Raw genomic sequence first — 115343 nt, forward strand, 5'->3', positions numbered from 1 at the left:
AAACCTCCGGCTTCGGCATCTCGGGCATTCCCAACCGGCGGCTGGCCCGGCCGCTGGCGGCGCTGGCCTGGATCGAGGCCGACGGGCCGCCGGAGGAGGTGCTGGACCGGGCGCCCGGCGATCCGGCGGGCGGCCCGGCGGGGGCATTGGACGGCGCGGCGATCGCGCGGCTCGCCCGCGAGCACGGCTGGGAGGCGGTCCCGGGCTGGACCGCCGGAACGGAGGACGGGCGGCTGGACGTCCTGTTCCGCCGGCCGGGCGAGCCGGTGCCTGCTGGCGGCGCGCGGGAGATGCCGGCCGCCGCCGAGGCGCCGATCACTTATCTGAACGAGCCGGCGCCGCCGGACCGGCGCGGCACGCTGGGGCGGGCGCTGCGCCGGCACGCCGCGTCGCGGCTGCCGGAACACATGGTGCCCGGGGCCTTCGTGTTCCTGGACCGGCTGCCGCTGGGGCCGACCGGCAAGCTGGACGCCCGCGCCCTGCCGGAACCCGGCGAGGACGGGCCGGCGGCCGGGACGGAGGGCGAACCACCGCGCACCCCGCTGGAAGCCGCCGTGGCGGAGACCTGGGCGGAGGTGCTGGGCACCGCGCGGATCGGCATCCGCGACAATTTCTTCGAGGCCGGCGGCCACTCGCTGCTGGCGACCCGGGTGATCGCCCGCATCCGCGCGCGGTTCGGCATAGACCTGCCGCTGCGCCTGCTATTCGAGCGGCCGACCGTGGCCGAGTTCGCGGCGGAGCTGGCGGGGCGGCTGGGGCCGGACCCCGTTGAGGAGCGTGCCGACGGGGGCGCCGAGGGGATCATCCCGCCGGCCGACCGCACCGGCATCCTGCCGCTCTCCTATGCCCAGCAGCGCCTGTGGTTCCTTGACCGGCTGATGCCGGGCACCGGCGTCTACAACGTGGCGCTGGGGCTGAAGCTGGATGGTGACCTGGACGAGGCGGCCCTGCGCCGGGCGCTGACCGGCCTGATCGCCCGGCACGAGACGCTGCGCACCCGTTTCCCCGTGGTGGACGGCCGGCCCTTCCAGGAGATCATGCCGCCGTTCGAAGCCCCCCTCGCCGTAAGGGACGGATCGGAGTTCGCGCTTCCGGCCATCCCGGACTCCGCAGGCCTGGGGCGGGCGCTGCGGCCGCTGGCCCTGGAGCCGATCGACCTGGACCGCGGGCCGCCGCTGCGGCTGACACTGGTCCGGCTCGCCCCCGGCTCCGCCGTCCTGGTGGCCGTGCTCCACCACGCCGTCACGGACGGCTGGTCCATGGGCGTGCTGGCGCGGGAGGTGACGGAGCTTTATCGCGCCGCGGTCGAGGGGCGGGCCGCCGGCCTGCCGCCGCTCCCGGTCCAGTACGCCGACTTCTCCGCCTGGCAGCAGCGGAGCCTGGCCGGCGCCGCGCTGGAGCGGCTGATCGGCCACTGGCGCGAGCGGCTGGCGGGCGCTCCCGAAGCGCTGGAGCTTCCCGCCGATGCGCCGCGCACCGCGGGAGCGGACCGTCCCGCCCGGTCCCGCCGCTTCCGGATCGATGCCGCGGAGACCGAAGCGCTGCGCGGGCTGGCCGGCCGGGGCGGCGCCACGCTGTTCATGGTGCTCTATGCCGGGTTCGCCCTGCTGCTGTCGCGCTGGAGCGGCCAGACCGACGTGGTCGTGGGCACGCCGATCGCGAACCGCACGCGCGACGACCTGGCCGGCCTGATCGGCTGCTTCGTCAATACCCTGGCCCTGCGGCTGGACCTGTCGGGCGACCCTTCCGGGCGGGAGCTGGTCGAGCGGGCGCGCCGGGTGACCCTCGACGCCTATGCCCACCAGGACGCCCCGTTCGAGCTGGTGGTGGACGCCCTCGGGCTGAAGCGGTCGATCAGCCGCACGCCGCTGTTCCAGGCCATGTTGGTGCTTCAGAACGCGCCGGGCGGGCGGCTCGACCTGCCGGGGCTGACGGTCACGCCGCTGGCCGACGATGCCGGCGTCGCGCGCTTCGACGTGCTGCTGACCCTGGTCGAGCAAGGGGGCGGAATCGATGCCGTCCTGGAATGCGACGGAAGCCGTTTCAATGCCGCAACGGTCGAGCGAATGGAACGCCATTTCAGGCACCTGCTGGCTGAGCTGGCGGCCCGTCCCGAGGCCGGCGCGCTGCGGCTGCCCCTGGCCGACGCCGGGGCGGAGGCCGAGGCGATCCGGGCTTGGCAGCGGGCCGGGCGGGCGCCCCTGGATCTCGTCGCTCCCGGAACGGTCCCGCATGTCCTGGACGCGGATGGGGCGCCGGTGCCGGTCGGCCTGCCGGGAACGCTTTGGCTGGAGCGGCCGGGGGAGGCGCCGGTTCCGACCGGAGTCACGGCGCGCTGGACCGAGGAGGGCGTGCTGGAGCGCCGGGACGCCGGGGCCGAGGCGCCGGAGCCGGAAGCGGCGGCGCCCGTCCGCGACGGGTCGGACCCGCCGAGCGCCACCGAGACCCGGCTGCTCGCCCTCTGGTCGGCCGTGCTGGAGCGGCCTGTGACCTCCGTCCATGCCGGTTTCTTCGAGCTTGGCGGGCATTCCTTCCTGGCGGTGCAGCTGATGGCCCGGGTCGAGGCGGCGTTCGGCTGCCGGCTGCCGCTGGCCAGCCTGTTCTCCGGCGGGACGGTCGCCCGGCAGGCGGCGCTGATCGACGCCCGGTCGGGCGGTGCCGACGAGGTGCTGGTGATGCTGCGCCCGGAGGGCGACCGGGGCACCATCCTGCTGCCGCACGAGGTCTCGGGCCATGTCCTCAGCTATGCGGCGCTCGCTGGGCGTCTGCCCGAGGGCTGGCGGGTGGCGGCGCTCCAGGCGCGCGGGCTCGACAATACCCGGCCGCCGGTGCGCGGGCTGCCCGAGATGGCCCGGGCCTATGCCGACGCCGTGCTGGCGGCCGGCCTGCCCGGTCCCTTCGTGCCGGTCGGCTACTCGTTCGGCGCGGCCCTGGCCGGCGAGCTGGCCGCCGAACTGGCGGCGCGCGGCCGGACGGTCGCCCGCGTCTGCGTGATCGACGCGCCGGCCAACCCGCAGGACTTCGCGGACGGCATCGTGCCGGGGGACGAGGCCGGGCGGCTGCTCCACATGGTCCGGGCGGTCGAGCACTCCATGGGGCTCGATCTCGGCCTCGATGGCGCCGTGCTGAAGCAGTTCGGGCAGGAGACCCGGATCGACCTGGTGCACCGGCGGCTGGCCGCGACCGGGGCTTTCGGCGGGGCGGTCACGCGCGACCAGGTCGCCGGGATGCTGGCGGTCTATGGCGCCAACCTGGACGCCCTGAGGAGCTTCCGGCCCAGGCGGATCGGCCCGCCCGTGGATGTCTGGGTGACCGACGCGCTGGCCGCCCGCCCCGGAACGGTGGCGGATCTCGGCTGGTCGGCTGTCACGGCCGGGCCGGTCGCGGTCCACCGGATCGGCGGCGACCATGCCTCCGTGATGAGGGAGCCGCTCGCCGGGGAATTGGCGGCCGCGATCGGCCGCGCCCTCGATCCCGCGCCGGGCTGAGGCTACTTAAAAGCTTCAAGAATGGTCTTCCGGGATTTCAATTGACCTGAAGGCTTCCGATAATCTACTGATGGTGGAGTTCATGAGTATTTCATCGCGTATATTTTCCACCCCCCGGCTCGGTTCGCCATAGCTCGGTTCGAACATGAGTTTTCCAGCCCTGGTGCGGGCGGCATAGCCCCCTCGCTCAATTTTCCCCGACAGCCGAGACCGATGCCATGCCGCGCCCGCTCCGAATCGCCCAGGTAGGTTCCATCATCTTCCCGATTCCACCGACCCGCTTCGGCGGAACGGAACGGGCGGTCTCGTACCTGACCGAGGCGCTGGTCGCCGCCGGGCACGACGTCACCCTGTTCGCCTGCGGCGACGCGGTCACCTCGGCGCGCCTGGTCGCGTCGCGGGCGACGGCGCTGAACGGCAGCCAGGTGACCAACGCGCTGCCCCACTTCGCCGCCCATTTCGCGCTGGTCCGCCGGCACCTGGAAGAGTTCGACATCATCCATTTCCACGAGGAGGGGATGCATTTTCCCTGTTTCATGGATGTCGCCGACCGGACCGTCACCACCTTCCACATGCCGCTGGGCGGGCCGGACATGCGCATCCTGTACGATGCCGTTCCGGAAATGCCGCTGGTGTCCATCTCCGACCGCCAGCGCCTGCCGCTGCCCAACGCGAACTGGGCGGGAACCGTGCTCCACGGCATTCCGGCGGATCTCTACCGTTTCAATCCCGACCCCGGAGGGTATCTGGCCTTCATCGGCCGCTTCTCGCCGACCAAGCAGCCGCACGAGGCGATCCGGATCGCACTGGCCGCCGGAATGCCGATCAAGCTCGCCGGGACCCTGTACGACCAGGACCGCCCCTATTGGGACAAGCGGGTCCGGCCCCACCTGGACAACCCGCTGGTCGAGGTCGTCGGCGAGCTGAACGACGCGGAGAAGGACGGCTTCCTGGGCAAGGCGCGCGCATTGCTGTTCCCGATCGACTGGGAAGAGCCGTTCGGGCTGGTCATGATCGAGGCCATGGCGACCGGCACCCCGGTGGTGGCCTACCGCTGCGGCGCGGTGCCGGAGGTGGTGGAGGACGGCATCACCGGCTTCGCCGTCACCAGCCTGGAGGCGGCGGTCGAGGCGGTGGGCCGCATCTCCGACCTGGACCGCGCCGCCGTCCGCCGCCGCTTCGAGGAACGCTTCACCGACACCCGCATGGCCGCCGACTACGTTGCGATCTACCGGCGCCTGCTGGCCGGCGGACGGGACTGAGGTCGACCCGGTCGGTTCAGCTCGTCGCGATGCGTTGGGCCACGGCCTAACCTGCGGTTTGATGCAGGGCGGAGGTGATGCGGTTTGTCGAGCGTAGGTTGGGCCGTGGCCCAACGCAACGGCCCGGCTGACCCGGCGGGGTCAATCTGACCGGGTCCCGCACTTAGGATTCCCCTATCTCCGCGTGCCGAGCGTCAGCACGAAGGTGCGGGGCACGTGGATGCCCTGGCCTTCGCGGTAGCGCTCGTGGAAGGCGACGAAGTCGCGCTTCAGCGCGGCCCGGCGCTCGTCGTCGAGGCTGGCGGCCAGCGTGCGGGTCGGGCCGTAGCCGGTGACGAAGGTGTTCCAGGCCGCCTCGCCGCCGGTCTCGACATAGTGGCTGGTCTCGACCCGGATCGTCAGGTCGAAGGCGTCGCCCAGCAATTGCCGAAGCCGCTCCGGGCGGCCCCAGTCGAACGGCGACACGGCGGGCGGGGCCGCCATGTAGGGGCGCATCACCGCGAACATCTCGGCGATCGAGCCGTCGGGCGTCCAGGTCGCCAGCGCCAGCCGTCCGCCGGGCCGGCACGCGCGGGCGAGTTCGTCGGCCGCCGCCTCGGGCCGGCTGACGAACATGACCCCGAAGGTCGAGACGACCGCGTCGAAGCCGGCATCCGCCACCGGCAGGGCCTCGGCGTCACCCAGCCGGTAGTCGATCGCGAGCCCGTCCGACAGGCCGCGCGCCGCGTCCAGCAGGCCGGCGGCGATGTCGATCCCGGTGACATGGGCGCCGCGCCGGGCGCAGGCCCGGGCGGTGATGCCGGTGCCGGTCGCGACGTCCAGGATGCGCTCGCCCGGCAGGGGCGCCAGGGCGGCGACGGTCGCGTCGATGCCGTCATAGACACCGCGGATGATCTCCTCGTAGTCGCGCCCGCCCGAGCTCCAGACGGAGGCGGCACGCTCGTTGTGCGGCTGGATGGCGGGAACGTGAGTGGTCTGGATGGTCATGGCATGCTCCTCGGTTTCGGCTTCCGGCGGGAAGGATCGCGCGGGGGCGTCGGCCGCGCGTCCGGCGAGGCGTCAGGCGGGCGTCAGGAGGCGGTCTCTTTCGGGGGATGATCCCGTCGGGCGTAAGCGCCTGCGACAGCCGTGGCCCGGCCTGCTATGGTCCGATTCTCGGGCAGGCTCCCCCGGAGGGCGCGATGGACGGACCGACGCTTCGTTTGCTGGGCGGCTTCTCGCTCGCCGACGCGGGCGGGTGCGAGGTCGCCGTGCCGGGGCGGAAGATGCGGTTGCTGCTCGCTTATCTGGCGCTGAACGCGGCGCGCCCCGTCTCCCGCGAACGCCTCGCCGGCCTTCTATGGCCGGACCGCGACGGCCGGAGCGCCCGGCACTGCCTCCGCCAGAGCCTGATGGAACTCCGCCGCCTCGGCGGGCGGGTGGGGGGAGACCTGATCCGCTGCGATAACGATTCGGTCGCGGCCGCCCTGCCGGAGGAGCGGGTGGACGCGCCGACCGTCGAGCGGCTGGCCCGGGAGGCCACTCCCGAGGCCCTGCGCGCCGCCGCCGTCCTGTGCGTCGGACCCCTCCTGCCGGGGGAGGAGACCGGCTCGGAGGATTTCGACCTGTGGCTGGCGGGCGAGCGCGCCCGGATCGCACGGATCGCGGGCGGCGTCTTCGCCCGCCTGACGGCGCTTTGCGAGGAGCGGGGGGATTGGGACGGCGCCGCCTCGGCGGCTGAGCGCTGGCTGGTCCTGGACCCCGCCTGCGAGGAGGCGCACCGCAGCCTGATGCGGGGCCATGCGCGGGCCGGGCGGCGTTCGGACGCGATCCTGCAATACCATGCCTGCGCCGAGGCGGTGCGCCGCTGGCTCGACGCCGAACCGGAGGAGCGGACCGTGGAACTGCTGCGCAGCATCCGCGGCCAGACCTGCGCCGTGCCGGCGGCCCCGGAGCCCGCGGCCTCCCCCGGGCCGGAGCTCTCGGGACTTCCGGGCAAGCCGTCGCTGGCGGTGCTGCCCTTCGAAACCCTGGACGGGCCGGCCGAAGGGGGCGGGATCGCCGACGGCCTCGCCCACGACATCCTGTCGCGGCTGTCCCGGCTGCGCTCCCTGTTCGTCATTGCCCCCGGCTCGTCCTTCCGCTTCCGCGGCGTCGGGATCGACCCGCGCACCCTGGGCCAGGCGCTCGGCGCGCGCTACCTGGTCACCGGCACGGTCCGAACCCATGACCGCCGGCTGCGGCTGACGATCGCCCTGGTGGACGCCGGGAGCGAGACCGTGATGTGGAGCGATGTGCTGGAAAGACGGCTGGACGACCTGTTCGCGGTCCAGGAGGAGCTGACCACCAGGATCACCGCTGTTCTGGAGACGGAGATCGAAGCGGCGGAAATCCGGCGGTCCCTGGCCTGGCCTTCCGAGCGGCTGGATGCGTGGGGAGCTTGCCACCGCGGCCTGTGGCACATGTTCCGGTTCACCCGCGGCGACAACGACACGGCGCGAGGCTTCTTCCAGCGGGCGCTGACGATGGACCCGCTGAACGCCCGCGCCCATGCCGGCCTGTCGTTCACCCATTTCCAGGACGCCTTCCTGCACCGGTCCGGCGACTGGCGCCGCGAGGCCGATCGTGCCTATCGCTTCGCCGAGCAGAGCGTCGCCCTGGATGACCGGGACCCGACGACCCATTGGGTGCTGGGGCGCGCCCTGTGGCTCCTGAAGCGCCAGGACCACGCGGTGGAGGAGCTGGAGCTCGCGGTCGATCTCAACCCGAACTTCGCGCTTGGCCATTACTCCATCGCCTTCGTCCAGTCGCAGGGCGGCGACGCCCGGGCCGCCCTCGAGGCTGTCGAGCTGGCGCAGCGGCTGAGCCCGCTCGACCCGCTGCTGTTCGCGATGCTGGGCGCGCGGGCCTTGGCCTGGCTGAACCTGGGGGACTATGCCCAGGCGGCGGAGTGGGGCGAACGGGCGGCGCGCCGGCCCAACGCCCATGTCCATATCCACGCCATCGCCGCCTTCTGCGACGGTTTGGCGGACCGCCACGAGGAGGCGCGGGTCCATGCCCGGCGGATCAGGGCCGCGGCGCCGTCCTACCGCTGCGGCGACTTCCTGACGGCGTTCGGCACGCTGCGCCCGGCGGTGGCCGACCTGGTCCGCCGGGTCGGGCCGGGCATCGGCATTCCGGTCTAGAGCGGTTTCCCACCGGGTCGACCTGTTCCATTCGTCGCGGCCCAACGCACCGGTAATTCAGGTTGTTGCCACAGATTACGGCGATGGACAAAAGATACGGACCGGATCATCTGAGGATATCGCCGTCATCTGTGGCCGATTTTCTTCATTCCATGCCGGCTTCGGACAAGGCAGGCCGGATGCGGATCGACCTGATCGGGTACCGCTCCAAGTACTTTCAAACTATGCCGTCACGCGACCTCGGCCAGCAGGATGCTGGTTTCCGAGTGGGATATGGCGCGGTTGGAACGGATCTCGGTCAGGACCCGGTCCAGCGTCGCGAGGTCGGCGGTGTTGATCTCCGCCACCAGGTCCCAGCGGCCGTTGGTCGAATAGACGCGGGTGACCTCGGGGATGCGCTTCAGAGCGCCGAGCACCGAGCGGTGATCGCTCGACCGCACCTCCAGCGAGGCGATGGCGCGGACCGGGCTGGCCCCGGCGTCGGCGGCGAGGCGGACGGTGAATCCGAGCAGCACCCTGTCCCGCATCAGCCGGTCGATCCGGTTCTGCACCGTGCCGCGCGACACGCCGAGATGCCGGGCGAGCGTCGCGGTCGGCAGGCGCGCGTTGTCGCGCAGAAGCTCGATCAGCCGGCGGTCGGTCGCGTCGAGCGACGCGGGAGATTGGCGATCCGTCATGCAACTCTGGCGAAATGCTGGATGAACTCGCGAAGCTTAGCACATCTCTGGCTGTTTGTTGGCATGCCGCGCCGTCATCCTCGTCTCCGGTTCAGGCGATCGGAGCGGATGGGACATGGGTTGGACGGATTCGGGCAAACCCCGGCGATCGGCGAGGGTATCGCTGCTGGGTATCCCGCTGGAGCTGGGCGCCGGCGAGGCCGGCTCAGTGATGGGTCCCGCGGCGCTCCGCACCGCCGGCCTGCCGGCCCTTTTGGCAGAACTCGGCCATGACGTCGCCGACCACGGCGACCTGCCGCACCCGGCCCCCGTCGGCGACATCGGCATGGCCCCGGCCGACGCCGCCGCGTGCCGCAACCTCGGCCACATCGCCGCCTGGACCCGGCTGATCCACGACCATGCCTACCTGATGGCGCGGGACGGCGGGTTCCCGATCTTCCTGGGCGGCGACCACAGCATGTCCATGGGCACGGTCAGCGGCATCGCCCGCCATTGCCGGGAAGAGGGCCGGGAGCTGTTCGTGCTCTGGCTCGACGCCCATGCCGATTTCAATACCCCGGCGACGACGCCCTCGGGCAACATGCACGGGATGTCGGTCGCCTTCGCCTGCGGCGACCGGAGCCTGCGGCCCCTGCTGGGCGACCGGCCCTTCGTTCCGGTCAAGGCCGGGAACGTCCACCTGTTCGGCCTTCGCTCGATCGACCCGACCGAGCGCGAGGCGGTCCAGGCGCACGGCATCCAGGTGTCGGACATGCGGGCGATCGACGAATCCGGAGTCTCGATCCCGCTGCAGCGGATGCTCGACCGGATCGACGGCGGCAAGGCCCACCTGCATGTCAGCCTGGATGTGGATTTCATCGATCCCGGCCTGGCGCCCGGCGTCGGAACGACGGTGCCGGGCGGCGCCACCTACCGCGAGGCGCACCTGATCATGGAGATGCTGCACGACAGCGGGCTGGTCGGGTCGCTCGACATCGTCGAACTGAACCCCTTCCTGGACGAGCGCGGCAAGAGCGCCCGCCTGCTGACCGAACTGGCCGCCAGCCTGTTCGGCCGGACCATCATCGACCGCCCGGCGCGGCGCATCCGCGTCGCCTGAACGAACCAGCCGCGAGGAGACCGACCCATGACCATCGCCACAAGCCCCGACGCCCTGTCCCGGAGCGCCGGCCTGATCGAGATCGAGCACTCGCTGGGCGCCCACAACTACAAGCCGCTCGACGTCGTCCTGACCCGCGGCGAGCGGGTCTGGGTGTGGGACGTCGACGGCAACCGCTACCTGGACTGCCTGTCGGCCTATTCGGCGGTCAACCAGGGCCACTGCCATCCGAAGATCCTGGCGGCGATGGTCGAGCAGGCGGGCAAGCTGACCCTGACCTCGCGCGCCTTCCGCAACGACCAGCTGGCGCTGTTCTACGAGGAGCTGGCGGCGCTGACCAATTCCCATAAGATCCTGCCCATGAACAGCGGGGCGGAGGCCGTGGAATCCGCGATCAAGGCGGTGCGCAAGTGGGGCTACGAGGTCAAGGGCGTGCCCGAGGGGCAGGCCGAGATCATCGTCTGCTCCGACAATTTCCACGGCCGGACCATCGGCATCGTGGGCTTCTCCACCGATCCCGACGCGCGGGGCGGCTTCGGCCCGTTCCCCTCGGGCTTCCGGGTGGTGCCGTTCGGCGACGCGGAGGCGTTCCATGCCGCGATCACGCCGAACACCGTGGGCTTCCTGGTCGAGCCGATCCAGGGCGAGGCCGGCGTGATCATCCCGCCGCCGGGATATTTCCGCCGCGTGCGCGAGCTTTGCACCGCCCACAACGTCACGTTGATCCTGGACGAGATCCAGACCGGCCTGGGCCGCACCGGCCGGCTGCTGGCCGAGGAGCACGAGGGGATCGAGGCCGACGTCACCCTGATCGGCAAGGCCCTGTCCGGCGGCTTCTATCCGGTCTCGGCCGTGCTCTCCAACACGGAGGTGCTGGGCGTGCTCAAGCCGGGCCAGCACGGCAGCACCTTCGGCGGCAACCCGCTGGCCTGCGCCGTCGCCCGCGCCGCCCTGAAGGCGCTGGTCGAGGAGGGCATGATCGAGAACTCGGCCGGGCTTGGCGCCTATTTCAAGGGGCAGCTGGAGGGGATGAAGAGCGGCGCGGTGCGCGAGGTGCGCGGCCGGGGGCTGATGCTGGCGGTCGAGCTGCATCCCGAGGCGGGCGGCGCCCGGCGTTTCTGCGAGGCCCTGCGGGCGCGCGGCATCCTGGCCAAGGACACCCACGGCCACACCATCCGCATCGCCCCGCCGCTGGTCATCACCCGCGACGAGGTGGACTGGGCGCTGGAGCGGATCGCGCCGGTGCTGGCGGAAGTTTGATACCGGTACCGTCGCGGCCGGGCCTTTGCCTTCGGGACGACCGCAGCGTCACGGAGGGGATGGCAGCCCTCTCCACTTGACCACCACGCTTTTCTCCCCGTCCTCCCGTCCGGACCCGGCCGCATCCCAATGGATGCTCCGGGTCCGCTGCAGCTTGCGCTTGGCCTAGGCGAAGGCGCCGTCGATGTCGGCGCGGTCGCGGGGCTCCTCGGCCCGGGAGAGGCCGGCGGCGGCGATCAACTCGGCATGGCGCAGCAGGGCGTGGTACTGGTCCGCTGTGCGGACATGCTCCGCGAGACGGTAAACCGCGCCCAGCATGTGGATGACGACGGCCGGATGGGTGGCGGCGGCCTGGCGGATCTGGTGGAACGCCGCGTCGAAGATCCCGTCGAAACCGGTGTCGTCGCCGACGATGCGCAGGATCCCCCCGCTGTCGTGGCGGATGGTGGTGGGTAGCCTCTTGTCCAAGGCCTGCGCCAGGGCTCCGCGGAGGCGGTCGACGACCGCCATGGCCGTGTTCGGGTCGTTGATGGCCGGCGACAGGGCCCGCAGCGCGATGTCCACCAGGTGCCGGATCGAGAACTCGAGATCCTGCGCGGGGGTGCGCCGGTCCCCGATCAGGACGTTCTCCCGGACACCCTTCTCGATCTCGCCGTTCAGATCGTCGCCGGGATAGACGAAGGCGAGCCAGCCGCCTCGGCACATGAACTCGCCGGCACGGTAGTCGAACCTGATCAGGACGCGGTGGTTCGCGGCGAGTTCGAGCAGGCTCTCGTAGTCGATCGACTGCACGTAACCCTCGTTGTCGGCCGTCACGACGCCCGCGCGGGCGTCGAAATCCTCCGGCAACGCGGCGTCGCGGGCCGGCTCCGCCTCGGCGGCCGGAAGCATGCGCCGGACGCTGTTCTCGAGGTCGCCGGAAACCCGGCGGATCACCGTCTCGGCGATGATCGAGCGGGCCACCGCGTGCAGGAAGAACAGCAGCACCAGGATGCAGGCGAACGCCAGCCCCAGGCCCAGGCTCACCGAGACATGGGGCACCGCCGCCGAGGGCATGTCCTTCTCGACCGTGCGCAGGACCAGCAGGCAGTACACGATCGTCATGACGAAGGTGCCGAGCGCCGCCTGCGTGCGGGGTTCGGCCATGTAGGTCCGCACCAGGCGGGAGCCGTACTGCGTCGCGGCCAGCGTCAGGACGACCATCGTGATCGAGAACATCACGCTCGCCATCGTGATCAGGGCGGCCACGAGGGTCGAGAGCAGGTTCCGGGCGTCGTCGCCGCTGCCGCTGTGCAGCCACCAGGTCCGAAGCGCCTCCTCGTCCGAGAAGACCATGTCCACCTGGTAGGCGGCCCACCTGAGCAGGACGGCCAGCAGAACCATCGCCGAGGGGACGAGCCAGAGGCCGGTATGGACCTTGTCCCAGAGGTTGAACAGTTTGCCGTGCATCGCGGTGCTGGTCCTTGCGGCGGAGTGTGCCCGATCTGCCCCGCTAACAGGCTTCCGGTCACAACGGCACGCCGGCCCGACGCCCGCCGGTACCCGGCGGGCGGACGGCCCTCAGCCCAGCTCTTCCTTGATGCGGCGCAGGATGCGGATGAAGTCCGCCTTGTTCTCGGGACCGATGATCCGGTCCAGCTCCGCGCCGTGGGCCCGCGAAGCCTTGGCGAGGGCCGCCAGGGCCGCCTCGCCCTCCGGCGTCAGGGTCAGGGCATAGCTGCGCCGGTCGGACGAGATCGTCTCGCGCCGGACCAGTCCCCGGCGCACGAAGTCGTTCAACAAAGGGGTCAGAGTCGATTTATCCCGGCCGGCCGCCGTGCTGACCGCGGTCTGCGTCACGCCCGGATTGTTGGCGATCAGCCGCAGCACCGTGTAGTGCCCGATCCGGTAGGGCACGCTGGGTCCGATCGCTTCGATCTGCCGGTTGAACGCCTGCTGGGATGCCTCGGCCGCGAGCCGCAGATGGAAGGCCGCCACGCCGGCGAGGCTGTCGAGGTTGAGTTCCTCCGGCGTCGCGGCCAGCTGATCAGTCTCTTTCGGAGCACTGGGATTTGCGGTTGACGGACTTCTTGGCATTCGATGCTCCCTTCGATCGGGAGCATAGCCGGATGGGTCCTTTCCGTTCAATCCTCTGTCGAGCGGCCGGAGCCCTCACGCCTGACGCCAGAAGAAGTACACCGTCATGGCTCCGGCGATGCCGACGACCAGGAGCTTGAGGAGTTTCTGGTCGATCCTCCGGGCGCCGCGGGCTCCCGCGTAGCCCCCCAGGATGGAGGCGACCACCATCGGAATCGTCACGGTCCAGTGGACCGCGCCGGCCAGGACGAAGGCGGCGACCGCGGCGGCGTTCATCAGGGTCGCCAACAGGATCTTCATCCCGTTCATCGCGTGGATGTCCCGCATGCCGTAGAGGGTCAGCGCCGCCAGCATCAGGAACCCGATGCCGCCGCCGAAATAGCCGCCATAGATCGAGATGACGAACTGGGCCGCCAGCACGGCCGTTCCCGACAGCCTCATCCGGGCGGAGACGCCCTTGGGCGCGAAGTTGCCGACCGCGAAGACGGTGGTGGCGAACAGCATCAGCCACGGCACAAGGTCGGCGAACACCGCGTTGGGGGTGTAGAGAAGCAGCAGCGCCCCGATCAGCCCGCCGACCAGGCTGAGGCCCACGAAGACCGGCAGGCTGAACTCGGTGATCCCCAGGATGTCGCGCCGGTAGGCGAGCGCGCTGGTCGCCTGCCCCGGGAACAGCGCCACCGTGCTGGACGCGTTGGCGAGCACCGGCGGGACGCCGGCGAACACCAGGGCCGGGAACGTTATGAAGGCTCCGCCGCCGGCGATGGCGTTGACCACCCCGGCGGCGAACGCCGCGAGCACCAGAAGCCCGATGGATAGCATCGGCGTGACCCGCGTCAGTCGGCCTTGATCGGCAGGACGAGCTGGAACGCCTTTATGGTCATGCGCTTGCGGTGGTAGAAGCGGTGCGCGTCACCGCGCTGGACGCCGGAGATGATCTCCATCTGGGCGCAGCCGCGCTCGCGCGCCTGGGCCTGCAGCCAGTCGAACAGCTTGTCGCCGAAGCCGTGCGAGCGCTGCTTGGCCGAGGTCACCAAATCCTCGACATACATATACTTGCCGCGCGACAGGGTCTCGTGGACGCGGAACCCGGCGCAGCCCGCCACCTCGCCGTTGAACCACAGAAGCGCCAGATTGTAGCCGTCGTCCATCTGGCGGCGGATCTGGTCGCGGTAGGCGCCGAGGTCCGTGTACTGGGTCCTCAGTTCCTGCATCACCGGGAAGCTGGCACCGATATCCGCATCGTTGCCGGCGAAAGTGATGGTGAATTCCTGTCCTTCCATGGCGGGCATTTTCCTCCGGTTGGTTAGGTCTGGTTCTTGTTAGTGGGATACCGTATACCAGATACCAGAGTGCCCGCAAGCCCCCTCATGCGCCCTCCGCTCATCCCGCCTCGTTGGTGAACCAGTTGGCCGTCAGGTGGTCCTCGACCGAGCGGACGCCCGGGTGGCTCTCGGCGGCGATCACCAGAGCGCGGCGCTGCTCGTCGTTCTCGACGGAGCCCCAGAGCTGGACGGTCCCGTCGGTGACGACGACGTTGATCCGGCGATGGTCGACCCAGGACTCGCGCCGCAGCAGGTCGGCGAGGCCGGTCCGGATCTGCTCGTCGCTGCTCTGCACCGGAGCTCCCGCCCGGTCCTCCACCAGGCCCTTGAGCAGGTTGGCGCGGCTGACGATGCCGACCAGGCCGCCATCCTCCACGATGGGCACGCGCTTGATGCCGTTGCGCTCCATCAGCTCGGCGAGATCGCGGAGGCTGGCATCCGGTGCCGCGCCCACCACCTCGCGGGTCATGACGTCGCCGGCATGGAGCCCGTGGGACTTGATGAAGTCGCCGACGTTGCTGCCCTGGCCGATCAGCATCTCCAGCCAGCTCGGCTTGCGGCGCTCGGTCCCGGTCTCCACCCGGCGCAGCAGGTCGCCCTCGCTGACGATGCCCAGCAGCCGGCCATCCGGGCCGACCACCGGCACGCCGCTGATCCGCTTCTCCAGCAGCAGCGCCGCGACCTGCGCGACGGGAACGTCGGGGCCGACGGTGATGACGGGGGAGGTCATGATATCTTTCGCTTGCATGGCTCTTGCTTCCTCCTGGGACTGTCTTTTCCGGTTGCCGCGGACCGGGTGACGTGGAGCGGCGCCCGGCCGGCGGGGCCGGACCGTCAGTCGAGAAAATCGCGGCCCTTGCGTATGTGCAGCGCCTCGGCCGTGTTCCTGGTCGGCGGTTCGATCGGCGCGACCCTCGAGAGTACGACCGGGCCGCGTCCCGCCTCCACCGCCCTGTCGGGGTAGCCTGGGGCGAGGCCGCCCGCGATACCCTCCTCCGCCATGGGCCGGGGCATGGTCATGCGCACCGCGATCACTTGAGGGAGGCCGCGGTCCCGGTCCCCTGGCGCTGCCGCAGCCGGGCGATCGCGAGGGAGATGACCGGCCAGAACAGCATGGCGAGGGCGAGGGTCACGATGGAGCCGACCAGTGGGTTGGACCAGAAGATGGCGAGGTCGCCCTGGGACAGCAGCATGGCCTGGCGGAACGAGCTTTCGGCCATGTCACCGAGCACCAATGCCAGGACCAGCGGGGCGAGCGGGTACGACAGCTTCTTGAAGACGTAGCCCAGCACGCCGAACACCAGCATGACGGCGATGTCCATGAAGGCGTTGTGGACGGTGTAGGCGCCGACCGCGCAGATCACGATGATGATCGGGGCGATGATGCTGAACGGGATGCGCAGGATCGAGGCGAACAGCGGCACCGTGGTCAGCACCACGATCAGGCCGACCACGTTGCCCAGGTACATGCTGGCGATCAGCCCCCAGACGAACTCCTTCTGCTCGACGAACAGCAGCGGGCCGGGCTGCAGGCCCCAGATCAGCAGCCCGCCCAGCAGCACCGCGGCGGTCGGCGAGCCGGGGATGCCGAGCGTCAGCATCGGCAGCAGCGCGCTGGTGCCCGCCGCGTGCGCCGCGGTCTCGGGCGCCACCACGCCCTCGATCTCGCCGGTGCCGAACTTGGCGCCGTTGCGCGAGAAGCGCTTGGCCAGGCCGTAGCTCATGAACGAGGCCGGCGTGGCGCCGCCCGGCGTGATGCCCATCCAGCAGCCCACGATCGAGCCGCGCAGCGCGGTGACCCAGTACTTGGGCAGCTGCTTCCAGGTCTGCAGCACGACCGCCGGGTTGATCCTGGCCGACTTGCCCTTGAAGGCCAGGCCCTCCTCCATGGTCAGCAGGATCTCGCCGATGCCGAACAGGCCGATGACCGCGATCAGGAAGTCGAACCCGCGCAGCAGCTCGACCGTGCCGAAGGTCATGCGCAGCTGGCCGGTGACGGTGTCGAGCCCGACCGCGGCCAGGGCGAAGCCGAGCATCATGGCGGTGAGCACCTTGAACGGCGATTCCTTGCCCATGCCGACGAAGCTGCAGAAGGTCAGGAGCTGGACCGCGAAGAACTCGGCCGGCCCGAAGCGGAGCGCGAAGCCGGCGATCACCGGGGCCAGGAAGGTGATCAGGATGACCGCCAGGAAGGCGCCGAAGAAGGAGGAGGTGAAGGCCGCCGTCAGCGCCTCGCCGGCGCGGCCCTGCTGGGCCATGGGATGGCCGTCGAAGGTGGTGGCGACCGACCAGGGCTCGCCCGGGATGTTGAACAGCACCGAGGTGATGGCGCCGCCGAACAGGGCTCCCCAGTAGATGCACGACAGCATGATGATCGCCGAGGTCGGCGACATGCTGAAGGTCAGCGGCAGCAGGATCGCGACCCCGTTGGCCCCGCCCAGCCCGGGCAGCACGCCGATCAGCACGCCCAGCGTGATGCCGACGAACATGTAGACGATGTTCATGGGGTCGGCGAGAACGCCGAAGCCATGCATCAGATTCATCAAAGCTTCCAAGGCACCCCTCCACCTTGGCCGCCGCCCTCGGGGGAGCGGGGCCGTTCGGCTTCGCCGTGTTGCGGACGCGCGGGTCGGTAACGGGACCGGATCAGTAGCCGAGCATCGCCTCGACCGGGCCCTTGGGCAGCGGCACCAGGAACCAGATCTCGAACATCACGAAGAGCGCGAGCGGGATCAGGATGGCGACCGGCAGGATCCTGGCGATCGGATAGCGGCCCAGCCAGGACATGAAGAAGGCGATGAAGACGGGCGCCGCGAGATAGATCCCGAGCACCCAGATCAGGCCGACGAACGCGATGGTCGGGATCAGGACCTTCAGCACCAGCATGAACTGCCCGCGCTCGACGAAGGCCGTCGTGTTCCGGGTCCTGCCGAGCAGGTTGCTGAACAGGATCGCGCCGCTCGACACGAACATGATCAGGCCGACATAGAAGGGGAAATACCCGGCCTCCGGCCCGTCGCCGGCCCAGCCGTTGCCGACGCGGTCGCTGTCGTACATGACGACCGCCGCCACGGCGGCGAACAGCAGGGCTACCGCTATTTCCATGGTGTGGTGCGTGGCGACGGCGTCCCCGTCGCGGTCACGCCGGTTGGTCTGCTGGCTCATCGCCGCTCCCCCCCGGATGATGATGATGAAGATGCGGATGGATGGGTTCCCCGGGCGCGGGCGCGCCCGGGGCTTGGCCGTGCCGTTCCTCACTTCGCGAGGAAGCCGGCCTTCTCCATCAGGGTGCGGTGGGTCGCCTCGGCCTGGGTCAGCCAGGCCTTGTACTCGTCGCCGGACTTGAAGGAGGTGTTGAAGGCGCCCTTCTCCATGAAGTCCTTCCAGTCCTGGGTCTCGCGGACCTTCTGGAAAAGGTCGACGTAGAACCGGGTCTGGTCGGCGGTGACTCCGGGCGACATGAAGATGCCGCGGAGCATGGTGTATTCGACATCCAGGCCGCTTTCCTTGCAGGTCGGCACGTCGTTCCAGGACTTGCCGTCGGCGATCGGCTCCTTGAGCGGGACCCGCTGGCCGTCGAACACGCACAGCGGCCGCAGCGCGCCGGCGCGCCACTGGGAGACCGCCTCGATCGGGTTGTTCACGCTGGAGGTGATGTGGTTGCCGACCAGCTGGGCCGCGACATCGCCGCCGCCCTTGTAGGGGATGTAGGTGAAGGTGGCGCCGGTGGCCTGCTCGATCGCGGCGGTGATGATCTGGTCTTCCTGCTTCGACCCCGTGCCGCCCATCTTGAAGCTGTTGGCGCCGCCGCTCTTGGCCGCGTCGATCAGCTCCTTGGGCGAATTGTACGGGCTCTCGGCGTTGACCCAGAGGATGAAGTTGTCCAGCGCCAGCATGGCGACCGGGGTCATGTCCTTCCAGGAGAAGGGAACGCCGGTGGCCAGCGGGGTGGTGAACAGGTTGGACAGGGTGATGATGATCTTGTGCGGGTTCCGGTTCGATCCGGAAACGTCCAGGAAGCCCTCCGCGCCGGCGCCGCCCGACTTGTTGATCACGACGACAGGCTGCTTCATCAGGTCGTTCTTCTGGATGATGCCCTGGATCATCCGGGCCATCTGGTCGGCGCCGCCGCCGGTGCCGGCCGGGACGATGAACTCGACCGACTTGGTCGGCTCCCACGCGAGGGCCGCGCCGGAGGTCAGGGTGGCAGCGGCGGCGGATGATATGGACAGGCAGGCGATCGCGGCGGCTTTGGCCGGGCGCGAAATGCTTTTCAGCACAGTCACGTCAGACTCCTCCCTATGACGCCGGTACCGTTTGCCGCTCGGATAGTCCACTCAGCAGCGGGAGCGGGCCGGCAACATCGTTGTCGTTTGGTACGCGACCGGTCGGATCGTCTTAGCGCTGGTATATGGTATGTGGCATGGCCCATACAAATCAACAGGAATTTTGCGCGAACGGGCGGGTTCGCGCAATATCGCATCGCAGCAAGTCTTTGGGAGGAGCGGCGAGTACCGCGGCGGTCCAACGTTTCCGGTCACCGCCGCGCCTTCAGGGAAGTAAATCCCCGGTGAAGGCGCTGCCGGCGTTTACGGAAGTCTTCCCGACCGACGTCAGGCGGCTTTCCGGAGATTGTTGTTGCTTACCGAGGATACCGCGGTGTCGCGCCGCTGCGGCCGAGCCATGGCGGCGACATCGGTGACGATTTCGGACAGCATCCGAGGGTCCTTGATAACGATTTCGGCGATCACGGCGGCGAGGCCGGCTACCGCCACGGCGAGGACGACGATTTCCAGGGAGATTGAGCTGAACATGGACGATTTCCTTCCGAACGGGTTGCCAGGGAGATTGCCAGGGCAGTCGATTGTGCGCTGCAGCAAATATGGCAGATGCATTGTCCCTTTGGCAAGCTTCCGGAATTACGTATCTGGTATACGAGATACGCAAGCGTCGCGTCTCTTTCGGAGTGGGGGCGCCGTATGACATGCCGCTGTCATGCGGCCGTGCTACGGAACACCGGCAATTCCGCAGGCCGGGCCGAGCGAAGCGGCCTGCGGTCGAGACGATAAACATCCCGGCAACATCCCGGTGCAATCCCATGAGCTCTATCCCCGACCCGCATGACCTCCTCCGATCGCTGACCGACCTGCGGCGCGCCGTCGCCGCGGAGGGCCGAGGCATCTGGCGCGGCTGGAACATCCGGGGCAGGCGGCGTTTCCGCATCAGCGCGCTGAACTTCGCCCATTACCTGGCATTGCGCCGGCGGGACCTGAGCCGGATGCAGACCGACCTGATGCCCTACGGCCTGTCCTCGCTGGGGCGGCTGGAGGGCCGCGTGCTCGGCAATCTCGACGCCGTCATCGGCGCGCTGACCGCCATCAACGGAAGCGCGCCCCGGAACTACCCCCGGCCGCGCGCCTTCTTCCGGGGCGAGCGGCTGCTCCGCGCCAATACGGAGGAGCTGTTCGGCGCGGTCCCGGAAGGGGCGCGCAACGCGCGCATCATGGTGACCCTGCCGAGCGAGGCCGCCGCCGATGCCGGCCTGCTGACGGCACTGCTCCGCAACGGCACCGACGTGGTCCGGATCAACTGCGCCCATGACGGGCCGGAGGCCTGGGGCCGCATGATCGCCAACCTGAGGGCCGCCGAAGCCGAAACCGGCCGGAAGGCCCGGATCCTGGCCGACCTGGGCGGGCCGAAGGTGCGCACGGGCGAGGTGCGGGCTCCCGAGGATCGGGGGCGGGTCTTTCCCGGCGACGAGATCCTGCTGGCCGGCGACTCCCTCGCTTCCCCCGACGGGTACCCGTACCAGGCGGCCTGCGAGCCCGCCGCCATCCCGGGGCGGCTCCGCGTCGGCGACCCGGTCTTCATCGACGACGGCAAGCTGAGCGGGACCGTCGTGCGTCGCGACGAGGCCGGCGCGGTGGTCCGCGTGCTCCGCGCCGGCCCCAAGGGGTACCGGCTGAAGCCCGAGAAGGGACTGAACTTCCCCTCGACGGACCTGGGGCTGCTGGCGCTCACCGAGGAGGACAGGCGCAGCCTCGACTTCATCGTCGGGCAGGTGGACATGGTGGGATACTCCTTCGTCCAGAGCGGCGCCGACGTCCGCCTGCTCCAGGAGGAGTTCGCCCGGCGCCGGCCGGAGGACTGGACCCGCATCGGCCTGATCGCGAAGATCGAGACGCCGGTCGCCGTCCGGAACCTGCCGGAGATCATCGTCCAGGCCGCGTCGCGCCAGCCGTTCGGCGTGATGATCGCGCGCGGCGACCTGGCGGTGGAGATCGGCTTCGAGCGGCTGGCCGAGATGCAGGAGGAGATCCTGTGGCTGTGCGAGGCGGCGCACGTGCCGGTGATCTGGGCGACCCAGGTGCTGGAAAGCCTGGTCCGGAAAGGGCTCCCCACCCGGGGCGACATGACCGACGCCGCCATGTCGGCCCGCGCCGAATGCGTCATGCTGAACAAGGGCCCCTATGTCGCCGACGCGGTGTCGGCGCTGGACCGGCTGCTCACCCGCATGGCCGGCAACCAGACGAAGAAGACGCCGAAGCTGCGGGCGCTGCGGAGCTGGTGAGGGGCGGGTGCCTTCCGGTGCGCGGGGATGCTACCGGGAAGGGACGTCAAGCCTGCATACACTCGTATAGCGAGTTAAACCTGTTGACTTCGACCCTTATCCGAAAGGATAAGTTCTCCCTCTGACCTGTGGCAGACCGGGAGAAGATGCATGACGGACGCCCCCCATTCACCGGCGGAACCGACCCGCCGCGACGTGCTTGCCGGAATGGCCGGCGTCGCCGCCCTGGTCCTGGCCCCCGCCGGCGTGGCGGCATCTCCCGGCGGCGTTTCGCCGCTGCTGCAGGCGTCTTCCAGGCTGACCGGCATTGCGCTGGATTCCTCCTACCTCGAGCTGGCCGACACGGTCTGGTCCACGCTGGCGCCGACCTATGGCGCGCCGGTGCTGCAGAAACTGGTGCAGGCGGTCAACGCCGCGCCGGCGGACCGGCCGCTGAAGGACGTGCTGTCCGAACAGGGCCTTCTGCCGGCGGGGCAGGCCCTGGCGACCACCTGGTACACGGGCGGCAGCGCGGTCGACCAGGGGAAGACGGTGCTTTTCTACGACGACGCGCTGATGTGGCGCGCCTGCGCCTTCACCAAGCCGCCGGCCAACTGCGGCGGCCAGTTCGGCTATTGGGAGCAGGCCTGGACCCCGGGCGCCTCCGGGCCGGCCCCGGCGAGCAAGACCTGACGGACCACGGGCGAGAGGAACCGACATGACCAATCCGATTCCCCGTTTCAGTGGCGCGCCGGTGGTGGAGGGCGTCTCCGCCGACGTGGTGATCGTCGGCTCCGGCGTGGTCGGCGGCCTCGCCGCCCATGCGCTGGCGACCCTGGGCCACTCCGTGATCCTGCTGGACGCCGGGCCGCGCATCGACCGCGTCGAGGCGGTGGAGCGTTTCCGCGCCTCGCCGACCAAGGGCTCCAACGCCCCTTACGAGAACCCCTGGTACGCGCCGCAGCCGGACGACGCCGATTTTAACGGCTACTACGTCCAGACGGCCGGGCAGAAGACCTTCCAGGGCCTCTATGTCCGCGGGGTGGGCGGGACGTCCTGGCACTGGACCGGCCATGCCGAGCGGCACTATCCCAACGATTTCCGGATGAAGTCGGCCTATGGGGTCGGCGTGGACTGGCCGATCTCCTACGACGACATGCTGCCCTATTACCTGCGCGTCGAGCAGGAATGGGGCGTCGCCGGCGACGACACGGACTATATCGGCCCCGACCGCCACGGCGAGAAGTTCCCGCTGCCCAAGGTGCCGATGTCCTATTCCGACCACGAGATCGGCAGGGTGTCGAAGCAGGTCGCGTTCGGCTACGACTGCGCCGGCACCCGGTTCGACCCGGTCCCGCTGGAGTACGGCCCCTATCCACACGCCCGCAACTCCATTCCCCATGACGGACGGCCGCAATGCTGCGGCAACGCGTCCTGCCGCTTCGTCTGCCCGATCGCCGCCAAGTACGATGCGAGCGTCCATGTCACGAAGGCCGAACTGCTCGGCGTCCGGGTCCTGGACAAGCGGGTGGTCCACCATGTCGAGACGGGACCCTCCGGCATGATCGCCGGCGTGCGCTACCGCCATCCCGACGGCTGGGAAGGCCGCGCCGTCGGCAGGCGCTATATCCTGGCCGCCCACGCCATCGAGACGCCCAAGCTCCTGCTGATGTCGACCGGCGAGTACGCCCCCCGGGGCGTCGCCAACTCGTCCGGCATGGTCGGGCGCAACCTGATCGCCCTGGCCGACGTCAACACCATGGGCCTGGCGGTGAAAGAGACCTTCCCCTATCGCGGGCCGGTCAGCGCCACCGGCGGCCTGAAGGCGCTTCGCGACGGAAATTTCCGGAAGGTCCACGGCGCCATCGCGACCAACTTCGTCAACGGCGGCTGGAACGCCTCGCTGGGACCGGCGCAGCGGGCGCAGAAGCTGATCGGGGAAGGCGTGTTCGGGGCCGACCTGGCGAAGCGGATGCTGGAGCAGACGGCGCGCGAGGTGACCCTCGGCAGCATGGTCGACGTGCTGCCGGACCCGTCCAACCGGATCGTCCCCGACTTCGAGAAGCTGGATGCGCTGGGCATCCCGCGCCCCAAGGTGACCTTCGCCTGGGACGAGTACACCGACCGCGGCATCCAGGTCGCCCGCGACATGCACAGGGCCATCTTCACGGCGATGAAGGTGCCGAAGGACACCTGGCAGGAGCCGGAGCCCGACGTGGAGATGGCGGTGATCGCCGGGACGACCCGGATGGGCATCGATCCGCGGGACTCGGTGGTGGATACGTCCTGCAAGGCGCACGACCACCCGAACCTCTACATCATCGGGACCGGCGTCTATCCGACGACGGGCATCGTGTCGCCGTCCATGACCGCGGCCGGCCTCGCCCTGCGGGCGGCAGACGAGATCCACGCCAATTTCGGCCACGGCTGAGCCAGGGGATACGGCCATGAACGATCGTTCCAAGACTCCGGCGATCAGCCGGCGCACCGTGGTGACCGGTGCCGGCGCGCTGGCGCTGACCGCCTGCCTGCCGGACGTCGGCCGCGCCCAAGGCCCCGCCCAGGCCCCCGCCTGCACGGCGGCGGGAGATACCGCGTGCGGCAAGCTGGAGAACGCGCTGATCGCCCCGCCGGAGCGCAGCTCCGACCCCGACCGACGGAGGCTGGAGGTCGCGATCGACGCGGTCTACGGCTATTACGACCTGGACGGCAGGCCGGTGGCGCTCCGGGGCTATGACGGCGGCCCGCGGCCCGTCACGCTGCGGGTGAGGGCGGGGGACACGCTGGCGCTGGACCTCGCCAACCGGCTGCCCATGGGGCCGACCCCGGCGGCCGCGGCCGACGGCGGGCATGGGAACGGGCACGGGCACCACGGCGCGCCGGCGGACATACCGGGCATGTCGGGACTCAACGTGCCGCACGGCTTCAACCTGACCAACATGCATGTCCACGGCCTGCACGTCTCGCCCAAGCGGCCGTCCGACTATGTCCTGCTGACCGTCGAGCCGGGCCGGACCGAGCATTACAGCTACGCCATCCCGCCGAACCATCCCTGCGGGCTGAACTTCTACCACGCGCACCACCACGGCTCGGTGGCGCTCCAGGTGGCGGGCGGCATGGCCGGCGCGCTGATCGTCGAGGGCAAGGTCGACGCCATCAAGGAGATCGCCGCCTGCAAGGACGTGGTGATGCTGCTCCAGAGCCTGCCGGTGGACGATCGCGGCCAGCTGGAGGACTACAGGACGCTCGACGTCGGCACCCAGGTCTACATCAACGGCCAGAAGAACCCGTCCATCTGCATGAAGCGCGGTGAGGTGCAGCGCTGGCGTCTGGTCAACGCCACCCACGACCGCTTCCTGACGCTGAAACTTCAGGAACACGGCTTCGTGGCGCTGGGCTACGACGGCAATCCGCTGGAGAAGACGGAGCGCGCCGACACCGTCTTCCTCGCCCCGGGCAACCGCGCCGAGGTCCTGGTCAAGGCGGCGGACAAGCCCGGGCTCTACACGCTGGACGGCGGCAGCAACTTCGGTGTCACCTACGGCACGATCGGTACCGTGTCGGTTATCGAGGAGCAGTGCGGCATGAAGCTCTACGAGGGGCCGCTCGTCAGCTATGCCGAGGATTTCGACGGCCACCTCAAGCCCATCGCGGAAGACGAGATCGTGACCGGCCGGCGCGTCGGCTTCGGCCAGATCGGGACGCTGCCCAACTGGACCTGGACCATCGACGGCAAGCCCTTCGCGGCGGACGAGAAGGGCTTCACCGCGAAGCTCGGCACCGCCGAGGAGTGGGTGCTGACCAACCAGACCAACGATCCGCACCCGTTCCACATCCACATCAACCCGTTCCAGGTCCTGGAAGCCAGCGGGCTTCCCGTCCCGGTGCCGCCGGGCCGCTGGCTGGACACGATCACCATCCCGCCCCACGGCCATGTCCGCCTGCGCACCCGCTACCGCGACTTCGACGGCCTCTTCGTCTTCCACTGCCATACCCTGGCCCACGAGGACCAGGGCATGATGAGGCTGATCACCGTGGAGGCGTGAGGGGACGATCCTAAGACCGGGCCGTCAGGTCCGGTCGTCCTCCGGCAGGAAGCCGGCCATGTAATCGTCGGCGGGGCTGCCGTGCTTCTCGTAGAACTCGTTCCACGAGGCGCAGACTTCCTTGAGATGGCGATCGCACCCCATCTTCTTCCGACGCTCTTCCGCGACGGCTTCCGCAAGCAGCTTCTCGACATAATCGGAGAGGTTGTCCGTATACTCGCCGGCGGCGCGAACAAGATCCTCGTTCAGCGTCATGCTGATCCGCGCCTTGGGAGCGGAGAGATTATAAAACTCACCTGTACCGATGCGCATGGTTTCCCCGTGAAAAGAGCCGCGGAAACATACCCTGTTCGGTATTGCCGGTGAAGCCTAGTCCGACGCGCGGCACCCCTAGCAGGGATGAAGCGCTCCGCCGCTCCGCAGCATTTTCCCGCATCGTGAAAAACCACTCCAAAGTCGTTGATGCCCTCCCGGTTTGGTGCTTAGCATCTGGCATACAGGATACAAAAACCGGTCACACGGTCTCGCTCACAAGAGCCTGATCACAGGGAGGGTCAGAAATGCCCAGGATGACGGCTATCGAAGCGGCGGTTCATGTGCTGGAGAAGGAGGGCGTCACGATCTGTTTCGGCGTCCCCGGCGCCGCCATCAACCCGTTCTATTCGGCGCTTCAGCGGAACGGCAGGATCGGCCACATATTGGCGCGCCACGTCGAGGGCGCCTCGCACATGGCCGAGGGCTACACCCGCGCCGAAGCCGGCAATATCGGGATCTGCGTCGGGACCTCGGGTCCGGCGGGCACCGACATGATCACCGGCCTCTATTCCGCCCAGGCCGACAGCATCCCGATCCTCTGCATCACCGGGCAGGCGCCGCGCGCCCGGCTGCACAAGGAGGATTTCCAGGCGATCGACATCGCGAGCATCGCCAAGCCCGTGACCAAGTGGGCGACGACCGTGCTGGAGCCGGCCCAGGTGCCCTACGTCTTCCAGCAGGCGTTCCACACCATGCGCTCCGGCCGGCCCGGCCCGGTGCTGATCGACCTGCCGCTCGACGTCCAGCTGGCGGAGATCGAGTTCGACATCGACACCTACGAGCCGCTGAAGCCCTACAAGCCGGCCGCGACCCGCCAGCAGATCGAAAAGGCGCTGGCGATGCTGGACGCGGCGGAGCGTCCGCTGATCGTCGCCGGCGGCGGCATCATCAACGCCGACGCCTCGGCGCAGCTGGTCGAGTTCGCCGAGATCACCGGCGTGCCGGTCATCCCGACCCTGATGGGCTGGGGCACGATCCCCGACGACCATCCCTTGATGGCCGGCATGGTGGGATTGCAGACCTCGCACCGCTACGGCAACGCCACGATGCTGAAGTCCGACTTCGTGCTGGGGATCGGCAACCGCTGGGCCAACCGCCATACCGGTTCGGTCGCGACCTACACGAAGGACCGCAAGTTCGTCCATGTGGACATCGAGCCGACCCAGATCGGCCGGGTGTTCATGCCGGACTTCGGCATCGTGTCCGACGCGGGCGCCGCCCTGGACCTGTTCGTCGAGGTCGCCCGCGAGATGAAGGCCGCGGGCAAGCTGAGGGACCGCTCCGCCTGGGCCGCTGAGTGCCTGACCCGCAAGCGGACCATGCACCGGCGCACCGATTACGACAACGTGCCGATCAAGCCGCAGCGCGTCTATCAGGAGATGAACCAGGCCTTCGGCGAGGACACCTGCTACATCAGCACGATCGGGCTGTCGCAGATCGCCGGCGCCCAGTTCCTCCACGTCTACAAGCCGCGGCACTGGATCAACTGCGGCCAGGCCGGCCCCCTGGGCTGGACCCTGCCGGCGGCGCTCGGCGTCCGGGCGGCCGATCCGAAAAGGCGGATCGTCGCCCTGTCGGGCGACTACGACTTCCAGTTCCTGATCGAGGAGCTGGCGGTCGGCGCCCAGTTCAAGCTGCCCTACATCCATGTGGTCGTGAACAACTCCTACCTGGGGCTGATCCGGCAGGCCCAGCGCGGCTTCCAGATGGACTTCCAGGTCCAGCTCTCGTTCGAGAACGTCAACGCGCCGGAACTGAACGGCTACGGCGTCGACCATGTCGCGGTCGCCCAGGGCTTCGGCTGCAAGGCGATCCGGGTGACCGATCCGAACGAGATCCAGTCCGCCTTCGCCCAGGCCGACGCCCTGATGGAGGAGTTCCAGGTCCCGGTCGTCGTCGAGATCATCCTGGAGCGGGTGACCAACATCGCGATGGGCACGGAGATCGACAACGTGACCGAGTTCGAGGAGATCCTCGACCTGCCGGAGGTGCAGCCGACCCGCGTGCTGGTCTGAAACCGTGAGGCCCCGGGGGCGGCCCGCCTCCGGGGCCGGGGCCATCACACATATATAGAGGAGTGCGCGTCATGCCGAAATTCGCGGCGAACCTGACGATGCTGTTCACCGAGCATGACTTCCTTGACCGGTTCGAGAAGGCCGCCAAGCACGGTTTCCGCGGCGTCGAATATCTCTTCCCCTATCCGTACAAGCCGGACGAACTGGCGGAGAAGCTTCGCGCCCACGACCTGACCCAGGTCCTGCACAACCTGCCCGCCGGCGACTGGGGCGCCGGGGAGCGCGGCATCGCCTGCCTGCCCGACCGGGTCGGCGAGTTCCAGGACGGCGTCGGCAAGGCGATCGAGTATGCCAAGGCGCTGAACTGCCCGCAGGTCAACTGCCTGGCCGGCATCGCCCCGTCCGGGGTGGACGCCGCGACGCTGCGCGACACCTTCGTCGGCAACATCAAGTTCGCCGCCGACGCGCTGAAGCGCGAGGGCATCCGCCTGCTGATCGAGCCGATCAACACGATCGACATCCCCGGATTCTACCTGACCCGGACGGGACAGGCGGTCGATCTGATCGACCAGACCGGCTCGGACAACATCTTCGTGCAGTACGACATCTACCACATGCAGATCATGGAGGGCGACCTCGCCCGCACGATCGAGAAGAACCTGTCCCGGATCGCCCATGTCCAGCTGGCCGACAACCCCGGCCGCAACGAGCCCGGCACCGGCGAGATCAACTACCCGTTCCTGTACGGCCATCTCGACCGCATCGGCTACGACGGCTGGATCGGCTGCGAGTACAAGCCACGCGGAAAGACCGAGGACGGACTCGGCTGGTTTACGAACGCCTGAACGGCGCGCATAATCAAATAGACGGAGGAATCGACTATGGATGTAGGCTTCATCGGTCTCGGCATCATGGGCCGCCCCATGGCGGACCACCTAATCAATGCCGGCCACCGGCTGTTCCTGTACGACGTGAAGCCGGTCCCCGACGACCTGACGTCCAAGGGCGGAACCGCCTGCGCTTCGGCGAAGGAGGTCGCGTCCAAGGCCGAGATCATCATCACCATGGTGCCGGACACGCCCCACGTGGAGGCGGCCCTGTTCGGCCCGGAGGGCGTCGCCAAGGGCCTGTCCGAAGGCAAGACCGTGGTCGACATGAGCTCGATCGCCCCGATCGAGACCAAGCGGTTCGCCGCCGAGATCAACAAGCTGGGCTGCGACTACCTGGACGCCCCGGTGTCGGGCGGCGAGGTCGGCGCCAAGGCGGCGTCGCTGACCATCATGGTCGGCGGGCCGGAGCGGGCCTTCGAGAAGGTCAAGCCCCTGTTCGAGAAGATGGGCAAGAACATCACGCTGGTCGGCGGCAACGGCGACGGGCAGACCACCAAGGTCGCCAACCAGATCATCGTGGCGCTGAACATCCAGGCGGTCGCCGAGGCGCTGCTGTTCGCGGCCCGCGCGGGCGCCGACCCGGCCAAGGTGCGGCAGGCGCTGATGGGCGGCTTCGCCGGCTCCAAGGTGCTGGAAATCCACGGTGACCGGATGATCAAGCGGACCTTCGACCCGGGCTTCCGCATCGAGCTGCACCAGAAGGACCTGAACCTGGCGCTCCAGGGCGCCCGCGCGCTCAACATCGCCTTGCCGAACACCGCCACCGCCCAGCAGCTGTTCAGCGCCTGCGCGGCCCAGGGCGGCTCGCAGTGGGACCATTCCGGTCTCGTGCGCATCCTGGAAACCATGAGCGGTTTCGAAATCGGCCAGACCGCGCCCGGCTCGGGCGACGACTGACCTTACCGGCGATGAGGACATGACAGACAGCCCGATCTTCCGACGGCACCGACAGACCAAGATCGTCGCGACCGTCGGCCCGGCCAGCTCGGCCCCCGACCAGCTCCGCCGCCTGCTCCTGACCGGCGTGGACGTGTTCCGGCTCAACTTCAGCCATGGCACCCAGGAAAACCATGGCGAGGTGCTGGCCCGCATCCGCGCCCTGGAGGCGGAGTTCGACCGGCCGATCGGCGTCATCGCCGACCTGCAGGGGCCGAAGCTGCGGATCGGCAGCTTCGCCGAGGGCGCCGTGGCGCTGCGGTCGGGCCGGGTGATCCGGTTCGACCTCGACCCCGCGCCGGGCAACGAGGATCGGGTCTGTCTGCCTCATCCGGAGGTAATCGAGGCCATGACCGTCGGCAGCACCCTGCTGCTGGACGACGGCAAGGTCCGCATCCGCGTGATCGAGAAGGGTCCCGACTTCCTGCTGGGCGAGATCGTTGCCGGGACCAGACTGTCCAACAACAAGGGCTTCAACGTTCCCGACGTGATGCTGCCCCTGTCGCCGCTGACGCCCAAGGACCGCCGCGACATGGAGTTCGCGCTGGACCAGGGCGTGGAGTGGATAGCCCTGTCCTTCGTCCAGCGGCCGGAGGACGTGGTCGAGGCCCGCGGGCTGATCGGCGACCGGGCCGCGATCATGCTGAAGATCGAGAAGCCGGCGGCGATCCAGCACCTGGACGAGCTGATCGAGCTGGCCGACGCCCTGATGGTCGCCCGCGGCGACCTGGGCGTCGAGATGCCGGCCGAGGACGTCCCCAGCCTGCAGAAGAACATGATCCAGAAGGCGCGCGACGCCGGGCGGCCGGTGATCGTCGCGACCCAGATGCTCGAATCCATGATCAGCTCGCCCTCGCCGACCCGGGCGGAGGTGTCGGACGTGGCGACCGCCGTCTATGACGGCACCGACGCGGTGATGCTGTCGGCCGAGACCGCCGCCGGCGCCTATCCGGTGGAGGCGGTCGCGATCATGGACCGGATCGTGGCACGGGTGGAGAGCGACTTGCTCTACCGCAGCATCATGGACAGCCAGCATCCCGGGCTGGGCAGGACGACCGCCGACGCGATCACCCATTCCGCCAATCAGGCGGCGCGGGCGGTCAGCGCCAAGGCGATCGTGACCTACACCGAGTCCGGCAGCACCACCCTGCGGGCGGCGCGCGAGCGGCCGCCGATGCCGATCCTGGCGATCTCCATCCACGACACCACGGCCCGGCGGCTGGCGCTGTCCTACGGCGTGCATACCGTCCATGTCGCGCAGGGCATCAACTCCTTCGGCGAGATGGTTCAGGAGGCGATGCGGATCGCCCAGGAATACGGTATCGCCGGGATCGGCGACCGCCTGGCGATCACCGCCGGCGTTCCCTTCGGCCGCACCGGCTCGACCAACACGCTCCGCATCGTCTATCTGGAGCCGGAGCAGGAATAATGGTGCCCGAGGTCCTGATGGAACCGCCCGCGGCGGCTTCGGCACCCCCGCGCCGGGTCTTCGCCTTCGGCGGCGGCATGGCCGACGAGATTCCGGGCGGCGAGGTAATGGACCTGCTCGGCGGCAAGGGGGCCGGGCTGGCCGAGATGAGCCGGCTCGGCCTTCCGGTGCCGCCGGGCTTCACCGTCTGCACCGAGGTCGGCCGGCACCTGCTCCGGACCGGCCGGTATCCCGACGGGATTCGGGAGCAGGTCGGCGAGGCGTTGCGGCAACTGGAGGTCCGGACCGGCCAGCGCTTCGGCGACGCTTCCGACCCGCTGCTGGTGGCGGTCAGGTCGGGCGCCGCCGTGTCCATGCCGGGGATGATGGACACCGTCCTGAACCTGGGCCTGAACGACGCGACGGTGGAGGGGCTGGCGCGGCGCAGCGGCGATCCGCGCTTCGCCTTCGACACCTATCGCCGCTTCATCCAGATGTTCGGCGCGGTCGTCCTGGGGCTCGACCATGGCTGCTTCGAGGACATCCTGGAGCAGGCCAAGCTGAGCCACCGCTGCCGGCTGGACGGCGAGCTCGATGCCGACGCCTGCCGGGCGCTGGTCCGCTCCTATCTGGCGATGGTGGAGCGGAAGCTTGGGCAGCCCTTTCCGCAGGACCCCGTCCAGCAGCTCTGGCAGGCGGTCGGCGCGGTGTTCCGGTCGTGGGACAACCGCCGCGCCGTCCTGTTCCGGCGGCTGAACGGCGTGACGGATGGCGAGGGGCAGGGCGGCGAGAGGAAGGGCGGGACGGCGGTGACCGTCCAGGCCATGGTGTTCGGCAACCGGGGCGCCGACAGCGGCACCGGCGTCGCCTTCACCCGCGATCCCTCGACGGGCGACGCCGTGCTGTTCGGCGAGTTCCTGCCCGACGCCCAGGGCGAGGACCTGGTGTCCGGCATCCGGACGCCGCAGCCGCTGGCCCGGATGGCCGAGGACATCCCCCCGGCCTTCGACCAGCTGAAGGACGCGGCGGAGCGGTTGGAGGCCCATTGCCGCGACATGCAGGACATCGAGTTCACCGTCCAGCAGGGCAGGCTCTTCCTGCTCCAGACGCGGTCGGGCAAGCGCACGGTCGAGGCGGCGGTCCGGATCGCCGTCCATATGGCGGAAGCGGGGATGATCACCCCCGCCGAGGCGGTCGGCCGCGTCGATGCGGATTCGCTCCGGCAGTTGCTCCACCCCGTGCTGGACCCGTCGGCGCCTCGGAAGATCCTGGGCCGCGGGCTCGCCGCCGCTCCCGGAGCCGTCTCCGGCCGGGTCGCCTTCAGCGCGGCGGAGGCGGTCGAGAGGGCGGCGCGGGGAGAGACCGTGATCCTGTGCCGGGCCGAGACCGATCCGGAGGATATCCACGGCATCCACGCCGCGACCGGCGTGCTGACGGCGCGGGGCGGGATGACCAGCCATGCCGCCGTGGTCGCGCGCGGCATGGGCCGGACCTGCGTCGTCGCCGTTTCCGACCTGGTGGTCGACCGGGCGGCCGGAAGCGCTGCGCTGGGCGGCGAGACGATCCGGTCCGGCGACGTGTTGACCCTCGACGGTTCCACCGGCGAGGTGCTGCTCGGCGCCGTGCCGACCGTGATGCCGGCCCTGTCGGACGAGGCCGCGACCCTGATCGGGTGGGCTGACGAGCTGAAATGGCTCGGCCCCGGAACCGACCAATCCTTTCCATAACCGAGAAGAGCAGGACGATGGCGAAACCCGACACCATGACGGCGATCGAGATCACCTCGCCCGGCGCCCCGGAGGTGCTGAAGCCGGCACGGCGGCCCGTTCCGGATCCCGGACCGGGCGACATCCTGATCGAGGTCCATGCCGCCGGCATCAACCGCCCCGACGTGCTCCAGCGCATGGGCAAGTACGACCCGCCGCCCGGCACGACCGACATCCCGGGGCTGGAAGTCGCGGGCCGCGTCGCCGAGGTGGGATCGGAGGTGACCGGCTGGCAGGTCGGCGACCCGGTCTGCGCCCTGCTGACCGGCGGCGGCTATGCGGAATACTGCACGGCGCCCGCCGGCCAGTGCCTGCCCATCCCCGAGGGCATGGGCATGACCGAGGCGGCCGTCGTGCCGGAAACCTTCTTCACCGTCTGGTCCAACGTGTTCGACCGCGGCCGGCTCCAGGCCGGCGAGAGCTTCCTGGTCCATGGCGGCACGTCCGGCATCGGGACGACCGCGATCCAGCTCGCCAAGGCGTTCGGCGCCCGGGTGTTCGCCACGGCGGGCGGCCCGGAGAAGTGCCGGGCCTGCACCGAACTGGGGGCGGACCGGGCGATCGACTACCACCAGGAGGATTTCGTCCAGGTCGTCAAGGAAGCGACCGGCGGCAAGGGCGTGGACGTGATCCTGGACATGGTCGGCGGCGACTACCTGCCGCGCAACATCGACGCGCTGGCGCCCGACGGACGGCATGTCAGCATCGCGTTCCTGCGGGGCGGCAAGGTGCCGGTGAATTTCTTCCCCGTCATGCTGAAGCGCCTGACCATGACCGGCTCGACCCTGCGGTCCCGGCCGGCGGCCGACAAGGCGGTGATCGCCGACCATCTGCTCCAGCGCGTGTGGCCGCTGCTGGCGGAGCGCCGGGTCAGGCCGGTGCTGCACAAGGTATTCCCCCTCGCACAGGCGGCCGATGCCCATTCGCTCATGGAGTCGAACAGGCATATCGGCAAGATCGCCCTGAGCGTGCGTGATTAGTTCCAACCGATCCGGAGACCGAGTTCAATGCAGAGCGTCAATATCGACCGTCGGGAAACCATCGAGTCCTACTACCCGCTGGACAGCTTCATCCATGACGCCGGGATGAACGCCAGGGGCAAGGCGATGGTGATGCACGGCCTTCGCATCCTGTCCGCCCCCGACGCGGACGGCGCCTTCAACCTCACCAAGGCGCAGCACAACGTGGCCGAGGACGCCCACGACCAGGATTCGGTGTTCGTCTATTCCGTCCGCGACGACGACAATGCCTGGTTCGACAAGGCGGAACCCGATGCCGCCAAGGCGGTCCACGCCAAGGACAACCCGACCAACGTGGAAGGGCTATACCGCGATTTCATCGACCGCGTCATCCAGGCTGCCCGGGACGCCCATTTCCAGCCTGCGATCGGCCGCGGCGAGAAGCGGCTGGAGGGGTTCCACGGAGGATAAGCCCTTCGGCATGATGCAAAGGGGCATCACCCGGCCATTTCACGCCCGTTTCACAAAAATGCCTCGACGCGCGCTTCCTGTTATTGGGCATTGTGCCGGCCGGCAGCGGTCGTTGATTGGTCAAGAGGGCGAAATGGCGCGGTACAGGTTGCAGCAGTTCCTGACTCAGGAAATTCCGGACTTCCTGCTGATGGACATAGCCTACCATTGGCAGGCCAACGACAACCGCGCCATGGCCCTGCAGGCGCCCCGGACACCCGCCCGGATACCCGAATGCGGCAAGCAGGCCGAAGGCGACCTGAAACTCCATCAGGTGGTCAGCGGCCTGCGCGCCGGCGTCGATATCTTTATGGGTGTTTTCGGCGACTGGGATGAACAGTTCTCCGCGGCTCCCTGTTGATCTCCCCAGGAGTATCAACGGAGGAGAATGCTATGGCCCGGGGTATGAAGCTGAAGACTCTCGCGGCGGTCGTAGCGCTGCCGCTCGTCCTGTCGGCCTGCGCCGAGACCGTGGGCGCGGGTGCCGGCGCCGCCGTCGGCAATCAGTTCGGCAAGGGCAGCGGCAACACGGCGGCGACCATCGGCGGCGCCGCGGCCGGCGCAGCGATCGGCCATTCGATCGGAAACTAAAAATAGTATTCAGCCCAGCCTGCTCTTCCTTTTATCGTCATGCCCGGACTTGATCCGGGCATCTCCCGGCACAAAAACCACGTTGAGGCTCGCAGGAGATGACCGGATCAAGTCCGGTCATGACGAAAAGGGAGAGTTTCTGCCCATAGACAGGCACGGCCAGCGCCTACGAGGCGCCGGCGGCCTCCCCGATCCCACCGGTCCCGCTCTGGGGCTGCTCTTCCGGATCGATCGCCTCGTAAAGCGTCGCCGGCGCTCCCCCGTTCATCACGAACCGCTCGAACGGGTAGAGGTGGTGGACGAAATGCTGGTCGTAGGACTTCACCTCGCGGTACTTGCCGGCCAGTTCCGCATCCAGCATCCCGCGCACGTCATCGCGCAGTTCCCGATAGTAGATACCGTCCTCGACGACGATGAACCGGGGACGGCTGTCCAGGATGCGGCGCATCTCGACCGCCGGCTCCACCCAGGGGCAGCCGTCACGTCCCGGCGCATAGAAATTCGGCATTCCCGTGAAGGCGAACCGGGTCGGGATCTCGGCGCCGGTCAGGAAATAGATGGCAGGGTGGAAGCCCACCACATAGATCGCGTCGCCCTCCCGCAGCAGGGGCTTCACGTCGGCGGCGACGCGGCGCGGCGTGTCGCCCGCCCAGGTCTCGCCCGCCAGCCGGTCGCGGACGATATAGATGCTGTGCATCAGCGGCTCCTTGGCGACCGCGAAGACGCTCAGGCCGGCCAGCACCGCCAGCGCCGCGGCCTTGGCCCGGCGCCCCTGGACCGGCTGGAGCAGCCCGCGTCCGACCGCGAGACCTGCCAGCAGGGACAGCGGGGGCAGGAACTGAAGCACGTAATGGTCCGAGCCGATTCTCAGGAAGATCTGGCAGAGCATCACCGATGCCGCCCAGATCGCCAGGAACGCCACCGACCGCTTCTCCCCCCCGTCGCGGGCCAGCCACCGCACCAGGGCGCAGGCCAGCAGCGCCGCGATCCACAGCGGCGCCTGTTCCGCCAGGGCGCGCAGCATGGCGTCCCATTCGACGCCCCGGTCCCCGCCGTAGAAGACGCGGTGCGCCTGGATGTTGCCGGCGAACCAGGCGTCCCAGTGCCCCAGGACGACGTAGAGAAGCACAACGAGCAGCGTGGGCACCAGGCTCATGGCGCCGAGCATCGCCAGCGGCCGCAGGCTCGCCCGGGCATGGGCGCCCAAGTCGCGCCAATGCGGCGTCGTCAGGATGAAGTAGCCGGCCAGGAAGGCCAGCATGTCGAACAGCACCGACTGCTTGATCTGGACGCCGATCCCCAGCACAAGGCCGGCGGCCGCCATGGTGACGAGGTCGGGCGGCATCCGGCGCCGGGCGGACCGCAGCACGAGCAGCAACGCCAGCACCGCGCAGGCGTTGTGGAACAGTTCGCCCTGGAAGGCCATTCCCCCCGTGGCGATGCTGAAGACGATGTAGCCCAGGCCGGCGGTGACGCCGATCGCCCGGTTGGCGTCGTCGAACAGCAGCGCCGCGATCCGGCTCAGCATCCAGGCGGTCAGCCCGACGGTCACGCTGGCGCCGATGCGGCTCAGGATCACCGGATCGAACGGGGTCATGGTGAACGGCGTCGCCAGCGCGAACAGGCCGAACGGCTTGAGGTCGCAGACGGTCGTGTAGGGCAGGTGGCCCTTGGCCAGCTCCGCCCCCATCAGGAGGTACATGCTCTCGTCGTAGTTCAGGGCCGAGTAGAGCAGCGCCGGGGAGCGCAGCACCACGGCCCCGGCCACGAAAGCCAGCATCCAGGCGAGTTCGTGCCAGAGGGGCGGCCCTTGGGGCGCCCCGCCTGACGGTCGGTCCGGCATATACCGGAACCTGTCCGGACTGGTGGGGGTTGTATGCATCGCTCCAGCTCTTTTGAAACCATATCCACGATCAATAGAATCGGCCGCCTACAGTTACCATTCACGGGCGTTCGATGACTTGAACAACGGTGTTAATCCGGGCAAACCCTTTTTTATCCTTAAGGTTGGCGCAAGTGATCGTGTCAGAGACATGTTCTATTCCGACGTGTTTCCCATAACAGCCTTCGTGCTGTCATGTTTATGCCAAATTGCCAGCCATCCGCAATGTACCAGATGGCGTGAATTTATTACGGAATAAAAAGCTGATTCGTGAACAGTGCCGGTTTCATTGAAACGCGGAGACATTTTTTCGACAGCTATTCAAATCCTGGAACAGAAAAACCATTGTGCTCGTTAGTAGCGTCGCTTGCAGGCGGCCAGCTTCGGGCAGGAGAGAGTTTATGCCGATTGAACCGTTGCCCGGCCATATCGAAACAGACGATAGGAGACATTATGAGTTGGGCAGGTCCCGTCCAGATTGAGATCGGAAAGACCAAGTACAAAGACACGCCGGCCTTTTCTCCCTCCATGACGCCACAGGTCCAGGAGGATCTGCCGTCTCTGGTCTGTTTTTCGCACCTGCGGTGGAATTTTGTCTATCAACGTCCTCAACACTTGATGTCCCGATTTGCCCGGGATTATCGGGTGTTCTTCGTTGAGGAGCCGGTGGACACTGAGAGCCAGACCGCCTGGCTGGACGTCCGCGCCGAGGAGGGCGGCGTCCGCGTCGTGGTTCCCCGCCTTCCGGGCCGCCGCAACCCCGAACAGACCGCCGACACGCTGCGGACCCTGCTCGACGGGTTCTTCGCGTCGGAAGGGATCGTCGATCCGGTGCTCTGGTACTACACCCCCATGAGCCTGGACTTCACGGACCACCTCCGGGGCGGCGTGACCGTCTATGACTGCATGGACGAGCTGTCCGCCTTCAAGGGCGCCCCGCCGCAACTGATCGAGCGCGAGCGGACCCTGATGTCCAAGGCCGACCTGGTCTTCACCGGCGGCTACAGCCTGTGGGAGGCCAAGCGGTCGCTCCACGCCAACTCCCATCCGTTTCCGAGCAGCGTCGACGTGGCGCATTTCGCCCAGGCCCGGGTGAAGCAGCAGGATCCGGAAGACCAGGCCGCGATCCCGCATCCGCGCCTGGGTTTCTACGGCGTCATCGACGAGCGTTTCGATATCGACCTGATCGACCGCATGGCGGAGATGCGGCCCGACCTGCATTTCGTGCTGGTCGGCCCGGTCGTGAAGATCGACCCGGAGACGCTGCCGAAGCGACCCAACATCCACTATCTCGGCCCCAAGGTCTATGACGAGCTGCCGCACTATCTGAGCGGCTGGGACGTCGCCTTGCTGCCGTTCGCGCTGAATGAATCCACCCGGTTCATCAGCCCGACCAAGACGCCGGAATACCTGGCCGGCGGCTGCCCCGCGGTGTCCACGCCGATCAAGGACGTGGTGCGCACCTATGGCGACACCGGCGTGGTCCGGATCGCCCGGACCCCGGAAGAATTCATCGCGGCGATCGACGCCGCCCTCGAAGACGCCAAGGACCGCGACCGCCTGCTCGCGACCGCCGATGCGGTGCTGCGGGACATGTCGTGGGACAAGACCTGGAATGAAATGAAGGAGAAGATTGAATGCGCGCTCTGACGCCCACAGGTGCCGGTGCGCCTGATTCGTCCAATCCCATCTCGGCGCGGAACACCGGCAACGGTGGTTCGCACGTCGTGGCGAAGCGGAACAGGTTCGCTCATCAGCGCAGCGGTTTCGACTATCTGATCGTCGGGGCCGGCTTCGCGGGCAGCGTGCTTGCGGAACGCCTCGCCACGGGCCTGGACAAGCGGGTCCTGCTGATCGACCGGCGCCCGCACATCGCGGGCAACGCCTACGACCACTATAACGACGCCGGCATCCTGATCCACCGCTACGGGCCGCACATCTTCCACACCAACTCGCAGCAGGTGGCATCCTACCTGTCGCGCTTCACCAAGTGGCGCCCCTACGAGCACAAGGTGCTGGCGGACGTCGACAACCAGCTGGTGCCGATTCCGATCAACCTGACCACGCTGGAGAAGCTGTACAATCTGAAGCTGACCCCGGAGGACGCCGAGGCGTTCCTGGCGTCCAAGGCCGAGCCGGTGGCCGAGATCCGCACGTCCGAGGACGTGGTGATCAACAAGGTCGGCCGGGAGCTGTACGAGAAGTTCTTCCGCGGCTATACCCGCAAGCAGTGGGGCCTGGACCCGTCCGAGCTGGACAAGTCCGTCACCTCGCGCGTGCCGACCCGGACCAACACCGACGACCGCTATTTCGGCGACAGCTTCCAGCAGATGCCGCTGCATGGCTATACCCGGATGTTCGAGAACATGCTCGACCACCCGAACATCAAGGTCATGCTGAACACCGACTTCGAGGAAGTCCGGCACGAGGTCCAGTACGATAAGCTGATCTATTCCGGCCCGATCGACGAGTATTTCGACTTCCGCTTCGGCAAGCTGCCCTACCGGTCGCTCCAGTTCCGCCACGAGACGGTGGAGCAGGAGAACTTCCAGCCGGTCGCGGTGGTCAATTACCCCTCGGAAAACGTGCCCTATACCCGGATCACCGAGTACAAGCACCTGACCGGCCAGGTCAATCCGCGGACCAGCCTGACCTATGAGTATCCGGCCGCCGAGGGCGACCCGTACTATCCGGTGCCGCGCCCGGAGAACGCCGAGCTGTACCGCAAGTACCAGGCGCTGGCCGACGCCACGCCCGACGTGACCTTCATCGGCCGCCTGGGCACCTACAAGTACTACAACATGGACCAGGTGGTAGGCCAAGCGCTCGCCATGTTCAATCGGATCGCCGAGAACGAGCAGCGCGAGGTGCAGCACGACGCGGCGCTTTCCCGCGCGGCCCGCGAGATGGCGCATGTCAACGGTGCCCTGCGCGCGGAAGTGGTCCACGGTGCCGGCGATTGACGGCACCTTCCGCGCCGCCCGACCATCCGGAGAGACATGAATGCATAGACCCAGCCTGTTCGACAGCTTCTTCCTGGGTGGGTTTGAGTGCTCGACCCACCGCCGCCATGACGGCCGCCGCCTCGATCTGATCGAGGCGACCGGCCATGGCCGCTTCTTCCCCCAGGACTATGCCGCCATGACCGGCCACGGCATGCGGACGGTTCGCGACGGGGTGCGCTGGCACCTGATCGAGACCAGCCCCGGCCGGTTCGACTGGTCCAGCTTCCTGCCGATGCTGCACGCCGCCCGCGCGGCCGGCGTGCAGGTCATCTGGGACCTGTGCCACTACGGCTGGCCGGACGACATCGATATCTGGCAGCCGAATTTCGTGGACCGCTTCGCCGCCTTCGCCGGGGCGGTCGCTCAGGTGGTCAAGGACGAGACGGGCGAGGTGCCGGTCTACGCCCCGATCAACGAGATCTCCTATTGGGCCTGGGCCGGCGGCGACAACGCGGCTTTCAACCCGATGGCCCGGGGGCGCGGCATGGAGCTGAAGGTCCAGCTGGTCCGCGCCTCCATCGCGGCGATCGAGGCGATCCGCGCGGTGGAGCCCCGCGCCCGGTTCGTCCAGATCGACCCGGTGATCAACGTGGTCGCCAAGTCCGGCAAGCCGTCCGATCGAGCCGGCGCCGAGGGCTACCGCCAGGCCCAGTACCAGGCCTGGGACATGCTGACCGGCCGGATCTGGCCGGGCCTGGGTGGCAAGCCGGACTACCTGGACACCATCGGGGTGAACTATTACTCCGACAACCAATGGTTCCACGGCGGCGGCATGATCGAGCGGACCGATCCGCACTACCGGCCCTTCCGCGAGCTTCTGGCGGAAACCCACAAGCGCTACGGCAAGCCGGTGCTGGTCGCGGAGACCGGGGCCGAGGGCGATCCGCGCGCGGGCTGGTTCCGCTATGTCTGTGACGAGGTCGCGGCGGCGCTGGAGGCCGGCACCCCGGTCGAGGGCATCTGCCTCTATCCCGTCGTGGATTATCCGGGCTGGGCCGACGAGCGCCACTGCGCCACCGGCCTGCTGGGCTTCCCCGACGCCGAGGGGCGCCGGGAGGTCCATGCGCCGCTGGCCGAGGAACTGGCCCATCAGCGGGCCCGCTTCGGCAGGCTCGGGGCGATGCCCGAGTTGGAGACCGACGCGGCGTAGCGCGGAACAGGCATGTGAAAGCCGAAGGGGTGCCGGAGCCTCCGGCACCCCTTCAGAGGATTTGACGAGATGGCATCCGGACCTAGAACCGCCGGCCCGCTGCCCAGCCGGCCGGTGAGCTTTCTGATGAGATACATCAAGGCCCGCCCGTGGCACTTCGGCGGGCTGTTCACCATCATCGTGGGCGGGGCGGCCTGTGCCGTGATGGTCCAGTACGGCATGAAGATGCTGGTCGACGCCATGGCCTCGCCCGATCGCGCGACGGCCGACGTCTGGACCCCGCTGGCCCTGTTCCTGGGACTGATCGCGATAGAGAACGTCCTGTGGCGCAGCGGCGGGTGGCTGGGCGCCCGCACGATCGTTGCGACCGGCGTGGACATGCGGCTGGACCTGTTCCAGCACCTGACCGGCCACCCGATGCGGTATTTCAGCCAGCACATGGCCGGTTCGCTTGGCGGCAGGATCACCGCGACGGCCAACGCCGCCGGGATGATCCTGCGCGGCCTGACCTGGAGCATCGTCCCGCCGTCCACCGAGATCGTCGGCGCGGTCATCGTGCTGACCACGATCGACTGGCGCATGGGCGCGGCGCTCGCCGTCTTCGTCGCGATCGTCGCGGCGGCGATCATCCTGTTCGGCGTGCGGGGCAAGGAGATCCACCACGACTTCGCCAGGCAGTCGTCCCGCGCCGGCGGCGAGCTGGTGGACGTCGTGTCCAACGTCTGGACCGTAAAGGCCTTCTCCGCCCGCCAGCGCGAGCGCGACCGGCTGGCCGGCGAGCTGGGGGCCGAGGCGGCGTCCGAGCAGCGGAGCTGGATGTACCTGGAGAAGGCGCGCCTGCTGCACGACGCCTGCCTGTGGATCATGGCGGGCTCCATGCTGCTGTGGGCGATCACGCTGTGGCGCGCGGGGTCGATCACGCCGGGCGACGTGGTCATCATCAGCGCGCTGACCTTCCGCATCCTCCACGGGTCGCGCGACCTGGCGCTGGCGCTGGTCAGCACCTCGCAGTTCTTCGGCACGATCTCGGACAGCCTGAACGTGATCGCCCAGCCCCACGGGATCGAGGACCCGGGCGACGACCGCCCGCTGCTCGCCCAGGGCGGGGCGATCCGGTTCGACGACGTGTCGTTCCGCTATCCCGACGGGCGGCAGGTCTTCGACCGGTTCAACCTGGAGATCCCGGCGGGCCAGAAGGTCGGCTTGGTCGGGCCGTCCGGCTCGGGCAAGTCGACGCTGATCGGGCTGATCCAGCGGCTGGACGACGCCCAGGGTGGCTCCATCCTGATCGACGGGCAGCGGATCACCGAAGTGGGCCAGGACAGCCTGCGCTCCCGGATCGCGGTGGTGCCGCAGGAGATCGCGCTGTTCCACCGCACGATCCTGGAGAATATCCGCTACGGCAAGCCGGACGCCACCGACGAGGAGGTGGTCGCCGCGGCCCGCCACGCCTATTGCCACGACTTCATCAGCGAGCTGCCGGAAGGCTACCACACCATGGTCGGCGAGCGCGGCGTCCGCCTGTCCGGCGGCCAGCGCCAGCGCCTGGGCATCGCCCGAGCCTTCCTGAAGAACGCGCCGATCCTGATCCTGGACGAGGCGACCTCCGCCCTGGACACCGAGTCCGAGCAGGAGATCCAACTGGCGCTGGCCGACCTGGTCCGCGGCCGCACCGTGCTGGCGGTGGCGCACCGCCTGTCCACCGTCTCCACCTTCGACCGCATCCTGGTGCTGTCCGACGGCGTGGTGGTCGAGGACGGCTCCCCGGCGGAACTGCGCCGCTGCTGCGGCATCTTCGACCGCATGTGGCGCCTCCAGGCGGACGGCCTGGCGGAGTCCATGCAGGTGGACGCGGCGGATTAGGGCTTCCCGGTTTCGGGCCGGGGAGGATCCCGGCCCGAAACCGCACATACATTCCACGGACCCCGTTCAAAGACCCCATTCGAGGTTCAGTCGGCCAATCCCATGACGAAGGCCAGCGCGACGTTCAGGCGGGCCATATCAGCAGGGGAGAGTCGGCCGATGCGTTGCCCGACCCGTTCCCGGCGGATCGTAACCGGCTTGTCCGCCATGACCTGGGATCTCGAGCGCAGGCCGTTACCGCCGTCGGGTTCGACCGTCACCCGGAAATCCGGTGCGTCGGCCAGTTCGGAGGTCATCTGGCACACCACGACGGAACAGTGCGCCGAGGGGAGAGCGTCGGTCTGGATGATTACGGCCGGGCGGGGCTTGCCGTAGTCGCCGGAAGCGGCGACGATGACGACGTCACCGCGCTTCATCGCCGCCGTCGAATTCGGAGACCGCCTCGATCCAGTCAAGCGCCTCCGCTTCCGCGGCAGGGTCGAGTGCCGCCACTTCCGCAGCGATCCGGACCCTGACCGCTTGGGAGCGGACATCCGGGAGGGTCAAGCGCACCTCGCGGAAGCCCTGGCTTTTGCGACGCTCCCGCATCGCTCTCATTCGTTCCGCCGGTTGCATGGCCGAAACTCCATTCCGAAGCACACACAACTATGTAACGCGTTACGCCTGGACGCAACAGCTCAAAAATGGGTTCAGAGCAGTTTCTTGACCGCCAACTCCGCCCATGGTTCCGCTCGCTCCCCAACCGGTGACCGTCGCCACGCAAATGGGGTCAGCACGCAAATGGGGTCAGAGTCGATTCTTCACGCAAATGGGGTCAGAGTCGATTCTTGACCGCCGCCTCCGCCCCATGGTACCGCTGGCTACCCAACCGGAGACCGCCGCCATGGCCCGCCCCACGCGCCTCATCCTGCCCGGCCAGACGCACCATGTCCTCCAGCGGGGGAACAACCGGCAGGACGTGTTCTTCGACGACGAGGGCCGCCGGCTGTTCCTCACATACCTGGGCGAGGCGGTGGCGGGGGAGGGGTGCGCGCTGCATGCCTATATGCTGATGACCAATCATTTCCACCTCGTCGTCACGGCCGGCGGGGCGGAGTCGATTCCGCGGCTGATGCAGTCGGTCGGGCGGCGCTATGTCGCCCATGTCAACCGGACCCGCGGGCGGACCGGGACGCTGTGGGAGGGGCGGTACAAATCGACCATCCTGGACAGCGAGACCTACGTGCTGGCCTGCCACCGTTATGTGGAGGCGAACCCGGTGCGGGCCGGCGTCGTCTCCCGGCCGGAGGACTATCCCTGGTCGAGCTACCGCCACAACGCCCAGGGGCGCGGCGACCCGCTGCTGGCCGAACACCCGACCTATGCCGCCCTCGGCAGGAATGCCGCGGAGCGGCTGGCCGCCTATCGGGAGCTGTTCGGCACCGGGCCGACGGAGGAGGAGGTCGATATCCTCCGTGACGCGACCCAGAGGGGATGGGTCCCGGGCAGCGACGGTTTCCGCCGCGGGATCGAACGCGCGCTGGGCCGGCGGGTCGATCCTCCCCGGCGGGGCCGGCCGCCGGGGTCGCCGAAGCTCTCGCGGGAGCCGGCCCCCGTCGAGGACGAATTGATGTGGGACTGGGACCTGGACTAGCCGCGGGTCAGGCCGAGCTGGACTGGGGCGGGACCGCCATGTCCAGGGGCTTCGGCGCCGGTCCTTTGGTCCGCTCCCACAGGCGGGCGAGGGCGACTGCGGGGAGTGTCAGGGCGCGGATGGTGAGCTTCTGGCCGCCGGTCAGCCGCTCGCGCCACTTCTCGTCGGACCGGATTTCGTTGGAGGTCGAGCGCCGCATCACGTTGCCGTCGATGTTGTGGCTGACCTGGTCGGTCCAGGCGAGCTGCGCCGGCTCGTAGGCCAAGCCCGCCCATTCCATGATCCGCCGCAGCTCGCCGGGCGGGTCGAGGGCGAGGTTCTCGTACTGGACCGACAGGTGGGGCTTGCCGTGCAGGAAGATCACCGTCGCCAGCGTCTCGCGGCAATAGCGGAGCGACGGGCGCAGCACGGACCGCTGGACCCGATGGATGATCGAGCAGACCTGCCCGCGCGGGTCGCGCATCAGATGGAGCGGCAGGACCTCGACGAATCCGGCGGCGACCAGCTTGGCGAGCCGGCTCTGGATCTTGCTGGAGTCGATGACGATGCGGGCTCCGGTGACCTCGGCGACGGCATCGAAGATCAGCTTGTTGTGGAGCCGGAAGGTCTCGGGATCGTCGCTGTTCAGGTCCAGGTCGCGCAGGCCGATGCCGCCCTCCCGCTGGACGACGGCATCGATCCGCGGCCAGAAGGAGCAGTGCCAGATCGTCTCGGCGCCGCAGGTGCACTCGTTGCCGAGCAGCGTCTTGGCGTCCTTCTTGTAGCGCGTGTTGGCGAGGTTGCCGAGCTGCCACACCTCGCCGACGCTGACGGCCAGCGAGTTCTTGGCGATCAGCAGATCAAGCAGAGTGGACCCGCTATGGGTCATGCCGACGATATAGAGGATCTTGTAGCTCGTGTTCATGCCTGCACTCACCTTGCCTGCGCAGAACAGCGCTTGGCGCCGCGCCCGAAGCCGGACTACTTCAGGTGCAAGGGAAGAAGCGCCCCGAATCTTCCCGTCCGATTATTGTCGTTCATTTCATTTAGAAGGAAAATTTATCAAGCGTATAGGCACTCAACGAGCCGATCGGGCCGCCGAAATCTCCATTGTGGGCAATCTGTTCCGCTACGCGCCCAAGGAGGTATGAAGAAGTTTTTCCAGGGTCGGAACAATGGGCCTATGATCGAGGTCCAGAAGAGTGAAGAGGTGGCGAGTGCGGAACCGCGATCGTCTTTTTGCCGCCGGAAGGATCGTCGCCCTGGCGACGCTGGGAGCCGTCGCCCCGGCGGGAGGTGCCGGCGCCCAGACCGGTCCGGAAGCGGCGGCGATGCAGGCGCTGGTCTCCAAGGCGTCCTCCTGCGTCGCGCGGCCCAGGGTCGTCACGGTGAAGCCCGGCCAGTCGATCCAGGCCGCGATCGACCGGGCGGAGCCGGGGACCGTGATCGGCGTGGCGGCCGGCACCTACCGCGGGTCCCTGGACCTGACCCGGCTGCGCGGCACGCCGGACCGGCCGGTGATCCTGCTCTCGGCGGACGGTGTCGGCGCCGCCGTCATCGTCGGGGCGCCGGACAAGCCGGCGATCGGCGCCTGGGGACTTTCCGACGTGGGGATCTACGGCTTCAAGGTCGTCTCCGGCACCTCCGCCGGGGATCTCGGCGGATTCAAGATCGCCGGCCCGTGGGAGAATCCCGCCCGAAACGTCGCGATCGTCGGCAACGTCGTGACCGGGGTCGGGACCGACGGGATCAAGCTGTTCAACGGCGCCGGGGAGATCAAGGTCGTCGGCAACCTGATCGACGGCGACTGGCGCGAGGAGGGGATGGACAACGTCTCGGTGGAGAAGTCGCTGTTCGCCTTCAACACGGTCCGCGGGTCGGCGCGCTACACCTCGATCACGATGAAGGCGGGATCGCGCGACATCACGCTGGCCGGCAACGAGTTCGACTCGCGCTCGGGCGTCGGGATCAACGTCGGCGGCGTCGGCACGTCGCGCTTCAACAGGAAGTTTCCCGATTACTGGAAAGGGTTCGAGGCGTCGGCCATCACCGTCACCGGCAACGTCGTCGGCGACGGGCCGGAACGGAGCGTCGCCTTCATCGGGGCCAACAGGTCGGTGCTGAAGGACAATTTCCTGTCCGGGGCGGTCCGGTCCCGCCGGCACGAGCAGCCGGGACAGCTGCTCTACCCGTCGCACGACAACCACATCCTCGGCAACACGGTCGCGAAGGAGGGGTTTTTCCAGCCGGACGACGGGCAGGACCGGGGCTATGTCCTGGCGGGCAACGGCACGGGCGCGCGGAAGGTCCGGGCCGGCGTGGCGGCCCTGCCGGGTTCCGCGGGCGCGGTCTGCCCGGCCTCGCCGGCGGAGGCGCTGGCCAGGGCCTTCACCTCTTCGGAGTGATCGGCCTTGACCGGTCGGGACCGGCAGGCCCATCCGGCAGCGATCCTCGACCATTTGAGTTAACGGCGTTTCTCGCTGGCTGAACGCTCCGGCCGCGGTGATCATGGCGCGTGCATCGATCGTGCCGGGTACGGCGGCCGGCATCCGGTGCCCTTCAGGAGGAGCTGCCTCGACAATGCCTTCGCATCTGGATCAGCTTGAAGCACGATCGATCTATATCCTGCGGGAGGCCTTCGCGTGCATCGAGCCGCTCGGCATGCTGTGGTCGATCGGCAAGGACAGCAACGCGCTGCTGTGGCTTGCCCGTAAAGCGTTCTTCGGCCGCGTGCCGTTCCCCGTGATCCAGCTCGACACCGGGATGGAGCTGCCGGAGGTGTACGAGTTCCGCGACCTCATCGCGCGGGACTGGAACCTGGACCTGGTGATCGAGCAGTGCCCGCCGGAGGAGGAGATGGACCCGACGCTCCCCCCGGCCAGCCGGTCGGCGGCGCGCAAGACCGCGGGCCTGAAGAACGTGACCGACCGCCTGGGCTTCCGCGGGCTGATCGCCGGCATCCGGCGCGACGAGCAGGCGACCCGCGCCAAAGAGCGCGTGTTCAGCCCCCGGTCGAGCGACAATGCCTGGGACGTGCGTGAACAGCCGCCCGAGCTGTGGGACCAGTACAAGACCGAGTTCCCGGACGGGACCCACGTGCGCATCCACCCGCTGCTGCACTGGACCGAGCTGGACATCTGGCGCTACTCCAAGCGGGAGGACATCCCCATCGTGCCGCTCTATTTCGCCCGCGAGGGCAAGCGGTACCGGTCTCTGGGGGAGAAGAACATCACCCTGCCGATCGACAGCACCGCCTCGACGATCGATGAGATCATCGCCGAGCTGAGCGAGACCCGCACGTCCGAGCGCGCCGGGCGGACCATGGACCACGAGGCGGAGGACGCCTTCGAGCGCCTGCGCAGCAGCGGATATCTGTGAGGCAAGATGGCTGATACAATCGAACAGGCGCAGCCCCCCCGCTTCCGCCCGGCCGATCTCCGGCTCGTGGTGGTCGGACATGTGGACCATGGCAAGTCGACGCTGATCGGCCGCCTGCTCCATGACACCGATTCCCTGCCCGACGGCAAGCTGGAGGAGCTGAAGGCGGTCAGCGAGAAACGCGGCATGCCGCTGGAATGGTCGTTCGTGCTGGATGCGCTCCAGGCCGAGCGCGACCAGGCGGTGACCATCGACATCACCCAGATCTGGCTGCGCACGCCGCGCCGCGACTGCGTGATCATCGACGCGCCCGGCCACCGGGAGTTCCTGCGCAACATGGTCAGCGGCGCCGCGTCGGCCGACGCCGCCGTGCTGGTGGTGGACGCGTCGGAGGGCATGCGGGAGCAGTCGCGCCGCCACGCCTATCTGCTGAACCTGCTGGGCCTTCGCCAGGTCGTCGTCGCGGTCAACAAGATGGACCTGGTGGGCCATGATGCCGCCCGGTTCGACGAGGTCCGCCGCTCGGTCGAGGATTTCCTGCGCGACCTGGGGCTGCGGGCGTCCGCGGTGGTCCCGGTCTCCGCCCGGCACGGCGAGAACTTGGCGACCCGCGCGGCCGAGATGCCCTGGTACGAGGGGCCGACCCTGCTGGAGATGCTGGACCGGTTCGAACCGAGCGCCGCTCCCGTGGACCGGCCGCTGCGCCTTCCGATCCAGGACGTCTACAAGTTCGACCACCGGCGGATCCTGGTCGGACGGGTCGAGACCGGCGTGCTCAGGGTCGGCGACCAGCTCCTGTTCTCCCCGGCCAACCGCACCGCGCGGATCGCCACCATCGAGCACTGGGGGCCGGGGGAGGCGCCGGTCGAGGTGCGGGCCGGCCGGACCGTCGGCATCACCCTGGACGAGCCGCTGTTCGTGGAACGGGGCGACGTGGCCAGCCACGCCGACCACGCGCCGGTCCTGACCAACGTGTTCCGCGCCAGCCTGTTCTGGATCGGCCGGAAACCGCTGCTCCCCGGCCAGACCCTGATGCTGAAGCTGGGGACCGACCGGGCCGCCGTGACCGTGCAGTCGATCGACCGGGTCATCGACACCCAGACCCTGGGCGGCGGCGACGCCGTCCAGGTCAGGACCAACGAGGTCTGCGAGGTGACGCTGCGCTCGCGCGAGATGCTGGCGCTCGACGAGCACTCGGCCAATCCCGCCACCGGGCGCTGCGTCCTGGTGGACGGGTTCGACACGGTCGCGGCCGGCGTCGTCAACATGCGGGGATATCCGGACCAGCGCCAGCTGCTGACCGTCAAGTCGACCAACATCCAGGAGGTCGACCACCTGCTGAACGCGACGGCGCGGGCCTGGCGGAACGGCCACCACGGGGCCGTCATCTGGTTCACGGGGCTGTCGGGCGCCGGCAAGTCCACGCTCGCCATGCGGGCCGAGCAGCGGCTGTTCCAGCGGGGCTTCCAGACCTATGTGCTGGACGGGGACAATGTCCGCCACGGGCTGAATTCCGACCTGGGATTCGCCCCGGCCGACCGGGCCGAGAACATCCGGCGGGTCGGGGAGGTCGCCTCGCTGTTCGCCAACGCTGGGCTGATCGTGATCACGTCCTTCATCTCGCCCTACCGGGCCGACCGCGAGCGGGTGCGCAAGGCGGCCGGATCGGCGTTCCACGAGATCTACATCAAGGCGGACCTGTCGGTCTGCGAGAAGCGGGACCCCAAGGGGCTGTACCGCAAGGCCCGGGCGGGAGAGATCCCGGAATTCACCGGCATATCCGCGCCTTACGAGCCGCCCGAGACGCCGGAACTGGTGGTCGATACCTCCCGGCGCAGCGTCGAGGAGTGCCTGGAGGAGATCATGGAGTATGTCGAGGCGCACATCGCGCTCCGGACGAGCGACGTGGCCTGACGGGGAGGGGACGCCGGGGCGTCCCCTCCCGCCTTACGCTCAGGAGTGGCCGTCGAACTGGAAGTTGCCGGCCGCCAGGGCGGAAGTCTTGACGCCCAGGAGCGTCAGGGTCTCGCCGCCGCCGAGCGCGATCTCAACATTGTCGCCCTTCTGCGCCATGGCGTCCTTGACGTCGCCGAAGTCCTCGAGCTTGAGGCCCTTCAGGTCGATGAAGTCGCCGCCGGACCCTGGCTTGAAGTCGGCGATGGTGTCGCTGCCGTGGCCCTTCTCGAACACGAAGCTGTCGCGGCCGGCACCGCCGAACAGCAGGTCGTCGCCGCCACCGCCGTCGATGACATCGTTGGCCTTGCCGCCGGTGACGATGTTGGCCATCCCGTTGCCGGTCAGCGAAGCCTTGCCGGAGCCGATGAAGGTCAGGTTCTCGACATGGTCGGGCAGCTTGAAGTTGGTGACGGTCAGGACGGTGTCGATGCCGCCGCCGGACTTCTCGACGACCGTGTCCTTCCAGGTGTTGACCACGTAGGTGTCGTCGCCGTTGCCGCCGGTCATCTTGTCGGCGCCCGCCCGGCCGTCGATCCTGTCGTCGCCGTTCGTGCCTTTCAGGGTGTTGCCGGCGCTGGTCCCCGCGATGGTCTTGGTCGGGGAGTCGCTCTCCGCCCAGGCGCCGGTATCCTTGTCGGCCGGCTTGCCGGTGCCGGTGTCCTCGGGCGCGGGGGCGACGGCACCGTCCGTCTTGGAACCGGACTCCGACTTGACGCCGGTGCCGGCCGCCGGCTTGCTGCCGCCAACCTTGTTGCCCGAGACGACGAAGCCGGAGGACTGGCCGGCATCCGGCTTGAAGAAGTTCGAGCTGGCGACGCTGTTGTCGATCACCTTGTTATTGAAGGAGTTATAAGTGAAGTGCCCCTTCTGCTTGTGCGCCGACGAGCCGACCGGGTCGCTGAACGAGTTGTCCTCGACCAGGTTGCCGTTGGCGCCGGTGAAGTGCAGGCTCTTGCCGTCGATCTTGGCGGTCACGACGTTGTGGTGGACGTGGACGTTCTTGGCCTCGAAGCCCTTCCACTCGTCCGGGAACTCCCGGTTGAAGCGCGAGCTGCCGACGCCGCCGACCTTGATGCCGATCGCGGTGTCGATGTCGAACAGGTTGTTGGCGACCTCTACGTTCTGCGAGCCGGCCTTCAGCGTGATGCCGGTGTACTTCGCCTCGCCCTTGATGGTGTTGTTGGCATAGACGACGTTCTTGACCGAGACGTTGTCGATGGCTTCCTGGCGCCAGTTGCCGTCGATCGTGTTGTTCGTCACCAGCACGTTGTTGGCGCCCTGGAACAGCTTGAAGCCGTCCTGGCCCTTGCCGGTGATGGTGTTGCCCTCGATCAGCAGGTTGTGGGGCGGGTTCTTCCACGGTCCCCAGATCTTGAAGCCGCCGATGTCGCCGCTCTTGGTGTTGGAGACGACGTGGAAGTCCTTGATCGCGACGTTGCTGATGCCGTTCGCGGTGACCGTGGCATTGCCCGATCCGCCGACGATCTTGGCGGCGCCCTTGCCGTCGACGGACTCGATGACGATCGGCTTGTCCTCGGTCCCGTGCAGGCCGCTCAACTTGATGTTTTCGTTGTAGGTTCCGGCCTTGACCTTGATCATCGTGCCGGGGTCGGCCTTGTTGACCGCGGCTTGGATGGTCTTCAGCGGGGAGCCTTCGGAACCGTTGCCGGAGTTGTTGCCTTTATTGGAAACCCAAATGACTTTGGAGGGGTTGAATCCAGAAAAAATATCGGCGACTTTGCGGGCTGTAGGCATCTCAGATTCTCTTCATTTGTGTCGGGTGTTTTGGGCGCAGTTTCGGCTGCATTACTTGGAATTATTGCAGTCAATCCTTAATCCATCTTTACCCCGGCTGTGATAAAAAAGCGTTCTGCGCTCTCTGGTAGGTACAGTTATCAGTGAAGAGCGCGTGGGTAGTCCTCCGTTTCATCCAGCCCTCTGGACACGGGATTGGTCGTCGACACGATCTCGCGATATTGGACGGAAAACAGATAGATTTTCTCGCCAATCGGAGATGATTGTTTGAAGGGGGATCTCGGGTCGGGAACGCGACCGGGTCGCGGACCGTCATGACCATCGCTTGACCGATCGGGCCTGGAAATCATTCGACCGGAGACAATGTTACGCGACAGGCACCAGGACCTCACTTTCATTCAAATCGCACTGATTCATCGGCTGCGTGCCGATAATTGGCAAGGTTTCACACGCTCTCCCAGTGTATTACTGGAGAGCCTTCGCTGAACTCATGACATTAGGGGTGTTTTCTTGTCGGCGAGTTAACTTGCCCGCAAATTACAGGCATTTGGCCGTCGCGCCTGCGCAAAAAACCCGTTTGGAAATCCGACAAAAGTGGGACTTCCGGTATGGCAGAGTTGGGATTTCGATGGGGCGGCCGGGATGTTTCCGGTATTTTTTTCGGTATCCCGCCGGCACGCGCCGTTTCACCTCTTGAAACAACAGGAGCGGCTCGCAACTATTCCCGCTCCCCGAACGATACGGCGATTACAGCGCTCGAATTCATCGCCACCGGAGCTGGTCGGCGGTGTCCCGGAGGTCCAGCCAGCGCGACCGGTAGGCGCGCAATCCGGGCAGATCCAGCGACGGCGGCTTCTCGAAACAGACCTGCACCGGTGCCGTCCGCCGGACATGGTCGGCGAGCAGCGCCGCTCCGGCCGCGGCCCCGCGGGCTTCGGAATTGAGCAGGGTCTGGCCGCCCGGATGCCGGGAGCGGCGCAAGGACGACACGAGGCCGGAATAGAGCGGATCACTCGCCAGGGCGCCGTCCAGCACCGCCAGCCCGTCGCTGCGCAGGGCGTCCAGGCACCCGTCGGTCAGCAACGCCGCCCGGATCACCTCGAGGGCGCGCCTCTCCGCGGGCGTTCCGCCGGCGCCGGGGGAGGGCAGGACGCCGGCCTCGATCAGGCGGTTGGCCACCGAGAGGTCGGCGGCCCGGCCATCCGTGCGGGGAAACTCCCGGCCGCCGGCCGGAACCGGCGCCCCGGCCAGCGGCCGGCCCTCCACGTCGGCGCCGCAGGTCATGCCCCGCTCTTCGTCCAGGCCGGCGGGATCGAAGCCGTCGGCCAGGCCCAGGATCTCCGTCCCCGCCGAGACCACGGCGATGCCGGCATGGCCGGCCGCCTGATATCGGTAGAAATTGGCGCTGGCGCGGTGCAGCCCGGCCAGCACGTCGAGATCGGATGGCAGCCCGAAGCGCTGGGCCAGCTCGGGACGCAGGCGCCCGACGGGGGCCCAGGCGGGCGCCATGGGCGGCATCAGCCGGTCCCAGGCCTGCGCCCTGGCGACCGCGGTGAAACGCCGTTCCCGGACGTTCCAAAGGTGCGACTGGGCGCCCAGCGCGGTGATCTCGGAAACGGCGGACCCGCCCAGACGCCACGCCCAGTATTGCGGCAGGCCCAGGAACCAGCGCGCCCGTCCGAAGGCTTCGGGGAACTCGTGCTCCAGCCAGAGCAGCTGGCCGGCGAAGGAAATCGTCCCCGGCGTGACCGGGCCGCCGCGCTCCCCGCGGGGATCGGCGATGTCGGCATAGGCGAGCGCCACCTCCGCGGGCAGCGGCTGGCCGGGGTCGATCATCGGGGCGGCGGGACCGTCCTCGGTGACCAGCACCCCGCCGGCGCCGCAGGCGACGAAGGCGCCCAGGGCATGGCGGGCCGACAGGGCGCGCAACCCGTCCAGCAGCCACGCCTCCAGCCCGGCCAGGTCGTAGTGCCGGTAGGGCGGGCCGTCATGGGCCGGGTTCGGCGCGCGGATCGTCTCCAGGATGGTGCCGCGGCGGGTCGCGACATTCAGCCTCACGTCGGTCCCGCCGATCTCGAAGACGGCGACGCACGCGTTGTTGTCGTCCCTCACGCCCTGCATCCCCCTCTCAAAAGCCCGCCCTCCTGGAAGCCTGATGCGGGCCGGCGGCGCCAACCCCGACCGCGGCGGGAAGCCGGTTCTCGGGAACTTTCCCGCGTTATACTCCTATATATAGATCAATCCTTGCTCGATCCTTGATGGATCCTTGCTTTCACGCCCCGGCCTGACGGGGACGGGCCACGTCGTTGATGCCGTCCAGATCGGGCGCCTGCCCGTAGCTCATGCGGCGCATCTGCTCGATCACCCGCGCCATCTCCTCGTCCGGCAGCACCGGGGGCTCGCCCAGCGTCAGGGCGTGGACATACATGCGCGACAGGGTCTCCACCTCGTTGGCCAGCCACAGGGCGGATTCCAGCGTCTTGCCCAGCGAGATCTGGCCGTGCTGGCCGAGCAGGCAGGCGAGCCGGCCCTCCAGCGCCTCCAGCGCGTAGTCGGAAAGCTGCTGGGTCCCGAAGGTCGCATATTTCGCGCACCGGATCGTGGTGCCGCCGGCCACGCCGGTCATGTAGTGGAAGCTCGGGATCGTCTTGTGGTGGCAGGCCAGCGTGGTCGCATAGATGGAGTGGCAGTGCAGGACCACCTCGATGTCGGTGCGCTGGCGCAGGATGTCTCGGTGGAATCGCCATTCCGACGACGGCCTGCGCCCGACATAGGTGCCGTCGAATGCCATCTCGACCAGGTCGTCGGGCTCCATCCGGTCGTAGGGCAGGGACGAAGGCGTGATCAGGAAGCCGTCGCCGAACCGGGCCGACAGGTTGCCGGCGGTTCCCTGGTTGATGCCGGTCGCGTTCATCCGCCGGCAGGTTTCCACCATCTCGCGGCGCAGGTCGTGGCCGTCGGTGTGCTGTGTCATCGCGTTTCCAGTCTCGTCGTTGTCGAAGATATCGTCGAGGTCGCCGGCACGCGGGCCAGCTCCAGCCAGCGGGCGCGGTAGTCCGCCAGGCCGGGCAGGTCCGGCTCGGGTGGTGTCTCCAGGGCTATGGGGACCGGCGCGGTCCGCCCGTCATGGTCGGCGAGCAGGGCCGATCCCGCTGCGGTGCCCTGCGAATCGAGGTTGAACAGTGTCTCGCCGCCGGGATGGCGGGTGCGGCGGAAGGCGGCCACCAGGCCGGCATAGAGCGGATCGCGCACGAAGCTGCCGTCCAGCACCACCAGCCGGTCGCTGCCCAGCGCGTCCAGGCACACGCTCGTCAGCAGGGCGGTATAGAGCACGGCGAGCGCCCGCCGCTCCGCCGGGGTTTCCGGCGGCGGGCCTGCGATGCGGCCGGCTCCGGCGCTGCCGGGGAACATCCCGTCCTCGTCGCCGAAGGAGGGCAGGGCCATGGTTCCGGCGGCGACCAGCCGGGCGACCAGGCCGGCGTCGGCCCGCTCGCCCGTGCCCTCGGTGCCGGCGACGCGGGAGAATTCGCGCCCGCCCATGGTCAGCGCGCCGGCCAGCGGGCGGCCCCAGGCGTCGGCGTTGCAGGTCATGCCGCGGGACTCGTCGAGGCGGGCCGGGTCGAAGCGGTCGCTCAGGCCGACGATCCAGGTGCCGGTGGAGACCACCGTCATGTCCGAGTGGCCGGCCGCCTGGTAGCGGTAGAAGTTGGCGCTGCTGTCATGGATCCCGGCCAGCACCTCCAGGTTCGCGGGCAGGTCCGCCGGCAGGCCGTGGCGCCGCGCCAGGTCGGGCCGCAGCCGTCCGACCGGCTTCCAGGCCGGGGCGAAGGGCGGCATCAGCCGTTCCCAGCCGCGCATCCCGACGAGGGCGGACGGGCGCCCTTCCGGCACGTTCCACAGGTGCGACTGGGCGCCCAGGATGGTCACCTCGGACACCGCCACGCCGCTCAGCCGCCATGCCCAGTATTGCGGCAGGCCCAGGAACCAGCGCGCCCGGGCGAAGGCGTCCGGAAACTCCTCCTCCAGCCACAGCATCTGCCGGGCGAGATGAGTCGCCCCCAGCATCACCGGGCTGCCGCGCTCCAGGTAGGGGCCGGCCATCCCGGCATAGGCGCGGTCGATCCGGCCGGGCAGGGGCTGCTCGTAATCCACCATGGGAGCGGCGGGGCCGTCCTCCCCCACCAGCACCCCGCCGGAGCCGTGGCCGCAGGCGACGAAGGCGCCGAGCCGGTGGCGGGAGGCGAGGGTGCGCAGGCCGTCCAGCAGCCATGCCTCCTGCCCGGCCAGGTCGTGGTGGCGGTAGGGCGGGCCGTCGCGGGTCGCGTTGGGCGTGGAGATCGTCTCCAGGATGGTGCCCGTGCGGGTCGCGACGTTCAGCTTCACGTTCGTCTTGCCGATGTCGAAGACCGCGACCCTGGTGTCGTGACCGTCCGTGTCGTTATCGTCCCTCACGCTCTGAATTCCTCCCTCAAGGCCCGGTAGAGCCGCCGGAACCGGACGAAGCCGTCGCCATAGGCGGCATGCAGGGCAGGGTCCGGCTCGGTGACGTCCAGCACCGGCGGCTTGACGCAGACGTCGGCGACGGCTTCCCCCGTCACCGCGATTCGGGCGAGGCGGGCGGCGCCGAACGCGGGGCCTGCCTCGCTTCCGGCATAGCGGGTGACCGGGATGCCGAGCGCCGAGGCGATGATCCGGGTCCAGAACGGGCTGCGGGCGCCGCCGCCGATGATCGCCACCCGGTCCACCCGGGTGCCCGCCGCCGCCAGGCAGTCCCGCGCCTCGCGCAGCGACAGGGCGACGCCTTCCAGCACCGCCTGCATCACGTCTGTCGGCCCCGTGTCCGGGGCCAGCCCGAACAGAACCCCGCGGGCGTGCGGATCGTCGTGGGGCGTCCGCTCGCCGGCCAGGTAGGGCAGGAACAGCAGCCTTCCGGGACCCCGGAAGCCGGCCTCGGTCCGCGCCAGCAGCTCCCCGATGTCGGGAGATCCCACCAGCCGCGCCGCCCATTCAACGGTGCTGGCGCCGTTCAGCAGCGCCGCCATCTGGAACCAGGTGTCGGGGAGGGTATGAGCGAATCCGTGGATCAGGGTCTCCGGCGCCGGCCGGTAGTCTCCGGTCGTCACGAAGATCTGGGCCGAGGTGCCGAGCGAGATGAAGGCGTCGCCATCGGCGATGGCGCCGATCCCGACCGCACCCGCCGCCGCGTCGCCGGCGCCGCCCGCCACGGCGATCTCCCGGCCGGCCAATCCCCACTCCCGCGCGATCGCCGGGGAGAGCGTGCCGGCCGGCTCGGTCCCCTCGGCCAGGCGGGGCATGTTTTCCGCGCCGAGCCCGCAGGCGGCGAGGAGGGCCGGCGACCACGTCCGCTCCGCCTCGTCCAGCAGCAGCGAGCCGGCGGCGTCGGACGGGTCGGTCACCGATTCGCCGGTCAGCTTCAGGCGGACATAGTCCTTGGGCAGCATCACGCGCCGGATTCGGCCGAACAGGTCCGGCTCGTGCCGCCGGACCCACAGCAGCTTCGGCGCGGTCAGGCCGGGCATCGCGGTGATGCCGGCGATCCGGCCCAGGCCGGGGACCAGCCTTTCCAGCTCGGCGCATTCCGCCGCCGCCCGGCCGTCGTTCCACAGGATGGCGGGGCGCAGCGGCCGGTCCGCGGCGTCCAGCAGCACGGCGCCGTGCATCTGGCCGGACAGGCCGATCCCGGCCACGGCGGCGAAGGCTCCGGGAGCCGCGCGTCGGAGCTCCGCCACGGCGTCCTGGGTCGCCCGCCACCACAGATCCGGATGCTGCTCGGACCACAGCGGATGCGGCCGGGAGGTCGCCAGGGGGACCGCCGCGGTCGCGAGCGGCGCCTGGGCGCCGTCCACCAGCACCACCTTGACGGCCGAGGTGCCGATATCGATCCCGAGCCAGGCGGCTCCGCCGGGCTCAGCCATTCCGGGCGCCTCCGGCCACCGGCCCGAAGCGGGGCGGGATCCGTGTCATGGGAAAGTCGCCGGCGGGGTACTGCTCGATATAGGCGAAACCCTGCTCGATCATGGCCTCCACGTTCTGGCGCATCATGGTGACGGGGAAGGGGAGGAACGCCGCGAACGGGTCCCAGTCGAAGCAGCCGATGAAGCGTCCCCGGAAGGCGGACGGCTCCAGCGACTGGAAGAACTGCACCGCCCCTTCGAAGGCGGTGATGGAGTTGACGAACAGCCCGGCGGGCATTCCGCCGAGCCTCGCACACAGCTCCTCCACCTCCTGGCGGGCGACCGGCGGCGAGTAGCCGCAGGGGTGGATACGGTCGTCATGCAGCGGCAGGCCGCGCGCGGCCAGCGATTCCCGGAACCCGGCGACGCGCTCCTCCGTCGCGTATTCGCCCGCGACTCCGCCCAGGAAATGGATCTCCTCCCCGGCGATCCCGCCGGACCCGCGATCGGCGGCGGCGATCTTGTCCAGCAGAACGTCGGTCAGCATGCGGGCGCCGCCCCGGTTGTCGCTGACCACGGACGGCGCGTTGGCGCCGGGCAGGTCGATGTTGACGCAGGGGATCCCGGCGGCATGGCACAGGTCGTTCAGCGGCTCCGGCCGGGATACGCCGACGATGAACAGGAACTCGACCTGATGGGACAGCAGCCGCTCGACCACCTCGCGCTCGGTCTCCGGCTGGCGCTGGGTGCTGACGACCATCGGGCAGAACCCGCGCGCCCGGGCGCCGGCCTCGAAGGATTCGGAAAGTCCGGCGAAGAAGCGGTTGCGGTAGTGCGGCATGATCATGCCGGCCAGGCCCGAGCGCGCCAGCCGCAGCCCGCGGGCCTTCATGTTGATGGTGTAGCCGATCTCCCGCGCCGCGCCGAGCACGCGCGTCGCCGTCGCCTCGCTGATGCGATAGCGCTGCCACGTGCCGTTCAGCACCATGCTGACGGTCGCCGGCGACGTTCCCGTGGACGTCGCGATGTCGTAGATGGTGGACTTCCGCCCCCGGTCCGACGCCATGCCGCGCTCTTCCTCCCCCGTGCTCCCGCTTGGTGGCCATTCCGGCCGCGGGTAACTCATGGGGAGCATGATAGAGCATCATGCCGCGCTTTGCTAAATGGATTTAGCGGTCAAGGGCGACGAACGCGGGAGGGTGCGCGCCCCGCGCACCCCGGGCGGCGGGACGCCGCCCCTCCGCCCGGCACCGTCCGGTCAGCGGACCAGCACCTCCGCGGCGTCCTTGGTCCGGGTCACGAGCTGGGCGGCCTGGTGGACCGCGGAGGAGATCTCGCGGATGTTGGCGGAGACGGTCGAGACGGCGGCCGAGGCGCTCTGCATGTTGGACGACATGCTCATGGTCACGGCGCTCTGCTCCTCCACCGCGGAGGCGGTGACGGTGACATGGTCGCGCACGGCCGAGATGGCGTGCCGGATCGTGTCGAGGGCGCCGACGACCTCGCCCGAGGTGCCCTGGATCCCGTCGATCTCCCGCGAGATCTGCTCGGTCGCCTTGGCCGCCTGGTTGGCCAGGTTCTTGACTTCGGAGGCGACCACGGCGAAGCCCTTGCCGGCTTCGCCGGCCCGTGCCGCCTCGATCGTGGCGTTCAGCGCCAGCAGGTTGATCTGCCCGGCGATGTTCTGGATCAGGCTGACGATGCCGTTCATCGCCTGGGCGGCGTTGGTCAGCTTCTCCGTGCTCCGGCCGGCGTTCACCGCGCGGTCGAACGCGTCGTCGGTGGCGGACCGGGACTTGGCCATGCTCTGGGATATCTCGGAGATGGAGGCGGCGAGCTGCTCCGCGCTGGCAGCGACCATCTGGACATTGTTGGAGGTCTCGTCGGCCGCCAGGGAGGCCGAGCGGGCCTCCGAGCTGGACCGTTCGACCGCTCCGTCGATCTCGCCGAAGTTCTCGTCGATCAGGACCTTGAAGTTCGCCAGCAGCTCGACCTGGGCCGTGATGTCGGTCGCGAACTTCACGACCTTGGTGACCTTGCCGTTGATGCCGAGGATCGGGTTGTAGGACCCCTCGATCCAGACGGGCTTGCCGTTCTTGCCGATCCGCTTGTACTGACCCGCCTGGTACTCGCCCTGCCGCAGGCGTTCCCAGAACTCCGCGTAGGCCTTGTTGCTCCTGTAGTCCGGCTCGACGAACGTGCCATGGTGGCGGCCCTGGATCTCCGCCAGCGTATAGCCCATCGCCTTCAGGAAATTGTCATTGGCCGTCAGGATTGTGCCGTCCGGCGAGAACTCGATCACCGCCTGAGCCTTGTTCACGGCGACGAACTGGGCCTCGTAATCCAGGTTCAGCAGGCGCTCCTTGGCGTCGGCCCATTCCACGACGAAGCCGATCCGCTGCCGTCCCTCGAACAGCGGGCTGACCTTCAGGTCGAACACGCGCTTGCCGACCCGGATGGTCGCGCTGTGCGGCTTTTCCAGGGCGGCCAGCATGGCGCGCTGGTGGCCGGGATTCTTGTGGAAGACGTCGATGTTGCTGCCGATCAGGGTGGCGACGCTGAAGCGCGGCAGTTCCTTCTTCAGGTCGTCCTCGGCTTCGCGCATCAGTTCGGCGACCGACGGGTTCATGTAGATGATGTTGAGGTCGCCATCGGCGATCATCACGTTGGAACGCAATGCGTCCAGGGCCGCGATCCTGGTGGTGAGCGCCTTGTCTTTCCTGAACAGGGTGAACATAGCCTTCAATCCTTTGATCAAACCGTATCTGTCTTGTCGATGGGAACGGAGCGGCAGGGTGCCGCCGCCGTCCGTGTCATGCGGCCTGGATGCCCGCGAGGAAGCGCTCGACTTCGGCGCGCAGCATCTCGGCCTGGTGCGCCAGTTCGCCGGCGGCTCCCAGCACCTGGCTGGCCGCGGCCCCGGTCTGCTGGGACGCCTGGTTGACCTGGGCCACGTTCCGCGACACCTCCCGGGTGCCCGCCGCGGCCTGGGTGACGCTGCGCGAGATTTCCGCCGTCGCCGCCGTCTGCTCCTCGACCGCCGCCGCTATGGTGGTCGAACTGTCGTTGATCTCGCGGATCGTGACGCCGATCCCCCGGATGGCCGTGACCACCGCGCCGGTGGCTCCCTGCATCGCGCCGATCTGGGCGGAGATCTCCTCGGTCGCCTTGCTCGTCTGGTTGGCCAGGCTCTTCACCTCGCTGGCGACGATGGCGAAGCCCTTGCCGGCCTCGCCGGCGCGGGCGGCCTCGATCGTCGCGTTCAGCGCCAGCAGGTTGGTCTGGCTGGCGATGTTGGCGATCAGGTCGACCACCTCGTTGATCTTCTGCGCGGCGTCGGCCAGGCCCTGCACCGTCGCGTCGGTCTGCGCCGCCTCCTCGACCGCCTGGTTGGCGATGCCGTTGGAGCGGGTAACCTGCCGGGCGATCTCCTGGAGCGAGCCGCTCATCTCCTCCGCCGCCGAGGCGACGGTCTGGACGTTGGTGGAGGTCTGCTCCGCCGCCGCGGCCGAAGCGGTCGCCTGGCGGTCCGTCTCCTCCGCGATCGCGGCCATGCACTGCGCCGTGCCGTCCAGTTCGGTCGCGGCCGAGGAGACGGTGCGCAGGATCGACGAGACGGAACTGTCGAACGCGCCGACCAGCCTCACGATCTCGGCGGCCCGCGCCTCCTTCCTCGCCTGCTCGGCCTTCTGCTCCTCGGCGAGCCGGTGGGCGGTGATGGCGTTCCGCTTGAAGACGTCGACCGCCTCGGCCATGGAACCGATCTCGTCCCGCCGCCCGACGCCGGGGATCTCGACCGCCCGGTCCCCGCCGGCAAGGCGACGCATCACCTCGGTCATCCGCACGATGGGTCCCGAGATCGCCCGGCCGCTCACCCAGGCGAGCGCCACCCCGAGCAGGAAGCCGGCGCAGGACAGGGCGATGATCAGCTGTTCAGTGAAGGAGATGAAGCCGGTCGTATCGGACTCCACCCGATGCTCCTCGTCGGCGGCGGTGTCGCGGACATGTGCGGCGGCGCCGGTCAGCGCGTTGCCGGCCTCGAACATCGGGCCGCTGATCTGGTGCTCGATCGCGCCGCTCAGCTCGACCACGCGGTCGAAGCTCCTGCGGTATTCCGCCGCCAGGTCGCGGGTCCGGGCCACGATGTTCCCGTAGGAGCGTCCGGCGGAGGCGGAAGACAGGGTGCTGAGCACCCGCTCCAGCCCGGCGAGCTGTTCCGCCGCCGCGTCGGCCGACGCCTTGTCATGGCGCGCCAGCATCTTGTTGGCGGCCAGCCGCGCCTTCAGCAGGGTTTCGAGCGCGGAACCGGTCAGCGTCACGGCGTCGCTGTTGCCGTCCTTGACCGCCAGGAGGCGCGTTTCCTCCAGGGCGCGCACGGCGGTGTTCCCGTCGGGATCCAGCACCTCGCGCACGAGCCTGTCCGCCTCGGTCTTCCAGGCGACGATGTCGTCGAAGCTCCGGGCGTAGGCGTCGAACTTCCGGAGGCTCTCCGTCAGGTCGTCCCTGAGGTCCTCCTCCGACACGAGGGTCAGGCCACGGTCGAGGCCGGCCCGCAGCCGCCCCATCGCGGCGCGCGCCGCTTCCGCCTGGTCGGCATGGCCGGTGATGGCGTATTCCCGGACGAACCGGCGGACCTCGCTCATGTCGCGCTCGACGGTCCGCGCCGTATCGACGATTTCGACCTTCCCGGCGTAAACGTGGAACGCATCGCCGACCATGACGAGCGAGCCGACGCTCTGGATGGACAGGGCGCCCAGGATGACCAGCACGGCGCCCGAGGCGATGCCGATCTTCGTTCCGACCTTGATGTTGTCGAAGGCCGCGCCGAAGCGGGATCCATGGACAGGCATGGTATTCTCTCCTTGGGAACGGCAGGGTCAGAAGGATTCGAGCAGGAAGCGCCGGTTGCGCCCCTGCACCGGCCGCGCGTTGTTCATGAACAGCGCCGCGAACTGGGCGATCTGGCTCGTCGAAGCCTCGATCGGGGTGGCGAACACGGTCCAGGTGACCCCCTCCGAGCAGGGGGGCGTCGTCAGCGACCCGGCATAGCGGAAGTAGGAGCGCGTCTCCGGCAGCAGGCCGGCGGGGTCGATCGCCCCGGCCGAAACGGCTTCGCCGCCGGCCTGCGTCGGCATCACGTCCCAGAGGGGCTTCAGCGCGGGGTTGGCCGACCCCGGAGTGATGAAGACCGCGACGACCGCGATGGCCCCGGCCGCCGACTTATGGACGAAATGGCACTCCATCTGGAACGGCTTGCCCGAGAGCAGATGCTCCGACGGGTGGTGGAAATGGAACTGCGCGAGGTCGTAGCGGGTGCCGCCGATGATGCTGTGGCAGCCCGGCCCGCAGTTCGCCTGGACCGTGTGGCCGTTGTTGACGACGGTGACGGGAACCTGGGAGAAGGAGATGTCGAGCTGTCCTACTTCGGCCCGGATCGCCCCGTCGATGTCGATCGGCGTCTGTTCCAGGCCCAGGGAGCAGGAGCGGAACTCGGGCGTCAGCTCGCCCCAGTGCTCAGGACCGTCGGCGCCGCCATAGGACCAGTGGGGCGAGGCGTTGCCGTGGGCCGGTTCACCGGCCCGGGCAACCGCGGCGCAGATCGGGCAGGCGGCGATCCCGCCGGCCGTCAGATGCCGCAACAGGGTACGGCGGTTCAAAGGGGCGGATCCAGGCATCATCTCCTCCAGGCAGCCAGGGCGTCGCCGGCGGACTGCGTCCGGGCCCCGTTGGACCCGGGTCTCCCCCGGCGTGTTCGGAGGGCGACGTCCGGGAAACCTTCCGCGGCGAAGCCCACGCCGCGCGGAGAAGCGAGATCGATACCAACCCGCGTTAGCTCTTTGGGGTTATGACCAAAGTGAAGAAACGGCTCTGGAGCGCCGTTCCGGCGTGATTCTTAAGATTAACGGGCATTCACCACACGGCCGATAAGGCATTTTGCGAAAACTTTTTTTTTCAATGCGCGAATCCGGGGCTTGGCGCGGGTTGAATTCTTCCCCGATCGGTAGATTTCCCTGCATTTTGCGAAACGAGGCCGGCCGCGGATCGTTACCCCGGGAGACTTTCCAGGGAGGCAGGCTCTTTGGAGGTGCCCTCAGAACTGCATTGACCGTTTTGCTGAATGGATTTAGCTTTCAGCCGCCAATGAATATCCGGCAACAGGCCGGAAGCCACAGGAGGAGGAAACATGACCCGCAGGATCGGTCGCCGGCTCGTGCTCGCCGGCGCCTTCGCGGCCACCCTGACCGCCACGGCCCTGACCTCGGCGGCCTTCGCCCCGGCGGCCCACGCCGCGGAGACCCGCATGGGCGTGGTCGTCAAGATCGGCGGCATTCCCTGGTTCAACGCCATGGAGGCAGGCATCAAGCAGCGCGCCAAGGAACTGGGAGTGGACGCCTTCATGGTCGGCCCGACCAGCGCCGACCCGGCGCTGCAGGTCCGCGCGGTCGAGGACCTGATCGCCCAGCGCGTCGACGTGATCGGCGTGGTGCCGAACGACGCCGAGGTGCTGGAACCGGTGCTTCAGCGCGCCCGCGACGCCGGCATCAAGGTGATCACCCATGAATCGCCCAAGCAGAAGAACGCCGACTGGAACTTCGAGCTGGCCTCGGTCGAGGGCTTCGGCGACGCCTATGGCAAGATGCTGGCCGACCGGCTGGGTGGAAAGGGCAAGTACGCCGTCTTCGTCGGCTCGCTGACCGTGCCGCTGCACAACGCCTGGGCCGATGCAGCCATCGCCTACATCAAGCAGAACCACCCGGAGATGGAGCTGGTCGGAGAGCGCTACGGCGTCGCCGAGAACGTGGACGAATCCCGGCGCACCGCGCTCGACCTGATGCGCGCCCATCCCGACCTGAAGGGCTTCCTCGCCTTCGGCAGCCAGGGTCCGATCGGCGCCGCCCGCGCCGTCAACGAGCGCCGCAAGGGCGGCGAGGTCGCGGTGCTCGGCCCGTTCTCGCCGGGGCAGGGGCGTCGGCTGGTCCATGACGACGTCCTGACCGGCGGCTTCATGTGGAACCCGATGGAGGCCGGCAAGGTCTTCGTGACCCTGGGCGACATGCTGGCCAAGGGGCAGGAGATCAAGGACGGGATGGAGATCCCCGGCCTGGGCGAGGTCAACCCCGACTTCGCCGAGCGCAACATCATCGTCGACCGGCTCGTCGAGCTGAACAAGGACACGGTGGACGAGCTGGCCGAGCTCGGCCTCTGACCCTTCCGGTACCGTTCTGGAAAGCACATGCTTCTTCGACTTGAGAACGTGTCGAAGGTGTTCGGCGGCGTGAAGGCGCTGCAGAACGTCTCCTTCGACGTGGCGGCCGGCGAGGTGCTTTGCCTCGCCGGGGAGAACGGGTGCGGCAAGAGCACGCTGATCAAGATCATCAGCGGCGTCTACCGCCCCGAGCCCGGCGCCACCCTGCTGTTCGACGGCAAGCCGATGGACGGGCTGACGCCGGGGCAGGCCCGCGCGCTCGGCATCCAGGTGATCTGGCAGGACCTGGCCCTGTTCCCCGAGATGTCGGTGGCGGAGAACATCGCCTTCGAACGCAATCTCGGCGGCGGGCCGCGGCTGGTGAACTACGCGGCGATGCGCGAGGCCGCGGCCGGCATCCTGGGCCGGCTGGGCGTGACGCTCGACCTGGACCGTCCCTTGCGCGAGCTGTCGATCGCCCAGCGCCAGGTGGTCGCCATCTGCCGCGCGCTGATCGCGGACGCCCGGCTGGTCTTCATGGACGAGCCGACCGCCTCGCTCAGCCAGGCGGAGACCGACGCCCTGCTGGCGATCGTCCGCCGGCTGTCTGCCGACGGCATCGCCGTCGTGTTCGTCAGCCACCGGCTGGCCGAGGTGCTCGACGTCTGCGGCCGGGTCACCGTGCTGCGCGACGGCCGCAACGTCGGCACCTTCCCGACCGAGGGCATGACCCAGACCCGCCTGACCGAGCTGATGACCGGCCAGACCTTCGACCAGGCGGTTCGGGCCGCCGACCGTTCCGGCAACCCGCCCGTGCTGGAGGTGGCGGGGCTGACCCGGCGCGGCGAGTACGAAGACGTCTCCCTGACGGTCCGCCGGGGCGAGGTCGTCGGCATCACCGGGCGGCTGGGCGCCGGCCGGACCGAGCTGGCGCTGTCTCTGTTCGGCATGACCCGTCCCGACGCCGGGGAGATCCGCCTGGACGGCAAGCCGCTCCGCCTGCGCTCCAACCGCGACGCCATCGCCGCCGGCATCGCCTACGTGTCGGAGGACCGGCTGTCTCTCGGCCTCGTCCAGCCGCAGTCGATCGCCGACAACACGGCGCTGCCGGTGCTCGACCGGCTGCTGGGGGCCGGCCGGCTGCTGTCGGATCGGAAGAAGTCGGCGCTGGTGTCCGAATGGGTCCGGCGGCTGGCGGTCAAGATCGGCCGGCCGGAGGACGCCGTCTCCACCCTGTCCGGCGGCAACCAGCAGCGCATCGTGCTCGCCAAGTGGCTGGCGACCGAACCCAAGGTGCTGATCCTGGACTCGCCGACGGTCGGCGTCGATGTCGGCGCCCGCGCCGGGATCTTCTCGATCGTCCACAAGCTCGCCGAGGAGGGCATGGCCATCCTCCTGATCTCCGACGAGATCCCCGAGGTCTATTTCAACTGCGACCGCATCCTGCACATGCGCGACGGCCGCCTGATCGACGAGTACCTGCCGGGAGCGGTCCCGATCGACCGGATCGAGAGCCATGTCCATGCATAGTTTTCCGTTGCCCCGGATCGGCACGACCGAACGCTGGCTGATGGCCGTGATCGCGCTGATGTGCCTGTTCCTGGCGCTCACCACCGACAGCTTCTTCACGCTGGTGAACCTGTTCGACCTGCTCAACATCAGCGCCGTCAACGTGATCTTCGCGGCCGGCCTGCTGGTGGTGCTGATCGCCGGCGGCATCGACATCTCCTTCGCGGTCGCGGCGTCCGTGGTGCAGTACCTGACCGCCATCACGGTGGAGCAGTTCGGCGGCGGCAACTGGGCCGTGGGGTTCCTGGTGGCGTCGTTCTACGGCTTCGCGCTGGGGGCGCTGAACGCCACGCTGATCTGGCGGTTCCGCATCATCTCGATCGTCGTGACCATCGCGACCTTCAACCTGTTCTTCGGCGCGCTGATGTTCTTCACCCAGGGCGTCTCGATCTACGACCTGCCGGACTGGTGGCTGGACCGCATCATCCTGGTCGAGTTCGATACCGCCATCGGCTTCGCCGAGCTGACCCTGCCGGTCGCCGTCATGATCGTGGTGGTCGCCGCCACCTGGTTCCTGATCCGAAGGACCACGCCGGGGCGACAGCTCTACGCCATGGGCGACAATCCGGAAGGCGCGAAGCGGGTCGGCATCAACATCGCCGGCATGCATTACCTGGCCTATGGCTGGCTGGGCGTCACCGCCGGCATCGCCGGGCTGATGCAGGCCCACTACGCGCAGGAGGTCGTGCCCAACGCCCTTTACGGCCGCGAGCTGGACGTGCTCGCCGCCGTGGTGCTGGGGGGAGCGCGGCTCGGCGGCGGGCGCGGGACGCTGCTGGGCGCCTTCCTGGGCGTGGCGCTGGTCGCCATCACCCAGAACGGCCTGAACCTGCTGGGCGTCTCGCCCTATGCCTTCAAGATGATCGTCGGCGCCGTGATCCTGGCCGCGATCACCCTGTCGGGCAGCGGCATGACCGCCCTGCTCGGCAGCTTCCGCACCCGGCCCGACAGGGCGCCGGAAAGGGCCGCATCATGAGCAGGACCACCACGAGCCCGTCCGCCCGCACCGCGTCGCTCGGCGGCCGCCTGGCGGCGCTGGTCCCGGTCGGCGAGATCGGCGGGCTGCTGCTGTTCCTGGCCCTCGTGGTCACGGGGTTCAGCCTGGCGACCGATCTCTTCCTGACCGGGCCGACCTTCGCCTCGATCGCTTTCCAGCTTCCGGAACTGGGGCTGCTGACCCTGGCGATGCTGATCCCGATCCTGTCCGGCGGCCTGAACCTGGCGATCACCTTCACGGCCAACATCTCCGGCCTGGTGCTGGCCTGGGTGCTCCAGGCGAACGGCGGGGCCGAGGCCGGCATGGCCGCCTTCCTCCTGGGAGCCGCCGCGGCGGTCGCGGCCGGGGCGCTGATCGGCTGGGTCATGGGCGCGATCATCGCCTATACCGGCGCGCACCCGATCCTGGTGTCGCTCAGCATGATGATCTTCCTGCGGGGGCTGGGCGAGTTCCTGACCCGCGGCGGCGACGTCTCGGGCTTCCCGGAATTCGTCCGGGAGATCGGCCACGGCTGGTTCCTGGGCATTCCGGTGCCGCTGTGGCTGCTGATCGGCTGTGTCGCCCTGTGGCACCTGCTGCTGAGCCGCACCCGCCTGGGCCTGACCATCTACATGGCCGGGTCCAACATCGAGGCGACCCGCTATTCCGGCATCGACACCCGCCGCACGCTGATGCTGGTCTATACCCTGTCCGGCGTGATGTGCGGCATCGCCGGCGTGCTGATGCTGGCCCGCTTCAACTCGGTCCGGGTCGGCCACGGCGAGGCTTATCTGCTGATCACGGTGCTGGCCTGCTTCCTGGGCCGGGTCGATCCGTTCGGCGGCTTTGGCCGGGCGCTGCCGGTGGCGCTGGCGCTCCTGATCCTCCAGGTGATCGCGTCCGGCCTGAACCTGCTGGGGGCCAACCAGCACCTGGCGACCGCCCTGTGGGGCGTCTTCCTGATCCTGGTCATGGTGATCCGCTACCTGTGGGCCGGCCGTTCGGCCCGGCGGACCTGACCCTTCCCACCCGATACGTTCCCAAGGAGACCGACATGCAAGGATTCGGCGTTCACACCAGCCTCTGGTCCCTCGACTGGACCCGCAAGGCCGCCGAACTGGCGATCCCCGAGGCCAAGCGCTACGGCTTGGCCTTCGTCGAGATCGCGCTGCTCGACCCGCCCGCCGTCGATGCCGAGCACACGCGCAAGCTGCTGGAGGAGCACGAGCTGACGGCGGTCTGCTCGCTGGGCCTGCCCGACGACAGCCGGCCGACCAACAATCCCGGCAAGGCGCTGGAATTCCTCACCATGGCGCTGGACAAGACCGCCGCCACGGGTGCCAAGGCGCTGAGCGGCGTGGTCTACGGCTCGATCGGCGAGCGCACCGGCAAGCCGCCGACCGATGCCGAGCTGGACGCGGTCGCCTCGGTGATGGAGAAGGCGGCGGCCCACGCCCGCAAGCTGGGCCTGGAGCTTGGCCTGGAGGCGGTCAACCGCTACGAGAACCACATGCTGAACACGGCGGACCAGACCGTCTCCCTGCTGGAGCGGATCGGCGCGCCCAACGTGTTCGTCCACCTCGACACCTACCACATGAACATCGAGGAGAAGGGCGTCGCCAACGGCATCCTGCGCGCCCGCGAACACCTGAAATACATCCATCTGTCCGAGAGCGACCGCGGCGTCCCCGGCACCGGCACGGTCGCCTGGGACGAGGTGTTCGGCGCGCTCGCCGCGATCGGCTTCAAGGGCGGCATGGCGATGGAGAGCTTCATCGAGCTGCCGCCGCAGATCGCCACCGCCCTGTCGGTCTGGCGCCCGGTCGCCCGCGACCGCGAGGAGGTGCTTGCCGACGGCCTGCCGTTCCTCCGCAACAAGGCCCGGCAGTACGGGCTGATCCAGTAGACGGGCTCGCCGGTCGTGACCGGTTCGCCGTAGGTCGGCCTCGGCCGAAGGCCGACGCCGACAGCTTGGCCGAAGCGTAGATCCAAGGCGTCGGCGTTCGCCCTGCGGGCGAAGGCCGACCTGCGGCGACAGCCTGCCGGGCGTGGTATGGATAGTCCATTCCCGCCCAGGCGAAGAAATCGTTCCATCGGCTCTCGAAGCCGGATGCCTGCCGTCATTCCCGCCTCCATCCTGTTTCGCATGGACAGATCGGTATAAACTGATCGGCAAAACAGGGAGGGAACCGTGGCCGACGCCAGGATGCATGTCGAACCCCCGACCGAGCCGTCCCCGCAGCAGCCGCCCAGGCCGGCCCCCTTCAGCGCCGCCGAGATCGGGGCGCTGGCGCATCTCTACCGGGGGGAGCTCTACCGCAGCACGGTCTGGCGGACGCGGCTGGACGCCACCACCAACTGGGCGGTGGTGACCACCGGGATCGCGCTGACCCTGACCTACAGCAGCGCCTCGGCGACGCCGCTGCCGCTGGTCCTGGTGGGGCTGCTGGTGGCGGTGTTCCTCTATATCGAGGCGCGGCGCTACCGTTTCTTCGACTTCTGGCGCATCCGTGCGCATGTGCTGGAGGTCAACTTTTTCGGGCCGATCCTGCGCGGGCAGGGGGTGCGGACCGACAACGGCTGGAACGAGATCCTGTACCAGGACTACCGCTCCCCCAACCTGCACATCACCTTCCTGGAGGCGGCCGGGCGGCGCCTGCGCCGGAACTACGGCTGGATTTTCATGATCCAGGTCGTGGCCTATGTCGGCAAGCTGCTGATCCACCCCATGCCGATCACCCGGCTGGACGAGCTGTTCGTCCGCGCCACCATCGGCCCGGTTCCCGGCCAGCTCGTCCTGCTCGCCGGCGTCATCTTCCATGCCGGCTGGATCGCCATCGCCATCCATACCTCCCGGAGCCGGCGCGGAGCCGACCGGGTCCACCCGCCCCGCCCGCCGGTCGACCGTATCCTCCAGCTCGCGCGCGGCACGGAGTGATCAGGCACGTCCGGCGACTCCGAGTCAGAACCGGCCGGAACGCAGATATACGAACCAGTAGACCAGCGCCACGAGCATTCCGCCGCCGACGATGTTGCCGGCCGTCACCGAGGCCAGGACGCGCAAGAAGCTCGATAGCGTGATGTCGGCGGGCTGCCGGTCTATCAGGATCCAGAAGTCCGGTTGCGCAAAGAGGTCGATCAGCACCGCGGATGGCAGATAGAACATGACCGCGATCGCATGTTCGAAATCGAGCACGTAGAACGCGGTGACAGGCAGCATCAGCGCCATGATGCGATCCGTGGTGGTGCGGGCGCTGTAGGTGAGCCACACGCCCAGGCAAAGCAGGGTATTGCCCAGGATGCCCAGCACGAACCCGTCCGATGGGCTCAATCCGCCGATCTGCGCGGCCGTGCCCAGCAGCCCGGCGCCGACGCTGCCCTCCATCTGCGCGTGCTGGCCGGCCAGGATCAGGAGCGTCGCGGTCGATACGGTGCCGATGAAGTTGCCGACGAACACGATGCCCCAGGCCCGCAGCAGCCGGACGGTCGTCAGGCGTCCGTGCGCCCAGGCCATGACCATGAGGTTGTTCGTGGTGAACAACTCCGCTCCGCCGACGATCGCGAGCACATAGGCCAGCGAGAACGTCACGCCGCCGGCCAGCTTCACGAGCCCCGGGGAGGATGCGGCATCGGCGCCCGCGGTCACCGCCGCGGCGAACGTGGCGCCGAATGCGACGAAGGCACCGGCCAGGATACCCAGCACGAGAAGGCTGAGGGAGTCCTGCTCCGCCTTCTCCGCGCCGATCCGCTCGGCCCGTTTCGCCATCTCCTTCGGCAAGAGGGCGTCGATCCGACGCGGCTCGGCGCGTCCGTCCCGGTGCCCGAATTCCATGGGAAGAATCTCCGGATCATCGCTTCTCGGGGCGCCCCAACGGCGCATCGGGCTGCGGGCCGCCGGCTCAGTGGGCCATCAGGACCGGAACTTTCATATGGCTCAGGATATGCCGCGTGGCGCCGCCCAGGATCCATTCCCTCAGCCATGATCGTCCATAGGCCCCCATGACGACCAGATCGGCCCCCTCGCGGGCCGCCGCGGCCAGGATGGCGCTTCCCGCATCGGTATCCTCGACCCCGATCGGCTCGATGGATGCCGGAGCCCCGTGCGACGAGATCGCCCGCTTCAGATCCAGTGCCGGCCACCGCGTGACGGAAGGGTAGGAGGCGCGCCCCCGGCCCTGGAGAACCAGGACCCGCTCCGCACGATCGATGAAGGGCAAGGCGCCGTGCAGGGCGGCGGCGGCCTGCCGGCTTCCGTTCCAGGCGACGACGATCGACCGGCCAACCGTGTCGAACCTGCCGGCATTGGGGACGATCAGGACGGGGCGGCCGCTCGACAGGACGCAGGTTTCGGGAACGTCGAAACCCACTTCGTCGGAGACCAGGTCCGTCTGCTCGACGATGGTGAGGTCGTGATACCGGGCGGCCACGCTCAGCACCTCCGCCGCGTCGCCTTCGGCCACCTGCCAGTCGCAGGGCACTTCCGCCGCCTCCGCCAATGCGCGGAACCGCCGCTCGGCCTCGGCGGCGAGCGCGTAGGACCGCTCGATCCGGGCGGCGGATGCGCCGCCCTCGCCGGGGAACAGGAGCTTCAGCATCGACACGTCCCGCAGCGTCGAGATGCCGGTCAGGCGGGCGCCATGGGCCTTCGCGATGGCAACGGCGGTCGCCTCGTGCGGGGACGACGTCTCCAGCGGCTTCACATGCACGAGAATGTTCCGGAACATCTTCTCCTCCTTTTTTGGATTTTATCAGGCCGGGCGACAGGGTCCCCCCGGCGATGCGCGGATCAGCCCGCCAGGGAGGCCGCGCCGGCATCCTCCAGCGGCGTCGTGCTTTTCAGCGGAACCGTGAGCACGCCTTCCAGGATCGCACGGCGATGCGGTCGCGGGTAAGAGCGTCCAGCCCCGCCGCGGTGCTCTCCAAGTTCCGCAGGACCAGGCGGGCATCCATGCGGGCCGCCAGGGGGGGCGGCCTGAGCGACGGCCCGGTCGCTTCGGGGCGACAGATCTGATGCGACGAGAAAGACCTTCATGAAGAACGGCTCCGGCTGACGGTATCGGGCGGCGCGACACGCCCCCAAGACATCAGCTTCCAGTTCTGTCGGCTTTGACCTGGATCAAGGCATTTCAAACCGGCTCTGTCACCATCAACCGCCATGATCCAACCTGAACCCGCCCCGAACCATGCTTACGAAACCCCTTCTGACCGTGCAGGAGGTTGCCGACCTTCTGAAGATTTCCGATGACACCGTGCGCGAGTGGATCCACGACAAGTCCCTTCGCGCCATCAAGTTCGGCCGGGAATGGCGCATCGTCGTCCGGGATCTGGAAAGCTTCCTGAACGCCCGCGCCAACCGCCCGGAAACCGACGGCTGATACGCTTAACCGTCAGCAACGGCCGCCGTACGGCAAGCCCGTCTCGAAGGGGCTGGCCGGGAGGGGCATGTCCGTGCTCGGCGTCGACTTCTATCCCGAGGCCATGGTTCGATGGCGCGGCCTGCCGGGCCGGGCCGGTACGGCGATGCGAGCGACCCGGATTTGCGGTCGAGCGCATCGCCGACGCCCCGCCTAAACGAGCCGGCGGCGCATACGTACCGGCCGGGCGCTCTACGCCGCCACCATCGGCCGCCCGCGGGTGATCCGCTCCACGGAATTCGCGAAGTCCCCGGCCGCCGATCCTTCGTCGAACTCGACATGCATTCCGCCCTCGTCGGTGTCCCGCACCGTGATGCCGATGCCGGTGCCGTCGCGGAGGTCCAGGCGGCCGATGGTTCCGACCGCGGCAGTGCCGCCGGCCGACAGCAGGGCGCCGGCGGCGGAAAGGTCGAGGATGCGGGCCTGCCGCGCCGAGCCTCCCAGGGTCACCGTGCAGGGCTCGTCCACCCGGAAGCGGATCATGCGGCGGCGATCGGTCACGGCGGTCGAGGTGCGGACCACGCGGACCAGCGCGGCGCGCAGGTCGGCGGTGGCGTGGGCGACCTCGCCCATGCCGGCCTTGACCTGCACCGCCTGCCGCCCGGTCTCGGACGCCTCGTGCGAGACGTCGGCGATACGGGCCGAGACCTCCTGGGCCGCGACCGAGGTCTGGGCGACGCTCCGGCTGATCTCCCGCGTGGCGGCCGACTGCTCCTCCATCGCGGCGGCGATTCCCCCGGAGATCTGGTCGATCTCCGCGATGGTGGCGCCGATCCGCTCCACCGCGTCCACGGCCGTCCCGGTCGCCGCCTGGATCTCGGCGATCTGGCGGGTGATCTCCTCGGTGGAGCGGGCGGTCTGGTTGGCCAGGTTCTTGACCTCGCTCGCGACCACGGCGAATCCCTTGCCCGCCTCCCCGGCACGGGCGGCCTCGATGGTGGCGTTCAGGGCCAGCAGGTTGGTCTGCCCCGCGATGTCCTGGATCAGGTTGACCACGTCGCTGATCGACGCCACCGCGTCGGACAGCGAGCGGATCGTCTCCTGGGTGTGGCGTCCGTCCTCGACGGCGCGGCGGGTCACGGCGCCGGCGGCGGCGACCTGGGTCGTGATCTCCTGGATCGAGGCCGAGAGCTGCTCGGTGGCGGCGGCCACCGTCTGAGCATTCGCCAGGGCCGCGTCGGCGGCCGACGACACGCTTCCCGCGTTGAGGCTGACCCGCTCCGCCGATGCCGCCATGCCGTCCGCATCAGCCGCCATGGAGCCGGTGCGCACCGCGACCTGCTCGACCGCGTGCCCGGCCTCGCGCTCGACCGTCTCGGCCATGGCGAGCAGGGCGGCGACCCGGTCGGCCTCCGCCTTGCGGTCCAGCTCCGCCCGCGCCTGGACGCCGTAGAGCAGGTGCGCCCACATGGTCCGGAGCTGGGCGGTGACCCGCCGGAACTCGCGCGTGCGGGGCAGGTCGATGCGATGGCCGGCGTCGCCCGCCGCGATCGCCTGGAAATGGACCTCCAGCCGGCCGACCGGCCGCTGGATCGCGCGGACGAGGCCGAAGGCGAAGAGGGCGGTGATCGCGATGCACAGGGCGACCAGTCCGACGACCGCCTGGAAGCGGATCCTGAAGCTTTCCTGCGCGCTCCGGGTCTCCGCCTCGGACACGCGGAGCTGGAGGTTGATCAGTTCCGCGAGCTTCTCCGTCACGGGATCGATCGTCTGGTACAGGCGCGACCTGACGAACTCGTCCAGCCCGGCCGCTTCGCGCGCCGCCAGCAGCCGGGCGAGTTCCTCGACCGCCGTGTCGGCGACCGCCATCAGGCGCCGCGCCTGCTCGACCAGGGCCGCTTCCTCGGCGGTCAGCGACGTGTCGAGGTAGGTCTGCCAGAGGCTCCTGATCTCGCTCCGGGCGGTCGCGACGGAGGCGGCTGCCTCGTCCCATCCGAAGTTGCCGTTATTCACCTTGTGCGAGGCATCGACCACCGAGACCGCATAGGCGTCGGAGATCCGCTTGAGGTCGCGGAGCGGCACGACCCGGTCGGCATAGACGGTCTGGAGCCTGCCGTTCGATCCCTCCATCCCGCCCAGGCCGAGCCAGCCGACCGCGATCATCATGGCGATGATCAGCGCGAAGGATGCCGTCAGGCGCACGCGCAGGCCATGCCACGCGGAGGCGGCGCGGGCCGCCATGCCGGTCCCGACGATCTCGCCCTCCTGCACCGCGATGGTGCCGGCGCCGTCGCGCAGGGCCGCGTAATCCGCCTCGGCCCGTGCGACCTCTTCGCGGGTCGGCCTCGACCGGATCGACACGTAACCCGTGACCGCGCCGCCCTCGACCACGGGCGTGACATTGGCTCGCACCCAGTAATGGTCGCCGGATCGGGTCCGGTTCTTGACCATCCCTTCCCAGGATCGCCCGGCCTTGATGGTCCGCCAAAGATCGGCGAAGGCGTCGGCAGGCATGTCGGGATGCCGGATGATGTTGTGGGGAGCTCCCAGCAACTCCTCCTCGGAGAAGCCGCTTATCTCCGAAAAGGCGCGGTTCACGAAAGTTATCGTGCCGGCAAGATCGGTGCGGGACACGAGGAGCTGTCCATCCGGCAAATCGACTTCCCGACCCGTCACATTTGCTTGCAGGGGCAATCCACTTCACTCCCTGGAGTTCAGATATGACGTAATTATGGCTAAATTTCTTAATAATGAATGTAGCCGTAATGCCTGACCCGATGTATTTTTCAGGTTTAACGATGAGTCGAAAATGAGTAGCCTGAACCTGAGGGACCACGAACCCGTCACACGACCGGCAACATGATGCACGAGGCTTCCAGTCCATGATTTCGAAAGGCATGTTTTCCTGATGACGGAAATCCTTGGAAGACGCGCGGAACTGCTGAGCGACGCCCAGGTCCGGGATTGCCTGCGCTGGTGCGGCGAGCGCCGGCGCTATCCCCACCGCGACCGCGTCGTGGTGCTGCTGAGCGTCCGCGCCGGCCTGCGCGCGATGGAGATCGCCAGGCTCCGCCGCGCCCATGCCATGACCGCCGGCGGCGATATCGGCGACGAGATCGTGCTGGAGGACGGGATCTGCCGGAAGGGTGCCGGCCGGGTGATCCCGATGCACCGCGACCTGCGGGCCCATGTCGTCACGCTGTTCGGCACGGTGCCCGGCAGCCCGCCCGATCCGCTGATCCTGTCCGAGCGGGCGATGCGCCGGAACCCGGAGGACCCGGACGACACCCGCCCGGTCTGCATGGCGCCGAATTCGATCGTGCTGATGTTCCGCCAGATGTATGGTGAACTCGGCCTGACCGGCTTCTCCAGCCATTCCGGCCGCCGAACCTTCATCACGTCGGCCGCCCGCCTGATCACCAGGGCGGGAGGCTCCCTGCGCGATGTCCAGCAACTGGCCGGCCACACCAGCCTGGCCTCCACCCAGACCTATGTGGACGGCAGCGATGAAGCCAAGCGCCGGGTCATCAAGCTCCTGTGACTTCTCCGGAACAGCGGTCCGGACCTTGGACGCCGACGCGGCGCGGGCCGCCGTCCCGGACCTGTGCGACGTCCTGCTGGACTGCGTCCATGGCGGCGCCTCGGTCAGCTTCATGGCGCCGCTGCCGCGGGAGAAGGCCGAAGCCTTCTGGAACGGCGTCGCCGCCGGAGTCGCCCGCGGCGACCGCGCGCTCGTGGTCGCCGAGACCGAAAGCGAAACGGGATCGCGGCGGATCGTCGGCACCGTACAGATGATTCCGGCGCCCCAGGACAATCAGCCGCACCGGGCCGACATCGCCAAGCTGCTGGTCCACAGCGCCGCGCGGGGCAGGGGGGTCGCCGCCGCCCTGATGGCCGAGGCGGAGAACGCCGCCCGTCGGGCCGGCCGGACGCTGCTGGTGCTCGACACCGTCAGCGACAGCGCGGCGGCGCGGCTCTACGCCCGCCTTGGCTGGACCGCCGCCGGCAGCGTGCCGGACTATGCGCTCTATCCCGATGGCCGTCCCTGCCCGACGACCTTCTTCTACAAGCGGGTCTGAGGCGCCGCCCATCGGGCCGCTCGCCGGGGAGAGGCGATGCAGACGGGCCACCGCACCAGATGTAGGATAAGAGCCGGCCCGATCGTCCTATGGCCGTGTCCAACGAGAGGAGGCAGGCATGCCCTATGTTGACGGATTCGTGCTCGCGGTGCCCAGGCAGAACATCGAGGCCTATCAGGCCATGGCCCGACACGCCGGCGCGATCTGGATGGAGCACGGCGCGCTGTCGTTCGTCGAATGCATCGCCGACGACACGCCCTATGGCGAGTTGACCTCGTTCCCCCGCGCCGTGCAGGCGAAGGACGACGAGGTCGTCGTGTTCTCCTGGATCACCTACGAATCCCGCGAGCAGCGCGACGCGGTCAACGCCAAGGTAATGGCGGACCCGCGGCTGAAGGACAGCATGAAAGACATGCCGTTCGACGGCAAACGCATGATCTACGGCGGCTTCCAAAGCTTCCTGGAACTTTGACCGCGGGCGCCCCGCCGCTTCCCGGCATCAGGCCGGCTCCGCGACACGGCTCTCCTCCGGTACGAGACCCGCGGGTGCGCCCGCCGGCCCCCCGGCGTGTCGCGCCATCTGGTGCTCGATGGCCGCCAGCATCTCGGCCCCGGTGACCGGCTTGTGGGCGACGCCGAAGCCCATGGCGACGATCGCGGAGACGATGTCCTGGCCGGTCTCCCCGGTCAGGACGACGCCGGGCACCTTGCCGCCCAGGTGCTCCTGGATCCGCACCAGGCAGTCGGTGCCGACCTTTCCGTTGCGCAGCCGGTAGTCCGTGACGACGATGTCCGGGCGCAGGCCGCTCCGCTCCAGGGCGGCGATCGCCTCGTCGCCCGACGCCGCCGCCAGCACTTCGTAGCCCCAGTCCTCCAGCATGGACCGGATGCCCATCAGCACGATGGCGTCGTCGTCTATGGCGAGGGCGACGCGGCCCACGCCGGAGGTGCCGCCGTTCCTGCGCGCCGCCGGCCCGGCCCGGCGGGTCTCCTCGACCTCCGGCCGGGACGCCGCCGGCAGCAGGACGGAGAAGACCGACCCGGTGCCGGGTACGGAGTGGACCTCCACCGGGTGGCCGAGCAGCCGCGACAGGCGCTGGACGATGGCCAGGCCAAGGCCTAGCCCCTGGCTGCGGTCGCGCTCCTGGTTGCCGATCTGGTGGAACTCCTCCCAGATCCGCTCCAGGTGTTCGGGCGGAATGCCGATGCCGGTGTCCGCGATCTCGACGCGGACGCCGTCCGCCGCCGGACGGCATCGGATCCTGACCTCGCCCGCTTCCGTATAACGGATCGCGTTCTCCATCAGGTTGCGGATGATCCGGCCGAGCAGGGTGCGGTCGCTGCGCACCGCGACGTCGCAGGCCACGTCCCGTGACAGACGGAGCCCCTTTGCGGCGGCGGCGGGGGCGAAGCAGGAGGCGGTCTCGTCGATCAGCGCACCGATCGGCAGGTCGGCCATCACCGGCACGACCGCGCCGGCATCCAGCTTGGACACGTCCAGCAGGCTGTCCAGCAGGTCCTTCAGGGCTCCCAGGCCCTGGCCCAGCCGTTCCAGCAGGGCGCGCCCGGCATCGGTCGAGACATGGCGTTCCAGGGCCGTGGAGACGAAGAACAGCGACTGGATCGGCTGGCGCAGGTCGTGACTCGCGGCGGCCAGGAACTTGGATTTCGCCAGGTTGGCCCGCTCGGCCTGCTCCTTCGCCAGCGCCAGCCGGCCCTCCCAGGCCTTGGAGGCGCCGATATCCTTGAAGGCGACCAGCGCGCCGGTGATCCGCCCGCCGGCCGTCCGGATCGGTGCCGCGCTGACGCTGATCCAGGTGGTCGAACCGTCGCCGCGGCGATAGCGGATCTCCTCCGCCTGTACCTCCTCGCCGTGCAGCGCCCGGGCCAGCGGATGGGCCTCGGGGGCCAGCGGCGTGCCGTCGGGATTGCAGGCGCCCCAGGCGCCGTAGGACTCGACGTCGGGCGTCGGCAGGACCGGATGGCCCAGGATCCGCTCGACCTCGGGATTGCCCAGGACGATCCTGCCGGACGGCGCGTCGGCCATCAGGAGGCCGACCGGCATCGTGTCGATGACGGCGCGCAGGTGGAGCCGCTTGGTCTCCAGCCGGGCGATCATCTCCTCGCGCTCCCGCTCGGCTTCCCGGCGCTCGGTGATGTCGCGCATGATCCCGGTGAAGAAATGGCGGCCGTCGGCCTGCCACTCCGCGATCGACAGTTCCAGCGGAAACATCGAACCGTCCTTGCGCCGCCCCTCGACCGCGCGGTCGGTGCCGATGATCCGGCGTTCGCCGGTCCGCCGGAAATGGGTGAGATGATCATCGTGGCGGCCGGCGTCGGGGATCAGCGCCGTGACCTTGCCGCCGACGATCTCCCCGGCGGCATGGCCGAAGATCCGCTCGGCCGCCCGGTTGAACGACTGTACCGTGCCCCGCTCGTCGATCACCACGATGGCATCGACGGCGCTGTCCACGATCGAGCGGTACTGCGCCTCGGCCTGCTTCGTCGCCCGCCCGGCGCTGAGGATGCTGTAGTCGGCGTCGGCGAGCGTCCGCCACAGGCGCTCGACCTCGATGATCGGGCTGGGGACGACCGGGACGGGCCTGCGCGGCGAGGCGCCGGGACCGTCGGCGGGGGTCGGGTCCGCGAGCGCCCGGCCCGCTTCGGCGAGGGCCTCGATCGGACCCAGGATCCGCTGGCACAGCGTGCGGCCCAGGGCCAGCGACGTGACGAGAAGGAGCGCCGCCAGGCCGCCGGCGATCCACAGGGTCCGGACCAGCGGGCGGTCGATGTCGTCCGTCGGGGCGCCGACGAACAGGGTCCAGCCGGTCAGGGGGGACGCCCGGTAGGCGCTGACCAGTTCCGTCCCTTCCAGCGACACGCCCTGCGCCATGCCGTTGGGGACGCGGCCACGGGCCTCCGTCAGCCAGTCCGGCATCGTCCTGCCGACGAAGGATGCGGAATCCCGGTTCCGGGCGACGAACCGGCCCCGGCGGTCGAAGGCGGCCACCACCATGCCGTCGTGCGGGCTGAACTGGGCGAGCAGCGATGCCCAGGCGTGCGGGCGCACGAAGGCGGTGAGCAGGTACCTGACGGCCCCGTCGCGCATCACCGGCACCACATGGGCGATGCCGGCTTCGCCGGACAGGCTGCCGGTGAACAGGTCCGACACCACCGGGCGCCGAGCCTGCGTCGCGAAGCTCAGCAGGTCCGGGTTGGAACTCCGCGGCGGCGGGACGCCGAACGGGAGCCCGGTATGGACCAGCGGGGTCCCGGCGGGGTCCAGCAGGACGATGTTCTGCCAGTTCGAATGCAGGTGACGCGCCAGCAGGGCGCGCTCGTGGAAGCCCTCCAGGTCGTCCTCGTTCAGCGCTTCCGAGACGGAAAGCCCCCGCAGCGCCTCGATGTTGGCGGTCACCTCGCGGTCGACGGTCAGCGCCAGCGCCTGGGCGGTTTCCCGCAGCCCCTGCTCGACGCTTGCCTGCCGCTCGGTCGCCAGCCAGGCGGTCAGGGTCACGCCCAGGATCAGCATGGGCAGCAGGGTGACGAGCACCAGGGCCAGCAGGTGCCGGCGGAGAGGCATGGCGGGGGGACGGCGAAGCGAGGGCGTGACAGGCATGGTGCGACTTGGTTCCGGAAGAAGCGACCTTGGAGTCAACTGGTTAATAATTCGTGACCAAAACAAATCGGCGGGCGGCGGCGCTTGAGGGAACCGATATATCCTTCCGGGAGTTGAAACCTGTGAGTGTCAGGCCCGCGCCGGGTTCTGGTTGAGGATCAAGCGGAAGGAGGCCGGCAGATGCGGGTATCCCATATCGCGGGAGGAGTGCTGCTGGCGGTCGCGGCGGGCGGAGCCGGCTTCGCGGCGCTCGCCTGGCGGTCGGAAATCGACCCGGTCGATCCGCCCGGGCGCGCCGCCTTCGAGCCCGCCGTCGTCGCCGATGGGGCGAGGCTGGTGGCGTTGGGCAACTGCCTGCAGTGCCACACCGCGCCGGGCGGCAAGCCGTTCGCCGGCGGCTATCCGCTGGACACGCCGTTCGGCACGATCCACGGCACCAACATCACGCCCGATCCGGAGACCGGCATCGGGACCTGGTCGGAAGAGGCGTTCCGCCGCGCCATGGCCGAAGGAGTCGGCCGCACCGGCGAGCACCTGTATCCGGGGTTTCCCTATGATCACTTCACCAAGGTGACCGAGCGGGACAACCGGGCGCTCTACGCCTACCTGATGACCCGCGAGCCGGTCCGGGCCGAGGCGCCGCCGAACCAGCTGCCCTGGCCGCTGACCTTCCGGCCGCTGCTGGCGGGGTGGAAGCTGCTGTTCCTGGAAACCGGGGAGTACCGGCCCGACCCGCAGCGATCGGAGGAATGGAACCGCGGCGCCTATCTGGCCCAGGGGCTGGCCCATTGCGGCGCCTGCCACACGCCGCGCAACGCGCTCGGCGCCCGCGAGGCCGGCGAGGAATTCGCCGGCGGGTTCTCCGAAGGCTGGCACGCCCCGGCCCTGAACCGGGAGTCGACCGCGCCGGTCCCCTGGACCCGGGACGCCCTGTTCGATTACCTGCGCACCGGTGTCAGCGAGGATCATGCCGTGGCTTCCGGGCCGATGGCGCCCGTGGTGCGCAATCTCTCCGATGTGCCGGATTCCGATATCCGGGCTATCGCCACCTACGTCGCCGACCGCATGGGCGCACCGGACGGGCCTTCCGCCGAGCCTGTCGCCCAGGCGGGCGGGAATCAAGCGACCGGGCAGGAGCAGGGCAGGGCCGCCACGATCTATGCCGGAGCCTGCGCCACCTGCCACGAACCGGGCGGACCGCTCCAGTTCCAGGCGCCGGTCGCCCTGGACCGGGCGACCTCGCTGGCGCAGCCGAACCCCAGCAACGCCATCCGGGCCATCCTGCACGGCGTCGAGACGCCGGACGCGGCGGCCCAACCCCTGATGCCGGGGTTCGCCAACGCGCTGACCGACGGGCAGGTGGCCGAACTGACGGCCTGGCTGCGCGGCCGCTTTTCCGGCGGGCCAGCCTGGGACGACCTGGAGTCCAAGGTCGCAGAGGCCCGCTCGGGCCGATCCGCGGAATAGGAGGAACACCCATGATCACCCTGTCCGTGAACGGCCGGGATCACAGCGTGGACGCCGATCCGGCGACGCCGCTGCTCTACGTGCTGCGCGACGACCTGCACCTCAACGCCGCGAAGTTCGGCTGCGGGCTGGGGCAGTGCGGCTCGTGCATGGTGCTGGTGGACGGCGCGCCGGTGATTTCCTGCGTCACGCCGGTGGCGGCGCTGGAGGGCAGGCGCATCCGGACGGTCGAGGGGCTGGGCACCGTCGAGGACCCGGGGCCGGTGCAGCGCGCCTTCATCGAGGAGCAGGCGGCCCAGTGCGGCTACTGCATTCCCGGCTTCATGATCAGCGCCCAGGCGCTGCTGGAACGGACCGCCGCCCCGTCCGACGCGGAGATCCGCGACGCGCTGCACCCCAACCTGTGCCGCTGCGGCACCCACATGCGGATCTTCAAGGCGGTGCGTCGGGCCGCCCGGGCGATGCAGACGGCCGAAGTGGGCGATACCGGACCGGAGGACGCGAGATGAACGACGTTGCCGGTTTTCCCCGGGCGCTGTCGCGCCGCGCCTTCCTCGGCGGCGGCGCGCTGCTGGTGGGCTTCACCCTGCTGCCCGGCCGCCTGCTGGCCCAGGCGCCGCAGGAGGCCGACGGCGGAGGCGGCGTCGGGCTGCCCAAGGCGCTCGGGGCCGACCCGTCCCTGGATTCCTGGATCCGGATCGACGCCGAGGGCGCCATCACGGTGTTCACCGGCAAGGCCGAGCTGGGGCAGGGGATCCGGACGGCGCTGACCCAGGTCGCGGCGGAGGAGCTGGGAGTCGAACCCGCCGCCATCGCCCTGGTCACGGCCGACACCGGCCGGACCCCGAACGAGAGCTTCACCGCCGGCAGCCAGTCCATGCAGGACAGCGGGACGGCGATCCTGCACGCGGCGGCCCAGGTCAGGGCGATTCTGCTGGACCTGGCGGCGCGGCGGCTGGATGTCCCGGCCGACCGGCTGGGCCTGGAAGGCGGCGCGGTCGCGGCGCCGGACGGCAGGACCGTGGGCTATGGCGAGCTGGTGGGCGGAGACGGCCTCGACGGGATCCGGGCGGAGGCGGGCGCCGCCCTGAAGGCGCCGGAGGATTACAAGGTGATCGGCCGCGACGTCCCGCGGATCGATATCCCGGCGAAGGTGACCGGCGGCCCGGCCTATGTGCATGATCTCCGCCTTCCCGGCATGGTGCATGCCCGCGTCGTCCGCCCGCCGGGCTACGGCGCCCGCCTGCGCGAGGTCGATACCGGCGCGGTCGAAGGGATGCCCGGCGTCGTCGGCATCCACCGCGACGGCAGTTATCTGGCCGTCGTGGCGGAGCGGGAGTGGCAGGCGGTGACCGCGGGCCGGGCGCTCGCCCGCGCGGCGGTCTGGGACGATGCGACGGCCCTGCCCGAGCAATCCGGCATCTTCTCCACCCTGCTGGCATTTCCGTCCGAGGACACGGTGATCCACGACAGGCGGGACGGCCTGGCGGCGGCCGCCGGCGCGACGCGGCGCCTGGAGGCGGAGTACCGGCGCGAGTACCATGTCCATGCCTCCATCGGCCCGTCCTGCGCGGTCGGGCTGTTCGAGGACGGCATGATGACGGTGTGGTCCCACGCCCAGGGCATGTACCCGCTGCGGGCCGCCCTGGTCGAGATGCTGGGACTGCCGGAGGACCGGGTCCGCTGCATCCACACCGAGGGGGCCGGCTGCTACGGCCACAACGGGGCCGACGACGCCGGCGCCGACGCCGCCCTGCTCGCCCGGGCGTTCCCCGGCCGGCCGGTGCGGGTGCAGTGGATGCGCGAGGACGAGCATTCCTGGGAACCGTTCGGCCCGGCCATGCTGTCCCGCGCGGCGGGCGCGCTCGACGCCGACGGCCGCATCGTGGACTGGACCTACGAGGTCTGGAGCAACGCCCACTCGACCCGGCCGGGCGGGGCGGGAGCCCTGATGCCGGCCTGGCACCTGGCCCGGCCGTTCCAGCCGGACCCGCCCAAGCCGATCCCCCAGCCGGCCGGCGGCGGCGACCGCAACGCGATCCCGCTCTACGCCCTGCCCAACGCCCGCGTCACCCACCATTTCATCCCGGAAATGCCGCTCCGCGTCTCGGCCCTGCGCGCGCTCGGCGGCTACATGAACGTGTTCGCGCTGGAAAGCTTCATGGACGAGCTGGCGCGCGAGGCCGGGGCCGACCCGGTCGAGTTCCGGCTGCGCCACCTGGAGGACCCGCGGGCGCGCGACGTGGTGACCCTTGCCGCCGAACGCTTCGGCTGGCCCGCCGCCGCCGATCTGCCCAGCGGCCGCGGACGGGGCTTCGGCTTCGCCCGCTACAAGAACCTGGCGGCCTATTGCGCGGTCGCGGTGGAGGTCGCGGTCGAGCGGGAGACCGGCGCCGCCCGCCTGGTCCGCGCCGTCGCCGCGATCGACAGCGGGCAGGCCGTGAACCCCGACGGCATGCGCAACCAGACCGAGGGAGGCATCATCCAATCCGCCAGCTGGACCCTGCTGGAGCGCGCCACCTTCGACCGGACCCGCATCACCAGCCGGGACTGGAGCAGCTATCCGGTTCTTCGCTTCGACCAAGTGCCCGACAGCGTCGACGTCCACGTGATCGACCGCCCGGGGATGCCCTACCTGGGCACCGGCGAGGCCGCCCAGGGACCGGCCGCCGCCGCCATCGCCAACGCGGTCGCCGACGCCGCCGGCATCCGTCTGCGCGACCTGCCGCTGACCCGCGACCGCATCAAGGCGGCGGTCGGGGTCTAGGAACCGGCACGCCGGGGCCTTTGCACAGCGGTTCCGAACGATCCGCGGTAGGTCGGCCTTCGCCCGCCAGGGCGAACGCCGACGCCGAGCTCATCGAAGTTATCGAGCAGGACCATAGGGGGACCGATCCAAGCAGTTACCGGGTTTCAAACAGAAAGGAAAAATTCCATGAGTGTGCCTATTTCGACCGAGAAGCGATTGCTGACCGCAGGTGAATTCGAAGTCGTGAGCCAGACACACTATCCCGCGATTTGCGGTCTGTCCGAAGATGCGTTGGCGGACAATTTGAAGCTGCTGCGCGAGTACCGTCAGAAGGCGAGGGACCGCTCCCGCCAGCAGCGGCGGGAAATGCGCGGCAAGGCCGAGCCCCGCGGCGCGGAGGCTGCCCGCGACAATACCGGGACTGAAGCGAAAGCGGCGATCTTCGCCGGCGCGGTGAAGAGGCTCAACCGCGAGCTGGCGCGGATCCGGAAGGCCGGATCGGGCGGCAGCCAGACCGACCATGCCCGGCGCGCCCTGGAGCTGAAGCGCCGCAATCGCGTCCGGCATCATCCCAACTCGGGCAGGACGGCGAACGGTTCGATGTCCCTGATCGAGAATCCCAACCCGACGGTCGACACGGACCCGCGGGAAATCGGGCGCGTTTCGCAGGCGGTCAAGGTCGGCCAGGCCCGCCGCGATTCCAACTGACCTTCGGGAAAGCGAGCCCGCTGGCCGCAAAAGAAAAACGCCGCTGCCTTTCGGCAGCGGCGCAAGTTTCGATCCCGAACGGTTAGGTCTGGGTTCGAGGGGGGATCAGGTGGTGGCCGAGCCGACCGGCTGGGCCTGACCGACGTTGGCGAGGCGGTATTCCTGCTCGTTCCGGGCGTGGTGGCGGGCCAGCATCGGCCGCAGGATCACGATGGCGCAGGTGGCGGACATGAGGTCCATGATCGCGACGGTGTAGAGCACGGTGGACCAGGTGCCGGTGGCTTCCATCAGGATGTTGCCGAGCGGGACCATCAGGGCCGCGATACCCTTGGCGCAGTACAGGAGGCCGTAGATCTTGCCCACATGCTTGGTGCCGAAGGCGTCGCCGGCGGTGGCGCTGAAGAGGCTGTAGACTTCGCCCCAGGCCAGGAACACGACGCCGCTGAGGATCAGGAAGGCGTAGGGGTTGTGGCCGAAGTAACCCAGCGCGATGATGCCGATGCCTTCCATGGTGAAGGCGATGAACATGGTCTTCTCACGGCCGATATGGTCCGAGATCCAGCCGAAGAGGGGACGCGACAGGCCGTTCATGACCCGGTCGAGCATCAGCGCGAAGGGCAGGGCGGCCATGGTGAAGAAGTAGAGGTTGACCGGGAATTCCTTGACGCCCAGGTCGTGGGCGATCAGGCCGAGCTGGGCCACCGCCATAAGGCCGCCGGTGACCGTCAGGGTGAACATGACCAGCATCGTCCAGAACACCGGGGTGCGCAGGGCTTCGCTGAGCGTGTAGTCGCGGCGGGACTGGGACAACTTCGTGGAGTACTTGACCTCGCCCTTCTGCGGCGACCGCAGGAACCAGGCCACGGCGAAGATGACGATGCCCTGGATGGCGCCGAAGTAGAAGAAGGCGGTCTGGTAGCCGCTCGCCGCGATCACGGCGGCGATCGGCAGGATGGTCAGGGCCGAGCCGGCACCGTAGCCGCCGGCGGTCAGGCCGACCGCCAGGCCGCGGCGATCCGGGAACCACTTCAGCGCGTTGTTGATGCAGGTCGAATAGACGCAGCCGACGCCCATGCCGCCGACCGCGGCGCCGACATAGAAGCCGGTCAGGGTGGTGGCGTAGGAGTTGATGATCCAGGAGAGGCCGACCAGCACGCCGCCGATGGCGACCATCACGCGCGGGCCGTATTTATCGATGAAATAACCCTCGATGGGGGTCAGCCAGGTCTGGACGACGACGAAGATCGTGAAGGCGGCCTGGATCGAGGCGCGAGTCCATCCATAGGTCGCCTGGATTTCCGGCACGAACAGCGTCCAGGCATATTGGATGTTAGCCGTCGCCACCATACAGATCACGCCGACGGCGAGTTGGATCCAGCGCATGCGGGCGGAATCCGGAGCCCGGGTCCTTCCCTGTTGATCTACCGATGTATGCATCGGACATTTCCTCCGTGTGGATGGACGACAATTGGTCCGGTGTTTTTTGTTCTTCCGGAGGGCTTTGATCCCGCTTCGGCAGCCCTTGGACCTTCCGGTTCCCGGCTGCGACAACGTGACGCCCTCTGGTGTCTGGTATATTGAATGCCAAACACCAGCTGGGATGCAAATGGTTTTCTGATTTTTCCACGATGTGGAACGATTATTTTCTGCCGGTCGGGACAATCGGTTGAAATAGAAACCAATTCCCCGGCATCAGGGAGTATGCCGGACGACTATGCCGCGATTCCAGCGGCTGCCGGCTGGGCGGATCCGAGAGGCGCCAGGATTTGAAGAGGCCGGTCGAATACCGCGCGGAAGGGGATCGGGACCGGAGTTTTACTTGCGGGCACGGCAAAGCCAGCCCTGCCGTGGATGCAAAGCTGACCTCTGGTATTCTGTATTCCAGGTCACTTGATGTCCGCTTGCCCCGTCGTTATGTTGCTATGCAGCAAACGACACCGGTGCACCGCCTCAGACCAAGGGAACCTGGAAAATGCTTAAGAACTCCGACTTCCTCCTCACCCTCATGGCTTTCGCCGGCCTCGTGACTCACGCCCTGACTTCCGGTTCCGCCTGGCCGTTCTCCGCTTCCGCCGACGAGGACGAGGAAGACGGCATCTTCTGGACATCCGACCGGCTGTCCCAGAGCGGCGAAGGTCACCAGCGACCGTTCTGGATCGAGTGATCCGTCAAAAGCTGGTCCATACCATTCGGGTCAGGTCGGGTCCGGGCGATCCGGCCAGCAGCAGGACGGCCCCGTGGCACAGCCCGCTCAGCACACCGAACCACAGGGTGGTGACCAGCACCTTCCGGTGTGTGCCGCCGGCCGGGGCGTCCTGTAATTTTCTGATATGCACGCTCCCTCCCACTTCCTTCTTATTATCTGTTTCATCTTCAACGGACCTGATTGCAAACGCAACCGGCTCCTTTACTTACCCGCCCCCTTTCCCGACCAGCGGAATGGGGTTCTGAGGCGCGGCATCGCCGCCGGCTTTTTCGTCTCCTAGGCCATGTCCGCAGGGACGGCCGGCACGACGCAGGGGCAGTACCCGGCACCCTCGGGTATGCGAAGCTCCGCGCCGGCGGATGTTTCGATCCATTCCGGCACGATCCTGACCAGCGGCTGCCGCATCGCCGTCTCGACCGCCTCCGCGACGGTTCGGCTGGTGGCGAGACGCATCAGGTTCATCCGGGTGGCGAAGATCAGGCGCACCGCGCCGGCATCAGCAGCCTCGATGATTTCCGCCGGACGTCCCCATCGGCAACTCACGATCTCGGACCCGTCGGGTTCCGCCTGCTGGCCGGGTGGTACCGCCGCGATGAAGAAGACCGTATCGAAGCGCCTGGGGCGCACGGCCGGCGTCACCCAGTGTCCGAAAGCGACGAGGCGGTCGTCCGCGGGAACCAGTCCCTCCGCCTCGATCACGGAGCCGAAGGTGATGTCTCCGGACAGGAGCCGGGCGCGGTAGCGCGCCACAAGATCGGCGCAGCGGGCGGGGTCGGGCAGGGCGCCGTCATGCCGCCGCGCCAGCAGGATACCGCATTCCTCGAAAGTCTCCCGGATTGCCGCCAGCCGGGCGGGATGCAGGCCGCCGCCGGGAATTCCGGTGGGGTGGCGATCCTCCGCGGCAAGGCATCCTCCCGGAAAGACCAGTGCGCCCGGTGCGAAACCGAGCCCGGCGTGGCGTTCGATCATCAGGGTTTCGAGCCCGCCCGGCGCGTCGCGCAGCAGGATCAGGGTCGCCGCCGGGCGCGGGGCCGCAGACGCCTTGGGGCCATCGTCGGGTGTCTTGCGTATTGTTTGCATACCGTACACCACATGCCAGAAGGAAAGGGTAGTACGATGCACGGACTTTGTGCAAGGTTGATTATTGAAGCAGCAAATCAGTACCGTTCAGGGTGAACGGGGGACAGGGAGAAGACTGGATGGATCCGGACACCTTCAACATGGAAGTTCGCAAGTTTCTCAAGGTCGTCGGGGTGACTTCCCAGCGCGAGATCGAGGCCGCGGTGGATCGGGCGATCAGGTCGGGCCGGATCAAGGGCGGCGACACCCTGTCCGCCAAGGTCGTGCTGACCATCGACGGCATCGACCTGCGCCACGAGATCGACGGTGAGATCGAACTCGGCTGACGCCGTTTGAAAGGACCCGGGCCGGCAGGTTCCGAGCCGCGCCTGAGTGCGGCCCGGAACCTGCCGGCCCTAGCGGGTGCCGACGGTTACCAGCCCACGAATCCTTCCGCGACCGGATCGACCACGTCGATATGGTCCACGACGTCCCGGACGCCCGGGATCGTCCGCGCGCCGACCACGAGCGCCTGCCGCTGGGATTCGGTCCGCACGGCGCCCCAGAGATGGACGACGCCGTCCTTCACCACGACGTTCTCGCCGAAGTCCGGCGCCCAGGGCTGGTCGGCATAGGCTTTCAGCACCCGCTCCCGGATCGTCTTGTCGTCCGCCGACGGGGCGGCCGTTCCGGGTTCCAGGGTCGTCAACATGCGCATCAGGTTCGCGCGGCTGATGATGCCGACCACCTGATGGTCGCGGGTGACCGGAACCCGCTTGATCCGGCGGCTCTCCATCAGCTCGACCACCTCGTTGAGGGCGGCGTCCTCGTCGACGCTGATCACGTTGGCGCTCATCACGTCGCGGACGGTCCGGCCGTGCTGCTTGGTGAACGCGTCCGCCTGCGACGAGGCGCTCGCGACGAGGCCGAGCCACCAGGAGCCGCCGCCTTTGCCCTGGGTCTCGGTCCCGGTTTCGGCCCGCCGCAGCAGGTCGCCCTCGCTGATGACGCCGATGACGCGGCCCTGACCGTCGACGACGGGCATGCCGCTGATCCGGTGCTCGAGCATCCGCTTCGCCGCTTCCGCGACGGTACTGTCCGCATCGATCGTGATGACGCTGCGGGTCATGATGTCGCCGGCCTTCATCGTTTCCTCCATTCGCGTTTCTTGGGTTCGATGCAGATCGTCCGGCCAGCCACCCGGTGACGGCGGAAATCTGGCATACGTTATACCAACTACCAGAAATGCGCGGTGACAGTAAGGGGGCATCGAGAGACAAGGGGGCGAAGTCCCTGGGACCGATCCTCTCTTCTCATTCAGTCGTGCCGCCGTGTCGGTCCGGCCAGTTTTCGATCTCGACCGGGTCGATCGCGTCGGCCGGCTCGAAGCCGAAGATCCGGCCATAGAACCACAGTTCGGCTTCCAGGGTGCGCCGTATGGTCGAGCCCTGCCGGAACCCGTGGCCCTCGCCCTCGAAGGTGAGCAGGGCTACGGGCAACCCCTTGGCTCGGAGCGCGTCGGCCATCATGGCGGCCTGGTTGGGCGGCACGACCTTGTCGTCCAGCCCCTGGAACAGGATGACCGGGCAATCGATCTGGTCCAGGTGATGGATCGGCGACCGTGCCTCGATGATCGCGCCCGAGGTTTCCAGCGGTCCGATCAGCCGGTCCAGGTAGCGGGATTCGAACTTGTGGGTGTCGTGGTAGAGCGCCTCCAGGTCCGAGATGCCGTAATGGCTTGCCCCCGCCCGGAACCGGTCGGTGAAGGTCAGGGCGCACAGGGTGGTGTATCCGCCGGCGCTGCCCCCCGTGATCGCGATCCGCTCGGGATCTGCGAGGCCCTGGTCGACCAGGTACGTCGCGGCGGCGACGCAGTCCTCCACGTCGGCAACTCCCCAGGCGCCGTCGAGCGCGCGGCGGTACGGGGTTCCGAATCCGCTCGACCCGGCATAGTTCACGTCGACGACCGCGAAGCCGCGGCTCGTCCAGTACTGGATCGACAGGTTCAGCTGGGGCGACGCCGCCGAGGTCGGCCCGCCATGGCTCTTGACCAGCAGCGGGGGCAGGGTGCCCTCGGGCGCCCGGTGGTCGGCGTTGGTCGGAGGGTAATGGAAGGCATAGGCGGTCCGCCCGCCGGCGCTCTGGAACTCGATCGGCCGGGCGACCGAGATCGTCCCGTCCGGAAGGTCGATGGGCGCCGAGCGGCGCAGGACCCGGGCGCCTTCCGAGGTCAGCAGGGCGACCGACCCCGGCTCCCTGCCGCTCCCCGCCAGCAGCGCGATGCCGCCGCCGGCCATCGGCCTGACCGTGCCGATCTGGTCGTAGGGAATCTCCGCGGCCGCGGGCGTCGGCCCGCCGCCGATGCCGGTAGCCAAGGACCAGAACCCGTTGCGGGTGAAGGCCGCGGCGATCAGGTCGCCGGTGAAGCCGTAGGTCGCCTGCCCGAAGTTCCAGTAGGGCCGGGCGAATTCCGCCGTCATGGGGAGGAGCGGGACCCCGGCATCGGCGCCGCTTCCCGTGCCGTTCCAGCGGACCAGGTTCCACCAGCCGCTCCGGTCCGAGACATAGTGCAGCGTGCCGGCGGGCGACCAGGACGGCTGCACGACCGCGACATCGTCCCCGCCGTCCACCCCCAGGGGCTCGGCCAGGGTCCCGTCGTCCAGCACGTCGGCCACCATCAGCCTGGTCCCGTCCCATGGCATGTTGGGGTGGTTCCACTCGATCCAGGCCAGCCGGCCGCCATCCGGGGAGAGGCGGGGCGCCCCGTAGAAGTCGGCTCCGGTCGCGATGGTTTCCGGAATGGCCGGTTCGGGCGGCCGGGCCGGGACCGACACCAGGACATTGAGCGGCTCCCCGTTCCCGGACTCACCGTGCAGTTCGCCGACCGCGATCAGCCGCCCGCGCGGCGCGTCGAGCACCAGGTCGGCGAAGCGCCAGCCGGCGTCCCCGACGGTGACGGGAACCGGTTCCGCCCCCGCGTCCAGCCGCCAGATCCGCTGGTCGGCGAAGTTCACGAACCAGACCGTGCCGCCGGCCGCCACGTAGCTGGCGCCGCCATACTCGTGGACGCGGCTGCGGGAGGAGAACGGCGGCGGCAGCAGATCGCGGATGACACCGTCGGCGCTCGCCTTCACAATGACGCTCCGGCCCTTCTCCGCGGGCCGCCCCTCGACCCAGCAGATATCGCCGCCATCCACGCAAAGCTCGCTCAGCCCCACCGCCTCGCCGATGATCAGGTCCGTCGTGATGGGCGACTTCCAGGCTCCGTAAGGGGCAATGCGCATCTCTGTGTTCCTCGCTTGTGGGGTGCGGAGTCCCTGTCTAACCCGCCTTGACCGGCCCGCGCCATACTCCGCGCCGTTCCGGGACGCCGGTCCGACGACCCAATCCAGGAAGCCGACATTCCCCATGATGATCTTCATCAACATCATTCTGCCGGTGTTCGGCCTGATCCTGGTCGGCTACGTCGCGGGCCGGACATCCATCCTGCCTCCGGCCGCCGTCCGCGGCGTCGCCAACGCGGCGACCTGGCTGATGATCCCCGTGCTGCTGTTCCGTTCCACGGCGGGGGAGGGGACCGCCCGGAACATGGAGCCGGCCATAGCGCTGGCCTATTTCGGCGGCTGCCTCGTGATCCTGGCCCTGGCGTTCGCCTGCGGCCGGACGCTGTTCCGGCTGCGGCTCGATCAGCTCGGCGTGTTCGGCATGGCGGCGATGTATTCCAACGCGGTTCTGCTCGGCCTTCCGCTGATACAGACCGCCTTCGGCCCGGAGGGCGTCGTCCTCCAGACCAAGATCATCGCCTTCCACTCCCTCATCCTGCTGCCGGTGACGACGGTCCTGATAGCCCTTGGGCGGGGGCACTCCGGCGGGTTGACGAAGCTCGTCCTGCCCGCGGTGAGGGAGACCCTGTCCAACCCGATCATCATCGGCCTGCTCAGCGGCCTCGCCTGGAGTTTCACCGGCCTGGGCATCTGGGAGCCGCTGGACAGGATGACCGCCATGCTGGCCGCCGCGGCGGCGCCGACCGCCCTGATCGCGCTCGGCGCCGCCCAGGCCCAGAGCGCGCTGCGCATCGGCGGCGAACTGGTGGAAGCCCTCACCGTGGCCGTGCTGAAGCTGGTGCTGCATCCCCTGGTCGTCTGGCTGCTCGCGGCCAAGGTCGCGGGCCTGTCGCCCGAGGCCGTCGCCGTGGCGACCGTCACCGCCGCCTTGCCGGCGGGAGCGAACGTGTACCTGCAAGCCCACCAGTTCGGCTGCTATGTCGCCGGCGCGGTGAATGCCGTGATGCTGACGACGCTGCTGTCGGTGGTCAGCATCACCGTGGTCCTGGCGCTGCTTCATCCCGCCTGACGGCGGGCTCGACTGGAGACGGGAGAGATCATAAGGCAACTAATATTTTGATATTGCGCCGCTCGAACCATGATCAAAGCCTAATTTGAATTCACGAGTGAACAAGATGTAGCCTGGTGACATTGTTAAGATGCCTGTCTGCAGAAGAAGAAGGTCAGTAAAGTCGCCAGCGCCGTGCCCCCGACAAGAGCATCGCCGCAGAAAATTTCGTTAGGTTTTACGGAACGTTGCATGTTACGCACGCCTTTGGTCCGGATAACGGCCTTCGCTTCGAAGAATCTCGTGAACGAGGCGGTAACCCAAGTCCCGGGAGTGGTCGACCATCCTCCGTCCGAGCGGGTGTCCTGATGGCGCCCGCCCTGGGATACGGAGTCGCGGCGGCGGCGTTCCTCGTCGGTCTCCTGACGCGCTTCGTGCTCGATCCCGTGCTGCCGCCCGGCTTCCCCTACGTCACCTTCTTCCCGGCAGTCATCCTGACCTGCTTCGTCGCCGGGACGCGCGCGGGCACGCTGTGCGCCGTGGCGAGCGGCCTGGCCGCCTGGTACTGGTTCATACCGCCGGTCGATTCATTCGGCCTTACGGCGGAAACGGCGCTCGCCCTGGCCTTCTACGTCTTCGTCGTCGGCATCGACATAGCCATCATCCACGCCATGAGGCGTGCGGGCGAACGTCTCAAGGCCGCGCAGCAGGTTTCCGCGGAACTCGCAAGGCGGCAGAGCACCCTGTTCGTCGAGTTGCAGCACCGCGTCGCCAACAATCTGTCCTTCGTCAGCTCGCTGCTCATGCTTCAGAAAGCGTCCGTCGCCGCCGATCCGGCGTCGGCCGAGAACGCGTTCGACGACGCCATGCACCGGCTGGAGATGATGTCCAGGCTGCACCGCCGCCTGCACGAGCCGGCCGCCCTGGACCAGCCGCTCGGCGATTATCTCGGAGGCCTCTGCGACGACCTTCTGAAAGCCACCGGCGCCAAGAACATCGCCTGCCGGGTGCAGGCAGACGACGTCCGCATGGACCTGCGCGGGCTCACGGCGCTGTCCCTGATCCTGACCGAACTGATGACCAATTCGGTCAAGCACGCCTTCAAGGGGCGCGACCATGGGGTGATACAGGTCGACCTGAAGCGCCTCGACCCGCACCGCGCCGCGCTCACCGTGGCCGACGACGGGCCGGGAATGCCGCGGAAGGTCGTGCCGAGCCTCGGCCTCCAGATCATTGAGGGCCTGGTATCCCAGCTCGACGGGGAACTGGTCCTGCCGGAACCGGGCACCAGCCTGACCCGGGTCGTCTTTCCCGCATGAGGATCGCGGGGCGGGGCTCGGCATGTCGCCCGGCACTCCGGGGACGATCGACAATCCGGAGCAAGGACAGTATCCTTCCAAGGCTGACTGCCCGTTTCGACAGTACGGCGTCGGCAGGTTGGCTCCGGCGATGGAGTCGCGAAAGGGCGCTCTGCCAACTGGATAAGCCCGACCATGCAACAATATGACAGGGGTAATGGCGATCGCCCCGAAGGTCCCTGGAATCCAGGCATCCAGTCAGGGTTTACACGCGAACTCCTGGCACTCTCCACCATCTTCCGGCCGGGGAACTCCTTCAACGACATCACGCAAGCGATGGAACTCCGGGACGTCACAGGATTGTCCCTGGAGGATCTCGCGATCTTCCGGCCGGAACGGCTGGCCCTGCATGAGGTGCTGGTGCGGGTCACGGCGGACTATGAGATTCCCGATCCCGAAGACGCCAGCGTCAGCAGCCTGGGCATGAATCTGCGGCGTATGGCGCAGACGCTCATGACGCTCGTCGTCGAACCAAACCGATCCAAGCTCGATGACATTTACCGCGAGGCGAGATCGGAGCTTGAAACCTTCATCGGGCGCGAACTGTCGGGCTCGTTCCGCCGTTCCCCGGCCGGTCCCGGCAGGGAGCGGGACGCGGCTCCGCGTGGTCTCTGGACCTGGTTTCGCAGGTCGCCCGGCGCAGCGGCGGCGCCTGCCGCGGAAAGCGAATGGGACCGCGACGAACGGCTCGTTCGCGAGTGGAGCATGCGGGCGCACACGAGCGAGGCGGCGCTGGACAAGGCTGCTTTCCGGTCGCTCGTAAGGGTCGCTTCGGCCACTCGCCTGAAGCACGGCCGGATCCTGGGGGAACACACGTTTCTTCCGTCTCTCGCTTTGGGCCTCGCCTGCAACGACTATGGCGGCGGGGCTATCGGCCAGTTCCTTGAGCCGAAAATCCGCGACGTGGCGCAACGGGAGGGGTTTCGGCAGGTCCCCGCCCAGGGTCGGCCGGTCACCATGTTGACCAAAGGCGCTTCCGCCTCGGGAAAGAGTACGATGCGGCCGCTACAAAGGAAGCTGGCCGCGAAGATGGGAATCCAATGGAACGACTTCGCGCTGATAAGCCCCGATACCTGGAGAAAGGCGCTGCTCGATTTTGACTCGCTAGGTCCTTTGTACAAGTACGCGGGGATGCTTACCAGCCAGGAAGTCACGATCATCGATCGGAAGCTTGATGCTCATCTCGTGCGCAAGGGCGACAAGCGGCAAACGTCCCACCTCCTGATCGATCGCTTCCGCTTCGACAGCTTCGCGCTCCATTCGGACGAAAGCAAACACCTGCCGTCCCGTTTCGGCAATCTGCTGTGCTATCTGCTCATGGTGACTCCGCCCGAGGAGACGGTCGAGCGCGCCTGGCAGCGCGGCCTGGAAGTCGGGCGATACAAGTCCGTGGATGATCTGCTCGCGCATAACGTGGAGGCATACACGGGAATGCAGAACATCCTGTTCGGGCGCGCCCTGGACCCGAACATATCCGTTCATTTCGAGTTCCTCGACAACAGCGTCCCGCGGGGAGAGGTGCCTCTCACGGCCGCGTTCGGTTGGAGCGGCGAGATGAACATCCTGGACGTCCGGTGCATACTCAACCTGGAGCGATACCGGAAGATCAACGTCGATGCCCGGCAACCGGATGAGGTCTATCCTGACCAGGGGACCATGGCCGCGGAAAACAACGCAGGATATCTGGTCCGCTGCATACGGAAGTTTTCGCGGGTGAACTTCGCCGACCGAGGCACCGGGCGCATCTATGCCCGCTTCGAGGCGGGGCAACTCCGTTGGATCGATCCGGAAGCCCTTGCGAGCGCGGGTGCGGACCCTGAAGTGCAGGCCGCCCTTCACGCGGTCGCCCCGGATATGGCGAAGATGGCGCCTTGCCCCGCCACGACGCCGGAGTTTCTTCAGCCCGACCGCTTTCATACGATCGGCCGGTGGGGCGAGAGGGCCTCCGGGGCGGCATCGGGACCGAAGTAGCCGGATCGTCCGATGGGGCCGCGGCGGGAAGATCCTTGCCGATGCATCGTTCCGGAAACGTCATAATCTATCTTATGGAAATTAAATCGTTCCGAACGGTCCCGCCCGATTCCTGTTGCGTTCCCAGAGGCTCGGAAAACAGATTGGGAAGACACATGATGCGGAGAGATGCGGATTGGCTATCCATGCGCGGCGTCCTGGCCTTCGCCGGAGGCGCCGCGGCGGCCCTGATCGCCAGCCGGCTGCTGCCGCCGGTGGTGGCGCAGGCGGCGGGAACGGCGCGGGCTTCCGCCGGGCGGGACCCCTTCGACGCGCTCGCCCGGGACCACCGGGTCATCCTGTCGCTGCTGGACCGGATGGAGCATAGTTCCGACGGCGCGGCATTCGACCGGACGCAGCTGCTGCTCCGCCTGAAGCACCGTCTGGCCGCCCATGCCATGGCGGAGGAGGACGTGGTCTACCCGCTGCTCCACGACCGCGCCCAGGCCGTCGAGCACACCCGGCAGCTCTACAGCGAGCATGCCGAGATGAAGATGCACCTTTATGCCCTGGAGCAGATTCCCAAGGACGACCCGCGCTGGCGGACCCGCGCCGGGGAACTGAGGCGGCTGATCGAGCACCATGTCGACCAGGAGGAGCTGGTGGATTTCCCGAAGCTGCGCCAGGTCATGGACCAGCGGGAAACGGCCAGGATGTCCGGCGAGGTCCAGCGCGAGAAGGCCCTGCTTCTTTAGCGCGACTTGATCAGCCAGGCCGCTCCCGTGCCGAGGCCGACGGTCAGCAGTCCGGAGAGGACGAACAGGGTGCCGAAGCCGTAGGCGTGGGAGATCGGGCCGCCGAGGATCGGCCCGAGCCCCTGGCCCAGGAAGAAGGACGAGGCGAACAGCGCCAGGGCCGAGCCGCGGGCGCCGGGCGCCAGTTCGGTCGCCTGGGTCTGCATGGTGTTGTGCAGCATGTAGAAGCCGAAGCCCGCCACCACGAACAGGCCGGCGACGGCGGTCCAGGGCAGCGGCGCGGCGACCAGCAGGTAGGCGAGGCCGGCCACCGCCCCGCCGATCCTCATCATGCCCCACTGGCCCAGCCCGGCGACCAGCCGGCGCACCACCAGGCTGTAGAGGATTCCGCCGACCGCGAAACCGGAGATCGCGATCCCCGCCTCCAGCGAGCCGGTGGCGCCGTGGGGCGCCAGCATGGGGGCGACGAAGGGGAAGACGCCGAAGATCAGGATCCCCTCCCCCGCCACCGTCGCGAAGACCAGCAGCGAGGCCGGGTTCGCCAGCACCGTCCGGTAGCGCGCGATGGAGCCGCCCAGCGACAGCTCGCTCCGGGTCCGCTCGCCATGGAGGAACAGCAGGGAGGCCGCCAGCGCCAGCCCGGCCACCACCGAGGACAGGGCGAACACCGCGCGCCAGCCCGCCACCTCGGCCAGTGCGCCCGAGATGGCGGAGCCGGAGAGCTGGCCGAAGATCACCGCGACCAGGAAGCGGCTGATCGAAAACTGGCGTTCCGCATAGGCGACGCGGTCGCCGATCAGCGCCATGGAGGCCGGGATCACCCCGCCCGCGAAGCCGCCGGCCAGCGCGCGCGCCGCCAGCACGCTGCCGTAGCCGGGCGCCAGCGCCGAGAGCGCCAATCCGACCGTGAGCACCGCCAGCGAGATCCGGATCAGCCGGATCTTGCCGATCGCGTCGCCGACCGGGCCGAGCACGAGCTGCATGATCGCGTAGGGCAGCGTGTAGGCCGAGGCGAGCAGCGCCGCCTCCCGCAGGGTGACGCCCAGGTCGTCCGCCAGCACCGGCAGCAGCGGGTCGGTGGCCCGCAGGGACAGGGCGCTGGCGAAGCCGGCCAGGCCGAGGATCAGGATGAAAGGCATGGAGGGCGCTTCAGGAGGTTGGCCGGGACGGCAGGACATGGCGGTCGCGCCCGGCGGCGATGCCGAACGCGGCCGCGACCAGGCAGACGCCGGCGAACAGCAGTCCGACCGATTGCCAGCCGCCGGACCAGTCGTGCAGCAGCCCGACGCCCAGCGGCCCGCAGGCCGCCAGGGTATAGCCGACGCTCTGCGCCATCCCCGAAAGGTATGCCGCGACGTGGCTGTCCTTCGAGCGCAGGACGATGATGGTCAGGGCCAGGGCGAAGTTGCCGCCCTGCCCGATCCCCAGCAGCACCGCCCATATCCAGACCGAGCCGAGCGGCGCATGGAAGAATCCCAGCACCCCCGCCAGGGTGGAGCCCATCAGGACAGCCGCCGCCAGGCTCTGCGACGGGCGGCGGGTCGCCAGCAGCGGGGCGGCCAGCGCCGCCGGGATCTGCACCATGATCGAGCAGGAGACCACGAACCCGGCCATGACCGGGTCGAGCCCGCGGTCCCGCAGGATCGGGGCCAGCCAGCCGAACACCATGTAGGCGACCGCCGATTGCAGGCCCATGTAGAAGGTGACCTGCCAGGCCAGCGGGTCGCGCCACAGCCCGAACACCGGCAGCGTCGGCGGCCGTGCCGAGCCGCGCCCGCTCCGGTCCGCCAGCGGGAACCAGACCAGCGCCGCGACCAGCGCCGGCAGGCCCCAGGCGGCCAGCGCCGCCGCCCAGCTTCCGTCGAACGCCGCCTGGAGCGGGACCGTCAACCCGGCGGCGCCGGCGGCGCCGGCGCACAGCGCCATGGTGTAGACGCCGGTCATCAGGCTGGCATGGGCCGGGAAGTCGCGCTTGACCAAGCCCGGCAGCAGCACGCCGATCACCCCGATGCCGAGGCCGGCGACGATCGATCCGGTCAGCAATCCCGGGAAGCCGGCGACGCCGCGCAGCGCGGTTCCCGCCGCCAGGACCAGCAGGAACAGCGCGATGGCGCGCTCCGTGCCGAACCGCCGGGCGAGCCTCGGCGCCAGGAAGCCGGACAGGCCCAGGCACAGCACCGGCGCGGTCGTCAGGATGCTGGCGCCGAACGCCGAGACGCCGGTGTCGCGGATCACCTCCGGCAGGATCGGCCCGAGGCTGGACAGCGCCGGGCGCAGGTTCAGCGCCACCAGCATCAGAGCGGCACCCAGCAGCAGGGCCCGGGACGGCAATTTCGTTTCGGAGGCGGAAGTATCCTCGGCGTCGATCAGGAGATCATCGGCCAGCGTCGGCTTCCGGTCCTCCGCGGCCACTCTGTTCATCAGGAGGCGACCCACGGTTACGGAGAATTCCCGACGTGGGTAACATTCCTGGCCCGCCAACCCGCCATGTTATTTCCGCAGACTGGTCAGTCTCCGGGCGATCGACCCGCGGGACCTCAGTGCCGGGTGGCGGAGATCCCGTCCAGGACGGTGGTCGGCAGGCCCATGAACAGGTCGGCCTCCTCGTCGTCGACCAGGGCGGTGTAGTCGGAAAGCGGCAGCAGGCGCAGCACCGACGCGGTGCCCTGGGGGTCGAGGTCGCAGACCGCGACCCAGGAGCCGAAGCCGATCGCGAGGGCCGCCACCTCCGCCATGCCCATGTCGAGCAGTTCGCGGGTAATGGCCTCCTCCAGCCCCGAGATTTCGGCGCAGTTCAGGCGGGCGTCCCGGAACGAGGCCGGGCCGGACGGCCAGACGACGCGGTTCACCGCCGCCGGCTCCGCGCCCGGACCTGCCTTGGCGCCCTCGTCCCACAATTTTTCATCAACCAACAGCAAGACCTGTATACCTTCAAGATACGTGTCGGTCTGGCAGACCGCCACCTGCCCCGCCGCCCGGGCAACCGCGAATCCAGCATCCGTGGTCGTCGTCGCACCGCCCGCCGCCAGCTTTCGCACGGCCGCCAGGATCTCGTTGCGGGCGCTTTCCGGCAGTGCCTCGAACTCCCGATCGGCCGGGGAGAGGAATTCAACGTCGAACATGCTGGTATCACCGATACTAGGCTATTTGCAGGGATATATCGCGCAATAAGTTTGCGCATTCGTTGGTTAACGATCCCTGAACCTCCCGCCGACCATACCGGGTTATACCTAATGGGTAGCCGATGCCTGGGCGCTTCGCAAGCGCTGGGCGTAGATGTTGATGACCAGGGCCGCCAGCAGGATCAGGCCGCGGATCAGTATCTTGAGGAAACTGTCGATGTTGATGTGGTCCAGCCCGTTGTTGAGCACGCCCAGCACCAGCAGCCCGACCACGGTGTTGCCGATGCCGCCCCGCCCGCCGAACAGGCTGGTGCCGCCGACCACAACGGCGGAGATCGAATCGAGCAGGTAGCTGTCGAACTCGTTCTGCTGGGCGCTGCCGAAATAGGCCACGCCGACCATGCCCGCAACGCCGGAGCAGACGGCGGAGATGATCATGACCGAGGCGATCACCAGCTTGACGTTGACGCCGGAATATTCCGCTGCCTCCCGGTTGCCGCCGACCATGTAGACGTACCGGCCGAACCGCGTGTATGTCAGCACCAGGTGCCCGACCAGCAGGAACGCCGCCGCGACGATCACCACGTAGGGCACCGGCCCCAGCGCCTTCTGCCCCAGGGTCTGGACCAGCGGCGGCACGTTGTAGGCGATCTGGCCGCGCACCAGCATGGCGCAGATTCCCGCCCCGATCTGGAGCATCGCGAGCGTCATGATGAAGGACGGGATGCCGATACGCGTCACGCCGAAGGCGTTGACCGCCCCCAGCGCGAAGCAGGCGCCGAACGCGAACAGGATCGCGACCCAGCCCGGCATCGGCACGTGGGCGATGTTGGCGTAGGTGTCCTGGAGCGTGAAATAGGCCAGCACGATGCCGGTCGCGTTGGCGACGCTGGCGACGCTCAGGTCGATCTCGGCGCACAGGATGACGTAGGTCAGGCCCACCGCCATGATCGCCGTGATGGAGATCTGGTTGAGGATGTTGCCGACATTGTCCAGCGTCGCGAAGGACGGGCTGGCGATGGAGAAGAAGGCGACCAGGAACAGCAGGGTGATGAAGGGCGCTATGTTGCTCAGCCGCCCGCGCAGCCAGTTCATCACGGCCGAACGGTTCCCGCTGCCGGCCCGGTCGGTTTCGGTCACGCGTGCGCTCATGTGGGTTCCTCGAAAATGACTCTGTTCAGGCGGCGTCCAGCAGGCGGTCCTTGCTCACCGTCTCGCCGGCGAATTCGCGGGCGACCTCGCCCTTTTTCATCACCAGGATGCGGTCAGCCAGGGACAGCACGGTCTCGGGCTCGCTCGACACCACGACGATGCCGACGCCCTGCTCGCGGAGCGACCGCACGATCCTGACCACGTCCTCCTTGGCGCCCACGTCCATGCCGCGGGTCGGCTCGCTCAGCACCAGCACCTTGGGCAGGTATGTCAGCCACTTGGCCAGCCCGACCTTCTGCTGGTTGCCTCCGGACAGGGTGCCCAGCGGCTGGTCCACCCGCGTCGGCCGGATGCCCAGGCTGGCGACGTGCCGCCCCGCGATCTCCCGCTCGGCCGCCGGCCGCAGCAGCACCGGATGCAGCCGCTCCAGGATAGAGATCGACATGTTCCGGTACACGGGTTCGTGGGCGAACAGCATGGACCGCCGGCTTTCCGGCACGAAGGCGACCCCTGCCCGCTTCGCCGCCGCCGTGCCGTTCAGCACGACCCGCCGCCCGCCGATGGTCAGCGTTCCCGTGTCCGGCCGCAGCTTGCCGAACAGCGTCCGGGCCAGCTCCAGCTGGCCGGAGCCCATGAAGCCGTAGATGCCCAGCACCTCCCCCGCCCGCACGTCGAGCGTCACGTCGCGGAACGCCCGCCCGTGGCCCAGGCCCGACGCCGTCAGCACCACCTCGGCGTCGGGCTTGCTGTGGAGCATCAGCTCCGAGGTGTAGCTTTCCTCCAGGTCCTCGTGGCCGGCGCCGATCATGTTCTCGATCACCCAGCCCTTGGAGGCGCCCGCCGCCGGCGCCGTGACGATCTTCCGGCCGTTGCGGAAGATCGTCACCGTGTCCGACACGCCCAGGATGTCGTCCAGGAAGTGGGAGATGAAGATCATGCTCTTCCCGGACGCCCGCAGCCCGCGCAGCAGGCCGAACAGCCGCTCGATCTCCGGCGGGGAGAGGGCGGAGGTCGGCTCGTCCAGGATGATGATCCGGGCGCCCGAGAACAGCACGCGGCTGATCTCGATCAGCTGCTGGAGCCCGATCGGCAGCGCGCCGATGGGCGTCCGGGGATCGACGTCGATGCCCAGGCTGCGCAGGTGCTCCGCCGCCAGGATGTTCATCCGCCGCCAGTCGACCACGCCGAAGCGGCGGACCGGCTGGCTGCCCAGGAACACGTTCTCCGCGACCGACAGGTCGGGCACGATGCTGAGCTCCTGGTGGACCATGCCGATGCCGGCCTTCAGCGCGTCGCGGGCGGAGCGGAACCGGCGCTCCCGCCCGTCGATCCGGAACGTGCCGCCATAGTCGGCATGCACGCCCGCGATGATCTTCATCAGGGTGCTCTTTCCGGCCCCGTTCTCGCCGACGAGGCCGTGGATCTCGCCGGCCCGCAGGGTGAAGTCCACCTCGCGCAGCGCCGCGACGCCGCCGAACGACTTGGAAATGCCGGTCAGCTCCAGGAGCGGCGGCGCTGCCGCCGCCGGGTCGGTTTCCATGCTGGTGCTCCAAGGAGGATTATCACGACGCGTCGGCCGCCCGGGAGGAGGGGCGGCGTCCCGCCGCCCGCGGTGCGCGGGACGCGCACCTTCCGGCCGAGATGCGCGGGACGCGCACCCTCTGCCCCCCTCAGATCAGGTAATGGTCCTGCATCCACTGCATGCCGGGCGCGTTCGCCTTGGTCACCACGGGGCCGTCGGTGATGATGTGCTTGGGAATGCCCTCCCCGCTCTTCTCGCCGTTGACCACCGCCGCGACGCCCGCCAGCACGGCGCCGCCATGGATGCGGCATGACGGGTTGCGCACCGTCGCGTGCATGCGGCCCTCGCTGACCGCCTGGATCGCGGGAGGCATGGCGTCCACCCCGCCGATCTTGATGTCGGTGCGGCCCCGGGCCTTCATGACGTTCCAGGCGGCGAGCGCCATGTCGTCGTTATGGAAGAAGGCGGCGTCGATCTTGGGATACTTGGTCAGGTGGGTTTCCCAGATCCGCACCGCCTTGGTCACGTCCCAGTCGGCCGGCGTGGTGTCCAGCACCTCGACCTTGGGGAACTTCTTGACTACCGACTCGAAACCCCGGGCCCGCCCCTGGGCGCCGGTATGGCCCAGCGCGCCCTGGGTCATGATGATCGTCCCGGCGCCGCCGATCTCGTCCAGCAGCGCCTGGGTCACCGAGGCGCCCATGAACTCGTTGTCGGGGGCGAGGAAGCTGTGGACCTTGATCTGCTCCAGCGGGGCGATCAGCGTGTCCATGTCCAGCACCGGGATGCCGGCATCGATCATCTTGTTGACCGGCGCGGTCAGGGTGCCGATGCCGAACGCCTGGATCGCGACGAAGTCCCACTTCTGGGACGCCATGTTGTCGATCGCGGCGCGCTGCTTGGTGGCGCTCAGCTCGCCGTCGAACCAGGTGATCTCGACGTTGAGAAGCTTGCCCCACCATTCGGCGGCCCGCTTGCCCTGGGCGCACCAGGTCGCCTGGAGCCCGGCGTTGGAGAAGGCGGCCCGGAGCGGCTTTTCCGACCGCGCGGTCTCCTTGGCCATCTCGGCGGCGAAGGCGGGGCTGAAGCCGAGATCGAAGCCGAAGCCGCCGGCCAGGGCGGCGCCCGCCCCGGCGGAAGCGCCGGCGGCACGGATGAAGTCACGCCGCGACGGCTGCCGCGGTCCCTTGGTGCTGGACATCGTTGTTCCTCCCGAACCGGTTCGGATCGTTGGACCCGTTACGTTATCCTTGTCCTTGCGGAACCGCTCATTCCCGACCGTCAAGACGGACGGGGCGCCGGTCCCGATGCGGCGGCGGGACCTTGGCGGCCCGTCCGACGCACCGGTGAGTGTGACATAGTGCCGTGCGGCTGCAACGGATTCTTCCGGAGGATCGCGGCGGGCCGGTCACGGGAAGCCGGTCACGCCTTGGCGATGAATTCGTCGGTCGTGGCGAGGGTCGCGTAGGCGAATCCCAGCGCGCCCATGAAGGCGGCGTGGGCCTGGGCGGCCGGGACTCGGACGCCGTCGAATTCCAGGTCGCGCGACGCGCAGGCGTCGTGGACGACGGTGCAGGCATAGCCCAGGTCCTTGGCGGCCCGGGTGGCGGCGTCCACGCACATGTGGCTCATGGCGCCGCAGATCACCAGGTCGGTGATGCCGTCGCGGCCGAGGATGTCCTTCAGCCCGGTCTCGCGGAAGGCGTTGGGATAGTGCTTCAGCACCACGGTCTCGCCGTCGGCCGGCGCCACGGCGGGGTGGATGCGGGCGCCGTCGGAGCCGGGCGCGAAGAACGGCGCGTCGGCCGACTGGAACTCGTGCCGGACATGCACGACCGGTTCGCCGGCGGCGCGGGCCGACTCGATCAGCCGGGCGGCGTTGGCGGCGGCCTTGTCCATCCCGGTCAGCTCCCATTTGCCGCCGGGGAAATAGTCGTTCTGGATGTCGATGACGAGCAGCGCGCGCTTGGTGGTCATGGTGCCGTTTCCTTGTTCGTGGGATTCAGAGAGTTTGAGGGGCCGGAGGGGTGCCGGGCGCCCCTCCTCCGCTGGAAGATGTAGATTGTAAAGGATCGCCGCCCGGTTCACCCCCCGGCTCATGTCAGCATCCGTATACATCCGTGGTGACGGGCGACGGCCGGGGGGCGGATTCCGCGGCTCGCGCCCCGCCCTGCCCCGGCTCCCGCCGAGGCAGGATGATGACATCCCCCTCCCCCCTTATGTCAGCATTTGTGATGATTGCGGTCGAAAAGGTGGGGAGCGGCATGACGGGACCTTTTCCGGGTGGTGGCCCGGGCATGGTAGCGTTTACGTCGTAGGAACACAATCCTTTACACGGGACCGGCGCGCAATCCCGGCCCGGCGCGACCGGGAACCGGGCGATACCCCGGCGGTTGACAGGGCATTCCCCGAACCACTCCGGTGCAGTCATGACTTCCCGTCCGGCCGTCGTCGCCTTCGATATCATCGGCACCGTCTTCTCGCTCGAACCGCTGCGAGACCCCCTCGCGGGCCTGGGACTGCCGCCCGGCGCGCTGGAACTGTGGTTCGCCGAGGGCCTGCGCGACGCCTTCGCCCTGGCCGCGACGGGAAGCTTCCAGCCGTTCCGGAGCGTCCTGGACGCGGCCCTGGAGCAGGTGCTGGCGGAACACGGCCGGAGCGCCACGGCGGCGCAGCGGTCGGACGTGCTGGACGGCATGAAGCGGCTTTCGCCCCATGCGGACGCCGGGGAAGCTTTCCGGACCCTGGGCGATGCCGGTATCCGCATCGTGGCGCTGAGCAACGGCGCGGCGGCGTCCACCCGGTCCCTGCTGGAAGCGGCCGGCCTGATCCGGCATGTGGAGGTGGTCCTGTCGGTGGAGGATGTCGGCCTGTCCAAGCCAAGGCGGGAGGTTTACGAGCACGCGGCGCGACAGGCCGGGGTGGAGCCCGGCGCGCTTGCGCTGATCGCGTGCCATCCCTGGGACATCCACGGCGCCAGGACCGCCGGGCTGTCCGCCGGCTATGTCGCCCGGGGCCGCCCCTTCCCCGCCGTCATGCAGGCGCCCGACGTGTCGGGGGAAAGCCTGTCCGAGGTGGCGCAGGCTTTCGCGGCGATGTGATCGACAATGCTTACCGGGCCGGCCGGGGCGAAGACATCACAATCATCCTTGATGAGGCCAACGCCGAGGGGTGACTGTCACGAGGAAGCAGATTGAGGCGGCGATCACTGCCGCCGCGGTTAACAGGAACGACAGGATGGAAAAGCAGATCAGCCAGATCGTCCGGCCGGAGGTCGCGCGGCGTAATGATCTGGTGGAGGGCTTTTATGGGGGCGGTGACATTCCGTAGGGCCAACAACGCAGCTTTCCGGTTGCGAGATCGCAGACATCCATTTGCCCCGTCCAAATGTCGATCTTCATCGGGGTCCCGGAACGTCCTAAGCCAACGTATTGATACCTTGTATTGGAAATGAATACTGCCATGGCCGACACGATAAGGCAGGCAAAAATCAACATGGCCTTCGTGGACATGATCAAGCCTGTACCATCACGAGCGTTCGTTTGACGCGACATACTTCTCCAGTTCCTTTGCCGCGCCCCATTTCCCGCCGAAGGACACCAGCTCGTAGAAACCGGCATCTGTCATCATCCGAGCTATCGCAATAGCGTCGTCGCCGAAGGTCCAGACGATGGCGGTATACGAGGCCGGCTTGACGGCCGACCGGGGAGAAGTGGACTTCGGCCCCGCCTTGCCGGCAGTGTCGAAGAATTGAATGCTCTCGGTGCGCTGATCGCCCGCCATCGCAAAAGCTGGCGCAAACCCTGCTGGGGTCTGGATGAAGGCGGCGATCTGATCCGGGTCCTTGGTAGCCCGGAACGAGCGGTACCGCTTCTGGTAGGATAGCGAAAGCCCGAGAGCGCTGACCCTCTCCATCATGGCAGGTTCCTGCCGGCCAGGCGGATAGCCCTTGACCGTCTGCTCGTGCAGGCAGTTGGTCGCCGGGCAGTCGAACGCGCTCCGGTGCGACTGAGGCAGGGCGCACGCGCCCAGCATCGCCGCCAGGGCGATCATGAGTTTCCGCATCGTTGCTCCCCTATGCGGCTTGTATTTATTTAAAAATATTTCCCCTAAATTCCATCCCGTTCCACGCCCGCGCGCCATTTGGCTGCGGGCTTTTTCGTGAGGAGATCGATCTTGACCGCCACGTCGACTGCGACTCGCCTACGCACGGGATCGGAGCGTTCTGTAAAAGGGGTCAGAGTAAATTCAGCTTTCAATCTCCCCCCTTCCTCCGGATGATCGCTTCGGCCGGACTCCTGGGGCCGCCCCTGGTCCAGGCGGCCCCGGTTGGCGATCAGGAGGTCGGCACCGCCGGGGCCTTGCCATCCTGCGGAGGGGTGGCCGGAGGCTGGGGGCTCTTGTCGGCGGCGGGCTTGAACTCCAGGTGGACGGAGCCGTCATACTTGTTATCGGCACCGGTCGCGCTGTCGATCGCCCATCCGATGGCGCCGCCGGCGATCAGGTTGCCGACGGTCATGCCCGCCACGTCGGACTTGTTGAAATAGCTCGCCTTCTCGAAGCCGTCCTTCGTGCATTCGACGTTGATGTCGTGCTTGGTCTTGTCGATCTTGACCTGGCCCGGCGTGGGGTTGACCCGGCCGATGACGATGCCCTGCCGGACAAGGGCGCAGTCGGCGCCGGCCGGGTTGGTGCTGACGGAGATCACCTGGGAGGTGCCCTCCGTGATGCTCGAACAGGCGGAAACCGCCACCGCCGACAGCAGCAGGGCGGCAAAGCGTGCTTTCATTTATCGACTTCCCTTTTTCGAGGCTCCGCGGAAAGGCGGGCGGCCGACAGTCGGCACTTATCGGGACGGGAATATACCTCGAAGGATAGGCTGTTTCCGGTTTAAGTGGTTCCGAAAGGGGGCGCCGATTGCCGCAGTGCCGCGCCCGAGGGGGACCGGATGGCTCAGCGGAACGACCACAGCATCGACAGCGGCAGGCACACCCTCCCCGCCCCTATCGGCATCAGCTTGTCGCCGAGACAGAGGACGAAGCCGGCCGACCCGGCGGCCTGGTCCTTCGAGCACCAATGGAAGAGGTTCCAGGCGCTCCGCGTCAGGTCGCGCGTCTTTTCCAGATCCATGTAGACAATGATCCCGCCTATGGCTGGTCCAGGCCGTTCTCCGGAAGGGAGTCGCGGGAAAATCTGCTATTAGATAGCGGCAAAATCTCCTATTAGACTTGCTGAGTGACTCTGGCCGGGAAGCCGGGATCGTGCCGCCAGGATCCCTCACCGGCCGGGCGCTGCTTCGCCGCCCCGAAGCTTCCTCCGGGCGGGGCTGCGGCTCCCGACATGCTCGGAGTAGGACCGCGTGATCTCGGCCCCGAACAGGAAGATGGTGGCGGAGTAATAGACCCAGAGCAGGATCACCACGAAGGACCCGGCGGCGCCGTAGGCCGAGGTGACGCCGCTGGTGCCGAGATACAAGGCGATCAGGGACTTGCCGATGGTGAACAGGACGGCCGTGACGGCGGCGCCGAGCCAGAGATCCTTCCAGGGTATCCTGGTGTCCGGGAGGGCGCGGTAGACCAGCGCGAACAGCACCGTGAAGACGACCAGGGAACTGATCAGGTTGGCGGTCCAGACCAGCCCGTAGGCATCCGGCATCAGGCTCTCGTACCACCGGCCGAAGGCGGCCAGGATCGCGCTGACGATCAGCGACACGATCAGCAGGAAGCCGATCACGCCGATCAGGGCAAGCCCTTTCAGCCGCACCTTGACCAGCCAGGTGATGGTGGAGTTTCCGGGCGGCTCGGCCTTCCAGATGCGGTTGAGCGAGGTCTGGAGCTCGGCGAAGACGGTGGTCGCCCCGACCAGGATCGTCGCGATGCCGAGGATGCCGGCGAAGGTCCCGGCCTGGGCATCGCCGGCCCGGGCGGCCAGCCCTTGCAGGGTCGTCACGGCGTCCTCTCCGATCATCCGGCCGATCTCGTCCATCAGGGCGCCCTGCGCGGCCTCCCGGCCGATCACCAGCCCCGCGACCGCGGTGACCAGGAGCACGAACGGGGCGAGCGCGAAGATGGTGTAGAAGGCGATCGCCGCTCCCCGCGTCATGGCCTCGTTGTCGATCCAGCCCATCGCCGCATCGTACAGGATCTTCCAAACCAGCCCGATGAAGCCCATGCCCGCACCTCCCCGATGATCCCTCCCCGATGATCCCTCCCCGAAGATCCCGGGGCCGGATCAGTCGCCGCTCTCCAGCATGGCGCGCACCTTGGCGAGCAGCGACTTGACGGCGAAGGGCTTGCTGAGAAGCTGGGTGCGGGGACCCAGCGGCTCGTCGCCCAGCGCCGCGTTGTGGGCGTAGCCGGTCAGGAACAGGACGGCTAGGCCGGGCCTGATCCGTCTGGCGATCTCGGCGAGCTGGCGGCCGTTCAGGCCCGGCAGGCCGACGTCGGTCGCCAGCAGGTCGATCTTGGCGTCGGACTCCAGCACCCTGACCGCGGCCTGGGGCTCGGCCGCCTCGATCACCCGATAGCCGCGGTCCTCCAGCGACTGGACCAGGAGCATCCGGACCAGCGCCTCGTCCTCGACCACCAGGATCGTCTCGCCCTCCTCGGTGTCCTCGGGCTCGGGCAGGACCGGCGCGGCCTCCTCGGGGACGGGGCCGTGGTGGCGCGGCAGGTAGAGCTTGACCGTGGTCCCCTTGCCCTCCTCCGAATAGATCGCGACATGCCCGCCGGACTGGCGCGCGAAGCCGTAGAGCTGGCTGAGGCCCAGGCCGGTCCCCTGCCCGATCGGCTTGGTGGTGAAGAACGGCTCGAACGCCCGGGCCCGCACCTCGGCCGACATGCCGGTGCCCGTGTCGGTCACGCACAGGACGACATATTGTCCGGGCTGAAGCTCCATCTCCGCGGCGACATAGACGTCGTCCAGGTGGCCGTTCGCGGTCTCGATCGTCAGTCGCCCGCCATTCGGCATGGCGTCGCGGGCGTTGATCGCGAGGTTCAGCAGCGCGTTCTCGACCTGGTTGGCGTCGGCCCAGGTCCGCCACAGGCCGCCCGCCAGGACCGCCTCGACCTGGATCGCCTCGCCGACCGACCGCTGGAGCAGTTCCTGCATGCCGCCGACCAGCGCGTTCAGGTTGAGGCTGCCGGGCTGGAGCGGCTGGCGCCGCGCGAAGGCGAGCAGCCGCCGGGTCAGGGTCGCCGCGCGCTCGCCCGCCTGGGTCGCGGCCCGGACGTGCCGCAGCAGCCGTTCCTGTCCCGCCAGCCCCTCCTGGAGCATGTCCAGGTTGCCCAGGATCGCCTGGAGCAGGTTGTTGAAGTCGTGGGCCACGCCGCCGGTGAGCTGGCCGACCGCCTCCATCTTCTGGGCCTGGCGAAGCGCCTCCTCGACCCGCTCGCGCTGGGCCGTCTCGGTCTCCAGGTCGCGGGACTGCTCCTCGACGCGGCGTTCGAGCTGCCCCGCGGCCTGCTCGATCTGCTGGAGGTGCGAGCGGGTGCGGTACTGCCGGAGCCGGGCGCGCTCCGCCGCCCGGGCGGCACTCTTGAGCGTGTCGGCATGGATCGGACGGTCCAGGAGCGTGACGTTGCCGAGCTGACTGTAGAGATCCCAGCGCGCCCGGCGGCCCCTGCCGTCCCCCCGGGAGGTCAGCAGGATCACCGGGATGTCCGACCAGGGAGGCTGCGCGTCGAGGCACTCCAGCAGCTCGCCATAGCCCGGAAGAAGCGCCTCCTCCGTCATCAGCAGCGCGGTCGCGTCCCCGCCCAGGTCGCGGCACATCTCCGGCAGGTCGGCGCAGATGCGCGAGGCGATGCCGGCCTCGTCCATCACCAGCCGGATCACCTCGGCGTCCCGGCCTCCCGGGGCCAGGACCAGGATCGGAGCCGATGGGAAGGGATCGTTCAGCCGCCCTCTCCCTCTCGGCGGGGCAGGGAATCGAGCTTGCCCTCCAGGCTCGGCACGCCGGTCAGGACGCCCCGGAAGTTCAGCAGCTGCGGCCCGACGCGCATGCCATTGGGGAAAAGCTGGAACTCGCGGATCGCGAGCTCGTGGATGCCGGACCGTTTCTTGACCACCGAGATCGCCTTGCGGACCTCGCCGCCCGCCTCGAAGAACCGCAGGAGCACGACGGTGTCGCTGATGAAGGACAGGTCCACCGGGTTCTCGACGTTGCCGACGATGCCCTGCTGGGCCAGGATCAGGATGGTCACGACGCCGCGGTTGTTCAGATAGTTCAGCAGCTCGTGCAGCTGGAGGATCAGCGCGGTCTCCTCCGGCATGGTGTTGATGTAGGAGTTGAGGCTGTCGATCACGACGACGCGCGCGTCGAAGTCCTCCACCTCCCGGCGGACCTGCCAGACGAACTCGCCGGGCGAAACGCGCGATGGGCTGGCCCGATGCCAGCCGAGCTGCCCGGAGTCGACAGGCCCCGCGATATCGATCTCCAGGGAGGCGCTGCGGTCGGACAGGGTGTCGAACGTCTCGTCGAAGGAGAAATAGGAGGCGTGCTCCCCGGCCCTGACGGCCGACATCGCGTATTTCAGCGCCAGCGAGGATTTGCCGACGCCCGAAGGGCCGACCAGCATGGTGGTGGTGCCGCGGGTCAGCCCGCCGCCGAGCAGGTCGTCCAGTTCCTTGAGGCCGCTCGACATGTTGGAAGCCTCGAACCTGACGCCGTGTTCCTGGGATATCAGGCTGGGGAAAACCATCACGTTGCCCGACGTGATCGCGAAGTCGTGCCAGCCGCTCTGGTAGTCGGCGCCGCGCATCTTGGCGACGCGCAGCCGGCGGCGGGACGCGCCGTAGGTCCGTTCGATCATCTCCAGGGCGATGACGCCGTGCATCAGGCTGTGCAGCTCCTTGCTTCCGAGATGGCTGGTCAGGTCGTCCAGCACCAGCGTGGTGCAGCGGCGGCCCTGCAGCGCCTGCTTCAGCGCCAGGATCTGCCGGCGATAGCGGAGCTGGTCCTGGGCGATCAGCCGGAGCTCGGACAGGCTGTCGATCACCACGCGGTCGGGCTTGTCGGCGGCGATGCGGTCGGTGATCAGCCGCATCGTCTCGCCCAGCTCGACCTCGGCCGGGTAGAGCACGGATTGCTGGCGGTCCAGTTCCGCCTCGATCGGGATCAGGTCGAACAGGTCGATGCCCTCCAGCGACCAGCCGTGGCTGGCGGCGGAGGCGACAAGCTCCTCGGTGGATTCGGACAGGGTGATGTAGAGCCCCCGCTCCCCCTTCTCGCGCCCTTCCAGCAGGAACTGGAGGGCGATGGTGGTCTTGCCCGCACCGGGAGCACCCTCCAGCAGGTGCAGCCTGTGGCACGGCAGGCCACCCCGCAGGATCAGGTCCAGCTCCGGGATACCGGTCTGCAGCTTACTCAACGATACCGGCTCGGGCACGCATGACTCCCTGTTCGATCGAACGGCCGGGAGGCGCCGTTGCACGGCACGACACCTCCGGATGGATGCAACGGATTGGAAGCTCGATCGGTTCACCGCGGCCGCCGAATTCGGGAAGGCGCTTCCCGGAGACCTGCAGGCGCCCTGCCCTTTCCGCATTCCAGGACCGCGGTCCCAGGAAAGCCCCGTTTCGGAGAGCAAGGGTTTGTCGTCTTATGTTCCTGTCGGTTTCAGTATTTCGACATATCCAGCCGACTCATCGTGAAACAACTGATTTACGATGAGTCGGCTCGGGAAAGCCCCGCACCGATGCGTGCGGGGAGGGGATGATCAGCGGCGGGAAGTGTTCAGCGCCGCGTGGGCCAGGAATCCCAGCCCGCCGACCAATGCCACGCCGGCGGCGAAAGCCGTGGCCCGCGCGGCTCCGCCGCTGGAGGTCAGGCGCAGATGGTGGCGCGGCAGGCCGAAGCGGCCGCGCATGCGGTGCCGGCCGGGCACCGTCCCGAACAGGTTGTCGGGACGGCCGGGTGCGTCCGGCTCGGCCGTGAGCTGACCCTCGACCGCGTTGTCGGCCAGATAGTGGTCGGCGAAACCGGGCAGCGCGTAGTTGCCCAGGATCGCCTGCATGGCGGATGCGCCCAGCCAGACCTCCCGCTCCGGCCGGTCCGCGACCCGGACGACGGCGCGGCCGATGTCCTCCGGCTGGAAGATCTTGCCCATGGGCCGCGCGCGGCGGGGCATGTGGCTGCGCGCCCAGTCGAACTGCGGCGTGTTGACCGCCGGAAGCTGGACCATCGAGACCCTGACGCCGCTGCCGTCATGGATCAGCTCCGAGCGGAGCCCGTCGATGAAGCCGCGGATCGCGGCCTTGGCGCCGCAATAGGCCGCCTGGAGCGGGATCGAGCGGTATGCCAGGGCCGACCCGATCTGGATGATCGTCCCGCGATTTCGCCTGGACATGTGGCGCAGCGCCGCCTGGATGCCGAAGGCCGAGCCGAGATACGTCACCTCCGTCACCCGGCGCAGCTCCTCCGGCGTCAGGTCGCGGACCCGCCCGAACACGGTGACCATGGCGTTGTTGACCCACACGTCGATCGGCCCCAGCGCGCGCTCGACCCGGTCGGCGGCGTCGGCTACCGCCGCCTCGTCCGCGACGTCCAGGGGCAGGACCAGCGCCCGTCCGCCCAGCCGCTCGACCTCGCGGGCGACCTCGTCGAGCGCCTCCTTCGACCGGGCGATCAGGCCGATCGAGGCGCCCCGTTCGGCGGCGAAGGCGAGGGCGATGGCACGGCCGATGCCGGCGGACGCGCCGGTCACGCAGACGACGGGGGCGGTTTCCATGATGGACCTCTTTCGGCGGCAGGATGAACGTTATCCAGCCAACCCCCGGCGGGTCGCCGAGTTCCAACGGACTTCCCCGGCCGGCCGGCCGGCGCCGCTCAGCCGCTCCCCGCGTCCGCGCCGGCGGTCAGCAGCGACGCGACGGAGTCCTTCAGGACGGCGGCGCTGACCGGCTTGACCAGGACCGGCGCCTTGGACCAGCGTTCGCCCGGCCCGCTGACGGAGTCGTATCCAGTGCAGAACAGGAACGGCACCCCCATGCCGTCCAGGATGGAGGCGACGGGGAACGAGGGCTGGCCGAACAGGTTGACGTCCAGGACGGCGGCATCGGGCCGGGTGGTCCGCGCCAGGTCGATGGCCTCCTGCAGGCGTCCGACCGGCCCGAGCACGCGATAGCCCGCGGCTTCCAGTTCCCGGGCGATCGCCGCGGCGGTCAGCGCCTCGTCCTCCACGACCATCACGGCGGCGTTCCTCACGGCCTTCCGGAGCTGGTCGTTGGCCGGCCGGGGAACCGGAGCGGTCGGCGCCCGCACGCCGCTCGTCTGGAAACAGTCCGGCGGAAGCACCATGCGCAGGCAAAGGCCGGTCCGGCGCCAGTCGCGGAACAGTTCTCCCCGGAGCTGGCCCTTGACCGTCCGGTCGGTCACGAAGGTCCCGAAGCTCGACCGCGTCGGAGCGGACACCGGCGGTCCCCCCTCCTCCCGCCAATCGACGACGAGCCTGCGGCTTGCCGGTTCGATGGACCAGGATATCGTGACCCGCCCGCCGGGAGCGGAGAGCGCGCCGTGCTTGGCGGCGTTGGTCACCAGCTCGTGAAGCACGATCGATACCGCCTGCGCGGCCTCCGCCACGATGGAGACCGGCGTTCCCGACAGGCTGGTGCGCCTGTCGCCGGCGAGCGCCTCCACTTCGGCCTGCACCATCGCCTCCAGGTCGGCGCCCGACCAGCGGGTCGTGGCAAGCAGGTTATGGACGCGCGCCGTCGCCGCGATGCGGCCCTGGACGGCCTCGACGAACTGGGCCGGATCGTCGGACCGGCTCAGCTGCATGATGGACTGGACGACGGCCAGGGCGTTCTTGGCGCGGTGATCCACTTCGCGCATCAGCAGATGCAGGCTCGCCTCGGCCTCCTTGCGCTCCGTCAGGTCGGCGGCCATGGTGACCACCAGCCGCCGGTTCAGGCTGTCACGGCCGATCTTGGCGGAGCGGAACGACCATACCCGCGTGCGGCCGTCCGCCGTGCGGACCTGGAACTCCCCCTCGTCGATCGGCCGGCCGAGCGTCAGCATCCGTTCGATGCCGAAGGTCCTGCCCCGCCCTTCCGAGCCGAAGGCGCGTTCCTCCCAGTCGCCCAGGGTGGCGATCTCTTCGCGCGAGTAGCCGGTCGCCTCGAGCAGCGTCCGGCTCACATGCACGATGTCCCCGCCTTCCGCATGCACGATGATCGGAAAGGGAGCCCCCTCCACCACGCGCCGCAGGCGGGCCTCGCTCTCGATCAGGGCGGCCTCGCGCTTGCCGATCAGATCGGCCGCGTCCCGCAGCGCGTCGCCCATCGCCTCGACCTCCACGACGCCCCGGCCCGGGACGACGACCGGGCGGCCGGCGCCGAGCGCCATGGCGGCCTGGCCGAGCTCGACGATCTGGCGTGCCAACCGGCGGCCCACGAACAGGGCGGTGCCGAGCCCGATGAGGAAGAAGAGCGCGCCGCCGCCCGCGAACAGCGCCAGGGTCCGGCGCCAGGGCGCCGCCACCACGGATTCGGGGACGCTGACCCCGACCATCCAGCCGGATACGCGGGTCCGCTGGTAGGCTTGCAGCGACGAGACGCCGTCCAGGTTCTGCGCGGACTGGATGGCCCCCGGCATGTTCCTCATCCTGGCCCACAGGTCGTCCCGGAGAGGGGTTCCGACGAACTCCTCGGCCCGGTGCGAGCGGCCGATGAGGATGCCGTCGCGGTCGACCAGGCCCGCAACCCAGCCCTCGGGCAGGCGCTCGGGGGCCAGGATTGCCTGGAGCCGGTCCAGCCCGATGGTCAGGCTGAGGAGATAGCGCGGTTCGCCGCCGCGGGGCACGGGCACGACGACGATCAGCACCGGCGACCGGGCGACCGCGCCCATGAGGTGCCCGGAGACCTGCGGCTTCCCGGTCTCGATCGCCCGCCGGTCCACCTCGAAGCTGTCGTTGCGCGGCAGGGGCGTTCCCCAGGGAACGCGCGTATTGACGAGCTGCTGGCTGGTGAGGTCGCGGACCAGCACATTGGTGCCGAGCAGGTCGCGCACCTGGGCGGCGCGCGGGTAGAAAGCCTCGAAATCGCCCTCCAGGAGGGTTCCCGACGTCGCCAGGACCTCGGCGCCAGCGATCAGCCGGCCGACTTCGCGGTCGATGTCCTCCGCGAGGAGTCTCGCCCTGTCCTGGACCTGCCGGCCGGTCATCTCGGCCTGGTCGTTCGCGTCGCGATAGAGCAGAAGCATGCTGAACAGCGCGAGCGGCAGGACGCAGGCGGTCACCAGCAGCACCAGCCATGTCCGGACACGGAAAGAAGGCGAAGGACCGGAGGAACGCGGTTGGAAAGACCGGGCGGTTTCCCCGTCCGAAGT

Annotated in this window: 97 protein-coding genes (1 of these 97 only partly in view); 47 read left to right on the top strand and 50 right to left on the bottom strand. The window is 68.7% G+C overall.

Features of this window, described 5'->3' with window-relative positions:
• Both JL100_RS33255 and JL100_RS33260 read left to right on the top strand, forming a co-directional pair.
• Positions 1-3488, top strand: partial view of a non-ribosomal peptide synthetase gene (locus JL100_RS33255; RefSeq protein WP_202684700.1) — the end only. Its footprint begins 3715 nt before the window's first position; the window shows 3488 of its 7203 coding nt (coding positions 3716-7203); its start codon lies off the left edge, out of view; its stop codon occupies positions 3486-3488.
• Between the two features lie 218 nt (positions 3489-3706).
• Entirely contained in the window at positions 3707-4750 is a 1044-nt protein-coding gene (locus JL100_RS33260) for a glycosyltransferase family 4 protein (protein WP_202684699.1), read from the top strand.
• 174 nt (positions 4751-4924) lie between these two features.
• Here the strand turns inward: JL100_RS33260 and JL100_RS33265 are convergent, their stop codons facing one another.
• On the bottom strand, positions 4925-5737 hold the full coding sequence (locus JL100_RS33265) for a class I SAM-dependent methyltransferase (RefSeq protein ID WP_202684698.1): 813 nt from the start codon (positions 5735-5737) through the stop codon (positions 4925-4927).
• Positions 5738-5931: 194 nt separating this feature from the next.
• On the opposite strand from JL100_RS33265, the gene JL100_RS33270 reads away from it, so the two are divergent.
• The gene (locus JL100_RS33270) at positions 5932-7914 is read left to right on the top strand and encodes a BTAD domain-containing putative transcriptional regulator (protein WP_202684697.1); all 1983 of its coding nucleotides are present in this window, start codon (positions 5932-5934) and stop codon (positions 7912-7914) included.
• Between the two features lie 230 nt (positions 7915-8144).
• Here the strand turns inward: JL100_RS33270 and JL100_RS33275 are convergent, their stop codons facing one another.
• Positions 8145-8591, bottom strand: a complete 447-nt coding sequence (locus tag JL100_RS33275) for an Lrp/AsnC family transcriptional regulator (protein ID WP_202684696.1) — start codon at positions 8589-8591, stop codon at positions 8145-8147.
• Between the two features lie 115 nt (positions 8592-8706).
• Here JL100_RS33275 and rocF point away from each other — a divergent pair, with 115 nt between their 5' ends.
• Together rocF and rocD are read left to right on the top strand one after the other, a co-directional pair.
• Positions 8707-9690, top strand: a complete 984-nt coding sequence (rocF, locus tag JL100_RS33280; RefSeq protein WP_202684695.1) for an arginase — start codon at positions 8707-8709, stop codon at positions 9688-9690.
• A 27-nt stretch (positions 9691-9717) separates the two neighbouring features.
• Entirely contained in the window at positions 9718-10950 is a 1233-nt protein-coding gene (gene rocD, locus JL100_RS33285; protein ID WP_202684694.1) for an ornithine--oxo-acid transaminase, read from the top strand.
• 165 nt (positions 10951-11115) lie between these two features.
• Here rocD and JL100_RS33290 read toward each other — a convergent pair whose 3' ends face one another.
• The 10 genes from JL100_RS33290 to JL100_RS33335 form a co-directional block, all read right to left on the bottom strand.
• Positions 11116-12399, bottom strand: coding sequence for a DUF2254 domain-containing protein (locus JL100_RS33290; protein ID WP_202684693.1), 1284 nt, complete (start codon positions 12397-12399; stop codon positions 11116-11118).
• A gap of 111 nt (positions 12400-12510) precedes the next feature.
• The gene (locus JL100_RS33295) at positions 12511-13026 is read right to left on the bottom strand and encodes a MarR family winged helix-turn-helix transcriptional regulator (RefSeq protein WP_202684692.1); all 516 of its coding nucleotides are present in this window, start codon (positions 13024-13026) and stop codon (positions 12511-12513) included.
• 75 nt (positions 13027-13101) lie between these two features.
• Positions 13102-13848, bottom strand: a complete 747-nt coding sequence (locus JL100_RS33300; protein ID WP_202684691.1) for a sulfite exporter TauE/SafE family protein — start codon at positions 13846-13848, stop codon at positions 13102-13104.
• Between the two features lie 14 nt (positions 13849-13862).
• Positions 13863-14309 carry a GNAT family N-acetyltransferase gene (locus JL100_RS33305; RefSeq protein WP_202684690.1) on the bottom strand — a complete coding sequence of 149 codons (447 nt, stop codon included), beginning with the start codon at positions 14307-14309 and terminating at the stop codon, positions 13863-13865.
• Between the two features lie 100 nt (positions 14310-14409).
• Positions 14410-15099 carry a CBS domain-containing protein gene (locus JL100_RS33310; protein ID WP_202684689.1) on the bottom strand — a complete coding sequence of 230 codons (690 nt, stop codon included), beginning with the start codon at positions 15097-15099 and terminating at the stop codon, positions 14410-14412.
• An 86-nt stretch (positions 15100-15185) separates the two neighbouring features.
• Complete coding sequence (locus JL100_RS33315) at positions 15186-15371, bottom strand: hypothetical protein (protein WP_202684688.1); 186 nt, start codon at positions 15369-15371, stop codon at positions 15186-15188.
• A gap of 11 nt (positions 15372-15382) precedes the next feature.
• Complete coding sequence (locus JL100_RS33320; RefSeq protein ID WP_228421722.1) at positions 15383-16906, bottom strand: tripartite tricarboxylate transporter permease; 1524 nt, start codon at positions 16904-16906, stop codon at positions 15383-15385.
• A gap of 91 nt (positions 16907-16997) precedes the next feature.
• Positions 16998-17516, bottom strand: a complete 519-nt coding sequence (locus JL100_RS33325) for a tripartite tricarboxylate transporter TctB family protein (protein WP_202682929.1) — start codon at positions 17514-17516, stop codon at positions 16998-17000.
• 89 nt (positions 17517-17605) lie between these two features.
• Positions 17606-18628 carry a Bug family tripartite tricarboxylate transporter substrate binding protein gene (locus tag JL100_RS33330; protein ID WP_407697062.1) on the bottom strand — a complete coding sequence of 341 codons (1023 nt, stop codon included), beginning with the start codon at positions 18626-18628 and terminating at the stop codon, positions 17606-17608.
• Positions 18629-18964: 336 nt separating this feature from the next.
• Positions 18965-19165, bottom strand: a complete 201-nt coding sequence (locus JL100_RS33335) for a hypothetical protein (RefSeq protein WP_202682930.1) — start codon at positions 19163-19165, stop codon at positions 18965-18967.
• A gap of 284 nt (positions 19166-19449) precedes the next feature.
• Here JL100_RS33335 and JL100_RS33340 point away from each other — a divergent pair, with 284 nt between their 5' ends.
• From JL100_RS33340 to JL100_RS33355, 4 genes are all read left to right on the top strand, one after another.
• Positions 19450-20922, top strand: a complete 1473-nt coding sequence (locus tag JL100_RS33340) for a pyruvate kinase (RefSeq protein ID WP_202682931.1) — start codon at positions 19450-19452, stop codon at positions 20920-20922.
• 150 nt (positions 20923-21072) lie between these two features.
• Positions 21073-21594 carry a sugar dehydrogenase complex small subunit gene (locus JL100_RS33345; RefSeq protein WP_202682932.1) on the top strand — a complete coding sequence of 174 codons (522 nt, stop codon included), beginning with the start codon at positions 21073-21075 and terminating at the stop codon, positions 21592-21594.
• 25 nt (positions 21595-21619) lie between these two features.
• Complete coding sequence (locus tag JL100_RS33350) at positions 21620-23332, top strand: GMC oxidoreductase (RefSeq protein WP_202682933.1); 1713 nt, start codon at positions 21620-21622, stop codon at positions 23330-23332.
• Between the two features lie 16 nt (positions 23333-23348).
• Complete coding sequence (locus JL100_RS33355; protein ID WP_202682934.1) at positions 23349-24947, top strand: multicopper oxidase family protein; 1599 nt, start codon at positions 23349-23351, stop codon at positions 24945-24947.
• A gap of 24 nt (positions 24948-24971) precedes the next feature.
• Here the strand turns inward: JL100_RS33355 and JL100_RS33360 are convergent, their stop codons facing one another.
• Positions 24972-25259, bottom strand: coding sequence for a type II toxin-antitoxin system CcdA family antitoxin (locus JL100_RS33360; RefSeq protein WP_202682935.1), 288 nt, complete (start codon positions 25257-25259; stop codon positions 24972-24974).
• A gap of 248 nt (positions 25260-25507) precedes the next feature.
• On the opposite strand from JL100_RS33360, the gene gcl reads away from it, so the two are divergent.
• The 9 genes from gcl to JL100_RS33405 all read left to right on the top strand — a co-directional run bounded on the left by gcl (position 25508) and on the right by JL100_RS33405 (position 34337).
• Positions 25508-27277, top strand: a complete 1770-nt coding sequence (gcl, locus tag JL100_RS33365) for a glyoxylate carboligase (RefSeq protein ID WP_202682936.1) — start codon at positions 25508-25510, stop codon at positions 27275-27277.
• 71 nt (positions 27278-27348) lie between these two features.
• Complete coding sequence (hyi, locus tag JL100_RS33370; RefSeq protein WP_202682937.1) at positions 27349-28122, top strand: hydroxypyruvate isomerase; 774 nt, start codon at positions 27349-27351, stop codon at positions 28120-28122.
• A gap of 36 nt (positions 28123-28158) precedes the next feature.
• The gene (gene glxR, locus JL100_RS33375) at positions 28159-29064 is read left to right on the top strand and encodes a 2-hydroxy-3-oxopropionate reductase (protein ID WP_202682938.1); all 906 of its coding nucleotides are present in this window, start codon (positions 28159-28161) and stop codon (positions 29062-29064) included.
• A 19-nt stretch (positions 29065-29083) separates the two neighbouring features.
• The gene (gene pyk, locus JL100_RS33380) at positions 29084-30532 is read left to right on the top strand and encodes a pyruvate kinase (protein ID WP_202682939.1); all 1449 of its coding nucleotides are present in this window, start codon (positions 29084-29086) and stop codon (positions 30530-30532) included.
• A complete protein-coding gene (locus JL100_RS33385; RefSeq protein ID WP_228421724.1) occupies positions 30532-32238 on the top strand; it encodes a pyruvate, phosphate dikinase in 1707 nt (568 codons plus the stop codon). Before pyk ends, JL100_RS33385 begins: the two co-directional genes overlap by 1 nt.
• Before the next feature lie 17 nt (positions 32239-32255).
• Entirely contained in the window at positions 32256-33257 is a 1002-nt protein-coding gene (locus tag JL100_RS33390) for an NAD(P)H-quinone oxidoreductase (protein WP_202682940.1), read from the top strand.
• Positions 33258-33284: 27 nt separating this feature from the next.
• Entirely contained in the window at positions 33285-33707 is a 423-nt protein-coding gene (locus JL100_RS33395) for a hypothetical protein (RefSeq protein WP_202682941.1), read from the top strand.
• Positions 33708-33717: 10 nt separating this feature from the next.
• Positions 33718-34107: a hypothetical protein gene (locus JL100_RS33400; protein WP_202682942.1), complete on the top strand. Its 390-nt coding sequence runs from the start codon at positions 33718-33720 to the stop codon at positions 34105-34107.
• 32 nt (positions 34108-34139) lie between these two features.
• A complete protein-coding gene (locus JL100_RS33405; RefSeq protein ID WP_202682943.1) occupies positions 34140-34337 on the top strand; it encodes a glycine zipper 2TM domain-containing protein in 198 nt (65 codons plus the stop codon).
• A 166-nt stretch (positions 34338-34503) separates the two neighbouring features.
• Here JL100_RS33405 and JL100_RS33410 read toward each other — a convergent pair whose 3' ends face one another.
• Positions 34504-36117 carry a hypothetical protein gene (locus JL100_RS33410; RefSeq protein ID WP_202682944.1) on the bottom strand — a complete coding sequence of 538 codons (1614 nt, stop codon included), beginning with the start codon at positions 36115-36117 and terminating at the stop codon, positions 34504-34506.
• Positions 36118-36672: 555 nt separating this feature from the next.
• Here JL100_RS33410 and JL100_RS33415 point away from each other — a divergent pair.
• The 4 genes from JL100_RS33415 (at position 36673) to JL100_RS33430 (ending at position 42237) form a co-directional block, all read left to right on the top strand.
• Positions 36673-37869, top strand: coding sequence for a glycosyltransferase family 1 protein (locus JL100_RS33415; RefSeq protein WP_202682945.1), 1197 nt, complete (start codon positions 36673-36675; stop codon positions 37867-37869).
• Positions 37857-39182, top strand: a complete 1326-nt coding sequence (gene glf / locus JL100_RS33420) for a UDP-galactopyranose mutase (protein WP_202682946.1) — start codon at positions 37857-37859, stop codon at positions 39180-39182. Before JL100_RS33415 ends, glf begins: the two co-directional genes overlap by 13 nt.
• A 40-nt stretch (positions 39183-39222) precedes the next feature.
• On the top strand, positions 39223-40374 hold the full coding sequence (locus JL100_RS33425) for a glycoside hydrolase family 1 protein (RefSeq protein WP_202682947.1): 1152 nt from the start codon (positions 39223-39225) through the stop codon (positions 40372-40374).
• A 69-nt stretch (positions 40375-40443) separates the two neighbouring features.
• The gene (locus JL100_RS33430) at positions 40444-42237 is read left to right on the top strand and encodes an ABC transporter ATP-binding protein (protein ID WP_202682948.1); all 1794 of its coding nucleotides are present in this window, start codon (positions 40444-40446) and stop codon (positions 42235-42237) included.
• 86 nt (positions 42238-42323) lie between these two features.
• Here the strand turns inward: JL100_RS33430 and JL100_RS33435 are convergent, their stop codons facing one another.
• On the bottom strand, positions 42324-42653 hold the full coding sequence (locus JL100_RS33435; RefSeq protein ID WP_202682949.1) for a type II toxin-antitoxin system PemK/MazF family toxin: 330 nt from the start codon (positions 42651-42653) through the stop codon (positions 42324-42326).
• Entirely contained in the window at positions 42640-42852 is a 213-nt protein-coding gene (locus JL100_RS33440; protein ID WP_202682950.1) for an antitoxin MazE-like protein, read from the bottom strand. The genes JL100_RS33435 and JL100_RS33440 overlap by 14 nt, the downstream gene beginning before the upstream one ends.
• Before the next feature lie 268 nt (positions 42853-43120).
• Between JL100_RS33440 and JL100_RS33445 the strand changes: the two genes are divergently transcribed.
• Positions 43121-43870 (top strand): transposase, encoded by a 750-nt coding sequence (locus JL100_RS33445; RefSeq protein ID WP_202682951.1) that lies wholly within the window; start codon positions 43121-43123, stop codon positions 43868-43870.
• Positions 43871-43877: 7 nt separating this feature from the next.
• Here the strand turns inward: JL100_RS33445 and JL100_RS33450 are convergent, their stop codons facing one another.
• Positions 43878-44774 carry a sulfotransferase gene (locus JL100_RS33450; protein WP_202682952.1) on the bottom strand — a complete coding sequence of 299 codons (897 nt, stop codon included), beginning with the start codon at positions 44772-44774 and terminating at the stop codon, positions 43878-43880.
• A gap of 292 nt (positions 44775-45066) precedes the next feature.
• Between JL100_RS33450 and JL100_RS33455 the strand changes: the two genes are divergently transcribed.
• The 3 genes from JL100_RS33455 (at position 45067) to cysC (ending at position 49141) form a co-directional block, all read left to right on the top strand.
• The gene (locus JL100_RS33455) at positions 45067-46254 is read left to right on the top strand and encodes a right-handed parallel beta-helix repeat-containing protein (protein ID WP_202682953.1); all 1188 of its coding nucleotides are present in this window, start codon (positions 45067-45069) and stop codon (positions 46252-46254) included.
• Between the two features lie 175 nt (positions 46255-46429).
• On the top strand, positions 46430-47227 hold the full coding sequence (gene cysD, locus JL100_RS33460) for a sulfate adenylyltransferase subunit CysD (protein WP_202682954.1): 798 nt from the start codon (positions 46430-46432) through the stop codon (positions 47225-47227).
• 6 nt (positions 47228-47233) lie between these two features.
• Complete coding sequence (gene cysC, locus JL100_RS33465; RefSeq protein ID WP_202682955.1) at positions 47234-49141, top strand: adenylyl-sulfate kinase; 1908 nt, start codon at positions 47234-47236, stop codon at positions 49139-49141.
• A gap of 39 nt (positions 49142-49180) precedes the next feature.
• Here the strand turns inward: cysC and JL100_RS36620 are convergent, their stop codons facing one another.
• The 9 genes from JL100_RS36620 to JL100_RS33515 form a co-directional block, all read right to left on the bottom strand.
• Positions 49181-50938 carry a right-handed parallel beta-helix repeat-containing protein gene (locus JL100_RS36620; protein WP_202682956.1) on the bottom strand — a complete coding sequence of 586 codons (1758 nt, stop codon included), beginning with the start codon at positions 50936-50938 and terminating at the stop codon, positions 49181-49183.
• Between the two features lie 762 nt (positions 50939-51700).
• Positions 51701-53059, bottom strand: coding sequence for an FGGY family carbohydrate kinase (locus JL100_RS33480; protein WP_407697059.1), 1359 nt, complete (start codon positions 53057-53059; stop codon positions 51701-51703).
• Between the two features lie 151 nt (positions 53060-53210).
• The gene (locus JL100_RS33485; RefSeq protein ID WP_202682958.1) at positions 53211-53912 is read right to left on the bottom strand and encodes a class II aldolase/adducin family protein; all 702 of its coding nucleotides are present in this window, start codon (positions 53910-53912) and stop codon (positions 53211-53213) included.
• Positions 53909-55390, bottom strand: a complete 1482-nt coding sequence (locus JL100_RS33490) for an FGGY-family carbohydrate kinase (protein ID WP_202682959.1) — start codon at positions 55388-55390, stop codon at positions 53909-53911. The genes JL100_RS33485 and JL100_RS33490 overlap by 4 nt, the downstream gene beginning before the upstream one ends.
• Positions 55387-56874, bottom strand: a complete 1488-nt coding sequence (xylB, locus tag JL100_RS33495) for a xylulokinase (RefSeq protein WP_202682960.1) — start codon at positions 56872-56874, stop codon at positions 55387-55389. Before xylB ends, JL100_RS33490 begins: the two co-directional genes overlap by 4 nt.
• Positions 56867-57919 carry a LacI family DNA-binding transcriptional regulator gene (locus JL100_RS33500; protein ID WP_202682961.1) on the bottom strand — a complete coding sequence of 351 codons (1053 nt, stop codon included), beginning with the start codon at positions 57917-57919 and terminating at the stop codon, positions 56867-56869. Before JL100_RS33500 ends, xylB begins: the two co-directional genes overlap by 8 nt.
• A gap of 192 nt (positions 57920-58111) precedes the next feature.
• The gene (locus JL100_RS33505) at positions 58112-59590 is read right to left on the bottom strand and encodes a methyl-accepting chemotaxis protein (protein WP_202682962.1); all 1479 of its coding nucleotides are present in this window, start codon (positions 59588-59590) and stop codon (positions 58112-58114) included.
• A gap of 76 nt (positions 59591-59666) precedes the next feature.
• Positions 59667-61703 (bottom strand): methyl-accepting chemotaxis protein, encoded by a 2037-nt coding sequence (locus JL100_RS37035; protein ID WP_228421726.1) that lies wholly within the window; start codon positions 61701-61703, stop codon positions 59667-59669.
• Between the two features lie 27 nt (positions 61704-61730).
• Complete coding sequence (locus JL100_RS33515; protein ID WP_228421728.1) at positions 61731-62528, bottom strand: carbonic anhydrase; 798 nt, start codon at positions 62526-62528, stop codon at positions 61731-61733.
• Positions 62529-63037: 509 nt separating this feature from the next.
• On the opposite strand from JL100_RS33515, the gene JL100_RS33520 reads away from it, so the two are divergent.
• The 6 genes from JL100_RS33520 to JL100_RS33545 all read left to right on the top strand — a co-directional run bounded on the left by JL100_RS33520 (position 63038) and on the right by JL100_RS33545 (position 69522).
• Positions 63038-64060, top strand: a complete 1023-nt coding sequence (locus tag JL100_RS33520; RefSeq protein ID WP_202682964.1) for an autoinducer 2 ABC transporter substrate-binding protein — start codon at positions 63038-63040, stop codon at positions 64058-64060.
• 27 nt (positions 64061-64087) lie between these two features.
• Entirely contained in the window at positions 64088-65569 is a 1482-nt protein-coding gene (locus JL100_RS33525; protein WP_202682965.1) for a sugar ABC transporter ATP-binding protein, read from the top strand.
• Positions 65562-66584: an ABC transporter permease gene (locus tag JL100_RS33530; protein ID WP_228421757.1), complete on the top strand. Its 1023-nt coding sequence runs from the start codon at positions 65562-65564 to the stop codon at positions 66582-66584. The genes JL100_RS33525 and JL100_RS33530 overlap by 8 nt, the downstream gene beginning before the upstream one ends.
• Positions 66581-67603, top strand: coding sequence for an ABC transporter permease (locus JL100_RS33535; RefSeq protein ID WP_202682967.1), 1023 nt, complete (start codon positions 66581-66583; stop codon positions 67601-67603). Before JL100_RS33530 ends, JL100_RS33535 begins: the two co-directional genes overlap by 4 nt.
• 35 nt (positions 67604-67638) lie before the next feature.
• A complete protein-coding gene (locus JL100_RS33540) occupies positions 67639-68490 on the top strand; it encodes a sugar phosphate isomerase/epimerase family protein (RefSeq protein ID WP_202682968.1) in 852 nt (283 codons plus the stop codon).
• 285 nt (positions 68491-68775) lie between these two features.
• Complete coding sequence (locus tag JL100_RS33545) at positions 68776-69522, top strand: DUF2270 domain-containing protein (protein ID WP_407697060.1); 747 nt, start codon at positions 68776-68778, stop codon at positions 69520-69522.
• A 24-nt stretch (positions 69523-69546) separates the two neighbouring features.
• On the opposite strand, the gene JL100_RS33550 is transcribed toward JL100_RS33545, so the two are convergent.
• Both JL100_RS33550 and JL100_RS33555 read right to left on the bottom strand, forming a co-directional pair.
• Positions 69547-70416: a formate/nitrite transporter family protein gene (locus JL100_RS33550; protein WP_202682969.1), complete on the bottom strand. Its 870-nt coding sequence runs from the start codon at positions 70414-70416 to the stop codon at positions 69547-69549.
• Positions 70417-70483: 67 nt separating this feature from the next.
• The gene (locus JL100_RS33555; RefSeq protein ID WP_202682970.1) at positions 70484-71308 is read right to left on the bottom strand and encodes a universal stress protein; all 825 of its coding nucleotides are present in this window, start codon (positions 71306-71308) and stop codon (positions 70484-70486) included.
• 459 nt (positions 71309-71767) lie between these two features.
• Between JL100_RS33555 and JL100_RS33560 the strand changes: the two genes are divergently transcribed.
• On the top strand, positions 71768-71959 hold the full coding sequence (locus JL100_RS33560; protein WP_202682971.1) for a helix-turn-helix domain-containing protein: 192 nt from the start codon (positions 71768-71770) through the stop codon (positions 71957-71959).
• Between the two features lie 231 nt (positions 71960-72190).
• On the opposite strand, the gene JL100_RS33565 is transcribed toward JL100_RS33560, so the two are convergent.
• Positions 72191-74572: a methyl-accepting chemotaxis protein gene (locus tag JL100_RS33565; protein ID WP_228421730.1), complete on the bottom strand. Its 2382-nt coding sequence runs from the start codon at positions 74570-74572 to the stop codon at positions 72191-72193.
• Positions 74573-74846: 274 nt separating this feature from the next.
• On the opposite strand from JL100_RS33565, the gene JL100_RS33570 reads away from it, so the two are divergent.
• The 3 genes from JL100_RS33570 (at position 74847) to JL100_RS33580 (ending at position 76489) form a co-directional block, all read left to right on the top strand.
• Positions 74847-75479 carry a tyrosine-type recombinase/integrase gene (locus tag JL100_RS33570; RefSeq protein WP_202682973.1) on the top strand — a complete coding sequence of 211 codons (633 nt, stop codon included), beginning with the start codon at positions 74847-74849 and terminating at the stop codon, positions 75477-75479.
• Positions 75445-76017 (top strand): GNAT family N-acetyltransferase, encoded by a 573-nt coding sequence (locus JL100_RS33575; protein WP_202682974.1) that lies wholly within the window; start codon positions 75445-75447, stop codon positions 76015-76017. The genes JL100_RS33570 and JL100_RS33575 overlap by 35 nt, the downstream gene beginning before the upstream one ends.
• Positions 76018-76135: 118 nt before the next feature.
• Positions 76136-76489, top strand: a complete 354-nt coding sequence (locus JL100_RS33580; RefSeq protein ID WP_202682975.1) for a DUF1428 domain-containing protein — start codon at positions 76136-76138, stop codon at positions 76487-76489.
• A gap of 27 nt (positions 76490-76516) precedes the next feature.
• On the opposite strand, the gene JL100_RS33585 is transcribed toward JL100_RS33580, so the two are convergent.
• Positions 76517-79636 (bottom strand): hybrid sensor histidine kinase/response regulator, encoded by a 3120-nt coding sequence (locus tag JL100_RS33585; RefSeq protein ID WP_202682976.1) that lies wholly within the window; start codon positions 79634-79636, stop codon positions 76517-76519.
• A gap of 180 nt (positions 79637-79816) precedes the next feature.
• Between JL100_RS33585 and JL100_RS33590 the strand changes: the two genes are divergently transcribed.
• The 4 genes from JL100_RS33590 (at position 79817) to JL100_RS33605 (ending at position 84560) form a co-directional block, all read left to right on the top strand.
• Positions 79817-81103, top strand: a complete 1287-nt coding sequence (locus JL100_RS33590) for a c-type cytochrome (protein WP_202682977.1) — start codon at positions 79817-79819, stop codon at positions 81101-81103.
• Between the two features lie 11 nt (positions 81104-81114).
• Positions 81115-81612: a (2Fe-2S)-binding protein gene (locus JL100_RS33595; protein WP_202682978.1), complete on the top strand. Its 498-nt coding sequence runs from the start codon at positions 81115-81117 to the stop codon at positions 81610-81612.
• Positions 81609-83870: a xanthine dehydrogenase family protein molybdopterin-binding subunit gene (locus JL100_RS33600; protein WP_202682979.1), complete on the top strand. Its 2262-nt coding sequence runs from the start codon at positions 81609-81611 to the stop codon at positions 83868-83870. Before JL100_RS33595 ends, JL100_RS33600 begins: the two co-directional genes overlap by 4 nt.
• Before the next feature lie 168 nt (positions 83871-84038).
• The gene (locus JL100_RS33605; RefSeq protein ID WP_202682980.1) at positions 84039-84560 is read left to right on the top strand and encodes a hypothetical protein; all 522 of its coding nucleotides are present in this window, start codon (positions 84039-84041) and stop codon (positions 84558-84560) included.
• A gap of 105 nt (positions 84561-84665) precedes the next feature.
• On the opposite strand, the gene oxlT is transcribed toward JL100_RS33605, so the two are convergent.
• Complete coding sequence (oxlT, locus tag JL100_RS33610) at positions 84666-85943, bottom strand: oxalate/formate MFS antiporter (protein WP_228421734.1); 1278 nt, start codon at positions 85941-85943, stop codon at positions 84666-84668.
• A gap of 589 nt (positions 85944-86532) precedes the next feature.
• Between oxlT and JL100_RS33615 the strand changes: the two genes are divergently transcribed.
• Positions 86533-86724 carry a hypothetical protein gene (locus tag JL100_RS33615; protein ID WP_202682982.1) on the top strand — a complete coding sequence of 64 codons (192 nt, stop codon included), beginning with the start codon at positions 86533-86535 and terminating at the stop codon, positions 86722-86724.
• A gap of 4 nt (positions 86725-86728) precedes the next feature.
• On the opposite strand, the gene JL100_RS33620 is transcribed toward JL100_RS33615, so the two are convergent.
• Together JL100_RS33620 and JL100_RS33625 are read right to left on the bottom strand one after the other, a co-directional pair.
• Positions 86729-86896 carry a hypothetical protein gene (locus JL100_RS33620; protein ID WP_202682983.1) on the bottom strand — a complete coding sequence of 56 codons (168 nt, stop codon included), beginning with the start codon at positions 86894-86896 and terminating at the stop codon, positions 86729-86731.
• A 146-nt stretch (positions 86897-87042) separates the two neighbouring features.
• Positions 87043-87846: an NUDIX hydrolase gene (locus JL100_RS33625; protein WP_202682984.1), complete on the bottom strand. Its 804-nt coding sequence runs from the start codon at positions 87844-87846 to the stop codon at positions 87043-87045.
• Between the two features lie 119 nt (positions 87847-87965).
• On the opposite strand from JL100_RS33625, the gene JL100_RS33630 reads away from it, so the two are divergent.
• Positions 87966-88172 (top strand): DUF6494 family protein, encoded by a 207-nt coding sequence (locus JL100_RS33630; protein WP_202682985.1) that lies wholly within the window; start codon positions 87966-87968, stop codon positions 88170-88172.
• Positions 88173-88258: 86 nt separating this feature from the next.
• Here the strand turns inward: JL100_RS33630 and JL100_RS33635 are convergent, their stop codons facing one another.
• Both JL100_RS33635 and JL100_RS33640 read right to left on the bottom strand, forming a co-directional pair.
• Complete coding sequence (locus tag JL100_RS33635; RefSeq protein WP_202683074.1) at positions 88259-88972, bottom strand: CBS domain-containing protein; 714 nt, start codon at positions 88970-88972, stop codon at positions 88259-88261.
• Between the two features lie 166 nt (positions 88973-89138).
• The gene (locus JL100_RS33640; RefSeq protein ID WP_202682986.1) at positions 89139-91109 is read right to left on the bottom strand and encodes a prolyl oligopeptidase family serine peptidase; all 1971 of its coding nucleotides are present in this window, start codon (positions 91107-91109) and stop codon (positions 89139-89141) included.
• Positions 91110-91233: 124 nt separating this feature from the next.
• On the opposite strand from JL100_RS33640, the gene JL100_RS33645 reads away from it, so the two are divergent.
• The 4 genes from JL100_RS33645 to JL100_RS33660 all read left to right on the top strand — a co-directional run bounded on the left by JL100_RS33645 (position 91234) and on the right by JL100_RS33660 (position 96220).
• Positions 91234-92178 carry an AEC family transporter gene (locus tag JL100_RS33645; protein WP_202682987.1) on the top strand — a complete coding sequence of 315 codons (945 nt, stop codon included), beginning with the start codon at positions 91234-91236 and terminating at the stop codon, positions 92176-92178.
• A 347-nt stretch (positions 92179-92525) separates the two neighbouring features.
• A complete protein-coding gene (locus tag JL100_RS33650; RefSeq protein WP_202682988.1) occupies positions 92526-93476 on the top strand; it encodes a sensor histidine kinase in 951 nt (316 codons plus the stop codon).
• A 174-nt stretch (positions 93477-93650) separates the two neighbouring features.
• A complete protein-coding gene (locus JL100_RS33655) occupies positions 93651-95486 on the top strand; it encodes a DEAD/DEAH box helicase family protein (protein ID WP_202682989.1) in 1836 nt (611 codons plus the stop codon).
• Positions 95487-95671: 185 nt separating this feature from the next.
• Positions 95672-96220 carry a hemerythrin domain-containing protein gene (locus JL100_RS33660; RefSeq protein ID WP_228421736.1) on the top strand — a complete coding sequence of 183 codons (549 nt, stop codon included), beginning with the start codon at positions 95672-95674 and terminating at the stop codon, positions 96218-96220.
• Here JL100_RS33660 and JL100_RS33665 read toward each other — a convergent pair.
• From JL100_RS33665 to JL100_RS33695, 7 genes are all read right to left on the bottom strand, one after another.
• Positions 96217-97359, bottom strand: a complete 1143-nt coding sequence (locus JL100_RS33665; RefSeq protein ID WP_202682991.1) for an MFS transporter — start codon at positions 97357-97359, stop codon at positions 96217-96219. The genes JL100_RS33660 and JL100_RS33665 overlap by 4 nt on opposite strands.
• A gap of 10 nt (positions 97360-97369) precedes the next feature.
• On the bottom strand, positions 97370-98641 hold the full coding sequence (locus JL100_RS33670) for a CynX/NimT family MFS transporter (protein ID WP_202682992.1): 1272 nt from the start codon (positions 98639-98641) through the stop codon (positions 97370-97372).
• Between the two features lie 116 nt (positions 98642-98757).
• Positions 98758-99342: a hypothetical protein gene (locus JL100_RS33675; RefSeq protein ID WP_202682993.1), complete on the bottom strand. Its 585-nt coding sequence runs from the start codon at positions 99340-99342 to the stop codon at positions 98758-98760.
• Between the two features lie 108 nt (positions 99343-99450).
• Positions 99451-100437, bottom strand: coding sequence for an ABC transporter permease (locus JL100_RS33680; protein WP_228421758.1), 987 nt, complete (start codon positions 100435-100437; stop codon positions 99451-99453).
• Positions 100438-100519: 82 nt separating this feature from the next.
• Positions 100520-102034, bottom strand: coding sequence for a sugar ABC transporter ATP-binding protein (locus JL100_RS33685; protein ID WP_202682995.1), 1515 nt, complete (start codon positions 102032-102034; stop codon positions 100520-100522).
• A gap of 130 nt (positions 102035-102164) precedes the next feature.
• Positions 102165-103217, bottom strand: a complete 1053-nt coding sequence (locus tag JL100_RS33690) for a sugar ABC transporter substrate-binding protein (protein WP_202682996.1) — start codon at positions 103215-103217, stop codon at positions 102165-102167.
• A gap of 221 nt (positions 103218-103438) precedes the next feature.
• Positions 103439-103993 carry a cysteine hydrolase family protein gene (locus JL100_RS33695; protein WP_202682997.1) on the bottom strand — a complete coding sequence of 185 codons (555 nt, stop codon included), beginning with the start codon at positions 103991-103993 and terminating at the stop codon, positions 103439-103441.
• Positions 103994-104445: 452 nt separating this feature from the next.
• Between JL100_RS33695 and JL100_RS33700 the strand changes: the two genes are divergently transcribed.
• Entirely contained in the window at positions 104446-105117 is a 672-nt protein-coding gene (locus JL100_RS33700) for a haloacid dehalogenase type II (protein WP_202682998.1), read from the top strand.
• 427 nt (positions 105118-105544) lie between these two features.
• Here the strand turns inward: JL100_RS33700 and JL100_RS33705 are convergent, their stop codons facing one another.
• From JL100_RS33705 to JL100_RS33740, 8 genes are all read right to left on the bottom strand, one after another.
• On the bottom strand, positions 105545-106081 hold the full coding sequence (locus JL100_RS33705) for a hypothetical protein (RefSeq protein WP_202682999.1): 537 nt from the start codon (positions 106079-106081) through the stop codon (positions 105545-105547).
• Between the two features lie 271 nt (positions 106082-106352).
• The gene (locus tag JL100_RS33710; RefSeq protein ID WP_202683000.1) at positions 106353-106805 is read right to left on the bottom strand and encodes a hypothetical protein; all 453 of its coding nucleotides are present in this window, start codon (positions 106803-106805) and stop codon (positions 106353-106355) included.
• Between the two features lie 164 nt (positions 106806-106969).
• The gene (locus tag JL100_RS33715) at positions 106970-107146 is read right to left on the bottom strand and encodes a hypothetical protein (protein WP_202683001.1); all 177 of its coding nucleotides are present in this window, start codon (positions 107144-107146) and stop codon (positions 106970-106972) included.
• A 147-nt stretch (positions 107147-107293) separates the two neighbouring features.
• A complete protein-coding gene (locus tag JL100_RS33720) occupies positions 107294-108187 on the bottom strand; it encodes a YihY/virulence factor BrkB family protein (protein ID WP_202683002.1) in 894 nt (297 codons plus the stop codon).
• A gap of 60 nt (positions 108188-108247) precedes the next feature.
• Entirely contained in the window at positions 108248-109852 is a 1605-nt protein-coding gene (locus JL100_RS33725) for an ATP-binding protein (protein ID WP_323378636.1), read from the bottom strand.
• A 59-nt stretch (positions 109853-109911) separates the two neighbouring features.
• On the bottom strand, positions 109912-111387 hold the full coding sequence (locus JL100_RS33730; RefSeq protein WP_228421738.1) for an ATPase domain-containing protein: 1476 nt from the start codon (positions 111385-111387) through the stop codon (positions 109912-109914).
• A 348-nt stretch (positions 111388-111735) separates the two neighbouring features.
• Positions 111736-112746 carry an SDR family oxidoreductase gene (locus tag JL100_RS33735; RefSeq protein WP_202683004.1) on the bottom strand — a complete coding sequence of 337 codons (1011 nt, stop codon included), beginning with the start codon at positions 112744-112746 and terminating at the stop codon, positions 111736-111738.
• A gap of 98 nt (positions 112747-112844) precedes the next feature.
• On the bottom strand, positions 112845-115262 hold the full coding sequence (locus JL100_RS33740; RefSeq protein ID WP_202683005.1) for an HWE histidine kinase domain-containing protein: 2418 nt from the start codon (positions 115260-115262) through the stop codon (positions 112845-112847).
• Positions 115263-115343: the final 81 nt, after the last annotated feature.

This window comes from Skermanella mucosa, from assembly GCF_016765655.2.
Lineage (GTDB): Bacteria > Pseudomonadota > Alphaproteobacteria > Azospirillales > Azospirillaceae > Skermanella > Skermanella mucosa.

What these genes read in the sequence shown, in the direction of transcription:
- JL100_RS33500 (WP_202682961.1), bottom strand. Translation starts at nt 57,919, where the DNA reads ATGGCGTCGGACCGGGGGCGGAAGTCCACCATCTACGACATCGCGACG.
- JL100_RS33520 (WP_202682964.1), top strand. Translation starts at nt 63,038, where the DNA reads ATGACCCGCAGGATCGGTCGCCGGCTCGTGCTCGCCGGCGCCTTCGCG.
- JL100_RS33590 (WP_202682977.1), top strand. Translation starts at nt 79,817, where the DNA reads ATGCGGGTATCCCATATCGCGGGAGGAGTGCTGCTGGCGGTCGCGGCG.
- JL100_RS33705 (WP_202682999.1), bottom strand. Translation starts at nt 106,081, where the DNA reads ATGCGGAAACTCATGATCGCCCTGGCGGCGATGCTGGGCGCGTGCGCC.
- JL100_RS33600 (WP_202682979.1), top strand. Translation starts at nt 81,609, where the DNA reads ATGAACGACGTTGCCGGTTTTCCCCGGGCGCTGTCGCGCCGCGCCTTC.
- JL100_RS36620 (WP_202682956.1), bottom strand. Translation starts at nt 50,938, where the DNA reads ATGCCTACAGCCCGCAAAGTCGCCGATATTTTTTCTGGATTCAACCCC.
- JL100_RS33395 (WP_202682941.1), top strand. Translation starts at nt 33,285, where the DNA reads ATGCAGAGCGTCAATATCGACCGTCGGGAAACCATCGAGTCCTACTAC.
- JL100_RS33630 (WP_202682985.1), top strand. Translation starts at nt 87,966, where the DNA reads ATGGATCCGGACACCTTCAACATGGAAGTTCGCAAGTTTCTCAAGGTC.
- JL100_RS33290 (WP_202684693.1), bottom strand. Translation starts at nt 12,399, where the DNA reads ATGCACGGCAAACTGTTCAACCTCTGGGACAAGGTCCATACCGGCCTC.
- JL100_RS33535 (WP_202682967.1), top strand. Translation starts at nt 66,581, where the DNA reads ATGAGCAGGACCACCACGAGCCCGTCCGCCCGCACCGCGTCGCTCGGC.
- JL100_RS33350 (WP_202682933.1), top strand. Translation starts at nt 21,620, where the DNA reads ATGACCAATCCGATTCCCCGTTTCAGTGGCGCGCCGGTGGTGGAGGGC.
- JL100_RS33525 (WP_202682965.1), top strand. Translation starts at nt 64,088, where the DNA reads ATGCTTCTTCGACTTGAGAACGTGTCGAAGGTGTTCGGCGGCGTGAAG.
- rocF (WP_202684695.1), top strand. Translation starts at nt 8,707, where the DNA reads ATGGGTTGGACGGATTCGGGCAAACCCCGGCGATCGGCGAGGGTATCG.
- pyk (WP_202682939.1), top strand. Translation starts at nt 29,084, where the DNA reads ATGACAGACAGCCCGATCTTCCGACGGCACCGACAGACCAAGATCGTC.
- JL100_RS33665 (WP_202682991.1), bottom strand. Translation starts at nt 97,359, where the DNA reads ATGCCTTTCATCCTGATCCTCGGCCTGGCCGGCTTCGCCAGCGCCCTG.
- JL100_RS33345 (WP_202682932.1), top strand. Translation starts at nt 21,073, where the DNA reads ATGACGGACGCCCCCCATTCACCGGCGGAACCGACCCGCCGCGACGTG.
- JL100_RS33260 (WP_202684699.1), top strand. Translation starts at nt 3,707, where the DNA reads ATGCCGCGCCCGCTCCGAATCGCCCAGGTAGGTTCCATCATCTTCCCG.
- JL100_RS33670 (WP_202682992.1), bottom strand. Translation starts at nt 98,641, where the DNA reads ATGAACAGAGTGGCCGCGGAGGACCGGAAGCCGACGCTGGCCGATGAT.
- JL100_RS33405 (WP_202682943.1), top strand. Translation starts at nt 34,140, where the DNA reads ATGGCCCGGGGTATGAAGCTGAAGACTCTCGCGGCGGTCGTAGCGCTG.
- JL100_RS33560 (WP_202682971.1), top strand. Translation starts at nt 71,768, where the DNA reads ATGCTTACGAAACCCCTTCTGACCGTGCAGGAGGTTGCCGACCTTCTG.
- JL100_RS33700 (WP_202682998.1), top strand. Translation starts at nt 104,446, where the DNA reads ATGACTTCCCGTCCGGCCGTCGTCGCCTTCGATATCATCGGCACCGTC.
- cysD (WP_202682954.1), top strand. Translation starts at nt 46,430, where the DNA reads ATGCCTTCGCATCTGGATCAGCTTGAAGCACGATCGATCTATATCCTG.
- JL100_RS33690 (WP_202682996.1), bottom strand. Translation starts at nt 103,217, where the DNA reads ATGTCCAGCACCAAGGGACCGCGGCAGCCGTCGCGGCGTGACTTCATC.
- JL100_RS33720 (WP_202683002.1), bottom strand. Translation starts at nt 108,187, where the DNA reads ATGGGCTTCATCGGGCTGGTTTGGAAGATCCTGTACGATGCGGCGATG.
- JL100_RS33625 (WP_202682984.1), bottom strand. Translation starts at nt 87,846, where the DNA reads ATGCAAACAATACGCAAGACACCCGACGATGGCCCCAAGGCGTCTGCG.
- JL100_RS33680 (WP_228421758.1), bottom strand. Translation starts at nt 100,437, where the DNA reads ATGAACTGGCTGCGCGGGCGGCTGAGCAACATAGCGCCCTTCATCACC.
- JL100_RS33530 (WP_228421757.1), top strand. Translation starts at nt 65,562, where the DNA reads ATGCATAGTTTTCCGTTGCCCCGGATCGGCACGACCGAACGCTGGCTG.
- hyi (WP_202682937.1), top strand. Translation starts at nt 27,349, where the DNA reads ATGCCGAAATTCGCGGCGAACCTGACGATGCTGTTCACCGAGCATGAC.
- JL100_RS33675 (WP_202682993.1), bottom strand. Translation starts at nt 99,342, where the DNA reads ATGTTCGACGTTGAATTCCTCTCCCCGGCCGATCGGGAGTTCGAGGCA.
- JL100_RS33645 (WP_202682987.1), top strand. Translation starts at nt 91,234, where the DNA reads ATGATGATCTTCATCAACATCATTCTGCCGGTGTTCGGCCTGATCCTG.
- glf (WP_202682946.1), top strand. Translation starts at nt 37,857, where the DNA reads ATGCGCGCTCTGACGCCCACAGGTGCCGGTGCGCCTGATTCGTCCAAT.
- xylB (WP_202682960.1), bottom strand. Translation starts at nt 56,874, where the DNA reads ATGGCTGAGCCCGGCGGAGCCGCCTGGCTCGGGATCGATATCGGCACC.
- JL100_RS33385 (WP_228421724.1), top strand. Translation starts at nt 30,532, where the DNA reads ATGGTGCCCGAGGTCCTGATGGAACCGCCCGCGGCGGCTTCGGCACCC.
- JL100_RS33615 (WP_202682982.1), top strand. Translation starts at nt 86,533, where the DNA reads ATGCTTAAGAACTCCGACTTCCTCCTCACCCTCATGGCTTTCGCCGGC.
- JL100_RS33340 (WP_202682931.1), top strand. Translation starts at nt 19,450, where the DNA reads ATGAGCTCTATCCCCGACCCGCATGACCTCCTCCGATCGCTGACCGAC.
- JL100_RS33695 (WP_202682997.1), bottom strand. Translation starts at nt 103,993, where the DNA reads ATGACCACCAAGCGCGCGCTGCTCGTCATCGACATCCAGAACGACTAT.
- JL100_RS33430 (WP_202682948.1), top strand. Translation starts at nt 40,444, where the DNA reads ATGGCATCCGGACCTAGAACCGCCGGCCCGCTGCCCAGCCGGCCGGTG.
- JL100_RS33485 (WP_202682958.1), bottom strand. Translation starts at nt 53,912, where the DNA reads ATGACACAGCACACCGACGGCCACGACCTGCGCCGCGAGATGGTGGAA.
- JL100_RS33480 (WP_407697059.1), bottom strand. Translation starts at nt 53,059, where the DNA reads ATGCAGGGCGTGAGGGACGACAACAACGCGTGCGTCGCCGTCTTCGAG.
- JL100_RS33550 (WP_202682969.1), bottom strand. Translation starts at nt 70,416, where the DNA reads ATGGAATTCGGGCACCGGGACGGACGCGCCGAGCCGCGTCGGATCGAC.
- JL100_RS33445 (WP_202682951.1), top strand. Translation starts at nt 43,121, where the DNA reads ATGGCCCGCCCCACGCGCCTCATCCTGCCCGGCCAGACGCACCATGTC.
- JL100_RS33410 (WP_202682944.1), bottom strand. Translation starts at nt 36,117, where the DNA reads ATGCTGGCTTTCGTGGCCGGGGCCGTGGTGCTGCGCTCCCCGGCGCTG.
- JL100_RS33655 (WP_202682989.1), top strand. Translation starts at nt 93,651, where the DNA reads ATGCAACAATATGACAGGGGTAATGGCGATCGCCCCGAAGGTCCCTGG.
- JL100_RS33355 (WP_202682934.1), top strand. Translation starts at nt 23,349, where the DNA reads ATGAACGATCGTTCCAAGACTCCGGCGATCAGCCGGCGCACCGTGGTG.
- cysC (WP_202682955.1), top strand. Translation starts at nt 47,234, where the DNA reads ATGGCTGATACAATCGAACAGGCGCAGCCCCCCCGCTTCCGCCCGGCC.
- JL100_RS33640 (WP_202682986.1), bottom strand. Translation starts at nt 91,109, where the DNA reads ATGCGCATTGCCCCTTACGGAGCCTGGAAGTCGCCCATCACGACGGAC.
- JL100_RS33440 (WP_202682950.1), bottom strand. Translation starts at nt 42,852, where the DNA reads ATGCAACCGGCGGAACGAATGAGAGCGATGCGGGAGCGTCGCAAAAGC.
- JL100_RS33360 (WP_202682935.1), bottom strand. Translation starts at nt 25,259, where the DNA reads ATGCGCATCGGTACAGGTGAGTTTTATAATCTCTCCGCTCCCAAGGCG.
- JL100_RS33595 (WP_202682978.1), top strand. Translation starts at nt 81,115, where the DNA reads ATGATCACCCTGTCCGTGAACGGCCGGGATCACAGCGTGGACGCCGAT.
- JL100_RS33575 (WP_202682974.1), top strand. Translation starts at nt 75,445, where the DNA reads ATGAAGCCAAGCGCCGGGTCATCAAGCTCCTGTGACTTCTCCGGAACA.
- JL100_RS33400 (WP_202682942.1), top strand. Translation starts at nt 33,718, where the DNA reads ATGATGCAAAGGGGCATCACCCGGCCATTTCACGCCCGTTTCACAAAA.
- JL100_RS33390 (WP_202682940.1), top strand. Translation starts at nt 32,256, where the DNA reads ATGGCGAAACCCGACACCATGACGGCGATCGAGATCACCTCGCCCGGC.
- JL100_RS33435 (WP_202682949.1), bottom strand. Translation starts at nt 42,653, where the DNA reads ATGAAGCGCGGTGACGTCGTCATCGTCGCCGCTTCCGGCGACTACGGC.
- JL100_RS33715 (WP_202683001.1), bottom strand. Translation starts at nt 107,146, where the DNA reads ATGGATCTGGAAAAGACGCGCGACCTGACGCGGAGCGCCTGGAACCTC.
- JL100_RS33270 (WP_202684697.1), top strand. Translation starts at nt 5,932, where the DNA reads ATGGACGGACCGACGCTTCGTTTGCTGGGCGGCTTCTCGCTCGCCGAC.
- JL100_RS33425 (WP_202682947.1), top strand. Translation starts at nt 39,223, where the DNA reads ATGCATAGACCCAGCCTGTTCGACAGCTTCTTCCTGGGTGGGTTTGAG.
- JL100_RS33660 (WP_228421736.1), top strand. Translation starts at nt 95,672, where the DNA reads ATGCGCGGCGTCCTGGCCTTCGCCGGAGGCGCCGCGGCGGCCCTGATC.
- JL100_RS33275 (WP_202684696.1), bottom strand. Translation starts at nt 8,591, where the DNA reads ATGACGGATCGCCAATCTCCCGCGTCGCTCGACGCGACCGACCGCCGG.
- JL100_RS33335 (WP_202682930.1), bottom strand. Translation starts at nt 19,165, where the DNA reads ATGTTCAGCTCAATCTCCCTGGAAATCGTCGTCCTCGCCGTGGCGGTA.
- JL100_RS33635 (WP_202683074.1), bottom strand. Translation starts at nt 88,972, where the DNA reads ATGAAGGCCGGCGACATCATGACCCGCAGCGTCATCACGATCGATGCG.
- gcl (WP_202682936.1), top strand. Translation starts at nt 25,508, where the DNA reads ATGCCCAGGATGACGGCTATCGAAGCGGCGGTTCATGTGCTGGAGAAG.
- JL100_RS33540 (WP_202682968.1), top strand. Translation starts at nt 67,639, where the DNA reads ATGCAAGGATTCGGCGTTCACACCAGCCTCTGGTCCCTCGACTGGACC.
- glxR (WP_202682938.1), top strand. Translation starts at nt 28,159, where the DNA reads ATGGATGTAGGCTTCATCGGTCTCGGCATCATGGGCCGCCCCATGGCG.
- JL100_RS33585 (WP_202682976.1), bottom strand. Translation starts at nt 79,636, where the DNA reads ATGCCTGTCACGCCCTCGCTTCGCCGTCCCCCCGCCATGCCTCTCCGC.
- JL100_RS33300 (WP_202684691.1), bottom strand. Translation starts at nt 13,848, where the DNA reads ATGCTATCCATCGGGCTTCTGGTGCTCGCGGCGTTCGCCGCCGGGGTG.
- JL100_RS33265 (WP_202684698.1), bottom strand. Translation starts at nt 5,737, where the DNA reads ATGACCATCCAGACCACTCACGTTCCCGCCATCCAGCCGCACAACGAG.
- JL100_RS33325 (WP_202682929.1), bottom strand. Translation starts at nt 17,516, where the DNA reads ATGAGCCAGCAGACCAACCGGCGTGACCGCGACGGGGACGCCGTCGCC.
- JL100_RS33295 (WP_202684692.1), bottom strand. Translation starts at nt 13,026, where the DNA reads ATGCCAAGAAGTCCGTCAACCGCAAATCCCAGTGCTCCGAAAGAGACT.
- JL100_RS33580 (WP_202682975.1), top strand. Translation starts at nt 76,136, where the DNA reads ATGCCCTATGTTGACGGATTCGTGCTCGCGGTGCCCAGGCAGAACATC.
- JL100_RS33685 (WP_202682995.1), bottom strand. Translation starts at nt 102,034, where the DNA reads ATGGAAACCGACCCGGCGGCGGCAGCGCCGCCGCTCCTGGAGCTGACC.
- JL100_RS33450 (WP_202682952.1), bottom strand. Translation starts at nt 44,774, where the DNA reads ATGAACACGAGCTACAAGATCCTCTATATCGTCGGCATGACCCATAGC.
- JL100_RS33310 (WP_202684689.1), bottom strand. Translation starts at nt 15,099, where the DNA reads ATGCAAGCGAAAGATATCATGACCTCCCCCGTCATCACCGTCGGCCCC.
- JL100_RS33555 (WP_202682970.1), bottom strand. Translation starts at nt 71,308, where the DNA reads ATGTTCCGGAACATTCTCGTGCATGTGAAGCCGCTGGAGACGTCGTCC.
- JL100_RS33505 (WP_202682962.1), bottom strand. Translation starts at nt 59,590, where the DNA reads ATGTTCACCCTGTTCAGGAAAGACAAGGCGCTCACCACCAGGATCGCG.
- JL100_RS33735 (WP_202683004.1), bottom strand. Translation starts at nt 112,746, where the DNA reads ATGGAAACCGCCCCCGTCGTCTGCGTGACCGGCGCGTCCGCCGGCATC.
- rocD (WP_202684694.1), top strand. Translation starts at nt 9,718, where the DNA reads ATGACCATCGCCACAAGCCCCGACGCCCTGTCCCGGAGCGCCGGCCTG.
- JL100_RS33710 (WP_202683000.1), bottom strand. Translation starts at nt 106,805, where the DNA reads ATGAAAGCACGCTTTGCCGCCCTGCTGCTGTCGGCGGTGGCGGTTTCC.
- oxlT (WP_228421734.1), bottom strand. Translation starts at nt 85,943, where the DNA reads ATGCGCTGGATCCAACTCGCCGTCGGCGTGATCTGTATGGTGGCGACG.
- JL100_RS33570 (WP_202682973.1), top strand. Translation starts at nt 74,847, where the DNA reads ATGACGGAAATCCTTGGAAGACGCGCGGAACTGCTGAGCGACGCCCAG.
- JL100_RS33415 (WP_202682945.1), top strand. Translation starts at nt 36,673, where the DNA reads ATGAGTTGGGCAGGTCCCGTCCAGATTGAGATCGGAAAGACCAAGTAC.
- JL100_RS33315 (WP_202684688.1), bottom strand. Translation starts at nt 15,371, where the DNA reads ATGACCATGCCCCGGCCCATGGCGGAGGAGGGTATCGCGGGCGGCCTC.
- JL100_RS33605 (WP_202682980.1), top strand. Translation starts at nt 84,039, where the DNA reads ATGAGTGTGCCTATTTCGACCGAGAAGCGATTGCTGACCGCAGGTGAA.
- JL100_RS33305 (WP_202684690.1), bottom strand. Translation starts at nt 14,309, where the DNA reads ATGGAAGGACAGGAATTCACCATCACTTTCGCCGGCAACGATGCGGAT.
- JL100_RS33515 (WP_228421728.1), bottom strand. Translation starts at nt 62,528, where the DNA reads ATGCCTGGATCCGCCCCTTTGAACCGCCGTACCCTGTTGCGGCATCTG.
- JL100_RS33650 (WP_202682988.1), top strand. Translation starts at nt 92,526, where the DNA reads ATGGCGCCCGCCCTGGGATACGGAGTCGCGGCGGCGGCGTTCCTCGTC.
- JL100_RS37035 (WP_228421726.1), bottom strand. Translation starts at nt 61,703, where the DNA reads ATGCCTGTCCATGGATCCCGCTTCGGCGCGGCCTTCGACAACATCAAG.